This window comes from Vibrio sinaloensis, assembly GCF_000808535.1.
In the GTDB taxonomy this organism is placed as follows: domain Bacteria; phylum Pseudomonadota; class Gammaproteobacteria; order Enterobacterales; family Vibrionaceae; genus Vibrio; species Vibrio sinaloensis_D.
The window spans coordinates 173,015-288,357 of the sequence record NZ_JWLV01000001.1; the positions used below are offsets into that span (position 1 = coordinate 173,015).

General features: G+C 45.5%; 107 protein-coding genes and 2 pseudogenes (1 of these 109 cut by a window edge). 54 read left to right on the top strand and 55 right to left on the bottom strand.

Features of this window, described 5'->3' with window-relative positions:
- Window positions 1–60, bottom strand: the start of a protein-coding gene (locus tag RJ47_RS00795) for an iron-containing alcohol dehydrogenase (protein ID WP_039480506.1). The gene continues 1,089 nt to the left of window position 1, outside the view; the window shows 60 of its 1,149 coding nt (coding positions 1–60); it begins with the start codon at window positions 58–60; the stop codon falls past the left edge of the window.
- Between the two features lie 152 nt (window positions 61–212).
- Here RJ47_RS00795 and RJ47_RS00800 point away from each other — a divergent pair, with 152 nt between their 5' ends.
- Complete coding sequence (locus RJ47_RS00800; protein ID WP_039480509.1) at window positions 213–1,100, top strand: AraC family transcriptional regulator; 888 nt, start codon at window positions 213–215, stop codon at window positions 1,098–1,100.
- Window positions 1,101–1,502: 402 nt separating this feature from the next.
- Window positions 1,503–4,661: a chitinase C-terminal domain-containing protein gene (locus RJ47_RS00805; RefSeq protein WP_039480512.1), complete on the top strand. Its 3,159-nt coding sequence runs from the start codon at window positions 1,503–1,505 to the stop codon at window positions 4,659–4,661.
- Window positions 4,662–4,720: 59 nt separating this feature from the next.
- On the opposite strand, the gene glgC is transcribed toward RJ47_RS00805, so the two are convergent.
- The 5 genes from glgC to fruB all read right to left on the bottom strand — a co-directional run bounded on the left by glgC (window position 4,721) and on the right by fruB (window position 12,075).
- Window positions 4,721–5,947 (bottom strand): glucose-1-phosphate adenylyltransferase, encoded by a 1,227-nt coding sequence (gene glgC, locus RJ47_RS00810; RefSeq protein WP_269410297.1) that lies wholly within the window; start codon window positions 5,945–5,947, stop codon window positions 4,721–4,723.
- 140 nt (window positions 5,948–6,087) lie between these two features.
- The gene (locus RJ47_RS00815) at window positions 6,088–7,989 is read right to left on the bottom strand and encodes a diguanylate cyclase (RefSeq protein WP_039480518.1); all 1,902 of its coding nucleotides are present in this window, start codon (window positions 7,987–7,989) and stop codon (window positions 6,088–6,090) included.
- A 213-nt stretch (window positions 7,990–8,202) separates the two neighbouring features.
- Entirely contained in the window at window positions 8,203–9,936 is a 1,734-nt protein-coding gene (gene fruA, locus RJ47_RS00820) for a PTS fructose transporter subunit IIBC (protein WP_039480521.1), read from the bottom strand.
- A 19-nt stretch (window positions 9,937–9,955) separates the two neighbouring features.
- Window positions 9,956–10,930: a 1-phosphofructokinase gene (pfkB, locus tag RJ47_RS00825; RefSeq protein WP_039480524.1), complete on the bottom strand. Its 975-nt coding sequence runs from the start codon at window positions 10,928–10,930 to the stop codon at window positions 9,956–9,958.
- Between the two features lie 11 nt (window positions 10,931–10,941).
- Window positions 10,942–12,075: a fused PTS fructose transporter subunit IIA/HPr protein gene (fruB, locus tag RJ47_RS00830; protein WP_039480527.1), complete on the bottom strand. Its 1,134-nt coding sequence runs from the start codon at window positions 12,073–12,075 to the stop codon at window positions 10,942–10,944.
- 299 nt (window positions 12,076–12,374) lie between these two features.
- Here fruB and cra point away from each other — a divergent pair, with 299 nt between their 5' ends.
- A complete protein-coding gene (gene cra / locus RJ47_RS00835) occupies window positions 12,375–13,355 on the top strand; it encodes a catabolite repressor/activator (RefSeq protein WP_039480530.1) in 981 nt (326 codons plus the stop codon).
- Between the two features lie 45 nt (window positions 13,356–13,400).
- On the opposite strand, the gene RJ47_RS00840 is transcribed toward cra, so the two are convergent.
- Together RJ47_RS00840 and RJ47_RS00845 are read right to left on the bottom strand one after the other, a co-directional pair.
- A complete protein-coding gene (locus tag RJ47_RS00840; protein ID WP_005471192.1) occupies window positions 13,401–13,919 on the bottom strand; it encodes a hypothetical protein in 519 nt (172 codons plus the stop codon).
- A gap of 94 nt (window positions 13,920–14,013) precedes the next feature.
- Window positions 14,014–14,379 (bottom strand): YgiW/YdeI family stress tolerance OB fold protein, encoded by a 366-nt coding sequence (locus tag RJ47_RS00845; RefSeq protein ID WP_039481608.1) that lies wholly within the window; start codon window positions 14,377–14,379, stop codon window positions 14,014–14,016.
- 163 nt (window positions 14,380–14,542) lie between these two features.
- On the opposite strand from RJ47_RS00845, the gene RJ47_RS00850 reads away from it, so the two are divergent.
- Genes RJ47_RS00850 through modC form a run of 4 tightly spaced genes read left to right on the top strand, consistent with a single transcriptional unit; the run spans window position 14,543 to window position 18,555 of the window.
- Window positions 14,543–16,006, top strand: a complete 1,464-nt coding sequence (locus RJ47_RS00850; protein WP_072036306.1) for a cobyric acid synthase — start codon at window positions 14,543–14,545, stop codon at window positions 16,004–16,006.
- A 4-nt stretch (window positions 16,007–16,010) separates the two neighbouring features.
- Window positions 16,011–16,757, top strand: a complete 747-nt coding sequence (modA, locus tag RJ47_RS00855) for a molybdate ABC transporter substrate-binding protein (protein WP_039480537.1) — start codon at window positions 16,011–16,013, stop codon at window positions 16,755–16,757.
- Window positions 16,758–16,766: 9 nt separating this feature from the next.
- Window positions 16,767–17,456: a molybdate ABC transporter permease subunit gene (modB, locus tag RJ47_RS00860; RefSeq protein WP_038187246.1), complete on the top strand. Its 690-nt coding sequence runs from the start codon at window positions 16,767–16,769 to the stop codon at window positions 17,454–17,456.
- Window position 17,457: 1 nt separating this feature from the next.
- Window positions 17,458–18,555: a molybdenum ABC transporter ATP-binding protein ModC gene (gene modC, locus RJ47_RS00865; RefSeq protein WP_039480540.1), complete on the top strand. Its 1,098-nt coding sequence runs from the start codon at window positions 17,458–17,460 to the stop codon at window positions 18,553–18,555.
- Between the two features lie 30 nt (window positions 18,556–18,585).
- Here the strand turns inward: modC and RJ47_RS00870 are convergent, their stop codons facing one another.
- Window positions 18,586–19,023: a DUF3069 domain-containing protein gene (locus tag RJ47_RS00870; protein ID WP_038187250.1), complete on the bottom strand. Its 438-nt coding sequence runs from the start codon at window positions 19,021–19,023 to the stop codon at window positions 18,586–18,588.
- A gap of 166 nt (window positions 19,024–19,189) precedes the next feature.
- Between RJ47_RS00870 and RJ47_RS00875 the strand changes: the two genes are divergently transcribed.
- Window positions 19,190–20,122 carry a diguanylate cyclase domain-containing protein gene (locus RJ47_RS00875; RefSeq protein WP_039481610.1) on the top strand — a complete coding sequence of 311 codons (933 nt, stop codon included), beginning with the start codon at window positions 19,190–19,192 and terminating at the stop codon, window positions 20,120–20,122.
- Between the two features lie 80 nt (window positions 20,123–20,202).
- Window positions 20,203–21,192, top strand: a complete 990-nt coding sequence (locus RJ47_RS00880; RefSeq protein WP_039474518.1) for a Solitary outer membrane autotransporter beta-barrel domain — start codon at window positions 20,203–20,205, stop codon at window positions 21,190–21,192.
- A gap of 18 nt (window positions 21,193–21,210) precedes the next feature.
- Here RJ47_RS00880 and RJ47_RS00885 read toward each other — a convergent pair whose 3' ends face one another.
- Window positions 21,211–22,446 (bottom strand): GGDEF domain-containing protein, encoded by a 1,236-nt coding sequence (locus RJ47_RS00885; protein ID WP_005476861.1) that lies wholly within the window; start codon window positions 22,444–22,446, stop codon window positions 21,211–21,213.
- A 212-nt stretch (window positions 22,447–22,658) separates the two neighbouring features.
- On the opposite strand from RJ47_RS00885, the gene RJ47_RS00890 reads away from it, so the two are divergent.
- The 9 genes from RJ47_RS00890 to RJ47_RS20735 all read left to right on the top strand — a co-directional run bounded on the left by RJ47_RS00890 (window position 22,659) and on the right by RJ47_RS20735 (window position 31,133).
- On the top strand, window positions 22,659–23,027 hold the full coding sequence (locus RJ47_RS00890; RefSeq protein WP_038136909.1) for a late competence development ComFB family protein: 369 nt from the start codon (window positions 22,659–22,661) through the stop codon (window positions 23,025–23,027).
- Between the two features lie 15 nt (window positions 23,028–23,042).
- Complete coding sequence (locus tag RJ47_RS00895) at window positions 23,043–23,321, top strand: HlyU family transcriptional regulator (RefSeq protein WP_039480543.1); 279 nt, start codon at window positions 23,043–23,045, stop codon at window positions 23,319–23,321.
- A 298-nt stretch (window positions 23,322–23,619) separates the two neighbouring features.
- Window positions 23,620–25,170, top strand: coding sequence for a Re/Si-specific NAD(P)(+) transhydrogenase subunit alpha (gene pntA / locus RJ47_RS00900; RefSeq protein WP_038136903.1), 1,551 nt, complete (start codon window positions 23,620–23,622; stop codon window positions 25,168–25,170).
- Window positions 25,171–25,183: 13 nt separating this feature from the next.
- The gene (gene pntB / locus RJ47_RS00905) at window positions 25,184–26,578 is read left to right on the top strand and encodes a Re/Si-specific NAD(P)(+) transhydrogenase subunit beta (protein ID WP_039480546.1); all 1,395 of its coding nucleotides are present in this window, start codon (window positions 25,184–25,186) and stop codon (window positions 26,576–26,578) included.
- Between the two features lie 148 nt (window positions 26,579–26,726).
- Window positions 26,727–28,181 (top strand): sensor histidine kinase VxrA, encoded by a 1,455-nt coding sequence (vxrA, locus tag RJ47_RS00910; protein WP_039474060.1) that lies wholly within the window; start codon window positions 26,727–26,729, stop codon window positions 28,179–28,181.
- Window positions 28,156–28,815 carry a response regulator transcription factor VxrB gene (vxrB, locus tag RJ47_RS00915; protein WP_038136895.1) on the top strand — a complete coding sequence of 220 codons (660 nt, stop codon included), beginning with the start codon at window positions 28,156–28,158 and terminating at the stop codon, window positions 28,813–28,815. Before vxrA ends, vxrB begins: the two co-directional genes overlap by 26 nt.
- Window positions 28,815–29,690, top strand: a complete 876-nt coding sequence (locus RJ47_RS00920) for a DUF2861 family protein (protein ID WP_038136893.1) — start codon at window positions 28,815–28,817, stop codon at window positions 29,688–29,690. The genes vxrB and RJ47_RS00920 overlap by 1 nt, the downstream gene beginning before the upstream one ends.
- A 60-nt stretch (window positions 29,691–29,750) precedes the next feature.
- Entirely contained in the window at window positions 29,751–30,917 is a 1,167-nt protein-coding gene (locus tag RJ47_RS00925; RefSeq protein ID WP_038136892.1) for a conjugal transfer protein TraF, read from the top strand.
- Window positions 30,918–30,980: 63 nt separating this feature from the next.
- Window positions 30,981–31,133: a YoaH family protein gene (locus RJ47_RS20735; RefSeq protein ID WP_005473247.1), complete on the top strand. Its 153-nt coding sequence runs from the start codon at window positions 30,981–30,983 to the stop codon at window positions 31,131–31,133.
- 671 nt (window positions 31,134–31,804) lie between these two features.
- Here RJ47_RS20735 and RJ47_RS00930 read toward each other — a convergent pair.
- Window positions 31,805–32,251, bottom strand: a pseudogene (locus RJ47_RS00930) (replication initiation factor family protein); the annotation flags it as partial.
- Window positions 32,241–32,447, bottom strand: a complete 207-nt coding sequence (locus tag RJ47_RS00935) for a hypothetical protein (RefSeq protein WP_419831513.1) — start codon at window positions 32,445–32,447, stop codon at window positions 32,241–32,243. The gene RJ47_RS00935 and the pseudogene RJ47_RS00930, both read right to left, overlap by 11 nt.
- Here RJ47_RS00935 and RJ47_RS00940 point away from each other — a divergent pair.
- Window positions 32,422–32,751: a DUF3693 domain-containing protein gene (locus tag RJ47_RS00940; RefSeq protein WP_039480554.1), complete on the top strand. Its 330-nt coding sequence runs from the start codon at window positions 32,422–32,424 to the stop codon at window positions 32,749–32,751. The genes RJ47_RS00935 and RJ47_RS00940 overlap by 26 nt on opposite strands.
- Before the next feature lie 137 nt (window positions 32,752–32,888).
- Here the strand turns inward: RJ47_RS00940 and yciH are convergent, their stop codons facing one another.
- On the bottom strand, window positions 32,889–33,200 hold the full coding sequence (gene yciH / locus RJ47_RS00945; RefSeq protein ID WP_005473195.1) for a stress response translation initiation inhibitor YciH: 312 nt from the start codon (window positions 33,198–33,200) through the stop codon (window positions 32,889–32,891).
- Between the two features lie 6 nt (window positions 33,201–33,206).
- Entirely contained in the window at window positions 33,207–33,587 is a 381-nt protein-coding gene (locus tag RJ47_RS00950; RefSeq protein ID WP_038136881.1) for a DUF3319 domain-containing protein, read from the bottom strand.
- 98 nt (window positions 33,588–33,685) lie between these two features.
- Between RJ47_RS00950 and RJ47_RS00955 the strand changes: the two genes are divergently transcribed.
- Window positions 33,686–34,645, top strand: a complete 960-nt coding sequence (locus RJ47_RS00955) for a tyrosine-type recombinase/integrase (protein WP_039480558.1) — start codon at window positions 33,686–33,688, stop codon at window positions 34,643–34,645.
- On the opposite strand, the gene RJ47_RS00960 is transcribed toward RJ47_RS00955, so the two are convergent.
- Together RJ47_RS00960 and RJ47_RS00965 are read right to left on the bottom strand one after the other, a co-directional pair.
- Window positions 34,642–35,634: a D-alanine--D-alanine ligase gene (locus tag RJ47_RS00960; RefSeq protein ID WP_039480561.1), complete on the bottom strand. Its 993-nt coding sequence runs from the start codon at window positions 35,632–35,634 to the stop codon at window positions 34,642–34,644. The two genes, RJ47_RS00955 and RJ47_RS00960, sit on opposite strands and share 4 nt — an antisense overlap.
- A gap of 161 nt (window positions 35,635–35,795) precedes the next feature.
- Entirely contained in the window at window positions 35,796–36,353 is a 558-nt protein-coding gene (locus RJ47_RS00965; protein ID WP_005473290.1) for an SPOR domain-containing protein, read from the bottom strand.
- Between the two features lie 217 nt (window positions 36,354–36,570).
- Between RJ47_RS00965 and RJ47_RS00970 the strand changes: the two genes are divergently transcribed.
- Complete coding sequence (locus RJ47_RS00970) at window positions 36,571–39,252, top strand: bifunctional acetate--CoA ligase family protein/GNAT family N-acetyltransferase (RefSeq protein ID WP_039480563.1); 2,682 nt, start codon at window positions 36,571–36,573, stop codon at window positions 39,250–39,252.
- 32 nt (window positions 39,253–39,284) lie between these two features.
- On the opposite strand, the gene RJ47_RS00975 is transcribed toward RJ47_RS00970, so the two are convergent.
- Window positions 39,285–40,181: a LysR family transcriptional regulator gene (locus RJ47_RS00975; RefSeq protein WP_039480566.1), complete on the bottom strand. Its 897-nt coding sequence runs from the start codon at window positions 40,179–40,181 to the stop codon at window positions 39,285–39,287.
- A gap of 259 nt (window positions 40,182–40,440) precedes the next feature.
- Here RJ47_RS00975 and RJ47_RS00980 point away from each other — a divergent pair, with 259 nt between their 5' ends.
- Window positions 40,441–42,624, top strand: coding sequence for a TonB-dependent hemoglobin/transferrin/lactoferrin family receptor (locus RJ47_RS00980; protein ID WP_039480569.1), 2,184 nt, complete (start codon window positions 40,441–40,443; stop codon window positions 42,622–42,624).
- A 420-nt stretch (window positions 42,625–43,044) separates the two neighbouring features.
- Here RJ47_RS00980 and RJ47_RS00985 read toward each other — a convergent pair whose 3' ends face one another.
- The 4 genes from RJ47_RS00985 to RJ47_RS01000 form a co-directional block, all read right to left on the bottom strand.
- On the bottom strand, window positions 43,045–43,296 hold the full coding sequence (locus RJ47_RS00985; protein ID WP_038136866.1) for a hypothetical protein: 252 nt from the start codon (window positions 43,294–43,296) through the stop codon (window positions 43,045–43,047).
- Window positions 43,283–45,004 carry an SgrR family transcriptional regulator gene (locus RJ47_RS00990; protein WP_039480571.1) on the bottom strand — a complete coding sequence of 574 codons (1,722 nt, stop codon included), beginning with the start codon at window positions 45,002–45,004 and terminating at the stop codon, window positions 43,283–43,285. Before RJ47_RS00990 ends, RJ47_RS00985 begins: the two co-directional genes overlap by 14 nt.
- Before the next feature lie 76 nt (window positions 45,005–45,080).
- Entirely contained in the window at window positions 45,081–45,314 is a 234-nt protein-coding gene (locus tag RJ47_RS00995; protein WP_039480574.1) for a DUF3389 domain-containing protein, read from the bottom strand.
- Window positions 45,304–45,768, bottom strand: coding sequence for a hotdog fold thioesterase (locus tag RJ47_RS01000; protein ID WP_039480577.1), 465 nt, complete (start codon window positions 45,766–45,768; stop codon window positions 45,304–45,306). Before RJ47_RS01000 ends, RJ47_RS00995 begins: the two co-directional genes overlap by 11 nt.
- Window positions 45,769–45,850: 82 nt before the next feature.
- Here RJ47_RS01000 and RJ47_RS01005 point away from each other — a divergent pair, with 82 nt between their 5' ends.
- A complete protein-coding gene (locus RJ47_RS01005) occupies window positions 45,851–46,642 on the top strand; it encodes a M48 family metallopeptidase (protein WP_039480580.1) in 792 nt (263 codons plus the stop codon).
- Window positions 46,643–46,669: 27 nt separating this feature from the next.
- On the opposite strand, the gene RJ47_RS01010 is transcribed toward RJ47_RS01005, so the two are convergent.
- Window positions 46,670–47,749, bottom strand: a complete 1,080-nt coding sequence (locus tag RJ47_RS01010) for a site-2 protease family protein (protein ID WP_039480582.1) — start codon at window positions 47,747–47,749, stop codon at window positions 46,670–46,672.
- A 263-nt stretch (window positions 47,750–48,012) separates the two neighbouring features.
- Between RJ47_RS01010 and RJ47_RS01015 the strand changes: the two genes are divergently transcribed.
- Window positions 48,013–48,570, top strand: coding sequence for a PhnA domain-containing protein (locus tag RJ47_RS01015; RefSeq protein ID WP_038136847.1), 558 nt, complete (start codon window positions 48,013–48,015; stop codon window positions 48,568–48,570).
- A gap of 131 nt (window positions 48,571–48,701) precedes the next feature.
- Here RJ47_RS01015 and RJ47_RS01020 read toward each other — a convergent pair whose 3' ends face one another.
- Window positions 48,702–49,667 carry a questin oxidase family protein gene (locus tag RJ47_RS01020; RefSeq protein ID WP_039480584.1) on the bottom strand — a complete coding sequence of 322 codons (966 nt, stop codon included), beginning with the start codon at window positions 49,665–49,667 and terminating at the stop codon, window positions 48,702–48,704.
- 309 nt (window positions 49,668–49,976) lie between these two features.
- Here RJ47_RS01020 and RJ47_RS01025 point away from each other — a divergent pair, with 309 nt between their 5' ends.
- Window positions 49,977–52,070 (top strand): hypothetical protein, encoded by a 2,094-nt coding sequence (locus RJ47_RS01025; RefSeq protein WP_039480586.1) that lies wholly within the window; start codon window positions 49,977–49,979, stop codon window positions 52,068–52,070.
- Between the two features lie 27 nt (window positions 52,071–52,097).
- Here the strand turns inward: RJ47_RS01025 and RJ47_RS01030 are convergent, their stop codons facing one another.
- Window positions 52,098–52,880, bottom strand: a complete 783-nt coding sequence (locus tag RJ47_RS01030; protein ID WP_038216378.1) for a class II glutamine amidotransferase — start codon at window positions 52,878–52,880, stop codon at window positions 52,098–52,100.
- Between the two features lie 154 nt (window positions 52,881–53,034).
- On the opposite strand from RJ47_RS01030, the gene RJ47_RS01035 reads away from it, so the two are divergent.
- Window positions 53,035–53,460 carry a DUF3010 family protein gene (locus RJ47_RS01035; protein ID WP_039480590.1) on the top strand — a complete coding sequence of 142 codons (426 nt, stop codon included), beginning with the start codon at window positions 53,035–53,037 and terminating at the stop codon, window positions 53,458–53,460.
- Window positions 53,461–53,497: 37 nt separating this feature from the next.
- On the opposite strand, the gene RJ47_RS01040 is transcribed toward RJ47_RS01035, so the two are convergent.
- The 4 genes from RJ47_RS01040 to RJ47_RS01055 form a co-directional block, all read right to left on the bottom strand.
- Entirely contained in the window at window positions 53,498–54,196 is a 699-nt protein-coding gene (locus RJ47_RS01040) for a DUF1223 domain-containing protein (protein ID WP_039480593.1), read from the bottom strand.
- A gap of 194 nt (window positions 54,197–54,390) precedes the next feature.
- The gene (locus RJ47_RS01045; RefSeq protein ID WP_005473141.1) at window positions 54,391–54,579 is read right to left on the bottom strand and encodes a hypothetical protein; all 189 of its coding nucleotides are present in this window, start codon (window positions 54,577–54,579) and stop codon (window positions 54,391–54,393) included.
- Window positions 54,580–54,869: 290 nt separating this feature from the next.
- Window positions 54,870–55,826 (bottom strand): TerC/Alx family metal homeostasis membrane protein, encoded by a 957-nt coding sequence (locus tag RJ47_RS01050; protein WP_039480595.1) that lies wholly within the window; start codon window positions 55,824–55,826, stop codon window positions 54,870–54,872.
- Between the two features lie 445 nt (window positions 55,827–56,271).
- The gene (locus RJ47_RS01055) at window positions 56,272–58,023 is read right to left on the bottom strand and encodes a bifunctional metallophosphatase/5'-nucleotidase (protein ID WP_039480597.1); all 1,752 of its coding nucleotides are present in this window, start codon (window positions 58,021–58,023) and stop codon (window positions 56,272–56,274) included.
- 231 nt (window positions 58,024–58,254) lie between these two features.
- Between RJ47_RS01055 and RJ47_RS01060 the strand changes: the two genes are divergently transcribed.
- On the top strand, window positions 58,255–59,883 hold the full coding sequence (locus RJ47_RS01060; protein ID WP_039480598.1) for an ATP-dependent endonuclease: 1,629 nt from the start codon (window positions 58,255–58,257) through the stop codon (window positions 59,881–59,883).
- A gap of 99 nt (window positions 59,884–59,982) precedes the next feature.
- Here RJ47_RS01060 and RJ47_RS01065 read toward each other — a convergent pair whose 3' ends face one another.
- On the bottom strand, window positions 59,983–60,468 hold the full coding sequence (locus tag RJ47_RS01065) for a DUF1097 domain-containing protein (RefSeq protein WP_005473221.1): 486 nt from the start codon (window positions 60,466–60,468) through the stop codon (window positions 59,983–59,985).
- A gap of 172 nt (window positions 60,469–60,640) precedes the next feature.
- On the bottom strand, window positions 60,641–61,546 hold the full coding sequence (locus tag RJ47_RS01070; RefSeq protein ID WP_005473250.1) for a LysR substrate-binding domain-containing protein: 906 nt from the start codon (window positions 61,544–61,546) through the stop codon (window positions 60,641–60,643).
- Window positions 61,547–61,787: 241 nt separating this feature from the next.
- Between RJ47_RS01070 and focA the strand changes: the two genes are divergently transcribed.
- Window positions 61,788–63,239: a formate transporter FocA gene (gene focA, locus RJ47_RS01075; RefSeq protein ID WP_039480600.1), complete on the top strand. Its 1,452-nt coding sequence runs from the start codon at window positions 61,788–61,790 to the stop codon at window positions 63,237–63,239.
- Between the two features lie 120 nt (window positions 63,240–63,359).
- Here focA and RJ47_RS01080 read toward each other — a convergent pair whose 3' ends face one another.
- The 3 genes from RJ47_RS01080 to RJ47_RS01090 form a co-directional block, all read right to left on the bottom strand.
- Window positions 63,360–63,929: a YceI family protein gene (locus RJ47_RS01080; RefSeq protein ID WP_005473202.1), complete on the bottom strand. Its 570-nt coding sequence runs from the start codon at window positions 63,927–63,929 to the stop codon at window positions 63,360–63,362.
- A complete protein-coding gene (locus tag RJ47_RS01085) occupies window positions 63,926–64,465 on the bottom strand; it encodes a cytochrome b (protein ID WP_039480602.1) in 540 nt (179 codons plus the stop codon). Before RJ47_RS01085 ends, RJ47_RS01080 begins: the two co-directional genes overlap by 4 nt.
- Before the next feature lie 162 nt (window positions 64,466–64,627).
- Window positions 64,628–64,876: a DUF2164 domain-containing protein gene (locus tag RJ47_RS01090; protein WP_039480606.1), complete on the bottom strand. Its 249-nt coding sequence runs from the start codon at window positions 64,874–64,876 to the stop codon at window positions 64,628–64,630.
- A gap of 103 nt (window positions 64,877–64,979) precedes the next feature.
- On the opposite strand from RJ47_RS01090, the gene RJ47_RS01095 reads away from it, so the two are divergent.
- The 4 genes from RJ47_RS01095 (at window position 64,980) to dcuC (ending at window position 69,022) form a co-directional block, all read left to right on the top strand.
- Window positions 64,980–65,615 (top strand): hypothetical protein, encoded by a 636-nt coding sequence (locus RJ47_RS01095; RefSeq protein ID WP_038136811.1) that lies wholly within the window; start codon window positions 64,980–64,982, stop codon window positions 65,613–65,615.
- 66 nt (window positions 65,616–65,681) lie between these two features.
- Window positions 65,682–66,470, top strand: a complete 789-nt coding sequence (locus tag RJ47_RS01100; protein WP_039480609.1) for a lipase family protein — start codon at window positions 65,682–65,684, stop codon at window positions 66,468–66,470.
- Between the two features lie 167 nt (window positions 66,471–66,637).
- Window positions 66,638–67,432 (top strand): EAL domain-containing protein, encoded by a 795-nt coding sequence (locus RJ47_RS01105; protein ID WP_039480612.1) that lies wholly within the window; start codon window positions 66,638–66,640, stop codon window positions 67,430–67,432.
- A gap of 222 nt (window positions 67,433–67,654) precedes the next feature.
- Window positions 67,655–69,022 (top strand): anaerobic C4-dicarboxylate transporter DcuC, encoded by a 1,368-nt coding sequence (gene dcuC / locus RJ47_RS01110; protein ID WP_005473305.1) that lies wholly within the window; start codon window positions 67,655–67,657, stop codon window positions 69,020–69,022.
- 50 nt (window positions 69,023–69,072) lie between these two features.
- Here dcuC and RJ47_RS01115 read toward each other — a convergent pair whose 3' ends face one another.
- Together RJ47_RS01115 and narQ are read right to left on the bottom strand one after the other, a co-directional pair.
- Entirely contained in the window at window positions 69,073–69,705 is a 633-nt protein-coding gene (locus tag RJ47_RS01115; RefSeq protein WP_039480615.1) for a response regulator, read from the bottom strand.
- Window positions 69,692–71,425 (bottom strand): nitrate/nitrite two-component system sensor histidine kinase NarQ, encoded by a 1,734-nt coding sequence (gene narQ / locus RJ47_RS01120; protein WP_039481614.1) that lies wholly within the window; start codon window positions 71,423–71,425, stop codon window positions 69,692–69,694. Before narQ ends, RJ47_RS01115 begins: the two co-directional genes overlap by 14 nt.
- Before the next feature lie 262 nt (window positions 71,426–71,687).
- Between narQ and napF the strand changes: the two genes are divergently transcribed.
- The 6 genes from napF to RJ47_RS20740 all read left to right on the top strand — a co-directional run bounded on the left by napF (window position 71,688) and on the right by RJ47_RS20740 (window position 76,269).
- On the top strand, window positions 71,688–72,164 hold the full coding sequence (gene napF / locus RJ47_RS01125; protein WP_039480618.1) for a ferredoxin-type protein NapF: 477 nt from the start codon (window positions 71,688–71,690) through the stop codon (window positions 72,162–72,164).
- Between the two features lie 20 nt (window positions 72,165–72,184).
- Window positions 72,185–72,499 (top strand): chaperone NapD, encoded by a 315-nt coding sequence (locus RJ47_RS01130; RefSeq protein WP_038136794.1) that lies wholly within the window; start codon window positions 72,185–72,187, stop codon window positions 72,497–72,499.
- A complete protein-coding gene (gene napA, locus RJ47_RS01135) occupies window positions 72,496–74,985 on the top strand; it encodes a periplasmic nitrate reductase subunit alpha (protein WP_039480620.1) in 2,490 nt (829 codons plus the stop codon). The genes RJ47_RS01130 and napA overlap by 4 nt, the downstream gene beginning before the upstream one ends.
- A 71-nt stretch (window positions 74,986–75,056) precedes the next feature.
- The gene (locus RJ47_RS01140; protein WP_005473252.1) at window positions 75,057–75,512 is read left to right on the top strand and encodes a nitrate reductase cytochrome c-type subunit; all 456 of its coding nucleotides are present in this window, start codon (window positions 75,057–75,059) and stop codon (window positions 75,510–75,512) included.
- 29 nt (window positions 75,513–75,541) lie between these two features.
- Entirely contained in the window at window positions 75,542–76,120 is a 579-nt protein-coding gene (locus RJ47_RS01145; protein ID WP_005473261.1) for a NapC/NirT family cytochrome c, read from the top strand.
- Window positions 76,121–76,131: 11 nt separating this feature from the next.
- A complete protein-coding gene (locus RJ47_RS20740) occupies window positions 76,132–76,269 on the top strand; it encodes a TIGR02808 family protein (protein WP_005473113.1) in 138 nt (45 codons plus the stop codon).
- 97 nt (window positions 76,270–76,366) lie between these two features.
- On the opposite strand, the gene galE is transcribed toward RJ47_RS20740, so the two are convergent.
- From galE to RJ47_RS01165, 4 genes are all read right to left on the bottom strand, one after another.
- Window positions 76,367–77,383: a UDP-glucose 4-epimerase GalE gene (gene galE / locus RJ47_RS01150; protein ID WP_039480623.1), complete on the bottom strand. Its 1,017-nt coding sequence runs from the start codon at window positions 77,381–77,383 to the stop codon at window positions 76,367–76,369.
- A gap of 80 nt (window positions 77,384–77,463) precedes the next feature.
- Window positions 77,464–79,434, bottom strand: a complete 1,971-nt coding sequence (locus RJ47_RS01155; RefSeq protein ID WP_038136787.1) for a diguanylate cyclase — start codon at window positions 79,432–79,434, stop codon at window positions 77,464–77,466.
- The gene (locus RJ47_RS01160) at window positions 79,431–79,922 is read right to left on the bottom strand and encodes a YfiR family protein (protein WP_038136785.1); all 492 of its coding nucleotides are present in this window, start codon (window positions 79,920–79,922) and stop codon (window positions 79,431–79,433) included. Before RJ47_RS01160 ends, RJ47_RS01155 begins: the two co-directional genes overlap by 4 nt.
- On the bottom strand, window positions 79,912–81,984 hold the full coding sequence (locus tag RJ47_RS01165) for a TonB-dependent receptor plug domain-containing protein (RefSeq protein ID WP_039480628.1): 2,073 nt from the start codon (window positions 81,982–81,984) through the stop codon (window positions 79,912–79,914). The genes RJ47_RS01160 and RJ47_RS01165 overlap by 11 nt, the downstream gene beginning before the upstream one ends.
- Before the next feature lie 170 nt (window positions 81,985–82,154).
- Here RJ47_RS01165 and RJ47_RS01170 point away from each other — a divergent pair, with 170 nt between their 5' ends.
- Genes RJ47_RS01170 through RJ47_RS01180 form a run of 3 tightly spaced genes read left to right on the top strand, consistent with a single transcriptional unit; the run spans window position 82,155 to window position 84,540 of the window.
- Window positions 82,155–82,904, top strand: coding sequence for a 5-oxoprolinase subunit PxpA (locus RJ47_RS01170; RefSeq protein WP_039480631.1), 750 nt, complete (start codon window positions 82,155–82,157; stop codon window positions 82,902–82,904).
- Window positions 82,904–83,611, top strand: coding sequence for a 5-oxoprolinase subunit B family protein (locus RJ47_RS01175; protein WP_039480634.1), 708 nt, complete (start codon window positions 82,904–82,906; stop codon window positions 83,609–83,611). Before RJ47_RS01170 ends, RJ47_RS01175 begins: the two co-directional genes overlap by 1 nt.
- Complete coding sequence (locus RJ47_RS01180) at window positions 83,608–84,540, top strand: biotin-dependent carboxyltransferase family protein (protein ID WP_039480637.1); 933 nt, start codon at window positions 83,608–83,610, stop codon at window positions 84,538–84,540. The genes RJ47_RS01175 and RJ47_RS01180 overlap by 4 nt, the downstream gene beginning before the upstream one ends.
- Window positions 84,541–84,586: 46 nt before the next feature.
- Here RJ47_RS01180 and RJ47_RS01185 read toward each other — a convergent pair whose 3' ends face one another.
- The 3 genes from RJ47_RS01185 to RJ47_RS01195 form a co-directional block, all read right to left on the bottom strand.
- Entirely contained in the window at window positions 84,587–86,023 is a 1,437-nt protein-coding gene (locus RJ47_RS01185; protein WP_039480639.1) for an FAD-dependent oxidoreductase, read from the bottom strand.
- A gap of 288 nt (window positions 86,024–86,311) precedes the next feature.
- Window positions 86,312–88,753, bottom strand: a complete 2,442-nt coding sequence (locus RJ47_RS01190) for an ABC transporter permease (protein WP_039480642.1) — start codon at window positions 88,751–88,753, stop codon at window positions 86,312–86,314.
- Window positions 88,754–88,755: 2 nt separating this feature from the next.
- Window positions 88,756–89,430, bottom strand: a complete 675-nt coding sequence (locus RJ47_RS01195) for an ABC transporter ATP-binding protein (RefSeq protein WP_005473293.1) — start codon at window positions 89,428–89,430, stop codon at window positions 88,756–88,758.
- Between RJ47_RS01195 and tesA the strand changes: the two genes are divergently transcribed.
- From tesA to RJ47_RS01215, 4 genes are all read left to right on the top strand, one after another.
- Window positions 89,429–90,028, top strand: a complete 600-nt coding sequence (gene tesA / locus RJ47_RS01200; RefSeq protein ID WP_038190552.1) for a multifunctional acyl-CoA thioesterase I/protease I/lysophospholipase L1 — start codon at window positions 89,429–89,431, stop codon at window positions 90,026–90,028. The genes RJ47_RS01195 and tesA overlap by 2 nt on opposite strands.
- Before the next feature lie 73 nt (window positions 90,029–90,101).
- Window positions 90,102–91,304: an enoyl-ACP reductase FabV gene (fabV, locus tag RJ47_RS01205; RefSeq protein ID WP_039480646.1), complete on the top strand. Its 1,203-nt coding sequence runs from the start codon at window positions 90,102–90,104 to the stop codon at window positions 91,302–91,304.
- A gap of 201 nt (window positions 91,305–91,505) precedes the next feature.
- Complete coding sequence (locus RJ47_RS01210) at window positions 91,506–93,428, top strand: EAL domain-containing protein (RefSeq protein WP_039480648.1); 1,923 nt, start codon at window positions 91,506–91,508, stop codon at window positions 93,426–93,428.
- Window positions 93,429–93,532: 104 nt separating this feature from the next.
- Window positions 93,533–95,188 (top strand): ABC-ATPase domain-containing protein, encoded by a 1,656-nt coding sequence (locus RJ47_RS01215; protein ID WP_039480651.1) that lies wholly within the window; start codon window positions 93,533–93,535, stop codon window positions 95,186–95,188.
- A 27-nt stretch (window positions 95,189–95,215) separates the two neighbouring features.
- Here RJ47_RS01215 and RJ47_RS01220 read toward each other — a convergent pair whose 3' ends face one another.
- The 4 genes from RJ47_RS01220 to helD form a co-directional block, all read right to left on the bottom strand.
- Entirely contained in the window at window positions 95,216–95,833 is a 618-nt protein-coding gene (locus RJ47_RS01220) for a DNA-J related domain-containing protein (RefSeq protein ID WP_038190561.1), read from the bottom strand.
- A gap of 195 nt (window positions 95,834–96,028) precedes the next feature.
- Window positions 96,029–96,868 (bottom strand): isopenicillin N synthase family dioxygenase, encoded by an 840-nt coding sequence (locus RJ47_RS01225; RefSeq protein ID WP_038190564.1) that lies wholly within the window; start codon window positions 96,866–96,868, stop codon window positions 96,029–96,031.
- 209 nt (window positions 96,869–97,077) lie between these two features.
- Window positions 97,078–97,398 (bottom strand): divalent-cation tolerance protein CutA, encoded by a 321-nt coding sequence (gene cutA / locus RJ47_RS01230; RefSeq protein WP_005473225.1) that lies wholly within the window; start codon window positions 97,396–97,398, stop codon window positions 97,078–97,080.
- 27 nt (window positions 97,399–97,425) lie between these two features.
- Window positions 97,426–99,492: a DNA helicase IV gene (helD, locus tag RJ47_RS01235; protein WP_039480654.1), complete on the bottom strand. Its 2,067-nt coding sequence runs from the start codon at window positions 99,490–99,492 to the stop codon at window positions 97,426–97,428.
- Window positions 99,493–99,690: 198 nt separating this feature from the next.
- On the opposite strand from helD, the gene yccS reads away from it, so the two are divergent.
- From yccS to RJ47_RS01255, 5 genes are all read left to right on the top strand, one after another.
- Window positions 99,691–101,847 (top strand): YccS family putative transporter, encoded by a 2,157-nt coding sequence (gene yccS / locus RJ47_RS01240; RefSeq protein ID WP_039480657.1) that lies wholly within the window; start codon window positions 99,691–99,693, stop codon window positions 101,845–101,847.
- A gap of 137 nt (window positions 101,848–101,984) precedes the next feature.
- A complete protein-coding gene (locus RJ47_RS21165; RefSeq protein ID WP_156143289.1) occupies window positions 101,985–102,191 on the top strand; it encodes a hypothetical protein in 207 nt (68 codons plus the stop codon).
- Between the two features lie 54 nt (window positions 102,192–102,245).
- Window positions 102,246–102,533 (top strand): hypothetical protein, encoded by a 288-nt coding sequence (locus tag RJ47_RS01245; protein ID WP_039480660.1) that lies wholly within the window; start codon window positions 102,246–102,248, stop codon window positions 102,531–102,533.
- A gap of 82 nt (window positions 102,534–102,615) precedes the next feature.
- Entirely contained in the window at window positions 102,616–103,875 is a 1,260-nt protein-coding gene (locus tag RJ47_RS01250) for a hydroxymethylglutaryl-CoA reductase (RefSeq protein ID WP_039480663.1), read from the top strand.
- A 144-nt stretch (window positions 103,876–104,019) separates the two neighbouring features.
- Window positions 104,020–104,685 (top strand): PilZ domain-containing protein, encoded by a 666-nt coding sequence (locus RJ47_RS01255; RefSeq protein WP_039480665.1) that lies wholly within the window; start codon window positions 104,020–104,022, stop codon window positions 104,683–104,685.
- On the opposite strand, the gene luxQ is transcribed toward RJ47_RS01255, so the two are convergent.
- The 6 genes from luxQ to RJ47_RS01285 form a co-directional block, all read right to left on the bottom strand.
- Window positions 104,682–107,234 carry a quorum-sensing autoinducer 2 sensor kinase/phosphatase LuxQ gene (gene luxQ, locus RJ47_RS01260; RefSeq protein WP_039480668.1) on the bottom strand — a complete coding sequence of 851 codons (2,553 nt, stop codon included), beginning with the start codon at window positions 107,232–107,234 and terminating at the stop codon, window positions 104,682–104,684. The genes RJ47_RS01255 and luxQ overlap by 4 nt on opposite strands.
- Window positions 107,234–108,331: an autoinducer 2-binding periplasmic protein LuxP gene (locus RJ47_RS01265; RefSeq protein WP_039480671.1), complete on the bottom strand. Its 1,098-nt coding sequence runs from the start codon at window positions 108,329–108,331 to the stop codon at window positions 107,234–107,236. Before RJ47_RS01265 ends, luxQ begins: the two co-directional genes overlap by 1 nt.
- A gap of 215 nt (window positions 108,332–108,546) precedes the next feature.
- Window positions 108,547–109,707, bottom strand: a complete 1,161-nt coding sequence (locus tag RJ47_RS01270; RefSeq protein WP_038216971.1) for a conjugal transfer protein TraF — start codon at window positions 109,705–109,707, stop codon at window positions 108,547–108,549.
- Window positions 109,708–109,776: 69 nt separating this feature from the next.
- Entirely contained in the window at window positions 109,777–110,088 is a 312-nt protein-coding gene (locus RJ47_RS01275; protein WP_038136746.1) for a GIY-YIG nuclease family protein, read from the bottom strand.
- Window positions 110,089–110,748, bottom strand: a complete 660-nt coding sequence (locus RJ47_RS01280; protein ID WP_039480674.1) for a YceH family protein — start codon at window positions 110,746–110,748, stop codon at window positions 110,089–110,091.
- A gap of 33 nt (window positions 110,749–110,781) precedes the next feature.
- Window positions 110,782–110,976 (bottom strand): hypothetical protein, encoded by a 195-nt coding sequence (locus RJ47_RS01285; RefSeq protein ID WP_038137366.1) that lies wholly within the window; start codon window positions 110,974–110,976, stop codon window positions 110,782–110,784.
- Window positions 110,977–111,164: 188 nt separating this feature from the next.
- Between RJ47_RS01285 and RJ47_RS01290 the strand changes: the two are divergent.
- Together RJ47_RS01290 and RJ47_RS01295 are read left to right on the top strand one after the other, a co-directional pair.
- Window positions 111,165–111,488, top strand: a pseudogene (locus RJ47_RS01290) (DUF496 family protein); the annotation flags it as partial.
- A 301-nt stretch (window positions 111,489–111,789) separates the two neighbouring features.
- The gene (locus RJ47_RS01295) at window positions 111,790–112,041 is read left to right on the top strand and encodes a YgjV family protein (RefSeq protein ID WP_038136740.1); all 252 of its coding nucleotides are present in this window, start codon (window positions 111,790–111,792) and stop codon (window positions 112,039–112,041) included.
- A 61-nt stretch (window positions 112,042–112,102) separates the two neighbouring features.
- Here the strand turns inward: RJ47_RS01295 and RJ47_RS01300 are convergent, their stop codons facing one another.
- Window positions 112,103–112,720 (bottom strand): OmpA family protein, encoded by a 618-nt coding sequence (locus RJ47_RS01300; protein WP_038190593.1) that lies wholly within the window; start codon window positions 112,718–112,720, stop codon window positions 112,103–112,105.
- A gap of 223 nt (window positions 112,721–112,943) precedes the next feature.
- Between RJ47_RS01300 and RJ47_RS01305 the strand changes: the two genes are divergently transcribed.
- On the top strand, window positions 112,944–113,564 hold the full coding sequence (locus RJ47_RS01305; RefSeq protein ID WP_039473941.1) for a thiol:disulfide interchange protein DsbA/DsbL: 621 nt from the start codon (window positions 112,944–112,946) through the stop codon (window positions 113,562–113,564).
- Between the two features lie 18 nt (window positions 113,565–113,582).
- Window positions 113,583–114,056 carry an FKBP-type peptidyl-prolyl cis-trans isomerase gene (locus RJ47_RS01310; RefSeq protein WP_039480677.1) on the top strand — a complete coding sequence of 158 codons (474 nt, stop codon included), beginning with the start codon at window positions 113,583–113,585 and terminating at the stop codon, window positions 114,054–114,056.
- Window positions 114,057–114,099: 43 nt separating this feature from the next.
- Here RJ47_RS01310 and RJ47_RS01315 read toward each other — a convergent pair whose 3' ends face one another.
- Together RJ47_RS01315 and RJ47_RS01320 are read right to left on the bottom strand one after the other, a co-directional pair.
- Window positions 114,100–114,486, bottom strand: coding sequence for an NUDIX hydrolase (locus tag RJ47_RS01315; protein WP_038136730.1), 387 nt, complete (start codon window positions 114,484–114,486; stop codon window positions 114,100–114,102).
- Between the two features lie 189 nt (window positions 114,487–114,675).
- The gene (locus RJ47_RS01320; RefSeq protein WP_038190602.1) at window positions 114,676–115,320 is read right to left on the bottom strand and encodes an ATP-dependent zinc protease; all 645 of its coding nucleotides are present in this window, start codon (window positions 115,318–115,320) and stop codon (window positions 114,676–114,678) included.
- Window positions 115,321–115,343: the final 23 nt, after the last annotated feature.

The window sequence follows — 115,343 nt, forward strand, 5'->3', positions numbered from 1 at the left end:
TGAAGAGATTTGACCTTGACCAAAAAAGATCTGTGTTGGATTCGCATAAGAAAATTGCATATCAGTGCCTCTTGTCTAGGAGTTATCTTTATTTGTTTTGCCTGTCTATGCATATTAGTGTGAAAGGGGGCATTGCAATAGGTGAAATTCTCTAGATTTATTGCCTATTTCTATAAATCTGTTACCTTGGCGTTCTACACGAGGGCGGAATAATGAAATTAGCGACGTTGATGCAAACTTACGTTGACCTTCACGATTTGAACAATCTTGAGGGGATTCATCACACTGACATTGAAGGCGTGTGGTTCTATCGCAGTAGTAAAGGCAACGCACGTCAGCCATTTGTCTATCAGTCTGGCGTAATCGTGCTGGGGCAAGGGCACAAGAATATCTACATTGGTAATCAGCCCGTTGCTTATGGTCCTGAAGATTATCTGGTTGTCGGCGTTCCCATGCCATTAGAGTGTGAAGCACTAGCGACAGATGGAGAGCCACTTCTCGGACTTTCCATCGACATCGATTTGCAGATGCTGCACCGTCAAGTTGCACGGTTAGAGAAACTGGGATTTAGACCTTCGCAATCCCAACAAACCGATAACTTGGGTTTGAAGTCAGTGTCGATGGACAAAGGTATGCTCGACACTTGTATTCGCGTCATGAGCGCACTTTGCGATCCGTATGAATCGAAAATACTGGGTGACTGCCTCAAAGAAGAGTTGGTTTATCGGGCATTACAAAGTGCAGAAGGACATGTGCTGTTCAACTTGGCAGGCTACGACGGTCACTATGCCAGAGTGGCGAGGGCGTTAGAAAAAGTCCACGAGGAATACGCGGAAAACTTAACTGTGCAGTCGTTGGCAGAAGTGGCAAACATGAGCACATCAGCTTTCCATCATGCTTTTAGGGAGGTCACGCTCGAGACACCCATTCAGTACATTAAAAAAGTACGCTTAAACAAAGCAAAAGAGTTGATTCAGTTAGAAGGAAAAAAGGTCAACGATGCGGCAAGACTAGTGGGTTACAACAGCAGTTCCCAATTTTCGCGTGAGTACAAACGCCACTTTAACCAAACACCAAAAGGTTTAAAACTCGCAAGTTAAAAGGGGAAAGATGTCTTTACATAATTACTGTTTTTATATGAATAAGAATTATTCATAATAGCTTGCAGTAAATCAAAAGGATTAACAGATCTCATTGATAATTACTACATACCCCTATAGGAGATCTAGTCACTCTCCTCGATAAATAAGCCTCTTTGCGAGCCAGCTCAGAGGCTTATTTTTTTGTTTATAAAATAAATCAAAATTTGGTTATTGATGCAAAATAAGTAACAAATCGTTGCAACAAATGTACATCCATTTGCGAGACAATTGGGAATATAACCTTTTTCTAGGTGTGATTTTCGCAGTGTTATCTATGGTTATTTCGGAAAGAGTTTTAAGTTCCTGCTCGATATGCAGAGAATTTAATACGTTGAAACAATAACTTAAGGATACAACTTTATGCACCTGTCAAAAGGAAATGCGAGTAGACGTGTGTTCACATTGAGCACGTTAAGCGCGTCTTGCCTGATTGCGTTCAATAGCTATGCGGCGGTGGATTGTAGTGCGTTACCCAACTGGGATAGCACTTCAGTTTATAATGGCGGCGACCAAGTACAACACGTAAACGAAGCGTACCAAGCGAACTATTGGACACAAGGCAATAACCCTTCTGAAACCGCAGGACCTTGGGGTTTCTGGAAATCACTAGGAAGTTGTGACGGCGGTGTAGTTGTCAATGAACCTCCTGTTGTTTCACTAACCGCACCATTAGCGACAGACTCCATTACAGAAGGCGCCGTGATCTCACTGGCTGCATCTGCAAGTGATAGTGATGGTTCTGTTGCTCGTGTTGAGTTTCAAGTTGATGGCGTTGTCGTAGGTAACGCAACTAGTGCACCATACACCGTTGATTGGACGGCAACGGCAGGCAACCACAGCGTAAGCGCTACCGCTTTTGATGATCAAGGTGAAGCAAGCGTGGTAAGCACAACAGCAATTACTGTAGATGCTTCGCAGCCTGGTAACCTTGCCCCAACCGTTGATGTGACACTTTCATCCGCTAACGTAGAAGTTGGTAGTGTGGTCACTCTGACAGCGAACGCAGCAGATAGCGATGGCTCAGTGGATAAAGTAGATTTCTACGTTGCAGGTCAATTGGTTGGCACAACAGTAACACCGCCTTATACGCTAGACTACACGACAACGGCTGCGGGTACTCTATCCGTTTATGCGAAAGCGACGGATAACCTTGGTAAATCAACAAACTCGACAGCGGTTGCCCTCAAAGTAACTGGTTTACCAACGGCTGCAAATTGTCGTCCAGACGGCTTGTATCAAACTGAAGGCGTTAACGTCCCTTACTGTACGATCTACGATGAAGAAGGACGCGAGCAAATGGGCGCAGATCACCCTCGCCGCGTAATTGGTTACTTCACGAGTTGGCGTGCGGGCGATGACCCTCAAGCGGCCTACCTAGTTAAAGATATTCCTTGGGAGCAGTTGACTCATATTAACTACGCCTTCGTCGGTGTTGGGCCAGATGGCAAAGTTAATCTAGGTGATGTGAGCGATCCGAACAACGCCGCTACGGGCAAAGAGTGGGCAGGGGTAGATATTGACCCAACACTAGGCTTTAAAGGCCACTTCGGTGCACTTGCGACTTACAAAGAGCGCTATGGCGTTAAGACACTCATTTCAATCGGTGGATGGGCTGAAACAGGTGGCCACTTTGGCGCAGATGGTAACCGCGTAGCTGATGGCGGATTCTACACCATGACAACCAACGCGGATGGCTCGATCAACCACGCGGGGATTGAAAAGTTTGCAGCGTCTGCAGTAGAGATGATGCGTACATACAAGTTTGACGGTTTGGATATTGATTACGAATACCCAACTTCAATGGCTGGCGCGGGCAACCCTTATGACAAAGCATTCATGGAACCTCGTCGTCCATATTTGTGGGCATCTTATCAGGAACTGATGAAAGTACTTCGTGAGAAGCTCGATGCCGCATCGGCTCAAGACGGCGTTCACTACATGCTAACGATTGCTGCACCTTCTTCTGGTTACCTGCTACGCGGAATGGAAACGTTTGATGTAACCAAATACTTGGATTACGTCAACATCATGTCTTATGACCTGCACGGTGCGTGGAATGATCACGTAGGCCACAACGCCGCGTTGTTCGATACAGGTGAAGACTCTGAGTTGGCGCAATGGAATGTATATAACACCGCTGCATACGGAGGTATAGGTTATCTAAACACTGACTGGGCTTACCACTACTTTAGAGGCTCTATGCCTGCTGGGCGTATCAACATTGGTGTCCCATATTATACTCGTGGTTGGCAAGGTGTAACTGGCGGAACCAATGGTTTGTGGGGCAGAGCAGCGCTACCGAATCAATCTCAATGTCCTGAAGGTACAGGTGAAGGCGAGAAGAACAACTGCGGTAACGGCGCAATTGGTATCGATAACATGTGGCACGACACTGACCCTAAAGGAAATGAAATGGGGGCAGGTTCAGGACCAATGTGGCATGCGAAAAACCTAGAGCATGGCATTTGGGGTACATACACTGATGCTTACAAACTTGATCCGGTCAATGATCCTAGCGATCGCTTAGTTGGCACATATGTACGTAACTACGACAGTGTTGCTGTCGCTCCTTGGCTTTGGAATGCTGAGAAGTCTGTGTTCCTCTCTACGGAAGACGAAGCATCAGTTAACGTAAAAGCAGACTATGTCATCGACAAAGAAATCGGCGGCATCATGTTCTGGGAGCTGGCGGGCGACTATAACTGTTACGTGCTAGATGCAAATGGCCAGCGCACGTCAGTCGATGTGACTGAACAGGCTTGTGCGACCGGTAATGGTGAATACCATATGGGTAACACCATGACAAAAGCCATCTACGACAAGTTCAAGTCAGCGACTCCATATGGTAATAAGATTGCGACGGGCGCAGTTCCGACCGAAGCGGTTGATATTTCAGTATCAGTTGGTGGCTTTAAAGTCGGAGATCAAAACTATCCGATTAACCCGAAAGTGACGTTTACTAACAACACAGGGCAAGCGATTCCTGGTGGTACTGAATTCCAGTTTGATATTCCAGTATCGGCACCAGACAATGCTAAAGATCAGTCGGGCGGTGGCTTAACGGTTATTGCATCAGGTCATACACGTGCAAACAATATTGGTGGCCTTGATGGAACAATGCACAGAGTCGCGTTTAGCTTACCTTCATGGAAAGAGCTACCTGCGGGCGGCACTTACGAGCTCGATATGGTTTACTACTTACCAATTTCAGGTCCTGCAAACTATACCGTCAATATTAACGGTGTGGATTACGCCTTTAAGTTCGAGCAACCAGACCTTCCACTAGCTGACTTAGGCTCAGGTAATGGCGGTAACACGGGTGGCGATACCGGGGGTGATAACGGCGGTAACACTGGCTCGGGCACAGTGACGGCATGGGAACCAGGTACAACCAAAGCGGTTAACGGCGAAACCTACAGCTATAACGGTAAGTGCTTTGTAGCCAAAAACAGCCCGGGAAGCTGGGAGTCTCCAACTCAATCAAATTGGTTCTGGGACGAGGTACCGTGTCCACAATAACCAACATTAACTAAACGAAAGCCTTGGCGTAAACCAAGGCTTTTTTCGTTTTCGTTGTCCTAGAATTGATAGCTTTCTGGCACAACGACTACACCGGATTCAGAAACATGAAAACGCTTCGCGTCCTCGACTTGATTGAGTCCTATTTCAGTATTGGGCGGAATCTTTACGTGTTTATCGATGATACAGTTGACGAGTTTGCACCCTTCACCAACCTCCACATCATCAAACAAAATGCTGTCTACAATGGTCGCACTATCGTGGATCTTCACATTGGAGGAGATAACGCTATGTTGCACCGAGCCGCCTGAGTTAACAACGCCGTTTGCGATCATTGAATTGATGAAAATCCCTTCATTTCCGGTAGCCGAAGAGACAGTACGAGCTGGTGGAAATTGAGGTTCATACGTACGAATGCCCCAATTCGATTGATAGAGGTTCATCGGTGGAATCGGCTCTAATAGATCCATATTCGCTTGATAAAAAGAGTCGATTGTTCCCACATCGCGCCAGTAACAGTCTTTTGCAACACGCCCTCTGTCTTGGCAGAAGTTATAACCGTAAACGCACTGTTTATCGATAAGTGTTGGAATGATGTCTTTACCAAAATCGTGCGATGACGCTTCATTCTGAGCATCTTCTAATAGCGCTTCTTGCAGCGTCTCGCGCTCAAAAATATAGATGCCCATCGAAACTAAGCTGCGACTGTCGTTAGTCGGCATCGAAGGCGGATCAACGGGCTTTTCAATAAATGAGTCGACTTGATGGTTTGAATCACACGACAGAACGCCAAACGCAGACGCTTCTTCTCTGGGAACATCCATACACGCAATGGTCAGTTTTGCTTCGTTGGCAATGTGATCTTTGAGCATCTCTGCATAATCCATGCGATAAATATGGTCACCCGATAACACAATCACATGCTTGGCGTCGCTGCGCTCTAACAGCCATAAATTGTGATAGATGGCGTCAGCTGTTCCTTCATACCATTTGCCGCCACCACGCATTTGCGGAGGGACGACAGTGACAAATTCCCCTAACTCAGGATTGAAAATAGACCAACCGTCACGGAGATGTTTTTGTAGTGAATGAGATTTGTACTGGGTGAGGACAAGTATCTGACGAAGCCCAGAGTGCAGACAATTGGTTAATGTAAAATCGATGATTCGATACTTACCGCCAAACGGTACAGCAGGTTTTGCGCGATGATCAGTGAGAGGGCTAAGCCTTGAGCCCATTCCACCGGCTAAGATAATTGTGAGCGTGTCTTGCATTCTGTTCTCCATAACGGTGCAAAGTGATCCATATGGATATGAGTACAAGAAACACGCCAAATTTTAAGCTGATGATTTAAATGAGATAAGTACGAAAGCAACGACAAGCCTGAGTTAAATTGGTGCAGGCATTTTTCTAATGTGCACCAAAATTAAGCAATGGAGTCGGACTCGACCACTGACAAAATGTTCACTTGATTGCGCCCAAGCGTTTTCGATTCGTAGAGAGCAATATCGGCACGTTTGTAACTGTTGCCTGCTGTCGGACCAATTTCTGTAATACCGCCGCTGATTGTGATGTTGAGAGAGGTTTCAATATGAATCGCAGTTCGAACGCGGTTAATCACGATTTCTGCTTCATTGAGTGGGGTATGAGGCATGATAATCGCAAATTCTTCACCGCCGATCCGGGCAACGACATCCGTCTCTCGCAGGTGGTTAGTTAAGATGCGCGCAACTTCTTTGATGGTCACATCGCCTTTGTCATGTCCGTATGTGTCGTTGATGCGTTTAAAGTGGTCAATATCGAGCAGAGCCAGTGTCGCCGTTTCGCTGTTTGGATACCGTTTCGTTTTTAATGACAGCGATGACATCTCAGCATCAAACTTACGACGATTCCACAGCCCCGTCAGCGGGTCTCGCTCACTGAGCTCTCTTAATCGGTTTTCCAGTTCTTTACGGTGGGTAATATCAATAAATGACGCCACGTAAAACTGAATCACATTGTGTTTATCTTTGACCGTTTGAATGCGTAGAATTTCCGTAATTTTTGAACCATCACGACGCTTATTGACCACTTCACCTTCCCAGATTCCATGGAGCTCAAGCTCTTTCCACATCTCCATATAAAATTCTTGATTGTGTTTGCCTGAAGCAAATGTCGAAGGCTGTTTGCCGATAACGTCTTCTAACTCATAACCACTGACTCGGGTAAATTCTTCATTAACTTGGATAATGCGGTTGTTGTGGTCAGTTATGACCATCGCCGACATACCATTCATTGCAGCTCGGGCAATTTTACTCGCCATGCTGTTTTTCTCATGGTTGTAGTTCCAAGTGACGAAACCAAGGGTTATCAAAAAAATAATGACAAAAAGGAAAGTTGCTTGAATCGCTAAGTTGATCTCCGCATTTCTGGTGATATCTGACATGGCATTGGCATCCGAACGAATAACAAAGATCACCTTGTTTACGGTATTGCCATGAGAGAGCTCTGCTTTTGAGTATGAAATCCAAGTATCGCCCTCTCTATCAGTCCCAGAATTCGTGGTTTTAATTTTGGACCAGATAGTAGGGTATTGGTTGGCCAGATTCGATTCTCGATGCTCTTTAATCACGTTACCGAAGATAGGGTCGCCAGTGTTGGTCAGCAAATAGAAACCATCTTGATCAAGAATGCTTGGTAAGTTAGCGCTGTTTCTTTTGTAAGACAGTGCTTTATAAATGCGCGGTAAATCCAAATTGGCAATGAAATACCCCTGAACGGCGCCATTCAGCGCGACAGGAATGATGATCCGATATGCGGGTTTCAAAGGCATTACGTATTTTCCATGCTCCTGCTGTAAATCGATGCCATAAACGCCCAGCTCACCGGGACGCAGCGTTTGAGCATAATGGAAGTAATCGCGATCGCCTTTGTATTGGAGACGCTCTTCATTAACGATTTCAGACACTCGCTCACTGCTGTTTATCCTTATCAGCTCTTGACCTTGGGTGTCGAGAAAACGCAGGTGCGCGTATACGCCCTGAGTTTGAGTGACTAACAGCCAAAACTCTTTAAGTGCATTGAGGTTAGACTCCGTTGGTGAAACGATCGCTTGATTGAATAGACCATTTGAAGCGAGTGAACGCAAAGACGTATTTATCTTGGTTAAAGTCACTTGCAACTCAGCTTTCGAGTATTCGAGTTTATTTCGATTACTCTGCTCAACGGCGACTGCTGCGGTATCATGGATTTTTTGACTTTCGCTGTAGAAATAGAGCGAGGGGACGATGGCAAGTGCGCAAAAAGTAACGAAAAACTGAAGTACTAACTTATAGCGAGAAGATAACATTGCCGATTATATAGTCCGAAAGTTGTATAAGGGATGAATAATATACGACTCATCAATCAATTACTGTGAGCATCCGTGCATAATAGGACACACTGCCTGCTGCCTTAGAGGGAGTATAGCGTGAGTGAGCAAAACGTACACGCCACCCCAAACAAACGAAAAAAGCACCTCGATTGAGGTGCTTGTAATGTTCAGGAGCATGTTCTTTGGGGGTTACGCCTGAGCTTGAACCTGTTTTGTTTGTTCGCGAGACTTTAAGAACGCATAACCAAAGCCAGTTACTGCAGTACCCGCAGCAATAGCGACCAAATACATCAACACTGGGGTAATAGCGTTTGGAATCAAGAGAACAAACAGACCGCCATGTGGTGCCATCAGCTTCGCACCGAACAGCATTGATAGGGCACCAGTTAAGGCTCCGCCTGCCATACATGCTGGAATAACACGCATTGGGTCTTTTGCAGCAAATGGGATGGCACCTTCAGAGATGAAACACAAGCCAAGTACAAATGACGCTTTGCCCGCTTCTCGTTCACTCTGCTCAAATTTGTTTTTGGCGATAAAGGTCGCAAGACCCATACCAAGGGCAGGGACCATACCTGCTGCCATAATTGCTGCCATAGGCGCGTATGTTTGAGAAGCTAGCAAACCAACACCAAATGCGTAAGCCGCTTTGTTCACTGGACCACCTAAGTCAAAACACATCATCGCGCCAAGGATAATGCCAAGTAGAACAGCGCTGTCTGATCCCATGTTGTTTAGGAAATCAGTTAAGCCATTCATAATGCCTGACACCGGACCGCCAACAATGTAGATCATGACTAAGCCAGTAAACAGTGTCGCGACAAACGGAATGATCAAAATGGGTTTAAGTGCTTCCATAGATTGTGGCAGCGACACTTTATCGGCAAGAAACTTCGCAGCATAACCCGCGATAAAACCGGCGGCGATACCACCAAGGAAACCCGCACCGGTAGAACTAGCAAGCATGCCTCCCACTAGACCAGGCGCTAGGCCAGGGCGGTCTGCGATAGAGAAGGCGATAAAGCCTGCTAGGACAGGAATCATCAACGCAAATGCAGAGCCACCACCGATAGTCATCAGTGCAGCAGCCAGTGTGCCTTCTTCTTTAAACGCTTCAATACCGAAAACAAAGGAGAGAGCGATGATCAAACCGCCAGCAACAACCACTGGTAGCATATGTGAAACACCAGTCATTAGATGTTTGTAAGCACCTTTCTTTTCATCACTAGGGGTCGCATTAGAATTGCCAGAGTGCTGATAAACAGTGGCAAGTTCAAAAGCCTTATCCATCTCTTCGGCTGTTTTCTTAAGTGCTGGCCCCGTTTTGGTGCGGTACATCGGCTTGCCATTGAAGCGATCCAACGGCACTTCAATATCGGCAGCAATGATGACTAAATCCGCTTCTGCGATATCTTGATCTGTCAGTTGGTTTTTCGCGCCCACGGAACCACGTGTTTCAACCTTAATTTGGTGTCCACGACGTTTACCTTCCTCTTCTAAAGCTTCGGCCGCCATAAAGGTGTGAGCCACACCTGTTGGGCAAGCAGTAATAGCAACAATCTTTTTCACGCTGCTTTCACTGGCCACTGAGTTTGTCACTTTAGTCGCGTATTCGAGCGTGCGAGCTTGTTGGGCCGCTGATTGAAGAAAATCTGCTGGATTCTTAGCAACACTCGCAATATCTCCCTGATACACTTTTTTACCAACAAAGCGTTCTGTGTTTACAGGAGTGCTTGCCGCAATGATGACCGCATCAGCATGTTCTATCTGTTCTGCGGTTAGTAAAGTTGGCTCTATAACACTGGATTGACACTCGATGTTTGCGGTCCATCCTAGCTGTTGTGCAGCTTGTTCAAGTAGGCCAGCAGCTAGGATGCTATTGGCAACCCCGCTAGGGCAAGCCGTAATAATTGCAATGTTCATAACAATAACCTTCTGTTCCTTAGTTTTTGTCTAAGCGTGTAATAGGGTGAAGCTCCGCTACCTGGGTGCGTTGCTTGAGGTTTTCCAGTTCTGCTTGACTGGTTAATCCAACGCCAACTTGACTGACAGCCATAGCTGACAGGGCAGTGGCGAAGCGTAGTAATTCCGTTTTTGGCATCTTTTGCATGTGGCCCCAACAAAGACCTGCGACTAATGTATCTCCCGCACCCACTGTACTGACGACACGCATAAGTGGTGGCTCTGCATGTAACCAATCGCCTTGGTTGAGCCACATCACGCCTTTTGCGCCCATGGAAACCACAATGTTTTCAATGCCCTTATTGCTTAGGCTTTCCGCCGCGGCTTGGCATTCGCTTGGCGAGGTTAGGTGGGTTTGAGTCAGCTCACTTAACTCTTCGTCGTTTGGCTTAATCAGCCACGGTGCCGAGTTAATTCCGGCACGCAATGCCGACTTACTGCTATCGAATAAGACTTTTTTGCCTTGATTGCGCAATTGTTCAATCCAACTCGCGCATTGCTCCTCTGATACGCCACGAGGTAAGCTACCTGCAAGTACGAAATAGTCGTGCGTTTTTGCTAAGCGAAATAGGGTGGCTTCGAACTGAGAGATTTCTTCAGCGGTTACTGCAACACCAGGGAAATTGATGTCACTGACTCGTCCGCTTGATTCAACCAACTTAACGTTGATACGCGTTGCGCCTTCAACCTCAATGAACTCATCACACACATTGAGGTTGGCAAACAGTTGGTGGAACAGTTCAGGGTTTTCTTTTCCCAAAAATCCGGTCACTGTAACCTCAGCGCCTAAATCACAAAGGACTTTGGCAACATTCACGCCTTTGCCTGCAGCATGAAAGTTGCTCTTTTCAACAAGACTCACTGCACCAATGTTAAGCGTGTCCAGAGAACCCGTGAGGTCAAGAGCTGGGTTGAGCGTTATTGTTACGACTTTTTTTGTTTTCAACTCGATCATATTGCTGCCCCTTAACCTTCACCAAGGCCAGAAGCAATGGCTTTGCCAATCGACTCTAGGGCGAGTGACGCATCCGGGCCTTCTGCAGAAAATTGCAACTGATGACCATGCTTAACGCCAAGGGCGATGACCTTCATGAGACTCTTGGCGTTCACCTCTTTGCTGTCACCATCAAGGTTAGAAACGCGAATGTTGGACTCAAACTTTTTCGCTTCAGCAACCAGCATGGCGCCTGGGCGAGCATGCAAACCATGCGCATTCTTAATTTTGAACACCGCGCTATGACCGCCGATCTCAGATTTAGGCAGACTATCTTCCCCTGTCAATAGGGCGAGGATCTGCTCGGTAGTTGCATTAAGTAGCGCCTGTTGTTCGTTATTGAATACAAGACCGCTTAACGTATTCAGAATGGGTTGATGTGCGTTATTGCAAGCCGCAAAAGCAATCAATGCACGAACGTCTTGACCTTCATATTGGCAAGCATTTGCGGTAGAGACCATCGAAACGGCAGTTCGTGAAACGTGCTTGTTGCTGCCGACTAGCCATAAACCTTGACCAAGGTGGGTTGGGGCTTTTGTGACTAGATCAGCGACAAATTCAGGACCTGCGCTTCCGGTGTTTTTAATCAAACCACCCGCGACAGCGCTCATTTGCACCATATCGCTTGCGGGGAAGTTAAGTTGGATAAGTGAGGCGTCAAAATCGGCGCTAAGTTGTACATCGCCGTTAAGCAGAGCGATAATTTCTTGCTCATTTTTAGCGTCACGCAAGCGCTGCTCAACGCCATCTGCGCCCAAAACTTTCGTCAGTTGCTTTAAAATACCTAAGTGTTCATCTGACTTTGCAGCAATACCAATCGCAACGAAAACTGTGTTTCCATCTCCCCAGTCGACACCTTGGGGAAAGTGGTGAACGGCGACTCCGGTCGTTTTGACCATATCACGCGTCGTTGTTGTTCCGTGGGGAATCGCAATACCATTGCCTAGAAAGGTTGAGTTTTGCTCTTCACGCGCCAGCATCCCGTCAACATAACCTTGCTCAACTAGACCCGACGAAGTGAGGCTTTGCGCGATGTTTCTAATGGCATCCAATTTGTTGGATGCGTGTTGCGATAATGAAATGTTGTTTGTATCCAGCTTAAGCATGGGGCTTCTCCAGCTTTACATTGGCTAACTTGTTTAAGTCTACAAGCACCGGTTATACATAGTGCTGATATCAACTGAATCGATTCAGCAAAAATCTAAATTTAAAAGAACTCAGGAGAATTAGTTATTCGAGCGATACTCGAGGGAAACAATTCATAACAAACAGTGATGTTCATCAATTTTCTAATTCTGCTGAATCCTTTCAGCTTTTATACTGAATCGGTTCAGCATATACTTCAACCAAACTCTGGATCTTTGATGTAGTATTATGATCCCGCGCACAGAACAAGGTTGAGTATATGACACTGGATGAAGTCGCCAAATTAGCAGGCGTTTCCAAGACTACGGCAAGTTACGTTATTAACGGGAAAGCCCAAAAATATCGCATTAGTGAAAAAACACAGCGCAAAGTAATGGATGTCGTAAATGAGCACAACTACCGTCCTGATCTCGCAGCATCGACACTTAGAGCAGGGCACAGCCGTTCTTTTGGCTTGATCATCCCAGACCTTGAAAATACCAGTTACGCCCGTCTTGCCAAGCTGCTCGAACAAAATTCTCGATCGGCAGGCTACCAAATTCTTATTGGCTGTTCGGATGATGACGCGGCGACGGAAAAAAATGTTGTCCAAGCGCTGGTAAGCCGCAAAGTGGATGCGTTGTTTGTAGCGAGTGTTATTCCAGAAGCGAGTGAGTTCTACCTTGAACTTCAGAACAAAGGCACACCAGTGATAGCGCTTGACCGCCCATTAGATGACGAACACTTTTCTTGTGTGATCAGTGAAGATTTTGGTGCGTCCTTTGAACTCACTCAGTCCGTTCTTAGTGACGGTGTAACCAAAGTGGGTTTGATCGGTGCTCTACCTGAGCTAAACGTATCGCGAGAGCGCGAACTGGGATTTTTATCGGCAGCAAAACGACAGGGTATTAGCACTACGGTTGGCTATGGAGAGCACTTCAATCGTGACAGCGGTAAACGCGTCCTTGAACAATGGATAGCTAATGATGATCTGCCAGATGCGTTGATTACAACGTCATACACGCTTTTAGAAGGCGTACTTGATGTCCTATTAGAATGCCCAGAGCTGGTTGGAAAACTAAAAATTGCCACATTTGGTGACAACCGACTGCTGGATTTCCTGCCCGTGAAAATCAATTCGTTGCCGCAACAGTTTGAATTAATCGCGGACAGCGCAATGGCATTGGCCTTGAACGCGGCATCAAAACGCTACCAATCAGGCATAGAGTTGATACCGAGAAAGATTGTTGTCAGAGGGTAAAATAGTAAAACCCAGCCGAGGCTGGGTGCATTCAAAATTGAGTGCTTACAGTTGGAAGCGGACCGACATGGTCACTTGCGGTCCGTACAAGCCGTTGTTGCGAGTTTCCGCTGATAGTGAAAGCTGTTCTGTAGAATGGAAACGAACCCCCGCGTGAAAAACTGAAGCGCTGCCGTTACGACCCAGTCTCGCAGTCGCTTCAATTTGATCGGTTAACCAGATTCGCGTACCGATATTCATTTCTGTTTGTGAGCGGTTATCTCGACTTGAATCATCAGGAAAATCGACATAGTGAATCAAGAGTTGACCGTAAATATCAGCAAACTGAGAGATAGGACCATTAAAGCCAACGCCGCCTGCGACGTCGTAATCGCCCTCAAACTGTGAATCAACGCGAGCGATTAAGTGAGAGTTCTCAGTAAGAAACGTACTGACTTCCAGACCAGTGCTCTCTGGTCCAATTGACGTACGTAACTCTCCGTAGGTGTAATTAAAGTTATTGGCTTGTGCCACTCCGGTTAGGCCAGCACATGCAATAGCGCTCGCGATGATAAACTTTTTCAAAGCAGTCTCCGACTTACATCAATTTTTTGACTCTGCAATTTGCAAGCAATATACACGCCAAATACTAACGTAATTGTCGGATAATGAAACACTTTTACAAAATTTGAATGTGTTCTACTTCAATTTCTGGGTGTTTACCGCCTTCGTATTCACCAAATAAACGGACCTTAGTCGTTTCATTGATTGATTCATTCAACCGAACGTCGTCATCGAGCTCGATCGTCATCTCTGATTGACCATCACTGAACACAAACTCATCTTTACTTACCTGACGAATAAGAAAACCTTCGACCACAACTTCTTTGTCTCTGAACGATTTCTGTGCCAATAGAGTATCCAAAGAAACCGTCTCTACAGGCCCTGCGTAGTTGATAGATGTTTGATCTTTGTCGCCATGAGCAAATGCCATGCTCGGAACAATGAAGGCAACAGCGGTAAGTGCAATTAGGGGTGATTTAATTTTCATGCTTAATCCTCGATATGGTTGGTGCATAGCGTAATTAAACACAAACTCGGTTGAACTGATGCTGAGTACAGCATTCATATTCGATTCATTATTGAGTATTAGGTTCTAAAACCGCTATTATCACGGTTTAAATCAGATAATTATCATCAACAACATTATGCAGTCGACCAACAGAGCACTTATGGTGCAGGGCACAACCTCCGATGCAGGCAAAAGTGTACTAGTGGCAGCTTTATGCCGCGTACTGGCACGACGTGGAGTGAAGGTCGCCCCGTTCAAGCCTCAGAATATGGCCTTAAACAGTGCTGTTACGGCAGACGGCGGCGAAATAGGGCGAGCTCAGTATGTTCAAGCCATTGCTGCAGGCATCTCACCTCATGTTGATATGAACCCTGTATTATTAAAACCTTGTACCGATACTGGCGCTCAAGTCATCATTCAAGGCAAAGCTGTCGCAGATATGAATGCCATAGGCTATCAAAGCTACAAGCAGTTCGCGCTTCCCTATGTGCTTGAGTCTTTTGAACGATTGCAATCTCACTTTGAAACCGTAGTTATTGAAGGTGCGGGTAGCCCAGCTGAAGTGAACCTCAGAGAGAATGATATCGCAAACATGGGATTTGCAGAGTGTGCCGACACCCCTGTGATCATTATCGCTGATATTGATAAAGGCGGCGTATTTGCTCATCTTTACGGAACGTTGGCTTTGTTATCAGAATCGGAACAACAGCGTGTTATCGGGTTTGTTATTAATCGCTTTCGTGGTGACCTCTCTCTTTTAAAGCCCGGATTAAAGTGGTTGGAAGAAAAAACAGGTAAGCCTGTACTCGGCGTTTTACCTTATCTGCATGGTTTTGATCTTGAGGCGGAAGATGCCATCAACCCTGAACAAGTGAAAGGTGAACACGCAAAACTCAATGTTGCGATTCCAGTGCTGCCTCGCATTAGCAACCATACTGATTTTGATGTACTCCGCAGTCATCCAGATGTTAACGTCAACTTTGTTGGTCCGGGTCATTCACTTAGCAATTGCGATCTGATCATTTTACCCGGCTCAAAAGCGGTACGTGCTGATTTAGAATTTCTGCGTCAACAAGGTTGGGACAGGGATATAAAACGCCACCTTCGCTATGGTGGCAAGGTGATAGGTATCTGTGGCGGCTATCAAATGCTAGGTGAAAGTATCAGTGACCCTCACGGTATCGAAAGTGAGCCAGGCACATCGGCCGGACTCGGGTACTTACCAGTCTCTACTGAACTGGCAAAAAACAAAACACTAACCAACATGCAGGGCACACTGACGTTAAATGGTGCGACAGTTCCTATTTCCGGATACGAAATTCATGCTGGAGTAACAATCTCGAACACGCATTCTCCCGTCACGTTCACGAATGGCGTACCAGACGGTGCGATCAGCGAATGCAATCAAGTCTTTGGGTCTTATCTCCATGGGTTGTTTGACCAACCTGAAGTGATTCCACTCATCACCAAATGGATGGGGATCGGAGAAGTAAAAACTGTCGATCACAAACAAAACCAAGAGAACGCCATCAATCGAATTGCAGATGCGGTTGAAGAGCACCTCGACTTAAATACTCTATGGCCAACAATGGGCTTTTAATCGCATGAACTTTATACCGACCATCACTGTGGCCATATTGGCGATTATTAGTATCAGCGCAAACGCAGCGGATAAGCTAAGAGTCTATGCGGCGTCGTCCATGACCAGTGCACTGACACAAATCGCCGAACAATTTGAAAAAAATAATGATATAGACGTAACCCTAATTTTGGGAGGCAGCTCGTCGCTCGCCCGTCAATTGGTCAATGGGGCACCTGGCGATGTGTTTATCTCCGCTAACGACAAATGGATGGACTACGTCGTTAAAACCAACAGCTTAAACAGTGACGCCGTCACAAGTATTGCAAGCAATCGTCTGGTGGTCATCGCTCCAAAGGGCTCATCCACTCACTTAGAGGTTGGCGATACGCAATCTTGGCGAAACGCACTCGGGAATAGTCGCCTTGCTATTGGTCAAACCAACGCTGTCCCAGCAGGCATCTATGCAAAACAGGCGTTAGAAAACTTAGGTCAATGGGAGTTCCTAAAAGGGTACCTAGCTCCAACAAGCAATGTCCGTATCGCGCTGACGCTCGTTGAAAGACAAGAGGCACCACTTGGTATCGTCTATCATACCGATGCACTTTCTAGTGACGGTGTAACATTAATCACAACCCTTGATTCATCGTTACATAGCCCGATTAGCTACCCCGCAATAGAGTTGCGTAGCACGCCCCAATCCACTGAGTTTCTTCGTTACTTAAAAAGCGAAGACGCCAAAGCCATTTTGCACAAACATGGATTTCAATAGGAGCAACGCGTGCTATCTGATTACGAACTTGAAGCATTGATGCTCAGCTTAAAAGTTGCCATGTACTCTGTGCTTTGGTTAATCCCTATCGGTATCTTTTTCGCTTGGGTTCTGGCCAAAAAGCAGTTTGTTGGCAAGAGCCTAGTCGATAGTTTTATCCATCTTCCCCTTGTTCTACCTCCGGTTGTTATTGGCTACTTGCTGTTAATCACGTTAGGGCGTCAAGGCGTATTGGGTCAGTGGCTCTATAACGCGTTAGGTGTCTCGTTCTCATTCAGTTGGAAAGGCGCGGTCGTTGCTTGTCTTGTTGTTTCATTGCCACTAATGGTGCGTTCAGTACGTCTTAGTTTGGAAAATGTTGATACTAAATTAGAGCAAGCAGCAGCAACGCTTGGCGCGTCTCCATTAAAGGTGTTTTTTACCATTACATTGCCATTAACAGTGCCGGGCATCATCACTGGTACGATGCTTTCCTTTGCGAGAAGCCTAGGGGAGTTTGGTGCGACCATAAGCTTTGTCTCCAATATTCCTGGAGAAACACAAACAATCCCTCTTGCGATGTACAGTTTCATTGAAACGCCGGGATCAGAAATGGAAGCGATGCGTTTGTGTGTCATTTCTATAGTGATTGCGTTGGCATCAATGATTGCTTCAGAGGCCTTGACGCGCTTTAGCTCTAAGCGTTTAGGTGGACGTTAGTATGACGATCTTAATTCAATATAAACAAACGCTGGGCGAACAACACTTTGACATCGACCTTAGGTTGCCCGCAAAGGGGATCACTGCTGTTTTCGGTCGCTCGGGAGCCGGAAAAACATCACTGATCAATGTTGTTGCTGGACTCGCTCAGCCCAGCAGCGGTCATATCTCCATCAATGGCAAGGTGCTTTACGATTCAATTCAAAAGTTGAACGTTCCCACTCATCGACGCAATATCGGTTATGTTTTTCAAGAGGCCAGGCTGTTTCCGCATTTTAGTGTTAAAGGTAATCTGAAATACGGCTGTAAAGCTCCAGACGATGACTATTTTCAATCGGTCGTATCGTTGCTTGCGTTAACGCCATTACTTGACCGTTTACCCAATCAGCTTTCTGGGGGAGAGAGGCAGCGGGTAGCTATCGGCAGAGCGTTACTCTCTAAACCCGATTTATTGTTGATGGATGAACCACTGGCTTCCTTAGATCTTCCACGAAAGCGCGAGGTGTTGCCGTTTCTAGAGCAACTTTCTAACACGGTCGACGTACCAATATTGTATGTATCTCATAGCCTAAATGAGGTCCTGAGGCTTGCAGAGAATATGGTGGTCATTGACCAAGGTAAAGTGGCAGCGAGCGGCACGTTAGAGCAGGTTTGGGCGTCGCAAGCAATGACACCGTGGCAGTCTTTTTCAGAGCAAAGTTCGCTGTTTCAGGCTGTCATTGCTGAGCACAATCATGACTACGCACTTTCACGTGTTCAACTTGCCCCTGAAGTTAGTCTTTGGGTGCAAAAAATTGATGGTCATGTCGGTGACAGCGTCAGGCTGCAAGTAAGATCAAACGATGTGTCCTTAGTGTTAGAAAAGCCTACAAAGACTTCAATCAGGAACATTATTAGCGCAACGATTGAATCGATAGAGACTTTGCAGCACGGTGATAAGCAAAGTGTGTCGGTGAGCGTTAAATTAGCGCCGGAGTGCCGATTGGTGGCAACAATCACTGCATGGGCAAGGGATGACTTGGGATTGAAGCCAGGAATGCCCGTCTATGTGCAAATCAAAGGGGTGAGCGTGACTCAAAAAGACGTTGTTGTCGCATAAAAAACGCCGCATTGAGCGGCGTTGTTTGTATTACTTAGCGAATACATCCGTGAAGTCACGCTTCAAAATAGGGTCGCGACGCGCTTTTTTAATTTGCTTAACCATATCTTTAACGCAGTTGTGTAGAACTTGATCAAGCAACTGAGCACGGTACTCTTCTTTTTGCTCTTCAGTCATCCCTTCCGGTAGGTTCAGAGTTGGGAACTCTTCCATGACATTTAGACCTGCGAACGCCTGACTCACAGAAATCAGTGCGTGAAACTGCTCAAAATTATCAAGAACGTTTTGTGCACTCTTTGGAAGCTCATTCCATGCTTCTCTTACTGCATCTTCCGATACTTCGTGGATTGACGTTACCATATAGTGCATAGCTTCTGGTACTTCATCAAATTCAATTACTTGGCGAAGTTCTGCAGAAACCGTGGCAAGATCGACAGTTTGTTGCTCTGTTTGATTAACGTCAGACATTATAATTTTCTCTTAAAAGTGTGTATGTGACGGCGCTATCGTAAAAAACTGTCGATAAAAGTCAACCATAGTTGGCTCAATTCAATGAGGTGACGTATGATTTGGATATGCCCTACGCGAAATATGGATAGTGACTGATAGAATGATCCAAGCCTCTGGATCGTCAATGAAAATTCTTCTTGTTGACGACGTTCAAATGGAAAGAATGCAATTAGCCATTCGATTAAAGCAACTCGGTCACACGGTCGAGATGGCAAGTTCTGGAACCCAAGCTCTTGAGATATACCCCAGCTTCGAGCCTGAGCTTGTGCTACTTGATGTATCTATGCCTAACATGAACGGTTTTGAACTATCGGAAAAAATTCGACAGCGACATCCAGATTGGGTGCCGATTATCTTTTTGAGTAGTCACGATGAACCAACAATGATCGCCAAAGCGATAGAAGCGGGTGGGGATGACTATCTCATTAAACCCGTAGACAAAGTTGTGCTGAACTCAAAGCTCATTGCCATGCAGCGTATCGCGTTCATGCGACGTGAACTAAAGCAAAAATCTGTCGCTCTCGCTAAAGCCAATGAAGAGCTTGCCAAGCTTGCACAAGAAGACGGGCTAACCAAGGTCAAGAATCGCCGCTTTATTGATGAAAAACTTGAAGAGATGATCGCCATTCACGGAAGGCACTCACTTCCACTCGGGATTATTTTACTCGATGTCGACAATTTCAAACTTTACAACGACAACTACGGTCATATCCAAGGTGATAAGTGCTTAGTTTCGATTGCCAATGCCTTGTCTGAACTGTTTGTACGTAGTGGTGAAGTTGTTGGCCGTTATGGTGGGGAAGAGTTTGTGATCTTGCTCAGTCACACCGACAAAGATAAATTATGTAAAGACGCAGAGCGAATACAAAACAAACTCAAAGCATTGAATATAATCCATGATTTTAGCGACGCCGCACCACTCGTGACAGTGTCACAAGGTCTACTTCACCTGCAGCCCTCAGGCAAAGAAAACGTCGAGTCTTTGTATCAAAAGGTTGACACTGCGTTATACAAAGCCAAACAAGCAGGTCGAAATTGTTTTAAATTGGCCAATTAACGGTTTTCTCGCTTGCGCAATGCAATGAAGATGGTTAATTTAGCTCAAAATTTTTTCTGTCGTTGCGCAACCTACCTAACATGAAATCTCAGCGCTTAACATACACTGCCTTAGTCTGCTCCCTCATACCTGTTATGTCCGCCAATGCCAAACAGGTAGACGCGTTTCGAAACTATCTGGAACAAGCCTTTGCAACGTCCATCGTTCTTACCGATAGTGACGTGTTTACACTCGGTATACATGATTTCGACCCAAACGATTGGTTTAACATGCAAAACGAGGACATAGGCTCAGAAGAATCCGTTCAGCTTCGCCAACAGATTGCCGCGACTACGCTCCCTTACACATTTGATCTCGCAGGTGATAATGAAACGGGTAAACATCTGCTCTTTACACGCCTATCAGCGATACGTTCTGAGCAGGATTTCGAGGTTCCGTCGGTAGACATTAAAGATGTGAATGATGAATATGTTGTTGGCGGATTCGTCGCCTACCGCTATCAATACAAGCTGAATGATCATTGGACACTCACTCCAGGGTTTGGCTTACACCTACAGTACTTTCGCAATAGTCATGATTATCGGAGCGACCTATCAGAGGAGTTCGTTAAACCTCAGTTAGATGGCGTGCTATTTAACACTAGCGCATGGGCCTTAAGCTACGAACCACATGTGAAAGCGAAGTATCACAAAACTACCGAATGGGGCAGTTGGAACTTTTCTTCAACATTTCACTATTTCTACGGCTATGGTTGGGGCGAAGCAAACCACGGAGTCGTCGGACACCCTGAAGGGTGGTACATGGCAAATGGTGCAGACGTGTATTACAACGTCAGTCAACTCGGTGAGAGTGTTCAATCTGTCTATGCAAGCTTGAGAAGAATCGAAATAGGCGGAGACACAAGTAAACCATTGGCAACGCCACACTATTATGAAGCGTCTTTGGGGTGGTTAATGACACCGCCTTTCCACACTGAGCTTATTGATAATGTTGGGATTGGACTCAACCTAAACTATGGCAGTGCGCTTAGGGGGGGAAGCATCGTCTTTTTCTTCAATCAGGTTGACTGAATCGTTCACTCATTGCTGTTAACTCAAACACACTTGATTGCGTCCTGATTTTTTCGCTCGATATAGCGCCTCGTCAGCACACTTCATAACGGCTTTAACCTCTGACGTTTCTCGGCTATCGCAAACACCGATACTAATAGTGATTGTGACGACATCGCCATTTTTAGAGCCCTTACGCTTCTTTTGTCCCGCTTTATGGTCTTTAGGGCGAGTATCTTGATCTCTCAAGACCATTTCATAGGATTCGATACTAGCGCGTAAGATCTCTAAATGATCCCGTGCTTGGTCCGCCCATTTCCCCTTAAACAACACGGTAAACTCTTCACCACCGTAACGATAAATCCGAGCGCCTCCGCCCACATGCTTCATTTTGCTTGCGACCAAGCGAAGCACATCGTCTCCCGTATCATGACCGTAGGTATCGTTGAATGCTTTAAAGTGGTCAATGTCAATCATGGCAATAGTGTATTTTCTGCCTAGATATTTCAGATCAGTTTCTAAGGCTAATCGCCCTGGAATGTCTGTGAGCAAATCTTTGAACGCGAGTTCATAACTGGCAGAAAGCAGGTATATCAGTAATATCACGCCCGACAATGAAAACATCATGCTCGAAATATAAGGAACATGAAAATAGACAAAAGTTACCGACGCGAGCAGAGCTGATGAGTAGATAACCGCGTCAATAATTCGATTTAAACTGGCAACACATATTGCGAAGGTCAATACAATAGCCAAAGAGTAAACGACTAATATAAAAGGAATTTTTGAGACATTCGACACGACAAAAAGGAAGGTATTGTTGATATTATCGAACCCGCCTTTCGAGAAATGGTCTAGAATCAGGTAACACCACCCGACGAGCAAGGCAAGAGTAACGAGATAAACCAAAAATGATTTGGAAAACAGTACGTTATTTTTATGGCTGAATACTAACGCGAGTGCAACGGGGAGTATAAATGCAAGTAACGAAAGCTCTAAGATGGTTGTCCCTGAGGAAAGAGGCGATTGCAGTCGATTTTGGATAAACCAATAGGCACCGATCATCGCAACAGAACACATCGCAATTCGACTCTGCTTAAACGCATGTGATAGGGCAAAACAACAAAGAAATAACACGTAAGGCAGATTACTCAGTATACCCAAGTTAGATTGAGTAAAACCGATTGCAGAATCTAGTCCAAAGTAGATAAACGCCAGTAACATCAATGGAAACAGTAAACGAAACCAATGACTACTGACGATAGAAAATGACATTAAGTTGAGCCTAAGACTACTAATTAAAAGGTTAATATACTCACTTAGAATACTTTGATTTGATGAATTTCCAAGCTTTTTACTAAACTAATAGATGAAAATTGTCTGTATGCGTGAATAATAACCAAAATCTATTAGTCAACGATGTACTAAGTTTGGCTCACACATAAAACACTCAACCAATAACAGGACGTTAATAGGAGTTACGGTTTATGCAAATTAGTGTGGATGTTCACAATTATATGGAGACCTTAGTCGGTCAAGTTCTTGCACAACCCGAATACAGTGAGCACTTTAGTCATGAACAACTGGCGGATCTCGCGTGTTTAGCATTGAGTCAGCTCAGACCCGTCTACATAAGGCATGACATTGATTTTCTATCAGCACTGCCAGAAGAAAGGCTGGTAACATTGAAAGAGTATGCCCTCAATGCCGTTATCGCAGCCAAAACCATGGTCATTGACGACAGAAGGAAAAATCGTGATGATGACGTGCCAGTTATCTTCAGCAAACCAAACTTTGATGACGACATTGAACTAGAGTGGTTCGAAAAGCCCATCCTTAGCAAAGAAAACAAGTAAAACAAGGAGACATCTGTGGGACTATTCTCGCGCTTATTCGGTGGAAAGAAACCTGATCAACCCGTACAAGTAGAGCCGATCGAGTATAAAGGATTTCTTATCTACCAAGAGGCGATATCAGAAAACGGCCAGTTTCGCATAGCCGGTCGAATTACCAAGGATATTGGTGGTGAGGTCAAAACACATCGCTTTATCCGTTCGGATGTATTACCCAGCCAATCTGATGCTGATGAGTTTATGCTCAAGAAAGCGCAGATGTTTATCGATCAAATGGGCGACAGTATTTTTCATTGATTTAGCATTCCAAGTTGACAAACATCATAAATTTAAGAGCCATTAGCCGTTATGCTGATGGCTCTTTTTGTTTTGTGAGTTAATTTAATCTATTGTTTTAACGCCCATTTCATGCAACTGGTTCGACCTCTGTGCACTGCCATAAGGGGTTGTAAAAAAAGAATCTAAAAGCATGATGGTTCATTACCAACGGTTATATGTAATGAGAATTTGTCCATAGGGTGCAAGTTGTTTCGCGTGTATAAATGGGTTGGATAAAAAGAAAACAATATCGTTGCGAATAGTCAAGGAATAGCTAATGCAAATTGGTGTGCCAAGAGAAATACTCGCGGGAGAAACGCGAGTGGCTGCTTCGCCAAAGTCGGTTGAGCAGTTATTAAAATTGGGGTTCGATGTTGCTATCGAATCTGGAGCGGGGGAACTGGCGAGTTTTGACGACGCTGCATTTGAAAGTGCGGGCGCGACTATCGTCAGTAAAGAGCAAGTTTGGCAATCAGACCTGATCTTAAAAGTAAATGCACCACTGTCTGACGAGCAAAATGATGAAATCGCTCTGCTTAAAGAAGGTGCAACGTTAGTCAGCTTTATCTGGCCAGCTCAAAACCCTGAGTTAATGGAAAAGCTATCAAGCAAAAACATTAATGTGCTGGCGATGGATGCAGTGCCACGAATCTCAAGAGCACAATCTCTTGATGCACTCTCTTCTATGGCGAATATCGCGGGTTATCGTGCAGTCGTCGAAGCGGCGCATGAATTTGGTCGCTTCTTTACCGGTCAAATCACTGCTGCAGGTAAAGTACCACCAGCAAAAGTACTTGTTGCGGGCGCGGGTGTTGCTGGCTTAGCGGCAATTGGTGCGGCGGGAAGCTTAGGTGCAATTGTTCGAGCATTTGACGTTCGACCAGAGGTAAAAGAGCAAGTCCAGTCGATGGGTGCTGAGTTCCTTGAAGTCGATTTCAAAGAAGATTCAGGTGCCGGCGATGGCTACGCCAAAGAAATGTCAGACGAGTTCAACAAAAAAGCCGCAGAACTTTATGCAGCGCAAGCGAAAGACGTCGACATTATTGTTACTACTGCCCTGATCCCAGGTAGACCCGCTCCGAAACTCATCACCAAAGAGATGGTTGATAGCATGAAAGCGGGCAGTGTGATTGTCGACCTAGCTGCGGCCAATGGCGGTAACTGCGAATACACAGTGGCAGACCAAGTCATCACAACAGCAAACGGTGTTAAAGTCGTAGGTTACACAGACATGGTCGGTAGATTACCGACGCAATCGTCACAACTGTACTCAACGAACTTAGTCAACCTTCTCAAGCTACTGTGCAAAGAAAAAGATGGCAATATCGATATCAATTTCGAAGACGTCGTTTTACGTGGTGTGACAGTAGTCAAAGAGGGCGAAGTCACTTGGCCTGCGCCACCAATTCAGGTTTCAGCTCAGCCAGAGCAAAAAGCGTCTCAGCCAGCAACGAAGCCTGAGCCAAAAGTCGAAGAACCCACTTCACCAGTTAAGAAAATCGCAGGTTTAGTGGTTGGTCTTGGTGCTTTTGCATGGATCGCATCTGTCGCTCCTGCTGCGTTCTTGTCTCACTTCACGGTATTCGTATTGGCATGTGTTGTTGGTTATTACGTGGTTTGGAACGTTACACACGCACTGCATACGCCTTTGATGTCAGTAACCAACGCGATCTCAGGTATTATCGTTGTCGGTGCTTTGCTGCAAATCGGACAAGGAAATGGAGCAGTATCGTTCTTGGCGTTTATCGCAGTGTTGATCGCAAGTATCAACATATTCGGCGGCTTCACCGTGACCAAGCGTATGCTTGAAATGTTCCGTAAAGACTAAGGAGTAACAAGGAATGTCTGCAGGATTAGTACAAGCAGCTTATATTGTTGCTGCATTATTCTTTATTTTGAGCCTTGCTGGTCTGTCGAAGCAGGAATCTGCGAAAGCGGGTAACTATTACGGCATCGCAGGTATGACGATCGCATTGTTCGCAACGATCTTTGGTCCAGACTCGCAAGGTTTGGCTTGGATTATCGTTGCTATGGTGATCGGTGGTGGTATTGGTATTCACTACGCCAAAAAAGTAGAAATGACTGAAATGCCAGAATTGGTGGCAATTCTTCACAGCTTTGTTGGTATGGCAGCGGTTTTGGTTGGCTACAACAGCTACATCGATCCTCCTGTGATGGAAGCGATCAACGCACAAGAAGCACATGCAGCGCATGTCATTCACATGGTAGAAGTGTTCCTCGGTGTGTTCATCGGTGCTGTGACCTTCACAGGCTCAGTGGTTGCGTTTGGTAAGCTTCGTGGCGTTATTTCATCGTCTCCGCTCAATCTTCCGCACAAACACAAGCTGAACTTGGCAGCGATTGTTATCTCGACATTGCTAATGATCTACTTCGTTAAAGCCGATGGCAGCATGTTCGCTCTAATCGTGATGACGTTGATTGCTTTTGCGTTTGGTTACCATTTGGTGGCATCTATCGGTGGTGCTGACATGCCAGTGGTAGTCTCAATGCTGAACTCTTATTCTGGTTGGGCAGCAGCAGCAGCCGGCTTTATGCTAGCAAACGATCTTCTGATTGTGACAGGTGCTTTGGTTGGTTCGTCAGGTGCGATCCTATCGTACATCATGTGTAAAGCGATGAACCGTTCGTTTGTAAGCGTGATTGCTGGTGGCTTCGGTCAAGAAGTCGTCATTTCTGAGGATGTAGAGCAGGGCGAGCACCGCGAAACATCAGCGGAAGAGGTTGCCGAAATGCTTAAGAACTCAAAGTCAGTAATCATTACTCCTGGATATGGTATGGCCGTTGCACAGGCTCAGTACCCAGTACACGAAATTACTGAAAAACTGAGAGCTCAAGGTGTTCAAGTTCGTTTTGGTATTCACCCAGTAGCCGGTCGTCTGCCAGGACACATGAACGTACTTCTAGCTGAAGCCAAAGTTCCTTATGACATCGTTCTGGAAATGGATGAAATCAATGATGACTTCAGCGAAACTGATACCGTTCTTGTTATTGGTGCGAATGATACGGTTAACCCAGCGGCACTTGAAGATCCAAATAGCCCAATCGCTGGTATGCCAGTGCTTGAAGTTTGGAACGCTCAGAATGTCATCGTATTCAAACGTTCAATGAATACAGGCTATGCAGGTGTTCAAAACCCACTGTTCTTTAAAGAAAACACTCAAATGCTATTTGGTGATGCGAAAGATAGTGTGGACGCGATTTCGAAAGCTCTGTAACATGTTCGTCTAGTAAAAGAAGCCAGCCATTGCTGGCTTCTTTCATTTTGGCGCTAACATTATTGACACAGATATCACAATTCGGATTTATAATTTTGTCATAATGTTTTACTCTTTACCTAAACCACTGATTTAGCGAACTTTTGCATTGATTAAGACTGTACTAAAAACCGCCTTATTCTTCGTTGGCTTTAGCGCGAGTGCCGCCTATGCGGATTCACTGCCAGAAAGGATCGACAAGTTCGTTGACCTATTTGACGAGTCACAGGCAATCGAGTCTTATGATATTCGCAACCTCCAATCTGATTATCCGACTCGCTTACTGACTCCAGAGTCGATGCTTCCGCAGACTTCTGTGTACCCTTTACGTGATATTCAACGATTGTACGCGCTTGCCAAAAAATGTACCGGTAAGCTGCCTTTAAGCCCGTTGATCACAGAGCCGTTGGTGTTCACGAGAGCGATGTGTAAAGGTAATACACTAAGCGCTAAATGGTTCGCGAGAAGTACGCTTATCCACCCAGGTGGTGGCACTTACGCAAGTCGCTATGTTGCAGTTCATCCTGACAAACAGGAAGCATTGCAGCAATACATGCATATCAAAGAGCGCCCAGCGGCACCCGTTAACTCTTTACTCGGTCGTTTACAAAGCATGAATGAAGAGACGATGCTCTCATTAATCGCTGGTGCCAGCATGTTTTTGGAACAAAATGAGCTTTGGTTGCGTCAAAACGATAGCTATTTAGTCTTCCCAGAAAAAATTTGGAAGCAGCACATTAATAGTGCAGGGCTATCTTTCGATCTGAGAAGCTCATCCACAAGCTGTTTTGTGCAACGCGGTAATCTATGTTGGAGCGTTGAGGATCATTCCGACATTTTGCGCATCAGCATGGTCGCCCTAGTGATCGCAAACATTTTATTGGTCCTCGGTTGGTCAGTGTATCGGTGGAACACGAAACGACAGGAAATGAAGAGCCGAATGTTGATACTTCAAATCTTGACGCATGAACTCCGAACTCCGATTGCCAGCTTATCATTGACCGTTGAAGGATTTAGGCGTGAGTTTGAGAAGCTTCCTGAATCACTTTACGATGAGTTTCGCAGGTTGTGTGAAGATTCTCGACGACTAAGGCAACTCGCAGAGGCGAGTAAAGACTATTTGCAGTCTGATAACAAACCACTCGCAACAGATTGGGTACCATCTGTCCAAGAGTGGTTAGAGTACAAAGTAGAAGAAGAATTTAATGGCAACGTCGAGTTCACCATCAATCAGGACGTTGCCGCCAAGCTCAATGTATATTGGCTAGGCACATGTATCGATAACTTGATACGTAATGCGGTGAAGTATGGCGTGGCTCCAGTGACTCTAGAGGTGCTCACTGGTGAAAAAACGCTCATGGTAAAAGTTATAGATCAAGGCCAACTTAGTAAGAAAGATTGGCGTCACTTACGCAAGCCTTTCGTGAGCAAAAGTGGTCTTGGTCTAGGTTTAACTATCGTTGAATCTATGGTGGATAGAATGGGGGGTAAAATGACCCTGATAGGTCCACCAACAACGTTTATTTTGGAGATACCTTGTGAAACAGACACTGCTTCTCGTTGAAGACGACAAAAACTTAGCAGATGGCTTGTTAGTAAGCCTAGAACAAGCGGGATACGAGTGCTTTCACTCCGAAACTATTGCCGACGTAGCGCAATACTGGGACAAAGCTGATCTCGTTATTCTTGACAGGCAACTGCCCGATGGCGACTCTGTTCAGCATTTACCTGAATGGAAAAACATCAAAGAAGTTCCCGTTATTTTGTTAACTGCGCTGGTAACAGTGAAAGATAAAGTGACGGGTTTAGATGCAGGCGCTAACGATTACTTGACGAAACCTTTCGCTGAAGCGGAGTTATTTGCTCGAATTCGAGCTCAACTACGCAGCCCTGAAAATGAAAGCCAAGATGATTCCAAAGTCAAAACGGAGCACTTGGTCATTGATAAAGCAACGCGAGAAGTCGTCTATAAAGAAGAATCGATTACGCTCACGCGTACAGAATTTGATTTGTTGCTGTTCTTGGCAAGCAACCTTGGTCGTGTGTTTACGCGTGACGAACTATTGGATCATGTTTGGGGTTATAACCATTTCCCAACCACTCGCACCGTCGATACCCATGTATTACAACTTCGCCAAAAACTACCAGGCCTTGAAATTGAAACATTGCGTGGTGTTGGCTACAAAATGAAAGCTTGATGAAAAAAGTTTATCCAATTATCGGTGCGCTCCTATTGAGTGCACCGACATTTGCCAAAGACGACGTCCCGTGGTTTGAAAGTAATACGCCTCTCACTCAAGCGCACAAACACTTATTAAACGGTGACTTACCTGCGATGTTTTCATCGTTAGTAGAGGTCTGGCAGCTCGATAAAAACCAATCTATCGCCCCGCACCTAAACGCTCTGTTTTTGCAATCTCTTGAAGTTGACTGCGGAAAAAGCCTAGACACTAAACCGTTCCCCAACTGGCTTAATAGTGTCGTAGTGATAAGATCGGACATCCAAAGCCCTGGTCGCGATGCCTATCGCGCAATCATTGAAGTCGAAGCTGACAAAACCATCAAAGATATCACACTTAGCAAGTGGGTTACTCGCAACCTTTCTACAGATAGCTCTTTGAATACGGTGGCTTTGAGTGACAATGTCACAAAATATGTAAAACGCTATAACTTAAATAGCCGGATGCAAATGGGGTTATACCGTATCGATGTCACTGCGGCAGATCAAAGCTCATGGAGTTCATGGTTAGTATTAGGTGATCCAAAAGCAAAAGTATCAGTGCGCTGGCAATCAAAAGACCAGTGGAAAGTAGAGAAAAATTCGCTTTTAAACCCACATTGTCCGTTGCCTAAGCTTGAAGCATCGCTCTATGATTTCATTGATGGCAAGTACAATCGAGTGTGGAGCCAAAGCTATGAGTCTGACTACCCAAATGAACTCAATCAGAACGTGATTGAACCGGGAAGGTATGTTTTAGCCGTCTCAATGAATCACGCTCGCTGGCAAGGACCCATAATTGTAGAACAATCCCAAATAATCAGTAAAACATATGATGTTTCACTAGATGAATAATTAAAGATATCCCACAATATGTCGATATAGCCTTAAGGGACAATAACTGTATATATCGATATGAAAAATACAATAAAACTGCTGCCATTATCTTTGGCGCTTGCAAGCACCACAGCATGGTCTGCCAACTACGCAATCGAAGCCCGAGGCGATGCGATGGGTGGAGTAGGTGTCGTGTCCGCGAACTTTTTAACTGCGCCTTTCTATAATCCAGCGCTTACCGCTATCTATCGACGCAATGACGATATTGGGATGATTACTCCGAGCTTCGGTTTGCTTTATGACGATCAGAACCAATTAGTTGACGATCTAGACGCTGCATCAGAGATTATCGCGTCTGCAGACCCTACTAGAGCGAGTGAATTACAAACAGTTCTCGATAACATGGAAGGCGATCAACTCAAAGCAGAGATCGGAGGTGTCGTTGCTTTTGCGATTCCAAACAGATTTATAGCAGCAAATTTGTATGGTAAAGCTTACTACGAATCTTTTGTAAACCCTGTCATTTCAACTGCAAGTACAAACCCTGACCCTGATTTTGCAACACTGGAAAATGCACAAAATAGTACAGTCAACGCGGTATCAATTGGGGTGACTGAAGTCGGTTTATCTCTCGCTAAATACCAAACGTTTCTCGGCCAACACATTGCATTTGGTGTAACACCAAAACTGCAACGCATTTATACTTATGTATATGAAGCTAGCCTATCAGACTACAGTCTCGCAGACACACGAGATAATGATACTGGCGAAACAATGTTGAACTTCGACGCTGGCTTTGTGTGGTTTTATGGACCAATTCGTGCTGGGATATCAGCAAGTAACTTAATCAGCCGTGATATTGAAACGAAAACGGTCGTTTCTGCGATTCCTACTAACCCAGCGCTTTCTTACTCCTATCAGATGCGACCACTTTATACAGTTGGTTTTGGCCTAGTAGCAGATTACGCGACTATTAGTGTTGACTACGACTTAAACGAAGAAGAGCGTTATACAAACTTCGACGATAACACTCAAATGCTCCGTGTAGGCGGCGAGATCGATATCTTACGCCAGCTCAAACTAAGGGCAGGTTGGAAACGTAACTTAGCTTACGATAACCTAGATGACACAATCACCGCAGGTATAGGTATTTCACCTTTAAACCTTTTCCAGATGGATATTGGTGCAAGCTACACCAATGAGAACTCAATGGGCGCGTACATCAACTTCCTGACAAGCTATTAGACATCTGGTGTAAACCGCAGAAACATAATATAGTCGGCTCCTAATAAACTAGGAGCCTTTTTTATGTTTGATGATTTACCTCCTCTCAGCCACGCCGAACAACAAGAAGCTGTTGAAAAGATTCAAAAGCTAATGTCAGAAGGAATGAGCACCGCTCAAGCAATCAAAGTTGTTGCAGAACAAATCCGCGAACAAGCGAAAAAACAGAACTCATAACCTTATCAAATAGTACCCGGTCATCAGGGCAGGGTACTTATCAACACGCCTTACTACTTCGTGCTTTAAGTGCACTATAACCGCTATCTACGACACTCTCCATATGCTTGATTCAATCGGACAGTCTCAAAATGCATAACTATTCAAGCCAAACTTTCACTCTGAAAGTCAGCCAAAAACATCTTGAAATCAATGTTCACTAAGGAAAAGTATTGTAAACCAATAATTTAGAACAGCAGATCTCGCTAACACGCAATGCGAAATTCCTTTCTTGTGTAATTTAATTACAGACCTGAAAGTCCGATAGCGAGCACTTACTTGCTGCTAGTGTATTATTCTAACGTATTACGAGGTAATTGGTTTAGGTAAGTAAATTGATTAGTCGAGCTCCGAGGTTGCGCATTGTTGTAACTAAATACACAGCTTCAATTACTATAGATGTATACGCCATTATTAATGTGACACTGTCACAATGAGCGATATTTACTGAAGCAAACATATCGTGATTAGCCAACAAGCGAAGAGCATGGACAAGTTAGCTAGCATTACAAGTAGATCAATTAGCTGTAGAGATACAATAAGAATGAGCCTGTCTAGGAGTTAGACCCGATTTGGAGTTTACTGTGAAAAGATCACGAGTTGCTTTCAGCTCAACTAACAGACGTAACTAGCAAATTTTGATGCGTCACGTGGTTAAATAGCTTGTCGCAACCTGTACCGTTTACTTGGACAAAGACCGTATCTTGGTTGCCGCCGATACCAATCAGGCCACATTCAACCGTCCCCGTGATATCGAAGATGATCATCGAATCTTCATAACCATGAAGGCCACGGCCGCGCATAGGTGAAAGACGGAACTTGAACACCTTTTCAAAGAACTCATCTAAGCGATGCGACAGAACCTTAGCGACTTTCTTCTTGTGTTGAGTCACCGGACGCTCAATGGATTCAGGCGTGTTGGCTCTTGGCTGACGGAACTCAGGCAACTGCAAGTTGATAAAGTCTTGGTCGTTCGATTTGTCCAAGTGGCGAAGGTTGGAAATCGGGAACGAAAACGCCAAGTGGTCAACCTTGACTGGGCGAACTTCATCATGGAACTGGTGCGGTTTAGATGGCATGAAATACCCCTTTGCGCACGAGCTCTTGATAGTTTTCATCTGTGATTTCGACTAGCTGATATGGGTCATTGCCATAGTGAACAGCCAAGTAGCCATTAAACTGGTTGAGGTCTTTGAAGAAATGGTGACCCCAAGGGAAATACACATCGATTCCCACGTTTAAAGAGCAAATGAAATATGTTCTATATAAGCAAATAGCACATGATTTGGGTGTAAGCCCTCAAATGATAACTGAAGTTCGAAAAGGCAGAACATATCTCAACGAAAATCAGGTACTTATGCTTGCAGAAGCAGTTGGTGAAGACAAAGAAAGAGCGTTGATTGGTTTAGCGATGGATAAAGCCAAAAGTTATGAGGCTCAGGAGCTCTGGTCAACGATTGCAAAAAAGTTTAGCGGGCGCGGTTTACAAGGAATATCAATGGCTTGCGGTGGATTAGCTATGTGGATTGGCAGCCCTAGTGAAGCTATAGCTCAGTGCGTATTATCTATCTTATGTTAAATGTAATTTATTAATAAATAGAGCACCGTGGTGCCCTACAATATCTTCGCTTATAGTATACAATTAAACATAATCGGATTTACCATAAAATACCTAATAATCAGTTTGATAATCAGAGATTAACAAACTTCTATTAGTTAGCCTCCGGCTAGTTTTACCGTTAAGCCTTTTTTCTCGAGATGAGCTTTGATCTTGTCTCGAGCATCGCCTTGAATTTCGATTGTGCCATCTTTGACAGAACCGCCACAGCCACATACTTTCTTAAGCTCTGCAGCCATTAGCTTTAAAGGCGCATCGTCAAGGTCTAACCCAGTGATGATACAAACACCTTTTCCTTTACGTCCTTTGGTTTGACGTTGAATGCGGACAATGCCATCACCTTTTGGTCGTTGTACTTTTTCTTCTTCAGGCTTTATACGACCTACGTCTGTCGAATATACAAGTGTCATAAACAATTACTTCTTCTGTTGTTGTTCCGCTTTTTGCTTAGCCAACAAGTATGCCTCTATATGCTTCTGAATAGCAAGTTTGCCACCTTTAATCAGGCGTCCATTGAAGAAACAATACCAACCATTCACTTCACCTGTATCGTTCTTGAGGGTGTATCCGTTGAAATTCTCTTGAGTCGCTTTCCCTTCGGATTGCCCTTTACTCGAAGCGAGGGAGCTAAACTCTTTTGGATCAATTATCGTTGCGGTATCACAAAACCAATCAATGCTTTTTTTTACCGCTGCCATACTTCCAGACAGCACGTGTTTTTTAATCTGAACTTGCCAGATCTCTGTCGAGCTTCCAGCCGTTTTCAGGGTAAACCCTCGATATGTTGCAGCAGCCATAATCATCATTTTGTTGTAATTAGTTAGTTTAATAATAATTGTATATCTTTCATTATCAAGTATATTTATCTCATTCTTCTTGGTTATAGTGCTCTATCTTGAAAAAAAATATACGCCTTGTCGATTGTGAAACCGAAAAAAAACAATTGATTGACCAATTTATAAACCCTGTTGATATCGAGCTAGTTGATTACCTAACTGACCGTAAGTACGCGCGTAATTCTCTTCTTGCCATGACGAAAGATTGGAATCTGTTTGTTCAGTTCTGTCAATTGAAGCATGTGTCTCCTTTACCGGCATCTGCTACAGCATTACGTTTGTTTATAGAGCGCGAGTCCAAGCAGCGAAAATATGCGACTATAAAACGTTACGTTATCACAATTGGTTTATTTCATCGGATTCTTCGTCTACCTGACCCTTCAGCAACAACTGCAGTAAAAGTGGCTGTATCAAAGCTTCGTCTCGACAAGCACGGAGACGCCAAACCGACTCAGGCTTTTGAAGAGGAGCATCTACACGAATTATCAGAACGCTTATCACATTCAGATCACCCAAGAGACATCCGCAATTTAGCGTTGTATTTTGTTATGTTCCACTGTTTGGCAAAACGCGGTGAGTTACGTGATATGACTGTTGATCAAGTTGTAGAAACGAGCGCTGGGAATCTATCCGTCGTTATCAAAGAGAACCGCTACCCGCTGGACGAGTTAGGCAGTGAACTGCTAAGAAAATGGCTTTCTATTCGTAGCTCATCTTCCCGATGGCTTTTCTCCTCTATCGATAAACACGGCAACATTGGCGCAGACAAGCTTAATGACTCATCTATCTATCGTATCGTTCGGGGAGCAAGTGATTTACTGGGATTGAGTGTGCAGTTCTCAGGTCAATCACTACGTGTTGGTGCCGCCAAACAGTTGGCTAAAGAAGGAATGAAAGTAAAAGATATTCAGCGCGTTGGCCGATGGATGAGCGCCGCGATGCCCTATCATTACCTCGGCAATAGGTCTCTCGCGGACGCTGAAAGAATGGTGTTTAAAACGTTTAAGCCGATCTCTTAAAGAGAGCTTTTAACGCAATCAGCCAAGAATTCACTAAAGCTATGTCCATTGTGCTCTAGCATTTTAGGGAACATAGAAATTGGAGTCATACCTGGGAACGTGTTTACTTCGTTGAGGTAGATCTCCCCTTCTGGAGTCAAGAAAAAATCAATGCGAGAAAGATGACGAAGTCGCATCTGGGTGAAAACTTTCAGCGAGTTCACTCGGATCGTTTCTAGCTGTTGTTCGGTGAGATTTTCAGCTTCAACATCGGTGGTTGAATGACTTGATGCGCTGTACTTCTCTTCATAGCTATAAAACGCGTCTTCTGGTGCTTTGATCTCACCTGGCTTTGACACGTAAAGCTGACCTTGATACTCATAGGCCGCGACTTCTAACTCGCGTGGCTTAACGGCTTTTTCTACCAAGACTTGATCTGAATAACCAAATGCGTCGTTGAGTGACTGCTTTAACTGACTTTCATCATTAACTTTGTAGCAACCAACTGATGATCCTTGTCTTGCTGCTTTAACAAAGATGGTTCCCCATTTCGCCAAGGCTTCTTTGGTTTGCGCGTAAGCAATATCATCGTTCTTTGAAAGGAACAAATACGGGGTATTCGGAATACCCAAGGCATCGTACCAAAGCTTCGAGGTGATCTTGTTAAAACTGTTTGTACTCGCTTCCGGTCCACATCCTAAGTATGGAATACCAGAAAGCTCAAGCATTGATTGTATGTCTCCAGTTTCGCCCGGATAACCATGAATACAAGGAACAACAAAATCCAATTTGATTGTACTCTCATCAGTGTTGAGCGTGCCGGCGTTTGTATCGAGGTATGCCAATGCACCACCATCTGTGTACCAGCCATCTGGTTTCATTTCGACACGAACTACATTGAACTCTGGGGTTTTCTGCAGTTGAGATTGAATGAAGTTAGCCGATAGAATTGAGACTTCGTGCTCCGAAGAGCCGCCGCCACATAAAAGAAGAATTGTCGTATGAGTCATTAATAGATCTTTCCGTGATACAACAGAGGTATTGGTCTCTCTATGATAATGAAAATCGACTTAAGTTACACGGGAATAAACGCCCCCATAACGTGTCAGGCAAATGAGTGACCAAAAATTAGGCATCAAAAAGGGGCTAGACGCCCATTTCGATTATTTGATTAGTTTAACTTGTTCAATGTTGGGTATTCAGAATTCTTGATCGCATCGATACTTTTCACGAACGGTTTAAGATTTTGAAACTCCTCAGGCAAGCTCGCTATGGCTTCTTTAGCGTCCATACGCGTTGCGTAATCGCCGTATAAAACGGTATACCACTTGGTGCCATTGACCATTTTGTAGTTTTCCCAAATTGGCTGCTCACCGCGTGGAAGTTTACGCGCAAATTGATCAACTTTGGTTTGCGATCCAACGGCAACAACCTGAATGGTGAAACCATAACGTGAGTTCATTGCTTTCTGTTTGGCACTTGGAGGAGTAATTGCTACCGCTGGCTTTGATTTAGGCTGTTCTACAACCGGTGCCATTTTCACCACGTTTGGCTCTACGTTCTTCTCAGTCACCCCTTCGGTCATTTCCTGCTGAGACACAACGGGCTTTTCAACCTTCGCTGTTTTGTAGTCTTCACGGTAACTTTCTGAACTCACATCTGTAACGTAATCGCTCGAGACACATGCACTCAGTAGTACGGATAAACCAACAATCGCAATTTTTTTCATGGAATTTTCAAATGCCTTAAATAGAAATTACTGTAAATCATGCCGTTAGAGTGACTTAGAATCAACCCAACATTTTAATTATATAACAATACTCTGTGACGCAAGGCACAATCTCAACCAGAGCCACAGTGATCTGATTAAAACAACGTCAAATCAGTTGCGCAAAACGTCTTCAGCTTGGTTACGATTTGTCTATCGTCTTGGTTGGAGCCCTTCTATGAGCCAGTTAACTCACCTACTCAAGCCTAAATCTGTCGCCGTAATTGGTGCATCCAGCAAACCAATGCGAGCAGGAAACATCATTTTGAAAAACCTTCTCCAAGGTGGATTCGAAGGGGCAATAATGCCAGTTACTCCGCGCTACTCTTCTGTCTGTGGCGTGTTAGCTTATCGCTCTATTGATGAATTGCCTGTCGTGCCAGATGTCGCTATCGTCTGCACCAACGCTTCTCGAAATATCGCTATTTTTCGTCAGCTTGCGGAAAAGCAAGTCAAAAGTGTGATTGTCCTGTCGGCCGATATGCATTTAGCAGACGAAGAAGGTGGCAGTATCCAAAGTACATGTTTAGAGATTGCCAAAGCAGCAAATATGCGAATGCTCGGGCCAAACAGCCTTGGACTTGTGCTTCCATGGATAAACTTCAACGCTTCCTTTTCACCCGTTACAGCACAAAAAGGAAAGATTGCCTTCATTTCGCAATCTGCGGCTATGTGCACCACTATTTTGGATTGGGCGAATGATAAAGACATTGGCTTTTCGGCGTTTGTCTCTTTGGGCAATGCATTAGATGTCGACTTTGCCGATTTGCTTGATTATTTAAGTCGGGACTCGCAAACCGAAGCGATCTTGCTGTATATCGACACAATTAAAGATGCAAGACGGTTTATGTCTGCTGCCCGAGCAGCGTCGCGCAACAAAAGAATCTTGGTCCTCAAAGGTGGTCGTACAGCCGCGGGGCGAAAAGCGGCAAAAGCCCATACTGGCGGTGGCGATACGCTCGATATCATTTACGACTCAGCCATTCGCAGAACCGGGATGCTACGCGTTAACAACTCTCATGAACTCTTTGCTGCGGTTGAGACTCTCACCCATTCCGTTCCGTTAAGGGGTGAGCGGCTTGCGATTATCACCAATGGTGGTGGACCGGCGATCATGGCGGTAGACACGTTACTCGAGCGCGGTGGTAAACTCGCCGAGCTCTCTTCGCAAACGATAGAGTCCCTGAGTGCTTTTTTGCCACCGAGTTGGAGCCATAGCAATCCCGTCGACATGGTGGGAGATGCCGACCACCACCGCTACATCCAAACTCTGAACGCTGTGATGGATGCCGACTGCGCTGACGCCATCTTGATTATGCACAGTCCTTCGGCGGTCGCGCACTCAGAGCAAACAGCACGGGCGATTGTTGAAGCAGTTAAAAAACACCCTCGCCACAAACGTTTCAACATTTTGACCAACTGGTCAGGCGAATTAACGGCAAAGCCCGCGCGACATATTTTTACTCAAGCCGGTTTTCCGACCTATCGGACTCCTGAGAGTGCAGTCGTTGCATTTATGCACCTCGTCGAGTACAGGCGAAACCAAAAGCAACTAATGGAAACGCCAACAACGGCGGAGCCAGTGCACATTTCAGAACTCAATGAAGCGAAAAAATGGATAGACGAGAAGCTACTGGATAAAAAAACAGTATCCCTTGATACCCATCAAATTGGCCCATTTTTGAAGCATTTTAACTTTAATGTGTTGCCCACTTGGATCGCATCGGACACGAGTGAAGCGGTGCATGTTGCCGAACAGATTGGTTACCCAGTTGCAGTAAAACTTCGCTCTCCAGATATCGCGCACAAGTCCGACATACAAGGCGTAATGCTCAATTTACGAAACAGTGTTGAAGTCGGCACTGCGGCTGAAGCAATACTCGATCGAGCAAAGCTCTCCTACCCGTCTGCTCACATTCATGGCCTTTTGGTTCAGGGGATGGCTAAGCTAGCTGGCGGCGAAGAAATAAGAATTAAGGTCAAAACCGACGATACTTTTGGACCTGTCATATTGATCGGACAAGGCGGCTCAGAATGGGATGAGTCCATCGACGCAGCCTCAGCATTGCCGCCGCTCAACATGACGCTCGCACGCTATCTGATCGTTAGAGCAATCAAAAATGGCAAGATCCGCCCGCAAAAATTACCTGAACCGATGAACATACAAGGTCTATCTGAACTCTTGGTTCGCATATCGCAGATGGTAGTTGACTGCCCTCAAGTACATGAGCTGGATATCCATCCAGTACTTGCAAATGGAAGTACATTTACCATTCTCGATGCAGACTTGGTCCTGAAGCAATATGACGGCGATGCTCAGCAACGCTTGGCCATTCGACCTTATCCAGTTGAGTATGAGGAAATTGTCCCGCTGAAAACAGGAGAAGAAGTTCTTCTTCGCCCTATTCTTCCTGAAGATGAGCCTGATCATGCCACCTTCATCAGTAGAGTTTCGAAAGAAGATTTATACAAACGCTTTTTTACCGACGTTGGAGAATTCAATCACGAAGCGTTAGCAAACTTTACTCAAATCGATTACGACCGCGAAATGGCTTTTGTTGCAGTACGACAAACCGATACTGAGTTGCAAATCATCGGCGTCTCTCGTGCTTTGATCAACCCAGATAACACAGACGCAGAATTCGCGATATTGATTCGCTCAGATTTGAAAGGTGTCGGACTAGGGAAAATATTGATGCAAAAGATTATCGATTACTGCCGACACAAAGGTACAAAGCAAATTTCGGGGATGACGATGCCAACCAACCGAGGCATGTTGATGCTCGCGCAGAAAATGGGCTTTAAGCTCGACATTCAGTTTGAAGATGGAACCGCCGATATGGTGCTTCCTCTCAACTAACATAGGAAAGGGAGTATTTAACTCCCTTTCCACTAGATAACCGCGTTGGCTTTAAACGTCTTCTTTAGATACTGAATACACCAAGATTTAGCCTCACCGATCTTATTGCGCTTCCAAGCAAGAATAATTTCAATAGGCTGAGCGTCTGTCCCTTCTATTTGTTTAAGCTTGCCTTGTTCAATTAACGCCAGTGCTCTCTGTTTCGGTAACGTCCCTATTCCTAAACCGTTTTGCAGAGCGGAGACTTTGGCTGCAAAATTGGTGACTGTTAAACGTGGCTGTTTTTGAATCACGTTGATACTGATAGGCGGTTGTTCGCGTGCGGTGTCTGCAATGGCAATCACACGGTATTTTTCCCGTGCTTTATCATCAAATGCGCCGGCTCGTTTATGCACGTAGTGATCAGGGGCCGCGACCCAGATCATTTCCATCGCCCCAATCACCTCCGCCTTAACGTCATGTGGTAGCGTTTCGAGTTTTGGACAAATCAATAAATCTGCACGACCATCAGCGAGCGATTCCCAGCATCCAGCCAAGATCTCTTCTTGTAGCTTTACTCGCGTCGAGCTTACCTGACTAAGTGAATCAACCATCGAGAAAAAGTTCTCGATCGGGATAATTCCGTCAAACGCCAGAGTAATATCAAGCTCCCAGCCATTAGCTAAAACACTTGCATCATTCACCAACTTTTGTGTGGCGGCCAGTATCGTTCTACCTGTTTGTAAAATAAGTTGGCCCGCTTCGGTAAAATTCGCTTTGTGCCCAGAGCGGTCGAAGATCATGATGTCTAGGTCTTGTTCTAACTTTTGTATTTGATAGCTCAACGAGGAAGGCGCTCTATCAAGCTCATTGGCTGCGGCTGCGAAGCTACCTCGCCTGTCGATAGCATCAAGAATATGAAGCGCTTCTAACGTGATTGGACTTTGCACAATTTATAATTCCTTCATTAAAACACTTGAACAAATGTGACTAATATCACATTAACGATAGATTGTTATTTCTAGTTAAACTTAGCTATCCTTACCTATCTTATTGTAATTTATTACAATTATCTTTGAGGTAAGTAAACTTGTACAAAGTACGACCCAACCAACAACAATGAGAACGATAGTAATTATCATTTAGATCCAATAAAATTCACGCCGTTCAACGCCAACCGTAAATCAAGGATTTAAAGGTAATAACGAAATGTATAAGCGATCTTTACTGTCTGCGTCAATTATTGTCGCTCTCACAGCATCTGTGCACGCTGAAGAATACTCAGTATTCGATGAAGTTGTAGTTTCTGCGACTAAGACTGAACAAAACAAAACAGACGTATCGAGTTCAATTGAAACCGTCTCTGCTGAAGATATTAATAAGTCTCTATCGACAGACTTAAAGCAAGCACTCGATAAAACACCGGGTGTCACCGTAACAACGGAAGGCCGCTTTGGTATTTCTGGGTTTACCATCCGAGGTATGGGCGGCGATCGCATTAAAGTAGTCGTTGATGGCGTACAGCAAGTCACCCCATTTAACCCAGGTGGTGGTGCCACTCAAGCCATCTACCCTAACGCGATTGAAGTCGATACACTTCAGTCTATTGAGATCAATAAGGGGGCTTCGTCTACCCTATACGGGTCAAACGCGTTAGGCGGTGTTGTTGTAGTCAATACAAAGAACCCTGATGATTTTCTGATCACAGACGAGAACGAATCGCGCTTTGGCATCAAGTCGAGCTACTCTTCAAAAGACAGCCAATTCAAGAACACACTGACCTACGCACTGCGAAAGGATGACGTCGAGGCGATCCTAATCGGCACCTATGCGCAAGGAAATGAAACCCAAACCTATGGTGATGGCGAAGACATCGAAGGCGGAATGCGTGGAATTGCAAACCCAGCCGACAAAGACATGAACAATGTTTTGGGTAAAGTTTTTTACACCATCAACGATGAACACAAGGTTGGTTTTGTCTTTGAACGAAATGAACAAAACTACCACGAGGACTCAAAGAGCGATAACTACACCATGACAAGAAACATGGGTGCTGGTCCTGCTCCTATCATTACGTACGATAACGCGGAAACTAATGATGAGTCGCTTCGTACACGCTATGGAGTGAACTACGAGCTAACCAAAGTGACCCCTGTTTTCGATTCCCTTCGTCTTGAGCTCAACTACCAGACTACAGAAACGATCAACGAAAACTATGCAGATGTTATCGACCATATGGGCTTTATTGGCTATAACGGCGGACGAACTCGAGTTCGCAATGCCCTTGATAAAACCGTACAGTTCGATGCACAATTTGGCAAAATCCTAAACTTAAGCTCTTCAGAGCATGAATTGACTTATGGCATGAACGTCGTCAATACCCACTTCAGTTTGGATAACCGCGATGTGTTCCACGGAAATGGCACATCTAAACCAGGCTCAACAACGATTCCTGATGCAAAAATGACGCAATGGGGTGTCTTTGCTCAAGATAACATTTTCCTTCTGGAAGACCGTCTAGTTGCAAACCTTGGCCTGCGTTATGACGACTACAAAGCAGACCCGTCAACCGATGAAGGTTTTGATACTGAACACGAAGAAAACAGCAACAACGCCCTAACGGGTAAACTGGGCGCCGTGTTCCATTTCAACGATAAACTCAGCACCTTCGCACAAATGAGCCAAGGCTTCAAAGCACCTACTGTCAAGCAACTTTACTATGAGTACTCAAGCGGCGCAGACTTTACGCCAAACTCATCGTTGGAAGCTGAAAAAAGTACCTCCTACGAGCTAGGGTTGCGTGGTCAAAACGACTTGGCAAAGTTTGAGCTTGTTGGATTCTTCAACAAATACAAAGACTTTATTGCGCATGAAGATCTACCAGAAAAGCGTCCTGGTTATGAGCATTTTACGCTGACCAACTTGGATAAAGTTGAAATCAAAGGCGTCGAGTTTAGCAATGAAATCTTACTCGATAAGATGTTTGATGCGCCGACAGGCATGTACTCATTGTTCAACATTGCCTATGCCGAAGGCGAGGATAAGCGCACGGGTGAGTCATTAGATTCCGTTGCCCCGCTCACTTCTGTCGTTGGTTTAGGTTACGACAATGAAACGTACAATTTTGGTGGTTTAGCGACGCTAAAAATGGTTGCGCGTAAGACAGAGTGGTCAAGTGAAGACAATATCGATGCTCCGGGCTACAGCGTATTTGATGTTACAGCGTACTATTCACCAATCAACGATCTAACATTGAGAGCCGGTCTATTTAACGCGTTTGATATCAAATACTACGAGTACAGCGATCTTACTGCTCAAGAAGAGAGTGATAACATTCAAAGACGCTCACAACCAGGTAGAAACTGGGGCATCAGCGTAGATTATCAATTCTAAACAGCATGAAACCCAAAGAAAAAGCCAGCTTATGCTGGCTTTTTTCGTCTCTTAGCGTCAAAAACAAAAAAGCCCTCAAAACTGAGAGCTTTTATTATTCATTCGTAAAAAGGAATTAAAAAATGTAACGAATGAAGGCTTATTTTGAGCTTGTCATCTCTTTCTTGACCATTACAGCTGATGCGACGATGAAAGTGATGATTAGAGCTAGCTCCATTGTGAACCCCTGTTAAATTGTTGGAAAAACCGAATCGAAACTGCGGATATTCTAACAGGTTTGAAAAACAATGATACACTTTAACGAGATTTTTACGTTTTTTATCGACTCACCTCTAAAACGACGCCCAATGACTCGTTTTCAACACTAATCACCACCCTTTATGGTTGATAAGTTGTTAAATATTTAATTCTTTTATTCTGCTATTTCATAGTGACTTTACCGCCTATCATCTTAAATGCAGGCGTTCCTCGGACGAGTGTATCGCGCGCAAATTCGATACCACATGAAGGGCAAATGCATGGCTGCTGGGTGTAGTCTTCGACAATGCGCTCTTTGAAACACTTGACCAGAGCGCCCTTGCCCCCTTTGCGGTATTTAAACAGCTGAGTTTTGCACTTGGAGCAATAGATACAGACTGTTTTAGACGGTTGTTTTTTATTAGGTTTCGCCATTACCCGTCTCGTCCTCGCTCAGTGATTCAGGTTTTATCCAAACTTGGCTAAAGTCAAACCAACCCAAGGCGTTACATTTTGCATTTTGCAGTGAGCCACATTGATCTTTGCTCACGCCTAACCAACAGTGAAACATTGGGATAATCTGCATTTTTTCGACTAAGGATTTTCCTAGCTCTCTGGCGGGGAAAGCAGCATTCTCTTTGGCTTGCCACTCTTCTACGACTTTAGTCCAATATTCAAAATCATCACTGCGGCTAAAAAGAGAAATATCGCTATAATTCAGCAGCCAACCCGCTAGTGCATCATCTCGATTGTTTGCGATACCCATTGGCTTCACCCAAATATCAATATCATCAATATCTGGTGCAAAAACACTGTATTTGACCAACTCAACATCCAAGTTATCTTGCTTGAGTATCATCTCTATACATTTAACTAGCGTGGGGAACATGGGATGTTCACCATGGTAAGCAATTTTTACTGTGTGGTAAGACGGAGGAGAGGTGTAATTACCTTGTCGTGTATGGTGATACCAACCAGGCTTTAAACCATGAGCAGGAAGCACACCCAGTTCGACGATTTTCTCCTGAGGCAACTGTTGATAAAGGTTTAACGCGCCTAACCTTTGGCTAAAGTAGTTCGCCCACTCACTCGATTTCGCCAAGCCTGTTTTTCGATTCAGAAGCAAGTAGGTACAACCGGGATCAAGTTCGACCTCTTCAGAGAACGTACCGGTTTCGGGCTTAATGGGGCCACTAAGACTGGGAAATACCATCGACGAGTGAACATCATCGATCACCCAAACTTCAATACTATCGAGTAGCGGTCGAAAGCCAAAATAGCCATCAAAGGCTTGTAGTACTAAACGCTTTTCATCGTTTTGCGTAACCTTGTAGGGGCCGGTCCCGATTGGGAAAACGTCATAATCGTCACTTTGCTCGCTACCCTGTAACAGAATTTTTGCGCAGGCTTCAGAAAGTAACAATGGCAGATGATAATCAGCTCGGCTTGTATGTATGTCTATAACGTAGCGGCTTGGCGAATCGATTTGGCGTAAATGGGAAAAAAGCTGCTTGTCTTGTAACGAGCAGAGAGATTCGAGTACCGCCTCCGTGGTGAGTAGATCACCATTGTGGAAACGAACACTTGGTCGCAGGTAAAATCGCCAGTGCGTTTCGCTCAGCATTTCCCAGGTGTGCGCTAAGTCTGGTTGAAGCTGATCGTTTTCATCAAGTCGAGTTAAGCCACTAAACACCTGTCTGATGATATGTTGTTCAGAACGACGAATCGGCTTGCGAGGGTTAAGCATCGACAGTTGACGATAATAGGGTAAGCGAACAACTTGTTGCCCTTCTTGATGTTGGACACCCAGATAGCTTTCGACAACTTGAGCCAATTTGGCGGTATCTTGGTCTAATACTTGGAGCGCTTGCCCGATCTTGCCCTCTTCGAGATAGCGTCTGGCTAGGTTTTCGCTAACATCTGCACGACTGCGCTTAAAAATAAGCTGAGAGAGCTTTCCTCGTCCAGGCGCAGGATGCCACTCGATCCAACCCTGCTCTTCCATTTTATTCAATACAATACGTGCATTGCGGCGGGTACAGAACAGAACATCGGTGATTTCATCGAGCTGAACACCACAATCTTGGCCATTGTAGTGTTCAAATAGGGTTTCAAACTGGACGCGAAGTCGAGGGCTACTCATAAAGGGGAAACTCACTTGTTTTTCTTTGTCACTAAGTTTCCCTATTTAGTGGAAAGAATCAAGCGTTTATGCAGCGCTATTGAATCTCAATGCCGATTTCATTCGCTATCGCTCTAAGCTGCTGCTCATCATCCAGTTTTATCGACCATTTCGTTTCACTGCCATTCGCGGCGATGACATTTGCACCGCGGCCAATCAGTTGCAGGGCATCGGTTTGCGCCTGAAGTATCACCATGTGTTCGCCCACTAGTTTCACCACAATCTCGTGCGGTGTGACTATCACTTTTCCGCTTTTAAAATCAATGACCATTCTGATTCGCCTTAATGGTTTGCTTGTCGTTTTTCTTTTTTTTGACGGCGATGGTCAATCGACTGGTACACACTAAGCGCTGTCTCTCATCAGTGATATTGATTTGCCATACTTGAGTCGAAACCCCAAGATGAATGGGTGTCGCACGACCAATCACCTGACCTGTGCGCATCGACCGTACGTGGTTTGCGTTGATATCAAGCCCAACGCAGTAGGCGTCGTCCTCAACGCAGAAGTTGGCTGCGACTGAGCCAAGCGTTTCGGCCAACACCACTGACGCGCCGCCGTGGAGCATGCCCAAAGGCTGGTGGGTAAAATGACAAACTGGCATAGTCGCTTCAATGTAATCATCACCCACTGCGCTATAAATAATATTTAAGTGATCTATCAAGGTATTTTTTGACGTCGCGTTTAAACGTTCTAGGTCGATTTTGCGTTTCCAGATAGTGCTCATGCTTATTTCCATTTATTTCTGTGCATGCGATTGTAACCTAATGTTATTATTTGCTGAATACAGTCGCTAAGTGGAGAATCCAATGCCCACTCTCAATAAGCTTTCATCTATTCTCATTGCTGTTACCTTGACGGCATGTACTGCATCTCCAACCGGAAGAAACCAAGTGTTGCTCTTCTCCGATTCCGACATGAGCTCACTTGGTGCACAGTCTTTTGAACAAATGAAGCAGCAACAGCCGATTAGCAAAGATGCTCGCGTGAATGCTTACGTGCAATGTGTTGCCAAAAGTGTCACTCAACATGTCCCGAAGCAAGCCAGTTTTAATGATTGGGAGGTCGTGGTATTTGATAGCGACCAAGTCAACGCGTTCGCGCTGCCGGGAGGTAAAATTGGTGTCTATACAGGGCTATTAAATGTTGCCAAAAATCAAGATCAACTGGCGACTGTGATCGGACATGAGATTGCCCACGTTTTGGCTGATCACAGTAATGAGCGTTTATCTCAATCACAATTGGCGAGCGCCGGACTGCAGATCACCAATGTTGCCTTAGGGTCCTCAGATTACGCCCAGTACCGAAACGTTACTATGGCAGCACTTGGGTTAGGCGTACAATATGGCGTGTTGCTCCCGTATGGCAGAAGCCAAGAATCAGAAGCTGACATTGTAGGTTTAGAGTTGATGGCGAACGCGGGTTTTGATCCTAACCAGAGTGTCAGTTTGTGGCAGAACATGGCAGCCGCGTCTGGGGGTAATCAACCACCTGAACTACTTTCTACTCACCCATCACACAAAACACGAATTCAAGATTTAAAGTCGACAATCGCACGTTTGCCAACAACGAATACTACTCGGCCAAACTGTGAGAAATAATAAAGGGAGCGCCATGCTCCCTTTCCATTACGTGCCAAGTATCAACAGTGGCAATTGCAGCAACTGATCGCCCGTGCCGGCGAAATACCAAATGATTCCAATCAGCCCGGCCACCAGCGCCAAATACCAAATTGCGGAAACTAACTGGCCGTAGCGATCGAGCGGTAACAGATGACTGTGATGTCGACCACGCCACTCCAAGACGATTTCAAGTGTCCCCATAATCAGCAAGAAGCCGAAAAGAGTCAGTCCCAAGCTGTAGCTGAGTACGACACCACCGAGAGCGGCCAATGTACAAAGCACAATACCCGCCAAGCTGTTCATCGAGAAACTGATGCTTTTGAGTACATGACCACCATCTAACGGCAAGATCGGCAGTAAATTGAATAGGTTCAAAAAGGCGTTAAACACCGCTAACCCCGCAAAGAACATCTCCCCTGTGATCCAGTAAGCAACCATCGATATTAACGAAAGAATAAAGCCAAACATCGGCCCCATAATTGAAATGACCACGTCTTGCCAACGAGTATTGATCTTCTCGTCGCTAAGCGCTAATCCTCCTAAAAAAGGAACAAGATAGATGCCTTTAGTTTTCATTCCGAAATACTTCATCGCCCGCACATGGCCATACTCGTGAAACACCAAACATGCGATCAATGCGAGAGCAAATTGAAACGAGAACAGCCATGAATAAGCGGCAAGACTTGCCGACGCGAGGACAACTTTGATGAGCTTAGCACTTTTGAGTGCTTTCATGCCCAATGAGATCAAGCCTATAAGACTGAATCGTCGTTCGGGTTTGGGTGGATTAAATGGAACCTGTCGCTCGATATCTTTGGTATCTCTTTGACCTTCGGCAACCATCTGGTCGTTCAATGTCGCCTTATATGACAAAACAAAAGGCTGCCACTGCAAATCCACTTCCAATTTGCACGTAAACTCTTGTTCCCCGCTTAACAAGGTGAACTGGTGAATGCTCTCATCTCGTTCTGAATCTGCATTTAACTGTGACACAACCTGATTATCCCAAAACAGCTGCTGCCAGCCTGCCATTGAGCCTTCCAGCCGTAGCGGCTTTCCAAGAAAATCGATAGAAAGTAGTTCCAACGCCTAACCTATTAAATTGCTATAACAACAAAGCGGATTATGCCTAGAACGACTAACAAGGTAAAGAAATGACTCGATTTGTGACATTGTCACTCAATATAGGTTATTGAAATAATTCCACATGTTTCATTTCTCATTACAAACGTAAGAGTTCTGTCAGTTTCCATAATTAAAACCTTTGCTTTACCGGATGCCCCTTTATTTTCTGCGGATAACGTGCATAATAGCCGCCCTTATCAACACCCAAACAATGTGAGTCTACTATGTCTTCTGAAGCTACTATGCTAGAACGCTGCCAATCTAAATGTGAACTTTGTGCTGCTGACGCGCCACTAACGGCATACGCGGTACCGCCACACAGCCACGTGACAGTAGATTACGGCATCATGGTGTGTGACAAGTGTCTAGGTGAGATTGATGATCCAAAAGACATCAACCACTGGCGTTGTCTAAATGACAGTATGTGGAGCCAAGTCCCTGCAGTTCAAGTTACGGCGTGGCGTCAATTGACTCGTCTTAATACTGAAAGCTGGGCGCAAGATGCACTCGACATGATGTACATGGAAGAAGAACAAATGAACTGGGCGATGCAAGGCATGTCGGCGGACGACAAACCGTTGGATTGCAACGGCGTTGAACTGAAAAAAGGTGACGACGTAACAGTGATCAAAGATCTTCCAGTGAAAGGCACAAACCAAGTCATCAAACAAGGTACCGTTATTCGCGGCATCAGCATCGGTGATGATCCAAAATTGGTATCGGGTAAAGCAAATGGTGGCCAGTCAATGTATGTTATCGCAGAGTACTGCCGTAAGAAATAACACATCTGCCCCAAAGCACATTGAAAAAGCGCTCATCTGAGCGCTTTTTCTTTATCGTTCCATTTTTTGGCTAAAACTCACTTTGAAGTGACTGACTTAGCGCATTAACACCGTTTGCGGCAGTTTGTTCATCAGCAATACTCCTCTATCAACATGGTTAGAATCTTCAAATGATGTTCAGATTGATAAAGTCTAAACTCATCCAAACAGCTCCAAGCGAGCTTAATAACGTGGCTATCATCGCTGTTTAATACACCATTAAAACTCATTTCTGATAACGGTTTTAACTTTATCGTAGGTAAAGAGCCCAAACGTGACTCCTCTACAGAAAGTACCGCTGCAATCAATGCAGCCCAGTAATAACGCAGAGAGCGCTCTGGTTGGACAAAATTATCACTGAGATAGCGCATTGCATGGCAGCTTGTCACTGCATGCAACACAGTAAAGTCGCGACTCTTTAGATAAAGTTCTGCGACAAGCTCACTGATTTGCGCAATATCCAGTGATCGTGGCGCGTAATTGACACTTTCAAAGCGTGGATTCTCTACCACGGACAACATACGGGCTGAAATCAACCCTCCTTGAACATTTACGCCCTCATACGTAGACAATGCGCTCTCGAGCACCTCTCTCAGATTTAGTGTACATGGCAGCGGCTCGCTAACAGGCAAATAACTGCTTGCCAGATCTGCCAATCCAAACGCAACCTCAGTATTATTTTGGACTTGAACGCCGTAGCTTAAGCGGATCACCGCATGAAACGCTGATGCTCCGCAACCTGGCATCAGTCGATCAAGGTAGGTGCGTAAGGTGCCCTCAATACCTTCTCGTTCCACTTGGCGAAGAAAGTAATTGAGATAGTGTTCAAAGGCGCTCTTATCCCCTAAGTGAGCTTCCCATTCAAAGTGGGCAGTTGTGTGTGGTATCTCTCTCGCAACCAGCAAATGGGCGTATTTCGTATAATATGCCTCTAGCTGATAATGATTCGCTCCCATTTTATTCAATGCCACCAGCGCCATAGGTAAATGGTTGGTGTTGCCATTTTGGTTAGTTTCAATTGTGTAACGTTGCGCTCTGGTTAAGATTTCAGCCAACATCGGTTATTCCCTTATGGTGAGTTGTAAAGTGGAATTCAGGCTAAAACCTCACCTTAAGTTGAGGTCATCACAATAGGTTTAATTTCGCGATTGGAATCACAATAATTGTTTCATAGGTCAAATTTGAATTTTAGCTCTATTTTAAACGCTTCAAGCCAACGCGCTTTTTGCAAATTTCCATCCTTGTCACGTAAATGAGAATTATTCTACGTTAAACCATGATGCACATCACTATTGTGCAACAGCTAAATTCTGTATGTTATTCAATCGTTAATGAATGATTTATAAAATTAGAGCTAGGGAAAATGCATGATTAAGAAAACAACGTTGGTCTGTCTATCGGCCGCGCAACTGACGGCTTGTGGTGGCGGCAGTTCAGGTTCGGATACGCCCCAAGCGCCTCCGACATCGAGAACCGTACAAGTTGTCGACGGCTATTTGGAAAATGCGACCGTATGTGTCGACCGAAATCTCGACAATCGATGCGCTCCCAACGAGTTTATCGAGGGCGCAACGGATTCAATGGGTCGAATCGAAGTCGCGGCCGCTGACGCGAATTATCCCCTCATCGCCAATATTATTGCTGGCGAAACCAAAGATTCAGACCAAATAGCCCTAGCGAGCAAGTCATACCAAATGATTGCTCCAGCAAAAATCAATACTATTAACCCCTTCACCTCCATCGCTCACCTCTCTGGTAAGTCGTTGGAGCAAATCGCCGCGGATCTCAACTTACCCGCAGACGTGTTAACGGGTAATTTTGTAGCCAACCGTTCGACAAGCATTGACGCAGCGATATCACATCTCATCGCCCGGTCAATCACCCGTGATTTTCCGCCAGCCCTAAGTGATGCAACACCAGCGGATCTGCAAGCAACCTTGATGGCTTACAAAGACAAAGCAGATGAACTCGCCAATCAACTCGACATTCATGAACTCAATAAACGAGTACTGCACCAAGCGCCTGATGGCAGCGTCTCTAGTGACAATCAAATGGTGGCCAATCTGTCCGACTACTTGGAAAACAACGGTGAGTTTCAAGTCACGCCACTGAGCAAAGATGCTGAATCGACAAGAGCAAACTTCGACGGTACTCATGTGGCAGGCAGCTTCGTAGGTGCCGCCCAAAGAGCCTATACCACAGAAAATAACCGACTGGTGTTAGATGCAACCGATTCAAGTTCAGCGCGCACTTATCAGTTCATTTACTTATCTCACCACCTCTCTGTTAGCTATGAGTCCTCAAGCAAAACTTACCAAGTGTGGACGCATAAAGATCTCTCTTTAGGATACGATTTAGTGATCTCAGACGATCTATTGCGATCGCAAACCCTTACGTTATTGCGCCCTTCTATCAACAGCGCCGACCAAGGCGACCTAGAGCTCGTCACATTAAGTTTTGCGAAAGAAGGAAATCAAGTCAGCGTCGACTTTACTGATGCGACACCCGATGTTATGGCGACTTGGACGATTGAGTCAGCACCTGACGTGCCCGATGTGATACGTATCGATCCCCCTGAAGGCTCTAAAGCTCCAACTATCCGATTGGGCATCATGGAAGATGCAGCGCAGCATTGGCTCGCTCGTGACCTGTCACTCAATGGACGTTACGCGCTGGTGCTCAACGATGCCAAGCTAGCTCATACCCTTTTTGACTTCTGGCGCACTCGAAACGACCGTTTTCTTCAAGGTCATTACACGCTGGCTGACACTGTCAAAGGTAGCGAATTCGCCTACTTCCCGATGACAAATTCGTTAGAGTCTGATGACGTTATTACGGCTTATCAATTTAGGGACGACAACGTCCTTTGCGAAGCAGACTACTCATCGAACTGGCTGTGTGACTTCAATTACAGCACATTGTTTAACGATATGCGCCTATCTCACAAAGGGACTTACGACTTTAACTTTAGGCGCAGTAACCAGTTCTTTATCGGATTAAACCAAGACAATTATCCAAGCATCTGGCTACGTGACACACCAAACCGAAATATCACGCTCGAACGGGGTTGGTTCGTCGGCAAACAGTGGTACTGGGTTAGAGACATTAACAGTGATGCTAACTCGGGTCCTAAGCCGACCATGGTTAGCCTTAACTTCAGAAATACTACCGAAGTTGAAATCACAGCGCCCAATGCCGAACCATTCACAGCAAGTTGGCACATTAGACCCTTTGTTGATGATTACCGAACGTTTACATCCGTCTATATTGAGCTTCCAGAAAACAAACGTTCAATCGAATCATTACGCGGCGAAGACATGATTCAGTTCGGTGTAATGGCAAGTGCCGATGACGCACTCGTAATAGAAATGACCTCAACGCTGACAATCGCTCGTGAAAACCTGCTGCTTCGTTCCAAAGATTTAGCCGAATATATGGTCGAGCGCTGGCAAGCAAACTAACAAACCATCTATCAACCCGCTTGGTCTTTAGGCGGGTTGATTGGTGATATCGGTTAAGTTCCAAACCGTACGCTCACAGCCCTGAATCTTACTGATCGTCTGAGGCTCGATCTTGTTCCACATTTTACCGCTCTCTAACGGCTCTGACGCCAACACGACGCTTTCATCATCACTGCGAATGAAGATGGTTGGCGGCTCACCATCTGTACTGTAACGAACCACCCAAAACGCCTTTCCATCAGAGACACAAATCGAGGCTTTGAAAGGTGATTCAATAGACTTATTGTTTAAACATTGCTGCACAATATCAATGGTGCGCTTGAGTGCATGTACAGGATCGTTTTTTAATCCATTCGCTAACGCCAATAAAAAGAGAAGCTCGCTGTCGGTTGTCCCACGTCGAAGAAGATAGAGCGACTCCGGAAGCATGCGTTCTAACTCAAACTTCACCCTTTCAAAGTCGCCGATTTGGCCATTGTGTAAAAACATCCAATTATCAATGATAAACGGATGGCAATTCGATCGCGAAACCTGCGTTCCAGTTGAGGATCGCACATGTGCCATAAACCGATGTGAGCGAATATGGTGTGTCAGCGACCGCAAGTTCTCATCACCCCACGCTGGCAGCACTTCATGAAACTGTCCTGGTGTTTCTCGCTCTGTGTACCAACCCAAACCAAAACCATCCGCATTGACCCGCGTCACCGCTTTTCTCGCTTCCAAACTTTGGTGAACAAGCGAATGCTCAGGCTCATAAACCAGTTCATCCAAATAGATAGCCGGACCTTGATACGCTAGCCATCGACACATAATCAGACTCCATAAATTGAGTATATGGTTATTAATAAACCACTCAGACAAGATTTACGCAAGAGACGATTATTTAATGCCCGAATGTGCAATATTGAATAACTCGCATCGCTTCAGGCTGTTATACTCAATCGGAACCAACCGAGGTACTTATATGAAAATTTGTGGCGTAGAGCTAAAAGGAAACGATTCCGTTATTTGTCTACTAGAAAACACATCAGGTGTTGTTCACTTGCCAGATTGCCGAGTGGCAAAACTGACGATTGGTGATGCGAATTCTGGTGAAGAGTTGAAGAAATTTCAGTTTTCGTTCGCGAAACTGATGCAAGACTACCAAGTGGATAAAGTGATGATCCGCCAACGTCAAACTAAGGGTAAGTTTGCAGGTGGCAGCGTTGGTTTTAAACTAGAAGCCGTCATTCAACTGATTGAAGGCTTGCATGTTGAGCTTGTTTCAACAACGGCTATCAAGGAAAGCTTGAAGAGAAATCCCCTTGCGATTGCGTTTAAAGATACCGGACTTAAACAATACCAAGAGCAAGCCTTCACCACTGCCTATGCGTGCGCAATGCGCAAGTAATCAGAGCGAGAGCCCAGAAATGGGCTCTTTTAACTGATTATTCTATTTTGCCCGCCACAGTTTGAATGCGTTCAAACCGACCCGGTTCACTCACCCATGCAGCCACAGCGTCAATCGTCTCCAACGGCAATTGAGCCTCAAACTCCCATTTACCATCCGTTGACCGCTGCTGCATTCTCTTAACCGCAATAAAGTCGTGTTCCAACTTGCGTCCTCTATTCTCACCACGTTGAACCTGCGTGTACTGGTTGTTGGCCAAAAATACCAGCGTGGCATCAAAGCTGCCTGATTTGTCAAACTGTAGCGAGAACGTATTGCCTTTGCGAATCAGTTTTAATCGTTGTGATTCGCGTGGCGTCACAGCTGGTAATTCACGATTCACCCAGTTGAAAAATCCACGCCACTCTCGACCATCAACCACGAAACCTGGAGTGTAGACACTTCCAACCAAGTCGTACGCATAGTAAAGACGTTGCAACTGAGAGTACTCTGGTTTTGCGAACTTATCTTTCCAACCTAGATGGTCCCAATAGTCGACGTGATACGCGATGGGAGTAATCGATGTCCAAAGCCCTTCACTATTTTCTAGCTTTGATAGATAACGATCGGCGGGTGGGCAACTGGAACACCCCTCAGACGTAAATAGCTCGACCACTTGAGCGGGTTGTCCTTCGTGGATCCAAATTTGCCCCGCTGACAAACTGGACGCTATCGAGATGGCAAGTAACGAGTGCATAATCGGCTCCATTGTTCACATTCAACATTCTCAACTGCCCACAGGTGACCAAACCTTTAAACAAGCTGGATGTTTCCAAGCGCAGTGTTTGCTCTGTATTCAAAAAGACCGTTTATGCAGGGTGTCCATTTCACAAGGCACAAAAAAAGCGCTGACATCACTGCCAGCGCTTACGTTTTTTAGAGCCTGTTAGATTAGCGATTCAAGCCAATATCTTTTTGAATGTGGCCAGATAAATCGTTCGCGTAGTACGCGCGAGGAGTATTATCTGTGAATAGAATATCTAATAGGTGTGCAATCAATCCTTTGAAAGAAACCGCGTAGGTTTTTTTATCCATAGAGATAGGAGCGTTAATTGTGCCGATCTGCATTGCTTGTGCCATGATTGCCTCTCTATAAATCGTTTAATTCGTTTCGATGGACTAATAATAAGCAATAATTTACGCACCAAAAAATGAAAAACTTTCGACTTTCAGATAAGTTTTTCTAATAAAACAACACCATAACAATTGACTTTTAAAACTATGCGCAAAACCGGCATTTTTGCGCATAGATACCCAACTTTTTCGACTTAATATTTCACTGGCGTAGATGCGCACGTTTTTTATTCACAAAACTTTTACACCTTCACCGTTTGAAATCGACGAATTTGTTTGCCAGACAATTAGATTAATTATCTGATAGTTAGTTCGGATGGCAGTTGCTGTTTTCGTTTCTTCATCACCGATGCAATCACTGCTAAGGTCATGGTCACCAGAAGCACTAATAACGATACAGGAGTTGGGATTTCCCAAGCCGAACCGACAAGCATCATCTTGATACCAATAAACACCATGATGAATGAAAGCGCAGGTTTCAAATAGATAAACTTATCCATCATCCCCTGCAAAACAAAGTACAGGGAACGCAAACCTAGCAACGCAAACACGTTGGCAGCCAGCACAAGGAACGGCTCTCGTGTTACCGCAAAAATCGCTGGAATTGAGTCTAGCGCGAACATGACGTCCATAAACGCGATCACACCAATTACAATCGCCATAGGCGTCAACCAACGTTTACCGCCTTCAACAACAGTTAATGCGTTGCCTCGAAAATCATCAGTCACAGAAGCGAACTTGCGGATTAGCTTTTCTGGTAACGGATTGACTTCTTCCTCGCCTTTATCGCGAGCGAGTTGTATACCCGTCCAGATTAAGAACAGCGCGAATACATACAATAACCAATGGTATTGCTCGAGTAGCTGCGCCCCCACAGCGATCATGATGGCGCGTAAAATCAAAGCGCCGATTACGCCCCACAACAAAGCTCTTGGACGCAAGTGCTCAGGCACCAGGTATTGATGGAAGATAATCGCAAAAACGAATAAGTTATCGACGCTCAAAGATTTCTCAAGCAAGTAGCCCGTTAGAAATGAAACGGTCGCTTTTTCAGCGCTGTAAGCACTGTCTGGAGCGTAAAAGTCCCAGAAAAAATAAATGCTTGCAGCGAACAAGAATGCGAGTAAAAACCAGAAGATACTCCAAACGGCGGCTTTTTTGATCGTCACGTTCCCGCCACGGGTTTGCCAAATATCTAATGCAACCATGGTCAGAGTTAATAGTGCGAAGCCGATGTATGTAGAAGGGGTCATGTTACCTCCAAAGGCGGAGGGATCGAGAAGTAATAGACGAACCCACCGCAAACAAAACAACCTACACCGATTCAATGGCGTAGAATATTTGATTACGTTGGTCTCGTCGAAATGGTGAATTGAAACAGACATTTCAACACCATTTATACTTACCGGATAGGAGATTTCCTAACGAGATGACGATAAGTAAACCAGAGGCGACTACTCCCCAAACAGCGCGGATTGTATGCCTGCTTGAGCGCCTCGTCTAGTAAAAAAATCAAAAAAGGAGCAAATATTATTTGCTCCTTTTTATACTGGGGTTTTGGCTCTAAACGCCTGACATTGGGATGAAATAGACCAAAGCAGACCAAACACCAACCCAACTGATAACGACCGCTACGTCAATCCAGTCTTTCCACATGATTTCCCCCTGGCTGTTGAACAATCAACAATCAGTAAGTCATTAGCAACCTTTATGCCATGCATTGTGCTTGGTAGCAGACTTGGTGCGATTTATCGTTTCGGGATGTTCAGTTAGCAAAGCAATAAAACAATCTGCCATAGAACGATCCGTGACTATTCCCTCGCCTTTCATGTTTTGAATGGCCTCGTAGCCTTCTTTCCCTTTCATGGTATACGCTGACGACGTGCCTCGGTAATAGCGTTCTTTTTCAACCGCTTGCCATCCATTTATCGCCGAATAAATCGCCAAATTGTGGATGCGCTGGCCAATCGGCGCCAACGAGTCGTAGTCATAACTCAAGTTATATGTGTACGGGTATGAGCCATCACCCGTTCCTTCTACCCCATTGTTCAATGCATTGTTGATCGCCCCTTCTAAAGTGGCGGCAATGTCTTTCCCTTTGAGCTCGTAAACACCAATGGGTACGGCAAAGGGCAACAGTTTACCCGCGATGTCTGCCACAGAAATATCACCAGGATTAAGCGATGTACGCACTCCGCCCGCGTTATGAATGGCGAATTCCACGTCATAGCCCATTTCATTCATGGTGTAGGCAAAAGATTCCGCTACCAACGGTGCTAGCTCACTCGCTCCGGTGTCGTCAGGTACGCGTACATGACGAAGCGCATGTTTGGCGCACGCGATATAGTCACTTTGCAGTTTTCGTACTTGCTTGGTGTATCGCTGCAACAAAATCTCCTGCGTATGTGGGTCTTTCTTACAAACGTGCACATTTGGGTGCTGATCAACGTAGCGTCGTGCGATCGCGTAACAATCATCGTCACGTGCTTCGCTCATACTCGCGTCAATAAAGAGTCTTCGACCAAGCAGCAGTTCATTCTTACCGCTGAAATGAGTCACGTGACCACTCTCGTCAAACTCGATGTCACAGTGGCCCATACTTAATGCGTGATAGCCAGCTTGTACAACACGTGTTCCGTTAATCTCAATGCCGTACGGGTCATCTTTTTTCAAACCGAGTCCAGAAAAATCCCCTTGTAATCGGTGGCTATGACCGCCAACGATGAGGCTAATTCCATCAACGGTACTCGCCATATCCAAATCCGCTTCGTAACCCATATGGCTAAGTAGGATAATTTTATTGATCCCCGACTTTTGTATTTGAGCGACCGTCTCAATAGCCGTTTTTCGAGCACTAACGAAAGGTGTGTCGGCGTCTGGGTTTGAGATGTCTGCCATTTTATCTAGTGCAAGTGAAAAAATGGCAATAGGTTCGTCTTGTGCATGCTTGACGATCCACCTTGCTGCTTGAACGCTTGGATCATACGAAAACACCTTGGCGTTCTCACTGAGTCTAAGTTTCTTCGCTGAATCCTCGTTGGACAAATCCCAATTACCGGCCAACAAAGGAAAAGTGATTTTTTGGGCAAACTGGGCAACGGGAAGGTTTCCCATATCCAGCTCATGGTTGCCTAACGCCATCGCATCGATGTTCAGCGCGTTTAACATGGTTGCGTTAGCTTCGCCTTTAAACAAAGAAAAATAGAGCGTACCTTGGAAGCAATCACCCGCATGAAGAAAGATAAACTGCTGATCATTCTCTTTCGCGAGTTGCTCGAGCTGTTGCTTCCTCGTTGCGATGCGAGCAAATCCACCCGCACTGACGTAGGGCTCAAGTTCTTGGCCTTCGACATGCAGGTTAAGCTGTAATGAAGTTGGTTCAAAATAGGAGTGCGTATCGTTGATGTGTGCCAGCTTGATTCTCGCCGGCTTATTGTTTTTATCTGTCATATGTTCATTCTCTCTTTTCAGCTACATCCTAACGCATCCCATGTGACAAATTCATTAACTTTCACATTTTTATTGAAAACACCATTTCTGATACATCATTTATTATGAACTTCATCAAGGCGCTAACCTTATGAATTACCGGTCATTAATCCAAGAGTGTGAGCTAACCTTCTGCTTATTCGGCATTTTTCTATTATGCTTAATGAGAAATAGCTCATACGGAGTCACTATATGCAGCTAGAACGAATTGAAATTTCTGGCTTTCGTGGAATCAAGAGGCTCTCTATCGCCTTTGATGAACTCACCACATTAATCGGCGAAAATACTTGGGGTAAATCGTCCCTGTTAGATGCCCTGTCCGTCGCCCTGCCTTCTGAGGGCATTCCCTATCAATTTGAGATGACCGATTTCCACGTCGACTATTCGATTGCTCATCCTCAAAGCCAACACCTACAAATTGTGTTGAGTTTGGTGTCCACCGATAAACATGAGGTGAAGTCAGGTCGTTATAGAAAGTTAAAGCCCGTTTGGATCAAAGACGATCAAGGGAAAAATCGAATCATTTATCGGTTGAGTGCAAGTCGTGACGGCTACGAGATCAATACGCGCTATGCGTTTCTTGACGAGCAAGGCAACCCAAAGCAGTTGCACCACTCGGAAAAACTCGCGCAAGAACTGATGACACTTCACCCTGTTATTCGCCTTAAAGATTCTCGACGTTTTGAACGCCCTATTGGCTCAAATGGCGACAACAATGTTCGTATCGAAAAGCGCATCAACAATACTTGCCGACGCCTAATGGCGATACCTGGCCACGTGAATAAAGGCGAAATGAAAAGTAGCCTTAACTCAATGGGTATTTTGGTCGACCATTACTTCTCGTTCAAATCGAACACCAGAAAAAACCTTCGTAAGCAGCGAGATGGGATCTTCTTCAACAGCACAACGAGCAATAAGCGTTTATCGCAAGTGGTTGAAGAAAACGACAAACAAACTCGGCTACTTTTTATGGGCTTGCTCAATGCCTACCTGCAAGCTAAAGGACCAAATCAGTTGCGCCGATGTGCGCGACCACTGTTGATCATTGAAGATCCTGAAGGTCGCCTTCATCCTACCCACCTCGCTCGCGCATGGGGATTGCTTCAACTGCTGCCAATGCAAAAAATTCTGACTACAAACAGTGGCGAACTTCTTGGTCAAGTGCCGCTTCACTCTATACGTCGACTTGTTCGCCAATCAGACAAAACGATCACCACGTCACTGCCGGATCACGGGTTAAGTCGTGATGAGCTTCGTCGAATTGGCTTTCATATCCGTTTCCATCGTTCTGGCGCCTTATTTGCGCGTTGTTGGCTGTTAGTAGAGGGAGAAACAGAAGTTTGGCTGTTTAACGAGCTTGCCAATCAGTGTGGTTATAACCTTGCCGCGGAAGGAGTTCAGATTATCGAGTTTGCCCAATCGGGATTGAAGTCATTGCTTAAAGTAGCGAAGGCTTTCGGTATTGACTGGCATGTTGTCACCGACGGTGATGCTGCAGGGAAAAAATACTCCACAGCGGTACGAGCTCTACTGGGTAATGATCAAGAGCGTCATCGTCTGACAGAACTGCCTGATAGAGACATTGAACATTTTCTCTACAACAATGGCTTTGAGACCTTCTTCAAACAGATGGTACATATCCCTGCGGATCACCCTATTCCCGCCAAAAAAGTGGTCACCAAGGTACTAAAAAAATACGCAAAACCTGACTTAGCACTGGCGATAGTGAGCCACTGTGAAGAGTTAGGGAATGAGTGCATTCCACTACTGCTTCGCTGGACGTTAAAACGTGTGGTCACCATGGCCAACGGCAACACATAAAAAAGCGGCATTGATGATTAACATCAATGCCGCGTATCGAATCAGATACAAATCAATCGGGGGTTGACCAAATCCATCAGGCAGAATTTGATCACACAATTAAGCTCTAGGCGCAAGCTCAGCACTTGATTGCGTTTGGTGAGCCTTTTGATGTAGCCATAAACCACTCGCTTTCATCAAATAACCGAAAATGCCACCCAAAATGAGCGAAGGGATAACCAGTTTCCAGTCACCTGAAGCGGCGAAAGTTGCACAACAGCCAATGAACGTACCAGGAATGTAGGTAAGTAAGCTTTGCGTCGCCTGCATGCACATTAAAAATGCGACAACAGCAGTGATGACGTAACCCAAAATTTCCAACGACGCATATTGTGAAGCATGGATAATGACCATTGCCCAAAATACACCGGTCATGTTGGTTAGCAAACTTTGTATTAACCCCTTAAACCCACTGGTAGGTGAAGCAAAATAACTGGTACACCCTAAAAATCCGGCCCAAGAAAGAAGTCCAAGTGAAATGGCAAGCCATCCCCATAAGCCAGATAGAATACCCGTTGTTAATGCAATCGCGACTAGTGTGCTCATAACGCCTCGTTACGTGTGCTCAGACACATCAAAAGTACAAGTACGCATATTAAGAAGAATTGATAGCAATGAGTAATACTTAGATCACACTATTTAGGTAACAAATATCATATTTACCAAGAATTACGTGATGCAATCGATATTTCAACAGATATCGGTAATACCAAATTTATTATAAAACGCTAGGTTTTCCCTTCATCATCCTCAACCCTTCGCGCTTAATACATTCAACCAACGGGTTTTCAACCATGTCTGCACGCCATACGAACGAAAGCGTACGCTCCATATTGAGTTCAGGCACGTTCAGCGCAACCAGTTGACCGCTGTCAATATGCCTTTCAACATCGAGGTAAGGTAAGCAGGTAAGATATTGACCATGCTCGACCATGCTGCGCAGTACGGGTACATGTTCGTATTCACGCCAGACATCCAAATCTTCAATCAAATGGTGAATGGAGCTATCAAAAATCATGCGAGTGCCACTTCCGTGCTCTCGAAGTACCCATTTGGCTTGCTCTAACTGTGCCAAACTGACCTTTTCTTGCAGCGCGAAGGGGTGATGAGCCGCCGCCACAACGGTTAAGTGATCTCGACACCACACTTCTTGATGCAGTCGATTGTCGTCACAGCGCCCTTCTATAATGCCTAGGTCATATTTGTAGTCGATAACCCCTTGGATCACGCTGTCGGTACTTTTGACCTTTAAGGAAATTCTCATCTCAGGAAACGAGTTATCAATAATACTGATAAGGTCTGGGACTAAGTGTTCGGCGGGCGTTTGGCTGGCACCAAGTTTGAGGTGACCACTGAGCAAATGCTGCTCATAAAAGCCCATTTCTATTTGCTGCGCATCTTGGAGAAGGCGCTTTGCCTTTGGACGTAACCACATTCCCCAGTGGGTCAGCGCCATCTGTTTTCCTTGACGCTCGAACAGCGGTCTGCCCAACATTTTCTCGAGTTGCGATAACGACATGCTTGTCGCCGATTGCGTCAGCGAGAGTTTGTCAGCCGCTAAGCTCACACTCCCCGTATCTGCAACGGCATCAAAGACAGCAAGTTGTTTTAATGAGTAACGCATAGGACTCCTATCCCTGTTCTTATAATCTCTTTTACCTAGCTTCAGCACGTATTTGAAAACACTGACAAATACGCATTGGGTTTCATTTTACGCCCTCTCCAATCCATATCAATATTTTTGATGAGGATTTTAAAAATTATCAATTTTACCTCTACCTACTCCAACCGTAATCTGAATTGGCAACGGCGATAAAGCCTTGTGAACATCAGGAGGTATGTATGTTTTTTACCGGGGAGCGGCAATGACACAAGCTCAAACTAACCACCAATACTTCTCTCCCATCGAGATGATGGCGGAAGCCGAGAAGTTTGCGTTAAGCAAAGCAAAGAAAAGTAGTGGCATGACGTTAAGCCTTGCTGTCATGGCAGGGGCGTTTATAGGACTCGCCTTTCTTTTCTATATAACCGTTACAACGGGTAGCACCGAGACGGGCTGGGGCCTAAGCCGATTAGCAGGCGGACTGGCATTTAGTATGGGTTTGATCCTCATCGTGATTTGCGGCGGTGAACTGTTTACGAGCTCTGTGCTATCGAGCATTTCATGGGCGAACAAACAGATCAGCTTTACCAAGATGCTGAGTGTGTGGGGCAAGGTCTACGTTGGTAACTTTATTGGTGCCATGTTACTGCTCACCATCGTATCGGCGGCAGGCTTGTACCAGATGGACCACGGCCAGTGGGGATTAAATGCACTTAATATCGCGCAACACAAACTGCACCACACGACAGTCCAAGCCTTTGCATTAGGCGTACTGTGTAACTTGCTGGTCTGCTTAGCTATATGGCTCACGTTCAGTAGCGCAAACGCGATGACCAAGGCAGCCATGACCATTATGCCCGTCGCTATGTTTGTCTCCAGTGGCTTTGAACACTGCGTCGCAAACATGTTTATGGTCCCGCTAGGTATCGTGATTCAAAACTTTGCGCCCGAGGCATTCTGGACTCAAATCGGCGCGACCCCCGCTCAATATGCGGACTTAAATATCTATCAATTTGTCACAGCGAACCTTATTCCCGTGACACTTGGCAACATCGTTGGTGGTGCTGTACTGGTTGGGCTTGCCAACTGGTGTATCTACCGCCGACCACAACTAAAAGCAGCGCAAGTCGCTTCAATTACTAAAACCACTAACATTACGTCAGTTAAGGAAACCACTATGAACACAACTATCCTTGTAAAAGATATCATGAACCCTGCTCCAATTACTTTGGGCGCAGAAATGACCACACCTGCTGCAATCGACACATTATTAGATAACCATTTGATCAGCGCGCCGGTTGTTGATATCGAAGGACGCTTGGTTGGTTTCTTCTCAGCGCATGATGTGATGGTTGATTTGTGGTGCCAAGACTACATTCCTACTCAAGGACAAAAAGTTGTCGATCTGATGTCTCGTGATGTGGTGGCAATTGATGCGAAAGATAAACTGGTCGATGTCGCTGAATACCTATGTGTTGATAAAGAGCAGCTTTACCCAACCACCAGCATGGGCATCGCGACACAATTCACCACGCTATCTCTTGAAGAGCGCGCAAAGAGCATGAAAGTAAGCAAACCGCATGTACTTCCTGTGATTGAGAATGGTCAGTTTGTTGGAGTGGTCACCCGTGAAAACGTACTCTCTTCACTACGTAACGTTTACGGTGACCGCGTAACGTTGGTCGACACAGAACGCGAATTAGAAAGTGCATAACGAATAGAAAAACAACGTCAAAAACGCTAGGAAATTTGGTCGGGAAATAAGTCGCTTGACCAAAAAAGCCCTCAACCACTTAGGTTGAGGGCTTTCTTTGTTTTTTGGAGGTAAGTGGAATTACTTCTGAATACCTTCTACATGCAGTTCCATATCAACGTAGCTTGAAGTGCCCATTACTGCGATGTTGAAATCAGCCAACTCTAGACGCGTTGTGCCGTAGAAACCTGCACGTTGACCACCCCATGGGTCTTGACCTGCACCGATAAACTCCGCATCGATGGTAATTGGCTTAGTTACACCGTGTAGGCTCAGATCACCTGTTACTTCTAAGTTACCGTCGCCTTTGTCAACCACGCTCGTGCTCTTAAACGTAGCGGTTGAAAACTTCGATGCATCAATGAAATCTGAACTGCGAATGTGCTTGTCACGCTCTGCGTGGTTTGAATCCAAACTGCGAGTGTCAACGTTTACTGTCACCTTCGATGCCGCAACATTCGCTGGGTCATAAGAGAATTCACCATCAAATTTATTAAAACGACCTTTGATGAAACTATAACCAAGGTGACTCACTTTGAAGTTTACTGACGCGTGCGCGCCCTTTGTATCAATAACGTAGTCCGCTGCGCTTGCACCAAAAGGCAGTGCCATCACCATAGCCAGTCCTGTAGCAAATAACGTTTTTTTCATTTTGAAGCTCCTATCATTTTGCGTAGCGTGTTGTCTTTGTTAATAAAGTGGTGTTTCAATGCAGCAAGGGCGTGGGCCGCAGCCATTATTATCAGAGCCCATGCTGCGTAAAAGTGGATAAGGCCTGCGGTGTCTGCTTGGTTTTCAAACAACGCTCCCGCACCAGGCACAGTAAACCATGTAAACACATCAATACCGCGACCATCCTCTGTCGAGATTAAGTAACCGGAAACAAACAACAGTAGTAGAGTTGCGTACATTGCGAGGTGAACAATCTTCGCTCCCGCTTTTTCAATCGCACTGCCTTCTACTTTTGGTGACGGCGTAACATGTTTCCAAACCAAACGGAATAGAGTTAATGCGGCGAGTAAAATGCCAATCGATTTATGCCAGTGTGGTGCTGTCCGATACCATTCGCTGTAGTAGGACAAATCAACCATCCACAGCCCAACAGCAAACATACCAATCACGACCAGAGCAGATGACCAGTGCACAGCACGAGCAACCACATTATAGTTTTTGACTTCCGACTTCATTACAGTTTCCAAGTTAAATGAATCTCTTTATCACATGAGAATAGTTATCTCCCCTTGTGTGTAACAGATTATTTACCATTATTTACACTGGGGAAATCTCTTACCCTTGATGATCTCGTTCGAAAAATTTGATGGAACGAATTGCGTGATAGAAAAGGCACCTCAATATTGGCTAATCTGTTCTATCTCATAAAGCTCATCAGCAATATCCAGCATCTTTTTCTCCATAATCGCCTGTGCATCTTTTACTCCTTGGTTGTAAAAAGTAGCACCAAACTTATCAGAGATAAAATCCAGCAAAAAATCGGCATCAAACTGGCCAATTTCGACATCAAGCTCTTGTTCGAGATAGTCCTGAAGGTCTTTAGCCATCGCTTGTTTTTGTTGTGACGTAAATTCAATCTTAGACATAAACCCCTAACTCTATGCAATTTTTTGGACAATAAGTGTAACTGAGTTTATCAACGCCATGTTACTGTAAGCTCGAAAACTGGGACCTAGGGAGAGTGTTGCCTTGTTATTGGATGTGTTAATTCAAAGCGTGAATGAGTTTCAAGCAGATTGCATGAAACTGTGTGAAAAGCACTATCCAACCATTCATAATCGCGGAATGAGTGAACATCATTTGGGCTTGGCTTTTGCACGCCGCCTGTCTAGAACATTAAAAGAGTTCGGCCACAGTTACGATTACCAGTCCCTCGAAACCGCTGCCTCCACTGACTATCCACACCATTATCGGGTCACTTCGGAAGTCGGCACCGTTTGGATTCTTACCTCCCATTTGGTCAGTGCTGGAAACTCATGTAGAAACAAACAGTTTAAAACCATTGCGCAGTGGCAAGCTGAGTATGGCTATGCCGTTCAGCCGAATGATCTTCTATTGCTGTTGACCGATCATTGGATTACTCGAAGCAAACCTAGCCGAGAGCTGCTTCACTGGTGGACAGGACAACTGCCCGATGAGATAGACGAATACAAGACCCAAGGTATCAGTCTATTTGAGAGCGAATCACAATTGTCACGAACGTTAGAACAACAATTTGCCCTCAGCCCCTACTACGTAAAGTTTACGCATCCGCTTAAACGCTCAAACGATCAACAACTCGTTAGGAAGTACATCCAACTGTTTTCTGTCATCCAGCTCAGTTAGCCTGTCACAAATGCGTCACGTAACACTCGCATACTGTTTGCTATGCGCTGACCACTCAAACGCCATGTGAAGAAACTCAAGCGATACCAATACGAAAAATACGCCGTACTCTGTAACCTAGCCTATTCACGGGTGCTAAAACACACGCGCTACGGCTTTGCACCAAAAGGTCAGCGTATTGTCTACAATCGATTCGGCCAACCCATGATGCGCGTTTTATGGAAAAACGATCATGATGAAGTCATTGTCGTCATTAAAGGCTCCCACAACCCGCAAGATTGGTTGCTCAATCTGCATTTGTGGCAACGCAAGGCCCACTGTTTGAAGCTTAACTATCCCGTTCATTCTGGCTACCTGCAACAAATTACCCAACCGAGTATCGCTAAACATGGCCACTCTCCCCATCCGCTAAATGTTTACCAAACACTGTCCAACATTTTGCAGCCTCTATTAGAAAACGGAAAGCGCGTTACCTTTACTGGGCACTCTTCCGGGGGCGCGATCGCCTGCATTTTGGCTGATGCGTTCGAAAAACAGCGTGCGAAATCGGTTAAGCGTGTGGTCACCTTTGGTCAGCCAGCATTTGGCGGCTTCATGATGAAAAAGCAGTACTCATTGAGCCACAAGACGTACCGAATTTGTTGTGATCTCGATATCGTGACATTCCTTCCACCTCTACCCGGCGTATACCTGCATGTGGGTAAACAATTGTGGCTTTACAATGGTAAGATTTATGAGAACACACCGACGCTGATTCGTTTAGGTCGTTCTGTTGCATCTTGGGTAATAAGACCGTTCTCTTATCATCTGATGTCAAAGTACATTCGCAACAAAGATTTCTTCGATGAACGCTAGCCGTGGTTGTTTGACTGTTTAATGTCTTGAAAACTGTTTCCAGTGCGAGGAGCGCTGTAGATAAGGCAACAAACTGAAGAAAGAATTGACAAATTTACGACATTGTCAATATTATGTCGAACGACACGCATTATGTCATACGCTAAGGGACCGAGGTCTGCTGTTTAATGATTCTCACAAGCAAAAGTCAATTCCAACACTGCTTAGAAACGACCGCCGAGCACCAGTTTATCGCAAACTATAACGGGCTCACTCTCTCGAGTGTTTATCAGCCAATTTTTGACATCGATGAGTCCATATTCGGCGTCGAAGCCTTAGTCCGAATCAAAGATGCCAACGGCAATCCTATCCGACCTGACCACTTCTTTTGCTCTGATACCTTTTGCTACGAAGACAAGATCAATGTTGAACGCCTTAGCCGCGTTATCCATCTTCGCAACTTTGCTCAGTCCGATTTCCGCCATAAGCAGCTATTTCTCAATGTATTGCCTATTGCCGGAGAGAGGCTCGCGACAGAAGATCTTAAAAACGGTTTGCTCGCGAGCCGAATTCAGCACCTAGGGCTTAAAAACTCTCAAATCGTTATGGAGCTCATCGAACTCGATTGTGAAAATCTGCGCTATTTGGAAACGGCGATGGAAAAGCTCAACCAAAATGGGTTCAATGTCGCCATTGATGATTTTGGCGTGAATGCCTCTACCGAAGCGCGTGTGCTTCAAGTAAAACCGCACATATTAAAAATGGATCGATCACTGCTCCTCCAGTATTGCTCTGGTGATCACGCCCCTCTACTCAGTGCCTTACAGCTTGCGAAACGTATTGGCGCCCAAACCGTGATTGAAGGTATCGAAACCGCACAGCAACTAAACGCGATGCGTGCACTTAACATTGACCTTTACCAAGGCTTTCACCTAGCGATGCCAGTCATGTTACCCGCCAAGATTGTTCTACCTTCTAATTAACGCTCTCTTCTATCGATTTCAGACAGCAAAGCAGCGTATTATTAACATCTAACAAACAATAACAATACAGTTATTATGTCCACTATTTTTACTTTTATTAATTTATTGTTCTAGATCATGAGCACTAGAAGTTGCACTCGTACTGATTAGCGAATTTTTGTACATTGCTGTTCACAGTTTGAAACAGTTTTATACAAATCCAACAATACTAGGGTGATTACTATGCTGGAGCTTCTCATTGGCTTAGCGGTAACAGTAGCTGTCGGTTACTTTATCGTTAAAGGCTACAAGCCTGCAGGTGTACTTCTAACTGCCGGTTTAATTCTTCTTATTCTCACAGGTTTACTCGGACATACCGTTCTCCCTGCTAAAATCGCGTCGACCGGCAATATGGTCACGGATTCACTGGAGTATGTGAAATACATGCTTCAATATCGTGGTGGCGGTTTGGGTATGCAAATCATGTTGCTTTGTGGTTTCGCATCCTACATGACTCACATCGGCGCAAACAATGTCGTTGTTAAACAGTTTTCCAAGCCGTTGTCAGTCATCAAATCACCTTATGTACTGCTTGTTGCCGCTTACATTGTCGCTTGTTTGATGTCTCTTGCGGTCAGTTCAGCGACTGGGCTTGGTGTCTTATTAATGGCAACCCTATTCCCGATGATGACGGCGATGGGCATTTCGCGCCCTGCGGCTGTTGCTGTGTGCGCGTCTCCAGCGGCTATTATCTTATCTCCTACCTCTGGTGACGTGGTGATTGCCGCTGAAAAATCAGGGTTAGATTTAGATGTCTTCGCGGTACAAACCGTTCTACCTGTGTCGATCTGCGCGATTATCGTCATGGCTGCTGCGGCATTCTTCTGGAACAAATACCTAGATAAAAAAGACAACTCGCCAATGGAACGCGTGGATGTGTCAGCAATCGAAGTAAAAGCGCCAGCCTACTACGCGGTATTACCCTTCTTACCGATTGTTGGCGTATTTCTGTTTAACGGTCGTACGATTGAAGGTTTAAAGCTCGATATTTACACCATAGTCGTGTTGTCGATTTTCCTCGGTGCCTTGGTAGACTTCGTCACTAAGCGCTTCAAGGGCAAGGAAACGCTCGAAGATTTAGAGTCTTGTTATGAAGGGATGGCCGATGCGTTTAAAGGCGTTGTCATGCTATTAGTAGCGGCTGGGGTGTTTGCTCAAGGTCTAATGTCGATTGGCGCAATTGATAACTTGCTTCACCTTGCGGAAACGGCTGGCGCAGGTGGCATTGCACTGATGCTCATCTTGACTGGCTTAACGGTTGCTGCTGCTATTGCAACGGGCTCTGGCAACGCGCCATTCTATGCGTTTGTTGAACTTGCGCCTGCGCTAGCCGCTAAGATGGGATTAAACCCAGCGTTTTTGATTATCCCGATGCTTCAAGCCTCTAACCTTGGTCGCACGGTTTCTCCTGTGTCGGGCGTTGTGGTTGCGACCTCGGGAATGGGTAAAATAAGCCCGTTTGAGGTGGTGAAACGTACTTCTGTCCCAGTACTGTGTGGCTTGATAACCGTGATCTTTGGCACGCTCGTATTGGTACCTATGGCCGCATAATCCCTATTGCAGTAAAAAGGGCGCTCGATGCGCCCTTTTGTGTTTAATGGCTATTTTATTTCGCCATAGCGCTCTAAGTACATAACAGTAGCCGCCGTACGCGACGGTACGCTCAACTTTTTGAGTAAGCTTTTCATATGAACTTTGACCGTAGATTCAGAAATGAACAGCGTGTCAGCAATCTGCTTGTTTCGATACCCTTTCGCCACTTCTTTTAAAATTTGCATCTCACGATCCGTTAACTCATCAAAAGCATCGGTGCTATTTTCGCGCTCAGCAAGGTACTTGGCGACTTCTTTGCTATACGCTTTGTTACCGCGTAACGATACTTTTAGTAATTCAACTAGTTCATCAGGCTCGGTATCTTTTAGCAAATAGCCATCTGCTCCCGCTTTAACAATGGCTTCAATATCCGCAGGGCTATCTGACACCGTTAAAATAACGATGGTAGCGTCACAGCCATCAGCCCGAAGAGCGTTCAAGGTATCTAAGCCAGACATGCCTTTCATATTCAAATCAAGTAGCACGAGATCGGGTTTACACTCGTGGTTTTTCGCCACGGCATCGGCACCATTACTCGCTTCTGCGACGACGTCAAACTCATCCTCAAAGCTAAGTAGTTGATGGATTCCTCGCCTCATGAGTGGATGGTCATCCACAAGTAATACTCTACATTCGGTCAATGTTTGGTTCCTTAGTTTTCGGATATTCTAACAATACTTCACAGCCTTGATTGGCTTGACTCGTTACCGCGAGCGTTCCACAAAGGCGAGACGCTCGCTCGTGCATAATACTCATGCCATAGTGATTCAACTTCTCAACCGATTGATCGAACCCTTGTCCATCGTCAAGGATGGATACGACAACTTTAGTCTCTGTCTCATGGCACTGAATAGTAATATTTTTCGCATTTGCGTGTTTGATTGCGTTGATGGTGGCTTCCCTGATCAACTGCAACAAATGAACCTGTTGATTGGCATCGAGCTCAATGGACGATAATTCATTGCTCAACTTAATCTCGGCGTTAGTTTGCTCCGCCAGTTGCTCTGTCATTTCCGTTAATGCGTGGCCAAAACTGCCTTCTTTGATTGTCAGCCTAAAGGTGGTGAGCAACTCCCGTAACTGAGTATAAGCCGCAGATAGACCAGTATCGAGCTCAGCGAGGATTGGCGTTGTTTTTTCCAATTGAGGTGACTCTGGCAGTTTTGCCATGCTCCGTTTAAGCAATGATACTTGAATCTTTAGATAGGAAAGAGATTGAGCAAGCGAGTCATGCAGCTCTCTTGCGATCGTGGCACGCTCTTCCATCAACAACAGCTGTTCAGCTTGACGTTGAGCCTGATTATAATAGACGGCACGCGACAGTATCTGAACGAAGTTATCAATCAACGCTTGATCTGGGCACGGCAGCGCGACCTTCCAATACAAGGTCCCGAGCTCAACGCCATCTAATGATAACGCCTTGCTCTGACAAGAATTCTCACAGCCACTGCACGCTTCGCCTTGCGTTAACACAAGCGGTCGCTCACCCTCAGCAGTAATTTCGAGTTTCACAGCACTGATCCCTTCGAGACTGACAATATGAGCTAGAATCGCTTCGAAATTGTCCTGACCAATACGCGATGCGGTGAGTTCTTGGGAAGATTTGTACAGTACTTTGAGCGAGTCGTTGGCGTGTTGCAATTTTTGGGTCTTTTCATTGACCGCTTTTTCAAGTCCGCGATAGAGCTTGCCAAGATCCGCTGCCATCGTATTGAACGTGCGCGTTAAGATTCCCATTTCGTTATCGCTAGAGACATTCAGTTCTACATCGAATGATCGTGATTTAATTTGCTCACTGGCACGCACCAGTGCATTTAACGGACGAACAATCTGCTTGCGAATGTAATGAACGACAAACAGACTAACGATCAGAATGCCACCCAGCCCTAACCCGCCGACCCAAGCAAGTTTGATCAATTTCTGTTCAGAAAAATTCTGCAACTTAAAGACGAACGCATCGATCTGGTTAACGAAGCCTTCCACCAACACCAGGTAGCGCTCTCGATCTTGGCTTTTTAGTACCTGCTTAAGCTCATGCCAACGCATGATTAAGCTGTAGTAATCATGGGTGATGTCACTTGGCACGGTCCAACCTTGCAGCGCCTTCATTGAGGGCGAATAGATAGAGCGTTCAAACATCTGAATATGGGAAGGATAATCAACAGACTGGGTTTGAATATCATGGGCTAAACGATAGCTCTGCATACGCATCGAGCCTGCCACGTTGACGGCTTCTGCGTCATTGAGACTTGAGGCTAAGGTAATGATCGCAAAACTCGTCGTCGCAACAGACAAAGCCAAGATCAGTCCCATCGCCTTGGCAACGGTTCTCGTCACCGAGTTTTTCACACTTTTAAACACTCTTTCACCGTTTGGAAGGCTTTGAACAATCACAAATTCTTCCCATATCTTAACTCACACGCCCAATATGTGATCAAACCTGCTGGAATTTATTGATCTGAAACAAGAACCCATAGCGATTAACCCCTAAGGGGTATTTATACAAATATGTCAAAACCTACAATTTATATGTCGGTAAATGACAGCTTATTAACAAACTTCTGAACTATGCTTATCCCATAACAACTGGGCTTATTTCAGAACATACTGGTCGGGAGCATGCGTGGTCGATTTAGCAAAACGTCGTTTTTTCTCTAGAACTAAAGTTGACGATTCAATAATTCGTTTACCTTGGATCAAGGAAAGCGTCCGTTTTACCGATTTGTGCACCCGATGCGGCAAGTGTGAACAGGCGTGTGAAACAAGCATCATTCGAAAAGGCGATGGCGGGTTCCCTACCGTCGACTTTTCAATCGATGAATGCACATTTTGCTATCAATGCGCAGAAGTCTGCCCTGAACCGATTTTTCTGTCCAAAGAAGATAGACCGTGGAATGCAAACGCGACCATCAATGAAAGTTGTTTGGCGCACCAAAATGTCGAATGCCGAAGCTGTGGAGATATGTGCGAGTCCATGGCCATTAAATTCAAACTCGAAATTGGCAAAGTCGCACAACCGAACATCGAGCTTGATGATTGTACAGGCTGCGGAGCATGTGTCTCTGTTTGCCCAACATCATCAATCATTGTGAGCAATTAGAACAACAACGGAAACATTGTATGTCACTTAACGAAGTGCACATTTCTAGCCTAGTCGTACACTGCGCGCCAGAACACCTTAGCCAGGTGAAGTCACAAATAGAGCAAAACGACAACGCAGAGATTTATGGTGATAGCCCTGAAGGGAAAATCGTGGTGGTTTTGGAGACCGAAAATCAAGGCTTCATCACCGATACCATTGAGACCATAAACAACCTACCTAACGTATTGAGCACCGCCCTCGTCTACCACCAGATCGAAACTGGGTTAGAAGACGAAGACACGGACAATAACAACACTGGAACCAACTATTCCCAAATCGAGGGTGAAGTATGAAGATGACAAGACGCGCGTTTGTGAAAGCAAACGCAGCAGCATCAGCCGCCGCTGTCGCAGGTATCACTCTACCAGCATCAGCGACCAATCTGATCGCAAGCAAAGACCAAACAAAAATTACGTGGGACAAAGCACCTTGTCGCTTCTGTGGTACAGGCTGTTCAGTTCTTGTTGGCACTCAAAACGGTAAAGTGGTCGCGACACAAGGTGACCCTGAAGCGCCAGTAAACAAGGGTCTTAACTGTATTAAGGGTTACTTCCTTTCAAAAATCATGTACGGGCAAGACCGTTTGACTCAGCCCCTTCTTCGTATGAAAGATGGCAAGTACGACAAAGAAGGTGAATTCACGCCGGTTTCTTGGGATGTCGCTTTTGACACTATGGCCGAGAAATGGAAAGAAGCGCTGAAAAAGCAAGGTCCTTCCGGTGTAGGCATGTTTGGCTCTGGCCAATGGACAGTCATGGAAGGTTACGCAGTCGCTAAAATGATGAAAGCGGGTTTCCGCTCTAACAACATTGATCCGAACGCGCGTCACTGTATGGCATCTGCGGTAGGTGCTTTCATGCGTTCGTTTGGTATCGATGAGCCGATGGGTTGTTATGATGACTTCGAAGCTGCCGATTCTTTCGTGCTTTGGGGTTCAAACATGGCAGAAATGCACCCTGTTTTGTGGACACGTATTACAGATCGCCGCCTCAGCCATCCACACGTTAAAGTCAATGTTCTATCGACTTACTACCACCGCTCTTTTGAATTGGCAGACGAAGGCTACATTTTCAAGCCACAAACAGACTTGGTCATTGCTAACTACATTGCCAATTACATCATTGAAAAAGATGCCGTTAACTGGGATTTCGTTAATAAGCATACCAACTTCAAGCAAACTGCAACGGACATCGGCTACGGCTTGCGTGACGATGATCCTCTACAAAAAGCGGCAGCAAATCCTAACTCAGGTAAGCTTTCTTCAATCACTTTTGAAGAGTACAAAAAATCCGTGGCGCCATATACGCTCGAAAAATCAGCTGAGATGTCAGGCGTATCAGAAGAAAAACTACTTGAGCTCGCGAAGCAGTATGCCGATCCAAACACCAAGGTGATGTCACTTTGGACTATGGGTACCAACCAGCATACTCGCGGCGTTTGGGTGAACAGCTTGATTTATAACCTGCACCTGTTGACGGGCAAGATTTCTACTCCAGGTAACAGTCCATTCTCGTTAACAGGACAGCCATCGGCATGTGGTACCGCTCGTGAGGTAGGCACCTTTGCGCACCGTCTACCTGCCGATATGGTCGTCGCGAACCCTAAACACCGTAAAGTAGCAGAAAAGATCTGGAATATCCCTGATGGTGTTATTCCGCCAAAACCGGGCTACCACGCAGTCCTTCAAGACCGCATGCTTAAAGACGGCAAGCTAAACGCATACTGGGTAATGTGTAACAACAACATGCAAGCGGGTCCAAATATTAATGGTGAGCGTTTGCCTGGTTACCGCAATCCAGAAAACTTTATCGTTTGTTCTGACCCATATCCAACAGCGACCGCACAAGCTGCCGACCTTGTTCTTCCAACAGCCATGTGGATCGAAAAAGAAGGTGCCTACGGTAATGCTGAGCGCCGTACTCAAGCATGGTATCAACAAGTGAGTACTGTCGGTGAGGCGAAATCTGACTTGTGGCAAGTGATGGAATTCTCGAAGCGCTTCAAAATGGAAGAAGTTTGGACAGAAGAACAACTAGCGGCAGCGCCTCAATACCGTGGTAAAACCATGTATGACATGCTGTTTGCTAACGGCGTGGTCAATAAGTTCCCTATCGAGGAATCTCGCGAGCTAAACGACGACGCTCATCACTTCGGTTACTACGTGCAAAAAGGTCTATTTGAAGAGTACGCAACGTTCGGACGAGGTAAAGCTCATGACTTAGCGCCTTACGACGTATATCACCAAGTTCGTGGCCTTCGTTGGCCAGTGGTTGATGGTAAGGAAACGCTTTGGCGCTACAAAGAAGGCTCAGATCCGTATGCGAAACCAGGCAGCGGTTGGGACTTCTACGGTAAACCCGATGGTAAAGCGTTTATTATCTCTGCACCATACGAAGCGCCACCAGAATCGCCGGATTCTGAGTACGATATGTGGCTATGTACTGGTCGTGTTCTTGAACACTGGCACACTGGCACCATGACTCGCCGCGTACCTGAGCTATACAAAGCAGTACCAGATGCAGTGTGTTACATGCACCCAGCTGATGCGAAAAAACGTGGCGTTCGCCGTGGTGAAGAAGTACTGATTGCAAACAAACGTGGTGAAGTTCGTGTTCGCGTTGAAACACGTGGTCGTAACCGTCCACCTGAAGGCTTGGTATTCGTACCATTCTTTGATGCTCGCATCTTGATCAACAAACTGATCCTAGACGCTACTGACCCGCTGTCTAAACAGACAGACTTTAAGAAGTGTCCAGTTAAGATCACCAAGATCGCTTAATTATCAGAGCTTGGCTGCCTAACTATTGGCAGCCACATCTAAGAATTTAGCCATTAGGCGGAGATAAAATAATGAAAAAATTTCTGATTGCACTGTTATCTGTGGGCGCACTTGTGAGCGGTGTTGCGGTAGCAGAACTTGATAACCCAGGTGGTATTGGCGGTTTGGAGTCGCTACGTGGAGCGAGCGAGCTTGAATCAACGCGTCCTGCAGATGAGTTTAAAAAGTATCCAAAGGAGCAAGTTCTCGACAGCAGCTTTGTCTATCAACCACCGTTGATCCCTCATAGCATTCGTAACTATGAAGTGTCTCTCAATGCCAACAAGTGTCTTGCCTGCCACAGCTGGAAAAATGCCAAAGAGATGGGCGCAACCAAAATCAGTGTAACGCACTACGTGAACCGCGAAGATGCGGTGCTGGCAGACATGTCTCCTCGTCGTTACTTCTGTCTACAATGTCACGTTCCTCAAGCGAATGCTCAGCCATTGATTGGGAACGAATTCAAAAGCGTAGACTCGCTTAAATAAGCGGTTCGTGAGTAATTAAGAGGCTGCATATGAAAATACTAAAAGCGTTTTGGAAGAGACTGACGAGCCCAAGCAAAGCTGCCGTAGGTGTGGTTTTGTTTATGGGATTCGCTGGTGGTCTTCTATTTTGGGGCGCATTCAATACCGGTATGGAAGCAACCAACACCGAAGAGTTCTGTTCGGGCTGTCACGCACCGATTGTTGCGGAAATACAAGAAACCATTCACTACTCCAACCGCTCTGGTGTTAGAGCAATCTGTTCTGACTGTCACGTACCACACGAATGGACGGATAAGATTGTACGTAAAGTTCAGGCATCAAAAGAGCTGTATGCTCATTTCATTGCCAAAACGATCGATACGCCGGAGAAATTTCAAGAGCGCCGCGCTCATCTAGCTGAACGCGAATGGGCTCGATTGAAGAAAAATGACTCGTTGGAATGCCGTAACTGTCACGAGTTCGAATACATGGACTTCTCAGAGCAAGGTTCTCGTAGTGCCAAACAACACTCTACTGCCCTAGCATCTGGCGAAAAGACTTGTGTAGATTGCCACAAAGGTATCGCACACAAACTGCCAGACATGCATGGCGTTGAAGGCTGGCAATAAGGAGACAGACAATGAGTACATTAGAATCCGTTATCTGGCACATCCTCGGTTATGGAGCAATGCCTTTCATCATCTTATCTGGCTTCGCGGTCGTCGCTGCAATCTCTATATGGCTACTATCGCTTGGCAAAGATAAGGAAGTCGATTGATTAAGACTTCCTGACGCTGACACAATTTTTGCCTATTTTGTATCACGCGTAAAAAAGCCACCGCAGTTGCGGTGGCTTTCTTGTAACTAAAGCAAAATCAGACTTCCGGATAGCCTTGCGGGTTGTTTGATTGCCAGCGCCACGTATCAGAGGTCATTTCCTCTAATGAGCGGGTTGCTTTCCAGTCCAACTCTTTCATCGCTTTCGCGGGATCTGCCCAACACTCTGCAATGTCACCAGGTCGACGTTCAACAATCTTATAAGGTACTGGTTTGCCTGACGCTTTTTCAAACGCTTTCACCATCTCCAGTACACTTGACCCGTTGCCAGTACCCAAGTTGTAAATGTGCAGACCTGACTTATCACCCACTTTTTGTAGCGCGGCAATATGACCATCCGAGAGATCCATGACATGGATGTAGTCACGCACGCCTGTGCCATCAACGGTTGGATAATCATTACCAAAGACTGATAAGTACTCGCGACGACCGACCGCGACTTGCGAAACAAACGGCATCAAATTGTTCGGAATGCCTTGCGGGTCCTCGCCCAACTCACCGGTAGGGTGCGAACCAACAGGGTTAAAGTAACGAAGCAGAGTAATACTCCAATCTGGATTTGCTTTTTGAAAATCCGTTAAACACTCTTCCACCATCAGTTTACTGCGGCCGTAAGGGTTCGTTGCGCTAGTTGGGAAATCTTCCGTAATTGGCACAGAAGCAGGATCGCCATAAACCGTCGCTGAAGAGGAAAATACCAAGGTCTTCACGCCCACCTCACGCATCGCGTCGACCAAGACCAGCGTACCATTTACGTTGTTGTCATAGTACTCAAGCGGCTTTTCAACCGACTCACCCACCGCTTTTAAACCCGCAAAGTGAATCACTGCTTGAATATTGTGTTGCTTAAGCACCTCTATCAAAAGCGCTTTGTCTCGAATATCACCTTGGATAAAGTCAGGTTTTACCCCTGACACTTTTTCAATACGCTCGAGAACGGAAGACTTGCTGTTATACAAGTTGTCGAAGAGAACGGGAGTCATACCCGCGTCAATCATTTGAATCGAAGTATGACTGCCAATGTAGCCCATACCGCCGGTAACCAAGACGTTCATGCTTATAACCTTTTGAATAATTTGGCGTAAATGTTATCGGACTTGAGAACGAAAATACAGCCCAAACTTGAGACTTAATTTCATTCGGTTTCGCTCAATACAAATTGTCCTTTGCCCAAACTTTTCGCCTGATACATGGCGGTATCCGCCGCTCTAATTAACTGATCCATTGGGATATCGCGCTGCTCAATATAGTGAACACCGATACTTACCCCTACGTTGAGCACTCGCCCACGATAGACAATATCCTGCTTAATCAATGAAATGAGGCGCTGTGCCAACACAGTAATACTGCTGCGGTCGGTTGACGTCAGGAGTACCACAAACTCATCCCCAGATAAACGGGCGACTAAGTCCTGACTTCTCACTTGAGACAGCAAACGTTCAGCCACCTGCTTTAACACCTCATCACCTGCGTCGTGGCCATAAGTGTCATTAACCTGTTTAAAACCATCAAGATCGAGATAAAGTAGTGCTAAGCCATTTTTGGCCTCACGTTCATCTTTCAAAGAATCATCTAAGACACGATACAAATGAGCGCGGTTGGCTAACCCTGTCAGAGAGTCGTGGTGAGCAAGATATTCTAAGCGTTCCATTTCTTTTACGCTGGAAAGATCGGACAAGATGTACACATAATCACAACGCGATTCGTCCTCGCTGTTGTAGATACAAGAGACCTTTACGAACATTGGTACATTATGACCAAATAAGTGTTTTTCCCAGATTTCACCCTGCCATTGACCATATTGCATCACCGATTCTTTAATTGTTGGCATAAGCGAACGGAACTGTTGCCATTCTAACGTTTCTTCAGGCTTCTTACCCAACAGCGCTTCTTGAGTGTAACCCAGTAATCGGGTCACCGATGGGTTGACCATGGTGATAACGTCATCTTGATCCGTGACCATCAAACCATCTTGGCTGTTCTCAAACACACCCGCTGCTAAACGTTGGCGACTGAGCGCTGCGTCCACTTCGGTAATATCTTGAATGGCGAACAGTATCTGCCCCGCTTTTGTCAGCTTAGTACAGCTGATTTGTAGCAATTGATACTGCTTAAACACATCTCGAATCCAGATTTTCCGGTCGGTAAATTCTAGCCCGCGATAAATGGCCTCTCGTACGACGTTTGCCTCTTCACTTTCAACCAGATCTTCAAGGTTTGCGCCCTTTAGGAAGGCACTCGTGCATCGAAATACACTGCACGTTGCGCCATTAAAATGCACGATTTCGCCTTTATTGTTGACGACCACTAACGCATGTTTGACCGTCTCAACAACTTCATTAGCAAATGACTTTTCTTCTTCTAGCTTATCTAAAGTGTAAGCAACTTGTTGTTCACGTTGGCTAAGTCTATCGAGCATGGTGTTGAACGCTCGAACCAAATCACCAATTTCATCATTGGCGGCTGGCGCGACATTGAAGTCTCGCTGCTTGCGGTTGATAAACGCATTCATGGCTAAATTCAGGTTATAAACCGGCCCCACAATGAACTTATCAACCGTCATGTAAAGGACGATCCCCGAGCAGATCAGAAACACTAAGAATACGAATCCGTTACTTAATGCGGAGTTATATAAGGATTGGAAAGACGCTTTAGAGACAATAATTCGTAATTGAGCAATGGTTTCCCCTTCCATATCAACGGGAATCAAAATGAAGATGTACTCGTCACCGATAGCAAACTTCTGTTCACGAATTTGAGTACGCTCTTTTTCATTGGGAACAGGAGCCGCGCTTCCTTCACGCTCGTACATGGCAAACAACTGTCCGTTTGCGGTATACAGTTTAACCCTGACAATCTCTTCGTCAGCGGAAAACGCGTCTAGAACTTGATTGGCGCTATAGCTATCGTTGAACAAAATTGCCGCTTGAAGGTTATACGCCACCCCTTTTGCAAGAACGCTAACGCGATCAATCAAATTATCCTTTTGAGTTTCAAAAGCACTGTAAAGCGCATACCCTTGTGAAGAGAAGAAAATAAGGCCAGTGAAGATCACGATCGGCAGAATAAGCTTGGTTTTCAGCGACATATTGTGGAGAAGTTTCATTGCTTACCTCCAACAATTTCAGCGACCCTTAAAAAGTTAGCCGACAGCGTGTATTCACCAACGTTTTCTAAGTTCACTCTTGGCTTAATTCGTCCACCTAGCGTGCTAAGTTCAACCACCCCTCCAAGCTCAGTAAAACTTTGAATATCGCTGATTGAAATCGTGCGGTTAGGATTGAGTTTAATCAGGTCTAAGCTCTCTTTTTTGGTGATGTATAAAACGTCGCACCCCGAGTTAGAAATATGCAGCGGTTTATTTCGAATCAACTTGTCTTTCGTTATATCCGTCAGTATGTCACGCACTTCCTCATCATCAGGAGCACAAATACTGATTTCGTTCATCTGCTCGTCAGCGCCCCAAAACACAAAGCTGGCAATACGATAGATGTATACAGCTTTAACCTGCTCTGGGGTGAATTTGGCGTTTGCCAGAGGAGAAACGAAGGCGGCAGCGAGGCAGGCAGTTGTCACCCAACGTCTAAAATTCATGGGATAGCCTCACATAAGCCAGTTGCTCATTTGGATAGAGACTCCAAGAATCGTAGATTTCGTTGGCAAACATTTTTTGCACCACTAGCTCGACAAGCGGAGCGCTGTCGTTTTTACGCCAGCCCAAACGGGTATCCAAGGTCACATGAGGCGTGACATCATCCAGCGTTACACGGCCGGGTATGTCGTAATCAGCCCTCATTTCGTCAGTGTAACGGGTATTGTTATATTTCAGGGCGAAATCCCATTGCCAATTCTTGTTAATCGACCACAAGGTTTGCAAGGTGGCAAGATGTTGGCTAGGTAGTGACAGCGAACTTTCATTGCCGCCGTTCGAATAGGTTCCTTTGTCCCAATCGGCGTCAACACGCAGATAACTGTAGGTGGCATAGAAGCTCAAATTGTCCGCCGCTTGATAATGCGCAGCGAGCTCTATACCCGAGGTTGTCGCTTGATAATCATCAGAGACAAAGCAAAACCAAAGATGTTCGTACCCTTGATAGACCAGAGAATCAAAGCAGTCATTACCGCGAATGTTGTCGTAGCGGCTGTAAAAAACCATGCCATCCAACTCAACACGCTCTGACGGCATATAGCGATACCCTAGCTCACCCGTCCAAACTGACTCATTCTTTAGCTTTTCATTTGGCAACGTCAGGTAAGTGGAACCATACGGAGTGTCACCGTACCATTCAATGTAGGATTGTTGATAAATGGAGTTTGAGTCCATATAAGACGGTGTGACAACCGCTCTGCCGATGCCAGTCCAAAAACGGTGCGCATCGCTAGGTGTGTAAAGCAACCTAAGTTGTGGTGACAGCTCAAAGGTTTTGTTCTGCTCAAAGTATTCGCCTTTTACACCAATAACACTGCTCAATTGGTCAGAGATTTGGTAAGTGGACTGGGCGAAAACGTTCGCAATGTAGTCATTGGCTTTATCGATGTCGTAACTACGAGAGTAGCCAGTGAGAGTAAACAAATCGGCATCTTGCCAGCTTTCCGTAAACCTTAAGCCAACATAACGTAAGCCGATTCCTGCGATAATATCATGTTTGGCGTTCAAAGCTGTCGAGTAGTTAGATTCGAGATCCACGGTCGTGTATTCGCCAGGCGCATCGGGGGATTCATCTTTCACGTGATCAACCCAAAAGCTGGTATTAATCAAGCTCGATGAATCTAACTGCTTTTGATGATTGAGCTGAACATAGGCGCTATCCACTTGAATACGCTCGTTATCAATCGCAATAGTAACAGGCTGGTTGTACGGATCATTTCTATCATAGGCGACAGTCCAAACCTCGGCATCATGCGCAAGTTTGGTGCCGCCCACTCTAAATTGCCAAGAGGAATCGGTCAGTTTCCGACTCACTTCTATCCCCGCCGTGTCCGTTTTCCACTTAGACGCTGAATTATTCAAATAGCTTGGGTTGCTTTTGGACTTATAAAACGCGCGCGCGTACAAATCTTCATCCAATTTCAAGCCATGACGGAGCGAATAATCATAAGCATTGTACCGACCCGCTGTTCCGGTCATGTAGGTGCCTTGAGTATCTTGAGCAGATTTGGTGATGATGTTAACAACGCCATTCGCCGCATTACCGCCCCAGATCGCTCCACTCGCGCCTCTGATCACTTCGATACGCTCGATGTCTGCCAAAATATAGTCGAGAGCACTCCAGTACACGCCACCATAGACTGGGCTATAGACACTTCGCCCATCCACCATGACCAGCATTTTGTTGTACAAGCCATCATGAAAGCCCCGTGATGAAACGTGATAGGTGTTTTCGTTCCATTTAGTAACGTACATACCGGGAACCAGAGCAAGAGCTTCTTGGATATTGGTCGCCCCACTACGTTGAATTCGTTCACTTGACAACACGTAGACAGACGCAGGGACATCTGACACTTTCTGTGAGAATTTAGAGGCAGTTTCGACAGCGACATCCAACATCGACAACTCTTCTAAACTCATTGACATAAGTTCGTCCAAATTGTCATCTGCGAATACGGCGCATCCTGCGAGAGAGAGAGAAGTAAAAAGAATTGAGCGCTTGTACATCTAGGTTCCTTGCTATATTAGCAGTCTATATTATTCCACTTATCAGTAAAGATTCATATTTAGAAGCCTATGTTTTTGCTAAGTTGTTGATCAAATAATGAAACTGATCACTGTTTCAAGTATAGAATTGAAACAAGGTGGTAGGGGCAATTTCGGAGAGCTTATTTGCAATGAACAAAACGAACATTAAATTAAATTGCGACATGGGTGAAAGCTATGGTCAGTGGACAATGGGGTGTGATGAGCTCGCCATGCCCCATATTGATCAAGCAAGCATTGCCTGTGGGTTTCACGCATCCGATCCGATGATCATGAATTCGACGGTGAAACTGGCTATTAATCACAATGTTGTAATCGGTGCGCACCCAAGTTACCCAGACATACAAGGGTTTGGCCGCAGAAGCATGACGCTCTCGAAAAACGAGATTTCCAATATGGTGATCTATCAAGTCGGCGCGCTAAAAGCGATCTGTGAAAGTGAAAATACCACCCTTCACTATGTCAAACCGCACGGTGCGCTTTACAACGATATGCTTAAAAATACCAGTGTATTTGAAGCGGTTGTAGATGCTGTCTCTTGCTTTAACGTGCCCTTAATGACGTTAGCCACTCAAGATAATCAAGACCGACTCGACATTGCTGACGATTATGATGTCCCTCTTTTGTTCGAAACGTTTGCCGACCGACGGTATTTATCCAACGGGCATTTAGCACCTCGCTCTATGGCTGGCGCCGTTATACACGATGAGCAAGCGATCTTAGACCAAGTGACGCAGATAGTCCGATACGGAAAAGTAAGAACGCTGGACGGTTACACGTTATCGATTGATGCGGATACCATTTGTGTCCACGGGGACAATCTAGACGCGGTGCAAATGATTGAAAAAATACGTAAAGTGATAGATTCGGAGGAAGGATAGTGAAAATAGAAACATCCGTCGACCCTGTGGCTGAATGCTCTGTTTTGGTCAAATTTGAGGCTGAGCCAAGCCCTGAGCTCTCTTGGGTCATTGGCGAGATTAGCCTGTATTTACGCAACCAACTGGGGGCGTGGGTAATGAACGTAACCCCCTCGTTTAACACCATATTAATTGACTACCTGCCGCACCGAATTTCGATCTTTGAATTTATCCCCTATTTAGAAAAAATTGTTACCGAGTCTCTCCTTCATTTGCCTGAAAAACCCGAGCCTAAGATCATCGAGCTTCCGGTCTACTATCACCCCGACGTCGCCCCTGACCTTAACGCCTACTTAAGTAGTGGACTTAGCTTAGAAGAGATCATCTCGCTACATTCATCTGTCGAGTACAGCGTTGGTGCTATTGGGTTTACCGCAGGTTTCGCATTCCTAACCACGGTTGATCCAAAACTACAAAGGCCGAGGCGGGAACAACCGAGGGTCAATGTAGCAAAAGGCAGCGTAGCCATTGCCAATAATCAAACCGCTATCTATCCAACCCAAAGTCCGGGTGGCTGGAACATTATCGGCAATTGTCCAATTGACTTGTATGATCCACAAAGTGCATCGATTCTTCCGATTTCGATTGGCAATAGCGTTCGATTCAAACCCATTAGCCGTGAAGAGTTTTTTAGCTTAGGTGGCAAAGTGCAACAGGAGTGGACATGAACGTACAAGAATCCATCACGGTAATAAAGCCCGGACAGCAAACACTGATTCAAGATTTTGGCCGATTTGGTCTTGCGCATTTTGGTATTGCTCAAGGTGGACCACTTGATGATTACGCGTATAGTTGGGCTAATCATCTTCTTGGTAACACTGTAAACGCGGCAACATTGGAAATAACCTTAGGCCAAGCCGAGTTCGAAATTAACCACCGCTGTGAGATGGCGATTGCTGGCGGTGACTTGAACGCGCAATTGGACGGAATCCCCCTAACCAACTGGTCGACATTCGATGCTAAGCCCGGACAACGCCTAACATTTGGGCTGCCTAAAAATGGGTTACGCAGTTATCTTGCGGTTAAGAACGGTTTCATCGTCGACACGCAACTTGGCAGCTGTGCGAGTGTTCGTCGTGACAAACTTGGCGGACTAATGAATGGTGAGCCTCTCAAAGCAGGCGATGTGCTGGGTATCGTGCCTCATTTAGTGTCAAGCAAACCGATCCAAATGACATTTCGCTATAAACCTGATTACGACAGAACGCTTGAACTTCGGGTCATCGAAGGCTATCAAGTCAGTGAGTTTTCTAGTGAGCAAGTCGAGCTGTTTTTCCAACAGGAGTTTGAAGTAAGCCAATTGATCGATCGGATGGGCTACAGACTGACCAGCGGACGCATCCAACCTCCGAATAAAGAGTACCTAAGCGAAGGCATCGCGCTCGGAGCGATTCAAGTTCCACCCAATGGAGAGCCCATCATATTGATGAACGATCGACAGACCATTGGTGGCTACCCAAAAATCGGTTGTGTTGCGCGCATTGATCTTCCGCGTCTAGCGCAAGCTAAACCGGGTCAAAAAGTTCGTTTTGTGAGAGGCGACTTACTTGGGTTACAAGATGTATGGAGCCAATGGGCAAGGTATTTTGGGTACTGAGACGGTGGCAGTTTTCATAAAAAAATGGGCGTCACACGCCCATTTTTTATTGTCCGTAATACTCTGCTAACTCTTCAGGATAATCTCGACGTGAGGCTAAATGTTTCGCTCGCTCTTCAACCTGTTCATAAGCTAATGACATGCTAATAGGATGCAGCTCCTCAATCGATTGATCGCGGTAGTCGTATAGATGCCAATGCTCAACCAGCTTAGTCACAGCCTCGAGTGCCGATGAGCCTTTCACAACCTCTAAACGCGCGTAATCGTTGCCAGCAAAAGTCACATCAGCGGCGCGTAACGTCTCGTCATTACCAGGGATTTGCTGAGCGCCGAACAAAGGCGTTCCGAACTCAACCGCAGATTGATATTTTGGAACAAACCGCGCCATATGGTTAATCGCTCGTCGAGAGCGCTCTATAACAACGTCTTCATTCCAACCTTCGATGATCTTTTTACGTAGACGCATTGGCAGTTGTGGCTGCGACGATTGGGCATCAGATGAGACCAAACCATCTTCAAACAAGGTAATATCTTTGGTCATGCCATGAAGTTGAAACACACCATTTGGGTATGGGGTTAGCTGCGCCATACCATTAGGTGTACCGCGAGGGCCATGGAAGATCACCTCCGGCCACAATTCATCACTCTGGCTCCATTTCGTTACGTATGCGGCTTTAAACTCCACCAAGCGGTTTCTCGGTTTATCCGCTAAATCATCAATGTGCCCTGTCTCATAACCACACGCATTCACCAAATAGTCAGCTTTGACTTGAACACTTCGCCCAGAGCCATCGGTACAGTGCACTGTCCACCCTTCATCATGGGTAAGGTCAGTGACATAAGTGTCGAGCATTAAGTGACAGTTTTCGCTTTGCTCCAATGCCAATGTCGCAGATGCAGCAATACGAAAAACGCTCCACCCCGGCTCTTGGACCATGACCACAGGAAAACGTAGCGAATCGAGATCGGCTTCTTTAGCAAATGGAATCATCCAATCGTCGAAGCTGGAGGGTTCACTTGGCTGAGTCCGGTTTGCTAGCGTCTCAAGCTCTTCACGCCCGTAGAAACGGTAATAGTCTTCCGGCTCACCCAGTACTTTGTTTCGCTCATCTTCATTTACCAACTCTTGGTAGGCTTTTTGGATGAACAACAAACGTTCGTAAAGCTCTTCAGGCGTTCCGCCATCGGCATAAGGGACAGCGATAATAGTCGGCCGGTTGTTGATGGTATGTGGATACAGGCGTGCTGTGTCCACCGATTGCTTGAGAAGCTCTAGGCATTGCTGCGTCGATATTTCTCGATAGAGGTTTCCACCTGCGTGTAGATGACAAATTGGAGGACCATAAACCAGCCCTGGTTTCTTTTCGATAAGAGTGACTTTGATTCCTAGCTCAGATAAGTGTAAGGCAGCGGTTGCGCCCGCAATGCCACCACCAATAACTGCGACGGAAGATGCACTGGTTTGAAGTTGTTTTGACTGCATTCGTATGGTTAATCCATTCATTCTGAGTGCATTTTACTGTTTACGTGACAAGAAGAAAAACACAATTTTTGCAAGGAAAATTAATGACATTTTAACGACAAAAAAATGAAAAAAATGCTTGACTCAATATCTGTGAATTTCTCAATTATCGATTGTGTGAATAACAAAACTTCGCCACGCTTTACCCCTACAAGGGCTACGACAATTTTGAAGTTATCTACAGGCTGACTTATCCCAAACTTTATCCACTGATTTTGTGGATAAGTGGAAAAGTCAGCCAAGCCTAAGTTAGCTAAACGCTTTATTTATAGGGGTTAGTAGACGTTTTATCATACTGTTAACAACTAATGCTAAAGTAAAGAAAGTCACCACAGGGAGCGCAGTCCAAAGCACCAAATGCAGGTTTGGCTCAAGTTCAAAACCAAACTTCATCAGAGCACAAACAACCAGTTCTGCTCCGATGGCAGCGATAAATCCTGCGACCAAGGACATGATTCCGTATTCCGCCCATATGGTACGAACGACGCGTTTTTTACTTGCTCCTAGAGTGCGATAAAGCTGAATTTCGCTCTGCCGCTGCCCTAAGCTCAAACGTAACAAGGTGAAGATCAACATCACGCCTGAAACCACTCCTAGTGCCGCTAAGACGGTAATCGACCACACGATTTGCTCCAGCAGACCTTGGATCTTGGCTCCCATACTCCTGATATCCATTAGGCTTACCGTTGGATGATTACGAGATAACTGGTTGATCAGATCATTATGTCTGTCTTCAAGTCTAAAACTGACCAAATAGGTCGCGGGAATAGACTGCAGGACATCAGGTGAGAATATGAAATAAAAGTTCGGTTTCATGTCTCGCCATTCGACATGACGAATCGAGTTTACTTTAGCTGTGACTGTTTGACTGTTGATAACAAAGCCAAGCTCATCGCCGATTTCTAAGCCGAGATCCTGAGCAACATCGGCTTCGACCGAGACGCCATTCGCGTCGGTCCACTCCCCTTCGAGCACGTCGTTGTGCTCTGGAATACCATCATCAAAAGTGAAATTGATCTCTCGCCTTAACGCATCGGTACCTTCGCCCCCTTGCGCATACTCTTTTGCATCTTCACCATTAATTGTTGATAAACGACCGCGAATAATCGGGTAGTCTTCAGAACGGTCAATCTGATTGCTATCGAGCACCTCCAGATACGCGTCTTTTTCATACGGAGCTATATTGAGGGCAAACGCATTTGGCGCATCAGCAGGTAATGTACGCTGCCAATCGGTCAATAGGTCTGTTCTTACCAGCCACATGACTGCTAACAACATCAAAGATAGCGCCAACGCACCAAACTGAATCCCTGTCGACATGGCAGAACGATTAATTCGGCTCAACGCGAGACGTACTGATATCGGCAATGGCATTTTACTCAGCAGCTTAGTCAAGCCAATGCTAAGCAGCGCTAACACGAGGAATAGCGCAACAATACCGGCTAAGATTATCCAGACTAACGTGTTCTGGTAGTAGACAAACAGCATCGGCAACAATGGTACAGCGATTAACCAGTAGTAAGGTCGACTGCGATTGTAAGCCACATCTGACTGCATCACATTGGCAGCGCTCACTTGAAGTAAACCAAGCAGTGGAATGCCCAACGCAGGCACTGCAATCAGTACGCTGGTAGACACCGCAACAAGCGCGGGTTTAAGACCATAGCTCGGCAATGGGTTGGGCAATAAATCAACCAATGGCACTCTGAGGAGTATTTCTAGTCCAACGCCGATCGCTAACCCAAGTATCGAAGCGCTAATCAATAGAATCGCCACTTGGCTCCACAACCAACGTCCAATCCACCCTCTGCTTGCGCCCAAACTTTTGAGCATGGCTATCGTCTTTTTACGGGTTGAGACATAGTGCTGACAGGTAAGCACTAAAGTCGTCGCCGCCATGATGACAACAATCGCCACAGTCAAAGACAAGTACTGTTCAGTGCGTTGAAAGACCTCATTAGTTCGGCTGGCACTGTTTTGATCGCGCCAACGGTCGCTTGGTGTCAGTTCAATTGACGACTTGACGGTCTCTATTTGGCCTTGGTCGCCATTAATGAAAAGGTTAAACCGTACTCGGCTGCCCAATTGAACGGCGCCCGTTCTTTCCAAATCCGTATTGTGGATAAACGCGGTTGGCATTTGTTGGAACGGGTTAAAACTCAAACCCGGCTCTTCAACCACTCGTCCAGAAACAATAAAATCGGCATCGCCCACCGTGACAGCGTCACCAATAGAAACATCCAGTTGTGCAAATAAGCGCTCATCAAGCCAAAGTTCGCCGGGTTGGACGTGATTGAACGTTGATTTGCCGTCTGACAGCACCATCTCACCACGTAACGGAAATGCGCTGTCAACGGACTTCACGGTAATCAACTTCATGCCGCGATCGCTAAACGCCATTGTCGCAAAACGAGTCTGTGATGAAATCGTCAGTTGCTGCTGGTTTACCGCTTCTAAAAGCGGTTGAGGGATTGGGTTTGAGGAAGAATAAACGGTATCGGCGGTTAACGCTTCTTTCCCTTGCTTCACAACCACTTGCTCCAAGCGCTCGGCAAGTGCGGTAAGGGCAAAGATACACGCGATGATAAGCGTTAACGCAATTGAAACGGGCCACAGTTGCCCATGTCTGATTTCACTCAAACTCCAACTTAACAGGCGGCGATTGAGTTGTGGTGAGCTGACCTCTGACATGATTAAGCCTCCTCAATACGTCCAGCGTGTATTCTCATTCGACGCTGGCAACGCTGAGCGAGTGCCATATCATGGGTAACAAGAACCAGTGTGGTGCCATGTTGCTCGTTAAGCTCGAAAAGCAGCTCAATCACCTTTTCTGCGGTTTGCTGATCTAGGTTACCTGTAGGTTCATCCGCAAACAGCACCTTGGGCTCAATCATGAAGGCTCTTGCTAGGGCAACACGCTGCTGCTCCCCGCCAGATAATTGCGCCGGTGAATGGTCCATACGGTGAGCCAAACCAACCGATTCAAGCAATGACTTAGCTCGATCCACGTTTTCCGCTTCACCTTTCAGAAGACACGGCAGAGTCACGTTCTCAAGCGCACTCAAACTCGGGATCAACAAGAAGCTTTGAAACACAAAACCGACCGATTCACTTCGAATTGCCGCGCGAGCTTCATCATCTAGCGCAGAGAGCTCTTGCCCCATTAACTCCAAAGTACCAGAGGTTGGCGTATCTAAGCCCGCCATCAAGGTCATTAGCGTCGATTTCCCTGCTCCAGAGCTACCGACAATCGCAACACTCTCACCCTCTTTGATATCAAGATTTATCTCTTCAAGGATTGTTAATTGCTCTTGATTAGTAGAGACTGTTTTGGTTATTGAATTTGCTTTAATTACGGATGTTTGCATGTTTCGTTTACTTTCCCTTGCTTTTATTCTTCTGTTTTCGTACTCAGCCAACGCGAGCAAATTGTTGATCTTAGGAGATAGCCTGAGTGCAGGCTATCAAATGCCAATTGAAAAAGCATGGCCTTCTTTATTACCAGATGTGTTACTCGCTAAAGGTCAAAACGTCAACGTCATCAACGGCAGTATCTCTGGGGATACCACCGGCAACGGTATCGCACGCTTGCCTCAACTGCTGTCACAACATCAACCCAACTACGTATTGATAGAGCTTGGGGCTAACGATGGCTTGCGCGGCTTTCCGCCTAACCTTATTCAAAACAACTTAGAGACCCTAATCAGTATGGTCCGTGACGCTGATGCTAAGCCGCTGCTTATGCAAATCCGCGTGTTACCTAATTATGGCAAACGTTATACAGAGGCGTTTGCCGAACTCTACCCAAAAACGGCAGCCAAAACTCAAGTGCCTCTTTTGCCCTTTTTCTTAGAAGGCGTAATCATCAAGCCGGAGTGGATGATGCAAGATGGCCTGCATCCGCAACCAGAAGCACAACCTTGGATTGCAGAGTTTGTTGCAAAAGAGTTACTTAATCACCTCTAATTGGTCTAGCTCAATAAAATTTACTTAGCTTTACGTTAATCTGGTTCAATCCTCGTTGGAAAAGGACATAACAATGATAATTGAACCTGTTATTAAAGGCGTTGTTGCCAAATCTGCGCATCCTGTTGGGTGTGAGCAAGCGGTTCTCCAACAAATTCAATACGTAAAGCAATCTGAGCCGATCACAAATGGCCCCAAAAGGGTTCTCGTTATTGGTGGTTCTTCTGGATTCGGGCTCGCCACACGCATCGCCCTCACCTTCGGTGGAAGCAAAGCCGATACAATCAGTGTCTCATACGAACATGGTCCCTCCTCGAAAGGCGTCGGTTCGGCTGGTTTCTACAATAATATCGCCTTTAAAAAATTCGCCGAAGAGGAAGGTCGCATCGCAGTCAACATTCAAGGTGATGCCTTCTCTGATTCCATCAAAGAACAAGTCATCGAGGCGGTAGAAACCTATTTCGAAGGCGAGGTTGACCTTATCGTCTATAGCGTCGCCAGCGGCGTGCGTCCAAAGCCAAACAGCGACGAAATGTGGCGCTCGGCTATCAAACCGATCGGTCAATCGGTATCGGGCGCTAGTATTCTCCTCGAAACCGACACATGGCAGGAAACGACTCTCCCACCAGCCACAGACCAAGAAGTTGACGAAACGATCAAGGTCATGGGCGGCGAAGATTGGGAAGCCTGGGTTGATGCGCTAATCAATTCAGAGTCCATCGGTGAAGGATGTAAAACGCTCGCATTCTCCTACATTGGCCCAGAACTGACCCATCCGATATACCTAGATGGAACATTAGGCAGGGCAAAAATTGATCTTCACCAAACCAGCCATTCCCTAAACCTTAAGCTTGCCAACTTTAATGGCGGCGCATACGCAACGGTCTGCAAGGCGCTCGTGACAAAAGCCAGTGTGTTTATCCCCGGTTTAACGCCGTACATTCTTGCGCTCTACAAAGTCATGAAAGAACGTGGCACCCATGAGGGATGCATTGAGCAAATGCAGCGTCTATTTAGAGACAAAGTCTATTCAACAGGTAAGATTCCTGTCGACTGTGAGCGCCTGCTGCGCATGGATGACTGGGAACTTGACGTTGAGACCCAACGCGAAGTGAATCAATTGGTATCGCAGCTTAACGCCGATAACTTCAAGCAACTCGGTGACTATCAAGGGTTCAAACAAGAGTTTTTACGACTCAACGGTTTCTCGTTTAGTGACGTTGACTACAGTAAAGAGATCGATCTTGAGTCATGGATAAACAGCGATGCTGACTAGCTTAGGCGTCTCATTTTTGAGAAATCATTAATCCCTCCAGCTCGCTGTTTCCAGCGAGCTTTTTTTAGCGGTAATATCGTTAATTCTTATTTTTAGGACAGCAGACGACTCATACCTAAAACGTTTGCTGAATAAAGACTATTATTAAAACAAGAGCACGGATAGCTCACACTCTATTGCCTTTTCCAATATGGATACCGTATGTCAAAAATTAACACTGCCAATGTGAGTATTCCTGATGAGATACTTCAAAGCTGGCAGACCATTGTAAACCTTCTTGCTGACATCATTTCTGTGCCTGCTGCTCTGGTGATGCGTATTCACTCCGATGAAATTGAAGTATTCACTGCCAATAACAACGCGTCTCACCCATATAAACCCGGAGATAAGGAGTCTCTCAATCAAGGGCTCTACTGTGAGACCGTGGTCAACGAAATGCGTATGCTTCATGTACCTAATGCCAACAATGATCCAGCTTGGAAAAACAACCCGGATATGGTGCACGGTCTTATGGCCTACTGCGGGTTGCCGGTACGTTGGCCAAATGGTGACGTCTTTGGCACCATTTGTGTGCTAGACAACAAAGAAAACAACTTCACACAGACCTATCAAGATTTGCTTACCTCGTTTCGAGACTCTGTCGAATCACATTTAAAAACGCTGTATCAAAACCATCGCCTAAAACAGCTTAACGACGAGTTAAAATCTCGAGTTCACACCAGAACTCAAGATTTAGTTGATTTGAACTACGAGCTGAACGTCGAGATTGATAAACGCCGAGCGGCAGAGCAAAAAATTCGCTACCAGCAACGACATGACATTGGCACCGGATTTTTAAACCGTTCAGCACTAGAGTTTGAGACTGAGACGCTTCTCAAGTCGATTACCGATAACGTTACGACCGATGTCGCCGTTGTGCATATCGGCTTTGCGAACGGTCGCCGTATCCAATCAAAATATGGCTATTCGGTGTGGGACCATATCTTGGTTCAATTTAGACATCGATTGGGAGATTTAACAAAGTTCAACGTGCTGACGGCAAGACCAACCTCTACCGATTTAGCCTTTCTGTTCGAATCAAAAAACCTCGATGGTGACATTCAAGAATTGTGTAGCCTGTTGATTGACGTGAGTCAGTCTCACTTTGATATTGAGGGAGAAAAACTGCACCTTCACAGTTACATTGGCATCGCAACATCCAAAGATACCTTATGCACCTCCAGCATATTGAAGTTCGCGGTTGAAGCGATGCAGTCTTGCAAGGATTCAGGGCACAAGTTCAGTTTCTATTCGCAAGATATTTCCGATGTGCAGAAAAACATTAACCAGCTCGAGAGCTATCTGTTACAAGCCGTACGCAACGACGACTTGTTGCTGTACTTCCAACCGAAAGTCTCTCCGCATACTCACCAGTGGATTGGTGCAGAGGCGCTGCTGCGTTGGCGCCACCCTATTCTAGGCGATATTTCCAACGAAACATTGATTCATTTAGCGGAACAAAATGGCCTGATTTTCGAAGTGGGCAGTTTTGTTCTTCGCTCCGCAATACAAAAAGCGTCTGAGTGGGTCGACCATGTGCAAGAGTTCAAACTTGGCGTCAATGTGTCTGCGGTACAACTGCAAAGCCCTCAGTTTGTCCAACAGGTAAGAGATTTACTCAACACGTACAAACTCCCTGCCCATTATCTTGAGCTAGAAGTGACAGAAAGTGGTCTTATTGCCGATGAGGTCGTCGCGCGTAACACCCTGACAGCACTGAGTAAATTGGGAGTGACACTGTCACTTGATGATTTTGGTACCGGTTATGCTTCATTCAATTATCTGAAGAAGTTTCCGTTCGATGCGATAAAAATCGACAAAAGCTTTGTCCACCACCTAGATGAGAGCAACGAAGACCGAGAAATCGTTCGCTCGATTATCAACATTGCGAAAAAGCTTGATTTGACGGTGACGGTAGAAGGGATTGAAAACGAAGCTCACGAAGCCTTTATTCTCGAAGAAGAATGCGAGGTTGGTCAGGGCTACCTGTATGGAAAACCGATGCCTTGCGATCTTTTCGAAGCGAGCTTTTTAAAGCAACATTTGACCAATCAAATCGATGACTCTGCTCAGACATCCCTCTGAGCAGTCTTGAATTGACGCAAGGCGAGAAAGGCCCAATTTACTCGCAATAGGCGATCTTCACGTATATAATCGCGCCTTTTATTTCTCTACCAAGTGAACGTCTTATGGATCAGTTAACCGCTGCACTAAAAAAAATTGAAAAACAGAACTATCGCGCGTATCAGCAAATTAAAGGCTGCTATGACTTTAGCGACTTCACTTTCTATATTGATTACGTTCAAGCTGACCCGTACGCCTCCCCTACACGTGTAAGAGCGGTACGTCCTTGGTCGGTGACTGGCCTCCAATGGTTACGAGAAAAATCAGCGGCTTACCAAGTCGCTGCACGTGACTTTATCGCACGCAGCTTTGCTCAATTAGCCAAGCAAGAATCGAGCGTTAGCATTGCGCTGTCAGGGCAAGTGGTGCTCGACAGCACTGCCGTGCTCTTCACCGATGAAGGGATTGAACTGCGTTTTCGCATCAATCTACCCGCAGAAGGGAGAAGCGTGCTTGGCAAAAAAGCCGACAATATTTTAACCTTCCACCTGCCTAAGTATATTCGACGCGCGACACTTGAGCGTGAGTTAGACATTGAAGCGCTCGTTCACCACTGCGAAGTGGTAGAAGATCAAGCATTCTTGCGCAGCAAATTGGATAAACATAATCTATTGGCCTTTGTCGCTAACGGTTCTGTTCTGCCACGTATTGCTGGCAACTGTGACCTACCAATGAAAGACGCCGTCGCTATCACAGCCCCGAAATCTCTTGAAGTGACGATCGAAACGCCAAACCAAGGCCCTATTACTGGCCTTGGTATTCGTAAAGGTATCACCTTAATCGTTGGTGGCGGTTTCCATGGTAAATCCACCCTACTCACTGCGATTGAGCGCTCAATTTACGATCACATCCCCGGTGACGGTCGTGAGCGTATCGTGACCAACCTAAATGCTATGAAGATTCGAGCTGAGGATGGTCGTTGTGTCCACAACCTAAGTTTGGCCAATTACATTAACCATTTGCCAATGGGTAAAGATACCGAAAACTTCTCGACACAAGATGCGTCTGGATCAACGTCTCAAGCGGCTTGGCTACAAGAATCTATTGAATCTGGCGCAACGGGTTTGCTGATCGACGAAGACACATCAGCCACTAACTTTATGATTCGTGATGAACGAATGCAGGCATTGGTGAGTAAAGGTGATGAACCGATTACACCGCTTGTTGACCGCATTGGTCAGCTCCGTGACGAACTCGATGTTTCTTCTGTGATTGTTATGGGGGGCTCTGGCGACTACCTCGACGTTGCAGATACCGTGATTCAAATGCACGACTATCAAGCCATAGACGTGACGGAAAAAGCACAGCAAGTCATTGCTCAGCATCCAAGTCAACGTGACAACGAGTGTGAATCACCATTGGTAACCTACAGACCTCGTTCGGTAAACCGAGCAAATCTGCAGAGCATTTTGGCCGACGGCAAGTTTAGAGTGTCCGCGAAAGGTGTTGAATCACTGCGTTTCGGTAAGGAGTTCACCGATTTATCTGCACTGGAACAACTTGAATCTAGCGCAGAAATCAATGCCATCGGCTGGTTGTGGTTCCAGCTTGCCCAGTTACCAGGTTGGTCCGCTAACCCTGCCAAAGAGTTCAGTGAAATGCTTCATGGCAACTGGCACGCTTCAATGCCAAATCATGGTGACCTTGCCAAACCTCGCGTGATGGATGTGATGGCCGCATTAAACCGAATGCGTAAGGCTCAATTCAAGCCAGCTCGCTAAGTAAAAAGCGCCGATAACGGCGCTTTTTTAATGTCTGAGAACATTCCATGCCTCACACAGAATTCGAAATCGGTCACTGTCGCCGTTGTCTCGGTCGGGGTGCCATTTCAACGCTAGCTTACGCCATGTTTTACGAATCTCAGTGTGGGTCGCATCGTGAGGCAGCTCAAACAATTTGAGCGCTTTGGCTCTATCCATGTCTTTACCGTCCGTACCGCCAACAAACTCGCGATAACGTGTCCAGAACTCGTTAAGTAGCCGCTTAATCTCCCCTTCCTCGGCTTCGTAGTTTTGCCAGTCCAAATAGTAATCTCGCAGTGGATCGTGATGATCGACTTCATGACCAAACACTTGGCTTTGGGGCATTAAAATAATGTCCATTGCTTGGACTTGTAACCAGTTGTCGGGATAGAGCGTCTCTTGCAGCTGGTACAGAGCGTTCATGATCAGAAAATTTCGCTTAAATAGGTCTTTGTCTGGGGATGCATCCAGCAAAGGCATAATCTCAATTTCGGTTAAATGAGACGCTAGGGTGTGAACTTTCCAGCCGCTCGGTTGTTTTCTCAATACTTCAAGAATGGGCCAGAGTAGCGGATTTTCCATGTACTGCTGAAATTGTGCGGCAAGTCCTGATTGCTGTGGCATACGAATCACTGATTGTTGGAGATACTCTAATTGAAAGCCACTCCAACCGATTTGTCGAGTCGCAATCGATCAATTCGCAGGGTTTTCTATCAGATTGAGAGTTTACTCCAAGGCATCACATACCTTGGAAAACGAAAAAGCCAAGAGATGACGGTGTCGTCATGACTCCTGGCTTTCGTTCACGCGATGAGAAGATTAGATAACACCCAGCTCTCTCAGACGCTCCATTAGGTAGCTGTGCGCTGTGTAACGCTCAGACAATACAACATCAGGCTTAGGATGAAGGAACAATGGCAACGAAATGCGCGATTGCTCTTGGCGTTCACCCGTTGGGTTAATCACTCGGTGTGTTGTCGATGGGAAGTAACCGCCCGATGCTTCTTGCAGCATGTCACCAATGTTAATGATCAAGTTACCAAAATCACATGGAACATCAATCCACTCGCCATCTTTGCCCAGAACTTGTAAACCCGGTTCATTGGAAGCAGGAAGCACGGTGAGCAAGTTAATGTCCTCATGAGCCGCTGCGCGGATTGCTCCTGGCTCTTCATCGCCTGTCATCGGCGGGTAGTGGAGGATACGCAGTAGGGTTTTATCACTGCCGTTGATCATTTCAGACAACGCTACTGAGAACTTCTCTTGAACCTCTTTTGGCGCATGCGCTTCAACCCAGCCTAAGAGTTCTTCAGCAAACGCATTAGCACGTTGGTAGTACTCCATGATCTGCTCTTTAAGTTCTTCCGGCATTTGACCCCAAGGGTAAACATGGAAGTACTCTTTAATGTCTTTAACTGAGTGGCCTTTGGCTACTTCTGACACAGAAGGCGGAAAGTAACCATCTTGAGTTTCAACATTGAAGGTAAATTCGTTCTTTCTTTCAGACATAAAGAACTTGTACCAGTTGTCATAGATAGACTCGACAAGCTCTTTGGGAATTGGGTGATTCTTCAGTACCCCAAAGCCGGTTTCACGCAGCGAGGTAACAAATTGCTCTGCGGCATCGTTTGCAAGGTAATCTACAGTTTCCAGTTTCATGACTTTACTTTTTTAGTTATTGATATTGAAAGCAGGATTCTAAGTGTGACATATAGGTAAATCAAACTTTGATGAAATGAAACAGCAACTTTAACGAGTTAATGTGCAGTTAAAAGGTCTTTCAACAGATTTTGTTATCGGAGGGAGTGGCGACGTCTTTGCTCAGCAGCGCATCGCCATTGGATAGCAGTAGATTTCTAACTCAACGATTAACAACGTGTATTTTGCTCTATCCACGCTAGATAAGGGTTGAAGCCCTCAACAAATGGCACTTGAACCACCTGCGGGACTTCATAATCATGAAGCTCGACGATCACTTGTTCGAGCTCTGCGTAACACGATTTCTTGGTTTTGATGACGAGCAATGATTCATCGTCACAACACACCTCCCCTTTCCACATGTAGTGACTTTGAATCGGGATCGCTTGAATGCAGGCTGCCAAGCCTTTGGACAACAAACCAGAAATGATGGATTGTTGATTCTCTTCATTGTTGGTTGTCGTTAACACGATGCAGTATTGGCCGCTCATTTTTCCGCCTATCTGTTATTCTATTGGTTAGTGTTGCACAATCACAGGATAATCGCCGTCAGCCAGCTCCCTGACAAAGCTCGAGCCATCACCTTTATAGGTTACCCATACCTTTTTCTTCGCTCTGGTGAGCGCCACATAAAACAAGCGACGCTCTTCAGCATATGGGTAAGTATCGATAGATTGAGTGAGTGCACCATCAAGATGAAGCGTTTTCACTCGAGCCGGGAACTGCCCTTCATCCACTGAGACGAGGATAACAAAATCTGCCTCTTTGCCTTTGCTGGCATGACATGTCATGAAATCAATCGACAACATGGCAAAGCGTTTTTGCCAATCACTTAACAACTCTGGCTTGTGATAATGGTTGCGCCCGAGCAATAGCACGGTTTGCGTCGCTTTGGCTTTGCGATTCAGATCATCAAGGATCTTCTCAACATTTGCACTTGGCGCCAACACAACCGATTTCGCTTTCTGCTCTTTGTGACTATTGAGCGCTTTGTTAAGTTGGGACGGGTTTTGCTGCACAAACTGGTTCGCCACTTCACCAAGTCGATTGTTAAAGCGATAAGTCGTATCTAGGTGGTGGATCGTCGAGTGCGGGAAACGATCTTTAAATCCGGTAGTAAGGTCGACATCGGAACCCGCAAACTGATAAATAGATTGCCAATCGTCGCCAACGGCAAACAGCACACACTCTTGGTGTTCACTTTGTTTGCACAGTGCTTCAACCAGCGCCAGTCTTTGCGGTGAAATATCTTGATACTCGTCGATCATGATGTATTTCCACGGAGAGACAAACTTGCCCTTTTCAACCCACTTTGTCGCTTGGGTGATCATGATATTGAAGTCCACATGCCCTTCACTCTTGAGCATCTCCTGCCAAGCGGTGTAACAAGGCCACACCAAAGCGAGTTCACTGTTAAGGCGAGTGTATTCAGGATGTTCAATAAGCGACTGTTGGATCTCTTTTTTGGTTGTCCCCATTGCACTCAATTGAGAAAGCTGTTTTTCCAACCAAGCAATGAGTTTGGGGTTTTCGACATGACTGCCCAGTTCTTCATCCCCAGCTAAATAGGCTATTGGCCATTTCTGGAGGTGCTTTTGCCAGCGCTTGAAGGCGGTCGGCGTCATCCAGTGTTTCTTCAGCCAATCCACGCACCATGCAGTACGTAAACCGTCATCAAGCGCCATAGGTGAAATAGTTACGTCATTGCCTTCAACCTGCTTAAGAATGTAGAGACCCAGTTGATGAAAGGTATTCACACGGATTGGCTCTGCACTTAAACCAATCTTGTCGTTTAACCGCGCCTTCATTTCATTGGCAGCTTCACGACCAAAGGCTAACATTAGAATCTGCTCCGCCTGCGCCAAATGGCTTTGCAGCAAGTATGCAACGCGAGCCGTCAGCACACTCGTTTTCCCTGACCCTGCCCCTGCGAGCACCAGGTTATTGTCGTCATTAAGTAGCACAGCTTGCTGCTGGGTATGATTGAGAGGAGAAGACTCGATCTGGGAAAACAGCACTTTCCAATTTTCAAGTTCGTTAACCATCCAATCTTCATTTCGTTTCGCCAAGGTTTGGTTGGTTTCTAGGATCCAAGGAAGCAATCTATCCACACGATCCGGCATACGCAGCATCGCATCTTCCAAGTCCATTTCCATTTTGTTGAAGTCGTTATCTAATTCGGCAAGCCAAGCGTTGACCGCGGAGTGGGTCAAAAAGGCAGGTTGACGCTCGAAACTGCGAACTTTCGCTTCCCACTTTGGCAAATACTCAATCAGTTGTTGGCACTGGGTTTGATGCCATTGCTGGTAAGATGCCACCGCAAATCGAGCAAACTCACGGCAACGCTCCCAATCGAGTCCTTGCACTAACCAAGATTTTTCAACGCCTTCTTCTTGATGAGCGAAAAACTGCAAACCACCCCAGAAAAGGCCTCGCTTGAGTTTTATTTTTCCGCTCCAAACATTGAAAGGAATGCGCTCTTCGCTTCGTTCAGACGCGAGAACGAGGTAGTCGGACTCTAGAGTGACTCGATGATATTCGTTTTGAACCAAAAACTGTGCAGTCTTGTTTGCGATTAGCTGCATTGTGCCGTATCCATGTTTTTCATGGCGGGTATGATAACTCAACACGCATTGAGTTTGAAAAGATCCTGTCAATATCCGCCGTCAAGTTCACGTTGAGCAATCAATAAACAAACGAACCGGTTTCTTATTCTGTATCAGAAGTTTACCATTGACGAACAGGCTATACTGCCTGCATCAAAACTTACAAGTAGACGAGACGTGCAATTATTTAGTCAGTTACGCCTGTACTGGGCCAACAAAACCGTTAACTACAGCTTACTTATCCTTGTGACGCTGTTAGGTGTCGTCATTCCAACTTGGTATTATGAGCTGAACTCCCTCATCATTCCTTTGATTCTCGGGATCATTGCCGCGGCGCTTGCAGAGAGTGATGATAAGTTCACGGGCAGGATTAAGTCGATCACGCTCACCCTGATTTGTTTCGCCATCGCCGCTTTCTCAATTGAACTGCTGTTCAATACCCCTGTTTTCTTTGCGATCGGCTTATTTACCTCAACCTTCGGCTTCATTATGCTAGGCGCCATTGGTCCTCGCTATGCCAGCATCGCATTTGGTTCATTGCTGATTGCCATCTACGCAATGCTTGGCGCTCACGAAAGCACTAACCTTTGGTTTCAACCATTGATGTTGCTGTCTGGTGCCGCATGGTATTTCTTTATGTCGATGCTCTGGTCGGCGTTTTGGCCAATGCAGCCTGTCCAGCAAAGTTTGGCAACCGTCTTTCTTCAACTGGCGAATTACCTTGACTCCAAAAGTCAGCTTTTTCACCCAGTTAACGACTTAACCCCTCAGCCTCATAGAATCGAAGAAGCGCGCCTAAATGCCGCCACCGTCAATGCGTTAAATACGTGTAAGATGACGCTATTAACCCGCTCTAAACGCGGCCACGTTGACGGTGCGTCTGACCGTTTTCTCAACATCTATTTTCTAGCACAAGACATTCATGAACGCGTCAGCTCTAGTCACTATCGATACCAAGAGCTCTCGGCGCACTTTGAGCGCTCTGATGTTCTGTTTCGCTTCAAACATCTACTAGAAAGCCAGGCAAAAGCGTGTCGCGAGATCGCTAAGTCAATTCGTTTAGGTAAAGAATACCAGCACAGTGATGAGTCTATCGTCGCTCTTGACGAGGTAATGAACTCACTCAACTATCTTCAGCAACAAGAGAAACCCCAATGGCGCTCGCTGATCAATCAGTTGAACTATCTGTTTAATAATTTGGCCACCGTTGAAAAGCAGTTGAGCAACGTTAACAATCCGGATGCGAATAAACTGGAAGAAGATGTTCTCGACGATACTGAAGCCCATACCATCAAGGCGATGTGGCTGCGCATAAAGTCCAATCTAAACAAAGATTCGATGTTGTTTCGCCATGCCGTTCGTATGTCAATCGCCCTCACGTTGGGGTATGGCATTATCCAAGGGTTCGATATTGAACGCGGTTACTGGATTCTTCTTACTACCCTCTTTGTTTGCCAACCCAACTACAGTGCGACTAGGCAAAAACTCGTCGCTCGTGTCATAGGCACGCTTGCAGGGTTACTGGTGGGCGTACCACTGCTGACTTTTTTCCCGTCTCAAGAGAGTCAACTGGTGTTTATCGTTCTATCCGGTGTCGCTTTTTTTGCGTTTCGTTTGGCAAACTATGGCTATGCGACGGGCTTTATTACCGTTTTAGTCTTGTTTTGCTTTAACCAACTGGGCGAAGGCTATGCGGTTGTCTTGCCGCGCCTTGCCGACACCTTAATTGGCTGCGCGCTTGCAGTTGGCGCGGTGGCGTTTATCTTGCCCGATTGGCAATCCAAGCGTTTGCACAAAGTTATGGCGGAGGCGATCAACGCTCATCGAGCCTACCTTGCGCAAATCATTGGTCAGTATCGTATCGGTAAGAAGGATAACCTATCCTATCGCATCGCTCGACGTCACGCCCATAACCAAGATGCAAACCTGACCAATGCAATCAGTGCGATGTTGGCAGAGCCCGGCAAGTACCGCAGCGCCACTGATGAAAGTTTTCGCTTTTTAACCCTAAGTCACGCGCTATTGAGCTATATCTCTGCACTGGGCGCGCATCGACAACGCATTGACAATGAAGATACGCACCAGCTGGTATTAGATGCTCACCGAACCATCCATCAACATTTGGAGGTGCTCTTTAATCAGTTGAATGAACACTGCGAAACATGTGAAACCGCCAGTATCGATGACCCAAATCTAGAATCGCGTTTATCTGAGTGGCGAGAAGAAGATGACAATTCAGTCAGAATGGTGCTTCAACAGCTCTACTTGATCTACCGAATGCTGCCAGAGCTTCACTCTTTGGCCGCCAAATTCGCGGTAAGAGTGACTCATTAGAAACGAATTTAGCGCCGTTATGGAAGGAGGCAAAGTGAAGCCTCCTTCACCTAACCCTTACACTACCTGACAGTTTTCGGACAATTATTGAGCAGTCAAGCATAGACTAGAAATAAATCAATCAATTGGAGATGAGTGTGAAAGGAGAACACTCAAGTCCTAAGGTTCGGAGGCAGAATACGATGACCCCAATCCAGTTTGAATTATTTAAACAGCAGATTAGCCAGCTCACACCTCAGCAGCTAAAGGCATTACGCGGTGAAATCAATAACACGTTAGAGGACAGTTCAAGTACGTTAATCACTGACGAAGAGCTAAACCTGATCTCTAGCTTGTTTTCTTAGCACAACTTGCTCAAAACACAAATTCACCTTAAGCTTTAATTAAGGGAGGTGTGTATGGCCGTGTCAGTTATTCAATCAGGGCATCAGTTGATTGATCAGTCATCGAAAATGGCTGAGGAAGCGGCGCGCGACGTTAATCTTACCTCTTCACTTCCGCAAGTCGAAAACGACAAATCTCTCGATTTCAACAAAGTTGAGTTTAAAGCCCCAGCCGTTCCCGACCCTTCTTATGTTGATTCAATGGTCAAACTTAGCCAAGCCTCTCAGTACAGTAAAGTGGGAACCAACATGCTACAAAGAGACCAAGAGATGATCGGCACACTGTTAGATATTCACGTTTAAATTGTAGCAATCCATAAACAACGGTTGTTATCCCTATCAGAGCCGTTAGAATCCCCCGATAACTTTTATATACTATTTCGCTATGCCCAAATTAAATTTGTCTTACCGCGACCTGCATCCAATCTTCGATCAAGGTCCGCACGCGGACGAGTTAGAACAATTACTCAGCCCCCGTTTTGAACGCCCTTCCCTCCGATTGACACCAAGCCCTTACATCAGCCAAAAGACGCTCGAAAAACGTTGGCAAAAAATAGATCCTCTCACAGAAAAAAAACACCTGTTGGATGAGCACACCCTTGAACATGCAGAGCACTACAACAAAAATATCGAGCACTTTATCGGCACGGTGAAACTCCCTGTCGGTATCGCCGGGCCGCTGCGTGTGAATGGCCTCTATGCCAACGGTGATTACCTTGTACCACTCGCGACCACGGAAGCAGCTTTGGTGGCATCTTACAATCGCGGCTCCCAGCTCATTACTGCTGCAGGTGGATCCAGTGCGATGTTGATCAATGAAGGGGTAACGCGAACGCCAGTTTTTGCTTTCCATAACATTGCAGATGCAGGCCAGTTTGTTGCTTGGGTCGTTACGCAATACGATCACTTTAAGCAGGTAGCAGAGTCGACGACCTCTCACGGCAAGCTGCACGACATCAATATCAACATCGAAGGGAATCACGTCTATTTAGTGTTTGAGTTCCACACTGGTGACGCCTCTGGACAAAACATGGTGACGATAGCGACAAACGAAGTCTATCGATACATCCTTGAACACGCGCCTATCGAGCCAAAGGAATCATTCCTTGATGGCAACTTATCGGGCGACAAGAAACCCAATGCGCATACCATGAGGCATGTCCGCGGTAAAAAGGTCACGGCTGAAGTCACCTTATCTCGACACTTGGTTGAAAAGTATCTTCATACTACGCCAGAGAAAATGGTCAAGTTTGGCCAAATGACAACCACAGGATCGGCCCTCAGTGGTGGAATTGGCGTTAACGCTCACTACGCAAATGCACTGGCGGCACTTTACATTGCATGTGGCCAAGACGCCGCTTGCGTGTCGGAATCTGCAATAGGCATAACCCGCATGGAGTTAAACCCGCAAGGCGCACTCTATGCGTGTGTGACTTTACCTAACATTATGGTCGGGACCGTCGGCGGCGGCACAGGACTACCAAGCCAAAAAGCGTGTTTAGATATTTTAGGGTTACACGGTAACGGAAAAGCGAAGGCATTGGCAGAAGTCGCCGCTGCACTTTGTCTCGCCGGTGAGCTCTCTATCGTTGGCGCATTTTGCGCAGAGCACTTTTCGAAAGCTCATCAAAAGCTCGCCCGGTGATCGAAAAACAGTTTGGATATGGGGCTGACTGCACTCAGCCCCTTGTTCAAAATGTGCGGGGTATCAACTCCTTATCCTGTAGTTATGCGGTCAATGTCGAAATTTTGTATAGTTTCGTCATTCACCTCAATGCACTACAACACAATGCCTAGCAAAGAAGATTCAATAGAAGAGCTCGGGAATTTACTTCAACCTGGGAGTAAACTCTCAGCGACCATTCATTTTGGTCCTGATGACCGCTATTCGTTTGCCACCACGTATGTTGGGTGCAAACTTCCTCAGTTTTTAATTGTTGATTTACCGACAAAGGCGCGGGAAGCACTGATCATTCGAAAACTGAGCAACACAGAAATTGTTGTCCGAGCGATAACCAATACCAAGTTGGGTCATATCATCGCGTTTAAATCGACCATCATTGTTAAATCTTCGACTCCTTCCGCGCTGCTTTTTCTTCGAATGCCGACTCATTTCGCCTCAAAGCCAATAAGGCAACATGAGCGACATTCAATGGACCTTCCCGCTGAGCTTAAAAGCCAAGATGTCACTTATCATGGCAAATTAGTGGACTTTTCGGCGTCAGGATGTGGCTTTTTTCTCTCAGGCGAGAATGAGTTGACCACAAACAGCGTCATCGAGCTGCAAAGTGCACTTACGGAGTTCTTACCGGAGGGAACTAAACTGAGTATCGTAAACATCACCAGAGAGCGTAACGGGCATAAATTTGGCATCAAATTTAATACTCCCATCAATATTGATGATGAGCTAAAGCAAGCCTTGGTAGAGCACGCTTACTTGGCAAGTCGGTATTAACGCTCGATGTCGATAAACTTCTCTTTAAAATAAATCATCGCTTTGTTCAGGGCTAACTCTTTGATTGGTTTAACAATCACGTAATCGGCACCACTGGCGATAAACGCTCGCTTGGTATCTTGCATACCGTCTGCAGTACACGCGAAAATGGGCACATTCAGCCCAAGTTCTTCTCGAATAATTCGAGTCGATTCAATGCCACCTAAGCTAGGGAGTTGATTGTCCATCAATACCAAGGCGACGTTTGGATCATCGCGCAGATAGTCGATGGCGTTGTGACCATCTTGGACCCAAGTAACGCTCATGCCATACTTTTCGCAAAATGCCTTTGCGATAAAAGCATTGGTGTGGTTGTCTTCGACTAACAAAACGTGCAGCGACTCGTCAAACAGCGACTGAGGATCAACAAGTAAGCTGTTTGGCTCAACATTGCGCTCCCCGATGTACATATCCATGGGGATTCGCGCCACGAGTGTCGTCCCTTTCCCCACTACACTGTCAATGGAGATGGTACCGTTCATCAGCTCAACCAAACTATGAACAATTGCCAGCCCCAAGCCACTTCCGCCATACTCGCGTGTCGTGGTTGCTTCCGCTTGAATAAAGGGTTCGAAGATGGTTTTAAGTTGCGGCTCTTCAATACCAATTCCTGTATCTTTCACCACAATTTCAAGCTCAAACTGCTGCTCTGTTTCGATGCTCGACAATTCAACACAAACCTGACCTTGATGGGTGAACTTGATGGCATTGCTCACAAGATTAAACAGAATCTGGTTCAAGCGAACTTGGTCACTGTTGGCCCACATCTGTGATTCGATATCACTGCGCATAGAGAGTTCTATCCCTTTTTCAACGCACAGTGGCATGAATATTTTCTCGACAGTGGTTTCAAGCTCGATTAAACGAAACTCATTGGTTTCTATGTTGAACTTTCCCTGCTCGATTTTAGAGAAATCGAGAATATCATTAAGAACAGCAAGCAGATGCTCACCACTGTTACACAACACGTCAACGTGCTCCAATGCTTCTTGTTCATTCAAGCTGTGTTTGAGTAGTTGCGAAACACCTAGAATTCCATTCAAAGGGGTGCGTAACTCATGGCTCATTTTCGCTAAGAAATCCGCACGCACTCGCGCTGACTCTTCCGCTTCTTCTTTGGCTGCTTGGCTCTGTTTTTCCGCTTCAACGAAGCTCGTAATGTCTTGCCCCTGAGCCATGATTTGCTTGGTGGCATTGTCACTAATGATCGGTGAAAGATTCCAGCGATAAGTGATGCCGCCAATGGTAGTGTTCACACCTGTTAGGGTCGCACCTTGAGCACACATTTTGACGTGATGAGACAATGCCTCAACCAAGCGCTCTCGTGAGACTTCGTCTTTAAAGCAACGTTCTGCCGCTGGGTTATACCGAAGCAGCTGACCATCGTCGGTGCTCCACAAGGTGATAGGTGAAAGGGAGAAATTAAATAGATCGGCAAACTGTTTTTCTTGCTCGTTGAGTCGCTTAAATGAAAGTTCAAAGCGTTGACCGATTTGGTTAAACTCTTCGATACCTGATCCAGCAAACTGATGTGTTTTCTGTTCAGTAAACGTCGATTCGATGAAGTCCATCAACTTCTTCAGTTCTAGCGAGACTCTTTTCCCAAGCCATAGGCGTGTCGATATCGCAATGAAAGCAATCATGACGCCTGTAAACAACATCCACAAGTATTGGCTTTTTACAAAATGTTCGATGTGATTGTTGCCTTGAACGGTATAGACCGATAAGAAGGTAGGTACACCAGCAATGGTCAGGTCGGTCCGCGACACCATGTAGCTGCTGGTATTGAGCGATTCAGAAGACTCTTCAAGTAGGGCAACATAACGGAAATCATCAATTTTCTTACTTGATGCGATCACTTGAGATCCTACCGCAAGAATAAGCTCATCCGCATTACTTCCTTTGGTGATCGCATTGACCAGCGAGAAGTTGTTGTTCAGGACAACACCAATATAAAGATGCGCGACCACCTCACCATTAGTTAGGTTCACAACTGGGGAGCGGCGCATCATCAAATATCGCATTCCCATGCTTGATGGGGTTTGTGAAATATGCCAAGAATTTCCCGTAACAACATCAGTATTCAAGTGCTGAAGTTGAAAAGGAGAAATCCCATAAAATTCTGCATTACCGTCATCCCAAAACACCCCTTCACCACTGGCCAGAAATCGGATGTCGGGCGCTAAATTAGGCAGAATCTGATCAATACTGGTAAAGAATCGGTCTATCGCCATCTGGTCTCGGCTGACGACGCCATTTATTAAAGAGACGCTTCGTGAGTAGCTGTCTTGCTGTATCTCTAGAGCTTTCAGGCGGAAGTTGAAGATTTCTTGGACGAGGCTTTGGGTCTGAGTTTTTGTACGCGCGACTTCCTGCGCGACAACTTCTCGGTTTACTTGGAAGTTTTGTAGCACCATGACCAAGGTCAACACACCGATGGTCAGAAATATTGAGTTAGTAAGAAGCGTGGCGAGCTGATAACGCCGTCCACGCTTAAATATCTTCATCATTAAAGATCAGAGTACCTGAATGCACGTTGCTTTAATTTTTCAATTTTGATTGGGCTATCTTGCTTGGTTACCAACTCAAAATCACCCGAGTAAACCACTGGTACTTGTTTACCCTCAATGTCCCACTTGATCGCTTCTGCCATTGCAATGCCGGTATCATCATTCATGCGCATAACGGTCACATCGAGATCACCGTTGGCAATCGCATCGAGTTCTGCCGTTCCCCCACCCCAACCATTCAACAATATGTCAGTGCGGTTTAATTCTTTAAGCGCATCTGCTGCTCCTAAAGCCACATCGGTAGAACAAGCGTAAATAAAACTTAGGTCCTTATCACTGCTTAGCGCTTGAAGTGCCGTTTTATAACCAGACTCCCTTGTCGCCTCAGTGTAAAAAGAGGACGAAAGTTTGTAGCTGTCATGGTGGCTCATCTCTTCGATAAACGTATCACCCCGAGCATAGCTCACATAGCCTTCAGAGAAATACAGCACCGAGTAGCGGCTATCTTTCTTAACCGTTGACTTGTAATACTTCTCTAACAACCTTGCGCCATGGAGGTGATCGAATCCAACGTATAAAAAGGGTTGATGATTGTCCCATGCGCGAACTGGCGTGGTGATGTTCTGCAAGATGAGCTTTGTGTCCGTCGAACTCATCACGTGTTCAATGAACTTGCGATGGCGCGTTGTATCAAGTGTGAAAATTAAATAATCCGTATTATTTTGTATGGCCTCTAACAGCGAAAGGCTCTGCTGCCTAACATCAACATTTGGGCGAGTGAACACCTGATTAATGCTGTAGCGAATACCGAGCTTCTCAAGGCGAGTCTCGAACGCTTTAATGTTGCGGCTCCAATAGTCCGAGACCTGCTGCCCAGGATAGACGACAGAGATCGAAATTGGTTTACTCTGAGTTAAACTTACAGGGACGGGATAATCTCTGACCGCATCGGTCAACGCATCCGTCAGCTGCTTTTGTGCTGGATGCTGTTCCAAGTAGCTATCGTATTGCCAATAACCATTGAGAACTTGAGTGGTATGCGCTTGTGATACTGCCGACGCGAGTGCCAATAAAGAGAATAGTGAGGCTTTATACATTGGTGATTATTCTTCCTACACTTATCGAAATCTTATTTCAGTATAATGATTCATACCAATCTTGGTAGCATAAAAACCCTCTAACGTGTTGAGTGTTCATTAAAACGACGGATTCAATAAATTTCATTTCCTTTTGTGTTTTCAAGCGCTTAACCGTGTCAAATTAAAGTCTCAAGTCATTAATTTGACACGGTTCTTTACAAACTTATTGCACCCTAGAATGTAAACGCGAGATTGCCTGATAAGCCGAACTGATTGTCTCCGGCATAGCTACCAGCAAGATCAATACTTACAAGATCGCCCGGACTAATCCCCAATCCGGCGGTAAATGAATTATCTAACGTGTCCTCCATATCCATTTCGTACCCGGCGCGTAACTGTGCCCAGCCCCAAGCATTTCCTTCAACGCCCATTCGCACAAAACGTGTGTCATCATTTGAACCAGAAAAACGTTTTTGTGTCGTAACATCAAAATCTAAGGTCGCTGTTAACAGCTCCGTGGCATAAGAGCCTGAAATGGTCACTTGCGTATCTAGCTTGTACTTGTCCGTTTTGTCTTTGGTTTCGATTTCTTGAGAGAGAAGATCTTTGATTGCGATGCCAGCGCGGAAGTCGTTATAAAACCATACCGCGCCCAAATCTAGGTTAAATGCGCTTTTTGACGTTTCGCTTTCGTCGTAGTCACTTAAATCAAAATCTTCAACGGTCAATGTTTCACTGTAGGTGGTCATTTTTTGGTATTTCGGAGTCACACCGAACGAGAAGTCTTGACCGGCAACGGTCATGCGTTTCGCTAAGGCAACGCCATATTCAACATAGCCAAACGCGGCCATATTGACATTTGAGTTGTTGTAGCGGTCGGCTACTCTTAAATCTTCATCGACGATACTGGTATCGGACTCAGCAATATCGGTTTGTGCGATGATTTCAGCGTAACCACGAGTGTAGAAGTTGCCAGAAACCAATCCAAATGGGACGGCAACGGCCAATCCGCCGCCAACACTCACAGCCAAAGGTTTGTCGTCAGATAGATTATCCAAATGAGTGTTTAGGTCATTTCGGAGGCTAACATTGCTGCTGCCACTATCTTCGTATTGTTCGATAGTGTCTTGCAGGTCGTCTAACGTTGTTAAAGACTCATCTGTATCTCGCGCCGTAAAGCCAATGGCTGGCGCCAAGATGCCAAAGTCATCTTCATCACGATAAACAGCAGTGAGTGCTGGATTATAGAAAGGAGCAAGGAGATAGTCGGCGCTGGTGACGCCAGTGTTGCCCATTGCATTGCCTCGACCATCGGCGACAAGGTTTGCTGCTGAAGCGGAGGTACTAATAAGGGCGCAAGCCACTGCGGTGGAAAGTAAGTGTCGTTGTTTCATAATTCGCATCAACCTTCTTATTTATTTGCATAATCAAGGTTAATACATTTGAACTAATTTGATGCTTAATTATTCCACTGATGTCACATCAATCACATTTATTAGTTCAATATGGCCTTTCACTAACTGTTCTTTTTTGGATTTTGGCCATTGTTTGATTTGGTATTCTATCTTCGATGCGATACTGCGCGACTCAACCACGTCACTCTGCCAAGCCAAAGAAAGTGGCCCTTTCCCTTTTAGCGCTTTTGCGCCTTGACCAGATACATGCATTTTAAAACGCCGCTCTACATCTGTAGTGATCCCGCAATACAACGCGTTAGAAGCAGTACGGATTAGGTAAACATACCAATCCGTACCGGAATTCGAAGGTGCAGACATTTAGCTTGTCAACTGTTCAACGCGTTGCTTGAGTTCAGCCAACTCAGACTTTAGCTGTGCGACTTCATTCTCAAGTGCCTCAATACGCTCGTTATCTTGGCCAACGTTTGGCAATGCCGCAGAGGCATCAGTAAGCACTTCAATATCAACCTCACCGCTAAATAAGTGCATGTAGCGCGATTCACGTTTGCCCGCTTCACGTGGCAACTTAATCACTAATGCGCCCTCTTCACGTGCTGCCATTTTCTCTAGCACCGCTTCAACTTCTTTGACGTCAGTAAAGTCCGCAAGACGATTGGTCCGCGTTCTTAGCTCGCCTGGCGTTTGCGGACCTCTAAGCAGTAGGCAGCAGGTGATGGCTTTTTCTTGTTTGGACAACTTAAGATCACCAAACTCTGTGTTACAAAAACGATGCTGGAACTTGCTCGCACGGCTGTTAAAACCGCTTTCATCACTGACAAGTCGCTGCGCGATTAAGGCATCAACAGCTTGCTGAACATCGAGATCACTCAACGACATGACTGGCTCACGGTTGCTCTTTTGGTTGCAGGCGGAGGTCAAACTATTCAGGGTTAGAGGATAGTAATCTGGCGTGGTCACCTCTTTTTCGATAAGGCAGCCTATGATTCTCGCCTCAATAGGACTCAGTTCGATATTCATTATTATTTCCTTATTATGCGCTTACAAAGCTCACTAGTGCTCTGCAAGTAGGGGAACTTTTTTCATGTTGCCATCTTCGTCAATCATAACGATCTTAGTTCGATTGAGCTCGACCTCGGTGATTTCTTGTCGAGTTCTTTCACTTCGATATGCTTCAATGAGTTTTTGTGCGGGAGATGGCGTCACCATTTTTTCTTCTTTCGTAACTATAATGTCAGAAGTAAGCATGTCTTTATTGCATTCGATGTCACTGTATTTTCGAATCATATATCGAACGGTAGGCGAGTCTCAATCACCAAATTACGAGATTGGCGATAAAACCGTCAACATACTGTAATGATTGATCTTAAGACTGTTATCGCCCCTAATGATGTGATTTAATCGTTGGTAGTTAAAGGTAAAATCAGGAAAGAAAACCTATGAGTGGTGTATTTGAAATCGTGTCTCAAGCACGTCGTAAGAACAAACTGAAACGTGAGCTTATTGATAACGAAAAGAAAGTTCGTGATAACCGTAAACGTGTAGACCTATTAGAAAACCTACTTGACTACATCAAAGCGGATATGAGCAACGAGGAAATCGTTGGTATTATCAAAAACATGAAAGCGGATTACGAAGATCGTGTCGATGATCATATCATCAAGAGCGCGGAAATCTCTAAAGAGCGTCGTGACATCAGCCGCCGTATTCGCGAACTGACTGAAGAAGACAAGCAAGTAAGCCAAGGTAAGAAAAAATAATTCCTGCCGCTATTACTCTGTTTGAGGCCTACACATTGTGTGGGCCTTTTTATTGCTCGCTGCACGCCGATTCCAACATAAATCGTTATAATAATTCACTAAATAGCGCTAAACGTTTGCGTAATCGCTAACCTTCTCCGTTCACAAAATTCTGACTTTCATCACACATTTACCACTGCTATATTTGATTTCAGACAGACAACTAGACCATTCGAGGCATGGAGCTTCCTCACTTATCTCACGAAGAGAAGAATTGGTACCGACACTGACACTGATCGGCAAACTTTAAGAGGGTCAAATAATGGAAATGAATATGGTTGAAATTCTAGGTTACGCAGCTTCTATCATGGTTGCAATTTCACTTACCATGAAAGATATCGTAAAACTGCGCGTGTTGAACTTCATCGGCTGTGCTCTGTTTACCGCTTACGGCCTAATGATTGACGCTTGGCCAGTTGTGGTAACTAACGGATTTATTGCGTGTGTGAACGTCTATTTCCTAGCGAAGATGCAAAGCGAAAAAAAGTCTGAAGACGCGAAAAGCGCAGCCTAAAAAATTTGAAACCCTAGACATTGTCTAGGGTTTTCTTTTTTACTTCCCAGAAACGAAGCTATTAGTTATTCGAAACAATGAATAACACCTCAACTCTTCGATTACATGCCTTACCCGCACTTGATGCATTTGAACACGCCGGAACGAACTCTCCATAACCGCGAGTAAATATTGAATCCATCGCGACGTTGTTACGAACCAGCTGTTGCTTGACCGCTTTCGCTCGCTTCATAGAAAGACTATCGTTAAACGAAGGTGCCCCCGTGCTATCGGCATGGCCGTCAATGACAATATCAATACCCGGTTGTGTCGCTAGATACTCACCCATCATATCCAACCAATAGGCGGAATCGGGCATCACTTTCGATGACCCCGTATTGAACTTGATGGTATCAGTCAACTTGACCATGATGTGGTTGCCAGGCAGCACCTCGTAGTCCACACCATTTTTAAGCAAAAAACTTTGCAAATCCTGATAGTGCGGTGCACGTTTTTGTCCTAGTGGACCTCTCACGTCTGACGCGGTTAACTTAGGATCCGCGCCCCACTCTGGATACTTAACTTCAAAATCAGTCTTTGGTGCCGTATCGAGCATATCATCGGTCATGTTGGCGATGTTCTGCGCCATGTTTGAACATCCTGATAGCAAGATTATCAGAGGCAAAGTTACATATTTCATCTCTACACCATGAGTTCCGTTTTACTACAAATACTGTATCGACAGATTTACCAAATCTTTAGTAAATTTTAGCCTCTTTTTAAACAGATTGACGCCGTTTCCCCGAAACAATTTGGTAATAAAATCAGCCTCACAACTATTTAGTTCTGCGTATTGAAAGAGTAAAATCCTAGCACTGATTCATCGTGCATCATGTTGCGCGAACCATTTTGAGAAATCGATTATGAAAAAGCTCTTCACCTTGCTGACGATTTTAACAGCTACGGTTTTAGTTGGCTGCTCTGACAGTAATACGCCGCAAGAAGGCAAGCAATACCAACAACTGCCTGTTAACCTCGCTACGTTTCGTTTACCTCAAGTCACGGAAGTCTTCTCGCTAAACTGTGGCCATTGCCGAAAGATGGAGGCTGTCCTCCCTCAATTAGAAGAACTGACCCAACAATCTATTGGTAAAATTCATGTGACCTTTAACGAGAGCGCACAAATCGCGGCCATGATCTACTACACCGCAGAGATGCAACTTGGTAAAAAACCGGATCATGAGTTCATGAATGCGCTATTCGCCGCGACCCAAATGGGTGATGGCGCGACATTAGCTGACAAAAAACAGGCCATTGACGATGCGTTCCAATCTCGCGGGTTAATTAGCCCATATGAGCTAAACGAACAACAACAAGAGCAGCTCTTTGAGGCAATGAACCTAGCACAAGATATTACTGAGAAAGGTCAAATTAACTCTGTGCCGACTTTTGTCGTCAACGGCAAATACATGGTTTTGACTGCTGGTCATCAGGACATTGAAGGCATCGCAAACACCATCAATTATTTAATCAACCAACCTTAAACAAACTGGACGTTATCAATGTCAAAATTTATTTTCCCAATTGTCATTTTGGTTTTAGCGGTATTCATGATTTACCGCACGTGGAATAACAACAAAGCGGGTGAAGAAAACTTTGCTGCTGGCCAAGCATTTTTATTGGAAAACGGTAAGCAAGAAGGTGTTGTTACCACAGAAAGTGGCCTGCAGTACAAGATCTTAGCTAAAGGTGAAGGCACTGAGAAGCCAACAACAAGTAACACTGTCAAAGTTCACTACCACGGCACGCTGATTGACGGCACCGTTTTTGATAGCTCTGTAAACCGTGGTGAGCCAATTAGCTTCAAATTGAATCAAGTGATTAAAGGTTGGCAAGAAGGCCTTACTTACATGTCTCCGGGAGACAAATTCCGCTTGTTCATCCCGAGCCCACTTGCTTACGGGAAAGGTGGCACAGGCCCTATTCCACCAGCATCGACCCTGATTTTTGATGTCGAACTGCTAGAAATCAAGTAATGAACAAAAGAAGCCAGTCACATGACTGGCTTCTTTGTATTTGCTAGCAAAACTCAGGGAGCTTCTTATGAATAAACTCTCTATCAGCTGCGTAAAACTCTTCAACGGGTAGCTCTGTTGGTGCCAACCACTTAAAGGTTTGCTGTCTTTGTTCATCCACTTGAGTCGGCTCAACTTCCTCTAGTGCTTTCAATACCGCGTAGTAAATTCTCCCACCGTATTCGTTGACGTTGGAGAAGGTTGCAACGTGCTTTAGGCCTTGAAGCTGGGTTTCTTCATACAACTCTCTGATCGCAGCGTCTGTCCCTGATTCGTTGTTTTCCACTTGACCACCTGGGAACTCGACCACCATCCCTTTCGCTGGTCTAAATCTTTCTTGTACCAACACCTTTCCATCTTTGACTACCACCGCCATAGATAAGTGCTTCATGCCTGACTCCTTCCATTCCATATAAAAAACTGGCGTCGCCGCCAGTCCGTTTGTATTGGGATCACTGTTGATTGGCGTGGATGATATCGCAATGTGTGTGTTCTTGCTTATGAACTAATTCACATTTATGGTTTTGCAGCACAAAAAAACCGGCTTCTTTTCAGTTGCCGGCTTTTCGTTGGTTATTGATTACTTGTGTTTGTCTTGGACATATTGCTGGCTTACGTCCACAACTGCGACGTCTTTGAAGAAGCTACGCCCCAATAGCAGTGGGAATGTAAGATGAGTACGATCAGCTAAAGTGAACTCTGTTTTCTCTTTAAGATCACCAATTTGAATCCATGCATCAACGACCGCGCGCTCTTGCGTGCCATCGGCACTCGATTGACGAATTTTCACCCAACGCTGAACAGGCAGTGCAATTTCTTTACTCTTGTGCCCTTCATGTTCAATTTTGAACTTAACCCAATCTTTACCATCTCGTTCAAAAGGTTCGATGTCGACAGCGCTGATCGATGAGGTGGTCGCGCCTGTGTCGATACGAGCTCTAAAGTTTTGCTCTAACCCTGGTACATAAACCCATTCCTTCTCACCAAGAATCAGCTTACCATCTGAAGTTTTCTTCGCTTTTAGGACAACCTCTGGTTGTTTTGGTTTTTCCGCAGGTTTGGTTTCTTTAACCACTTCTTTTTCTTCGACCTTTGGCTCTTCGACTTTAGGCTCTTCAATTTGTGGTTTTTGTTCTGGCTCAACTGGCGTCTGCCCCGTTGTTGTACACGCCATTAAACCGCCACTAAGCATAACTGGAATAATTAGCTTCCACGTTTTGTTCATTCGATCACCCAATTCAATTGACA

Coding starts and splice junctions, on each gene's coding strand:
- modA (WP_039480537.1), top strand. CDS start 16,011: ATGAACTTTATACCGACCATCACTGTGGCCATATTGGCGATTATTAGT.
- pfkB (WP_039480524.1), bottom strand. CDS start 10,930: ATGATCGAGTTGAAAACAAAAAAAGTCGTAACAATAACGCTCAACCCA.
- glgC (WP_269410297.1), bottom strand. CDS start 5,947: ATGGAGAACAGAATGCAAGACACGCTCACAATTATCTTAGCCGGTGGA.
- RJ47_RS01015 (WP_038136847.1), top strand. CDS start 48,013: ATGTCTTCTGAAGCTACTATGCTAGAACGCTGCCAATCTAAATGTGAA.
- RJ47_RS01270 (WP_038216971.1), bottom strand. CDS start 109,707: ATGAAACAACGACACTTACTTTCCACCGCAGTGGCTTGCGCCCTTATT.
- helD (WP_039480654.1), bottom strand. CDS start 99,492: ATGCAGCTAATCGCAAACAAGACTGCACAGTTTTTGGTTCAAAACGAA.
- galE (WP_039480623.1), bottom strand. CDS start 77,383: ATGAACGTCTTGGTTACCGGCGGTATGGGCTACATTGGCAGTCATACT.
- RJ47_RS00875 (WP_039481610.1), top strand. CDS start 19,190: ATGAAAATTCTTCTTGTTGACGACGTTCAAATGGAAAGAATGCAATTA.
- RJ47_RS01305 (WP_039473941.1), top strand. CDS start 112,944: ATGAAAAAGCTCTTCACCTTGCTGACGATTTTAACAGCTACGGTTTTA.
- RJ47_RS01080 (WP_005473202.1), bottom strand. CDS start 63,929: ATGAAAAAAACGTTATTTGCTACAGGACTGGCTATGGTGATGGCACTG.
- RJ47_RS01225 (WP_038190564.1), bottom strand. CDS start 96,868: ATGAAACTGGAAACTGTAGATTACCTTGCAAACGATGCCGCAGAGCAA.
- RJ47_RS00960 (WP_039480561.1), bottom strand. CDS start 35,634: ATGACTCATACGACAATTCTTCTTTTATGTGGCGGCGGCTCTTCGGAG.
- RJ47_RS01250 (WP_039480663.1), top strand. CDS start 102,616: ATGCCCAAATTAAATTTGTCTTACCGCGACCTGCATCCAATCTTCGAT.
- RJ47_RS01030 (WP_038216378.1), bottom strand. CDS start 52,880: ATGTGTCGATGGCTAGCGTATCAAGGTCCGGCTATCTATTTGGATGAA.
- RJ47_RS01130 (WP_038136794.1), top strand. CDS start 72,185: ATGTCACTTAACGAAGTGCACATTTCTAGCCTAGTCGTACACTGCGCG.
- napA (WP_039480620.1), top strand. CDS start 72,496: ATGAAGATGACAAGACGCGCGTTTGTGAAAGCAAACGCAGCAGCATCA.
- RJ47_RS20735 (WP_005473247.1), top strand. CDS start 30,981: ATGTTTGATGATTTACCTCCTCTCAGCCACGCCGAACAACAAGAAGCT.
- RJ47_RS01065 (WP_005473221.1), bottom strand. CDS start 60,468: ATGAGCACACTAGTCGCGATTGCATTAACAACGGGTATTCTATCTGGC.
- RJ47_RS01190 (WP_039480642.1), bottom strand. CDS start 88,753: ATGTCAGAGGTCAGCTCACCACAACTCAATCGCCGCCTGTTAAGTTGG.
- RJ47_RS00920 (WP_038136893.1), top strand. CDS start 28,815: ATGAAAAAAGTTTATCCAATTATCGGTGCGCTCCTATTGAGTGCACCG.
- RJ47_RS01275 (WP_038136746.1), bottom strand. CDS start 110,088: ATGTCTGCACCTTCGAATTCCGGTACGGATTGGTATGTTTACCTAATC.
- cra (WP_039480530.1), top strand. CDS start 12,375: ATGACACTGGATGAAGTCGCCAAATTAGCAGGCGTTTCCAAGACTACG.
- RJ47_RS01295 (WP_038136740.1), top strand. CDS start 111,790: ATGGAAATGAATATGGTTGAAATTCTAGGTTACGCAGCTTCTATCATG.
- pntA (WP_038136903.1), top strand. CDS start 23,620: ATGCAAATTGGTGTGCCAAGAGAAATACTCGCGGGAGAAACGCGAGTG.
- RJ47_RS01025 (WP_039480586.1), top strand. CDS start 49,977: ATGATTAAGAAAACAACGTTGGTCTGTCTATCGGCCGCGCAACTGACG.
- RJ47_RS00800 (WP_039480509.1), top strand. CDS start 213: ATGAAATTAGCGACGTTGATGCAAACTTACGTTGACCTTCACGATTTG.
- RJ47_RS01315 (WP_038136730.1), bottom strand. CDS start 114,486: ATGAAGCACTTATCTATGGCGGTGGTAGTCAAAGATGGAAAGGTGTTG.
- RJ47_RS01155 (WP_038136787.1), bottom strand. CDS start 79,434: ATGAAACTTCTCCACAATATGTCGCTGAAAACCAAGCTTATTCTGCCG.
- modC (WP_039480540.1), top strand. CDS start 17,458: ATGACGATCTTAATTCAATATAAACAAACGCTGGGCGAACAACACTTT.
- RJ47_RS00885 (WP_005476861.1), bottom strand. CDS start 22,446: ATGTCATTTTCTATCGTCAGTAGTCATTGGTTTCGTTTACTGTTTCCA.
- RJ47_RS01055 (WP_039480597.1), bottom strand. CDS start 58,023: ATGACAGATAAAAACAATAAGCCGGCGAGAATCAAGCTGGCACACATC.
- RJ47_RS01215 (WP_039480651.1), top strand. CDS start 93,533: ATGGATCAGTTAACCGCTGCACTAAAAAAAATTGAAAAACAGAACTAT.
- RJ47_RS01165 (WP_039480628.1), bottom strand. CDS start 81,984: ATGTACAAGCGCTCAATTCTTTTTACTTCTCTCTCTCTCGCAGGATGC.
- pntB (WP_039480546.1), top strand. CDS start 25,184: ATGTCTGCAGGATTAGTACAAGCAGCTTATATTGTTGCTGCATTATTC.
- RJ47_RS00980 (WP_039480569.1), top strand. CDS start 40,441: ATGTATAAGCGATCTTTACTGTCTGCGTCAATTATTGTCGCTCTCACA.
- RJ47_RS01320 (WP_038190602.1), bottom strand. CDS start 115,320: ATGAACAAAACGTGGAAGCTAATTATTCCAGTTATGCTTAGTGGCGGT.
- RJ47_RS00970 (WP_039480563.1), top strand. CDS start 36,571: ATGAGCCAGTTAACTCACCTACTCAAGCCTAAATCTGTCGCCGTAATT.
- RJ47_RS00815 (WP_039480518.1), bottom strand. CDS start 7,989: ATGTTATCTTCTCGCTATAAGTTAGTACTTCAGTTTTTCGTTACTTTT.
- yciH (WP_005473195.1), bottom strand. CDS start 33,200: ATGACACTTGTATATTCGACAGACGTAGGTCGTATAAAGCCTGAAGAA.
- RJ47_RS00925 (WP_038136892.1), top strand. CDS start 29,751: ATGAAAAATACAATAAAACTGCTGCCATTATCTTTGGCGCTTGCAAGC.
- RJ47_RS01285 (WP_038137366.1), bottom strand. CDS start 110,976: ATGCTTACTTCTGACATTATAGTTACGAAAGAAGAAAAAATGGTGACG.
- RJ47_RS00880 (WP_039474518.1), top strand. CDS start 20,203: ATGAAATCTCAGCGCTTAACATACACTGCCTTAGTCTGCTCCCTCATA.
- RJ47_RS01180 (WP_039480637.1), top strand. CDS start 83,608: ATGAACGTACAAGAATCCATCACGGTAATAAAGCCCGGACAGCAAACA.
- RJ47_RS01020 (WP_039480584.1), bottom strand. CDS start 49,667: ATGTTGGCTGAAATCTTAACCAGAGCGCAACGTTACACAATTGAAACT.
- RJ47_RS01220 (WP_038190561.1), bottom strand. CDS start 95,833: ATGCCACAGCAATCAGGACTTGCCGCACAATTTCAGCAGTACATGGAA.
- RJ47_RS01265 (WP_039480671.1), bottom strand. CDS start 108,331: ATGTATAAAGCCTCACTATTCTCTTTATTGGCACTCGCGTCGGCAGTA.
- RJ47_RS01070 (WP_005473250.1), bottom strand. CDS start 61,546: ATGCGTTACTCATTAAAACAACTTGCTGTCTTTGATGCCGTTGCAGAT.
- RJ47_RS01045 (WP_005473141.1), bottom strand. CDS start 54,579: ATGGCACAAGCAATGCAGATCGGCACAATTAACGCTCCTATCTCTATG.
- fruB (WP_039480527.1), bottom strand. CDS start 12,075: ATGCTTAAGCTGGATACAAACAACATTTCATTATCGCAACACGCATCC.
- RJ47_RS01105 (WP_039480612.1), top strand. CDS start 66,638: ATGATTCTCACAAGCAAAAGTCAATTCCAACACTGCTTAGAAACGACC.
- RJ47_RS01280 (WP_039480674.1), bottom strand. CDS start 110,748: ATGAATATCGAACTGAGTCCTATTGAGGCGAGAATCATAGGCTGCCTT.
- tesA (WP_038190552.1), top strand. CDS start 89,429: ATGTTTCGTTTACTTTCCCTTGCTTTTATTCTTCTGTTTTCGTACTCA.
- fruA (WP_039480521.1), bottom strand. CDS start 9,936: ATGAACATTGCAATTATTACGGCTTGCCCTAGCGGGGTTGCCAATAGC.
- RJ47_RS01255 (WP_039480665.1), top strand. CDS start 104,020: ATGCCTAGCAAAGAAGATTCAATAGAAGAGCTCGGGAATTTACTTCAA.
- luxQ (WP_039480668.1), bottom strand. CDS start 107,234: ATGATGAAGATATTTAAGCGTGGACGGCGTTATCAGCTCGCCACGCTT.
- RJ47_RS01310 (WP_039480677.1), top strand. CDS start 113,583: ATGTCAAAATTTATTTTCCCAATTGTCATTTTGGTTTTAGCGGTATTC.
- RJ47_RS01195 (WP_005473293.1), bottom strand. CDS start 89,430: ATGCAAACATCCGTAATTAAAGCAAATTCAATAACCAAAACAGTCTCT.
- RJ47_RS01145 (WP_005473261.1), top strand. CDS start 75,542: ATGAAAATACTAAAAGCGTTTTGGAAGAGACTGACGAGCCCAAGCAAA.
- RJ47_RS00890 (WP_038136909.1), top strand. CDS start 22,659: ATGCAAATTAGTGTGGATGTTCACAATTATATGGAGACCTTAGTCGGT.
- RJ47_RS00805 (WP_039480512.1), top strand. CDS start 1,503: ATGCACCTGTCAAAAGGAAATGCGAGTAGACGTGTGTTCACATTGAGC.
- cutA (WP_005473225.1), bottom strand. CDS start 97,398: ATGAGCGGCCAATACTGCATCGTGTTAACGACAACCAACAATGAAGAG.
- RJ47_RS00965 (WP_005473290.1), bottom strand. CDS start 36,353: ATGAAAAAAATTGCGATTGTTGGTTTATCCGTACTACTGAGTGCATGT.
- RJ47_RS01160 (WP_038136785.1), bottom strand. CDS start 79,922: ATGAATTTTAGACGTTGGGTGACAACTGCCTGCCTCGCTGCCGCCTTC.
- RJ47_RS01040 (WP_039480593.1), bottom strand. CDS start 54,196: ATGCACTCGTTACTTGCCATCTCGATAGCGTCCAGTTTGTCAGCGGGG.
- RJ47_RS01210 (WP_039480648.1), top strand. CDS start 91,506: ATGTCAAAAATTAACACTGCCAATGTGAGTATTCCTGATGAGATACTT.
- RJ47_RS00940 (WP_039480554.1), top strand. CDS start 32,422: ATGAAATATGTTCTATATAAGCAAATAGCACATGATTTGGGTGTAAGC.
- RJ47_RS01140 (WP_005473252.1), top strand. CDS start 75,057: ATGAAAAAATTTCTGATTGCACTGTTATCTGTGGGCGCACTTGTGAGC.
- RJ47_RS01060 (WP_039480598.1), top strand. CDS start 58,255: ATGCAGCTAGAACGAATTGAAATTTCTGGCTTTCGTGGAATCAAGAGG.
- fabV (WP_039480646.1), top strand. CDS start 90,102: ATGATAATTGAACCTGTTATTAAAGGCGTTGTTGCCAAATCTGCGCAT.
- RJ47_RS01085 (WP_039480602.1), bottom strand. CDS start 64,465: ATGAAGTCGGAAGTCAAAAACTATAATGTGGTTGCTCGTGCTGTGCAC.
- RJ47_RS01035 (WP_039480590.1), top strand. CDS start 53,035: ATGAAAATTTGTGGCGTAGAGCTAAAAGGAAACGATTCCGTTATTTGT.
- RJ47_RS00870 (WP_038187250.1), bottom strand. CDS start 19,023: ATGTCTGACGTTAATCAAACAGAGCAACAAACTGTCGATCTTGCCACG.
- RJ47_RS00850 (WP_072036306.1), top strand. CDS start 14,543: ATGCAGTCGACCAACAGAGCACTTATGGTGCAGGGCACAACCTCCGAT.
- RJ47_RS01300 (WP_038190593.1), bottom strand. CDS start 112,720: ATGAAATATGTAACTTTGCCTCTGATAATCTTGCTATCAGGATGTTCA.
- RJ47_RS01185 (WP_039480639.1), bottom strand. CDS start 86,023: ATGCAGTCAAAACAACTTCAAACCAGTGCATCTTCCGTCGCAGTTATT.
- RJ47_RS01245 (WP_039480660.1), top strand. CDS start 102,246: ATGGCCGTGTCAGTTATTCAATCAGGGCATCAGTTGATTGATCAGTCA.
- RJ47_RS20740 (WP_005473113.1), top strand. CDS start 76,132: ATGAGTACATTAGAATCCGTTATCTGGCACATCCTCGGTTATGGAGCA.
- RJ47_RS01000 (WP_039480577.1), bottom strand. CDS start 45,768: ATGAGCACTATCTGGAAACGCAAAATCGACCTAGAACGTTTAAACGCG.
- dcuC (WP_005473305.1), top strand. CDS start 67,655: ATGCTGGAGCTTCTCATTGGCTTAGCGGTAACAGTAGCTGTCGGTTAC.
- RJ47_RS00995 (WP_039480574.1), bottom strand. CDS start 45,314: ATGGTCATTGATTTTAAAAGCGGAAAAGTGATAGTCACACCGCACGAG.
- focA (WP_039480600.1), top strand. CDS start 61,788: ATGACACAAGCTCAAACTAACCACCAATACTTCTCTCCCATCGAGATG.
- RJ47_RS00990 (WP_039480571.1), bottom strand. CDS start 45,004: ATGAGTAGCCCTCGACTTCGCGTCCAGTTTGAAACCCTATTTGAACAC.
- RJ47_RS01005 (WP_039480580.1), top strand. CDS start 45,851: ATGCCCACTCTCAATAAGCTTTCATCTATTCTCATTGCTGTTACCTTG.
- RJ47_RS01170 (WP_039480631.1), top strand. CDS start 82,155: ATGAACAAAACGAACATTAAATTAAATTGCGACATGGGTGAAAGCTAT.
- RJ47_RS00950 (WP_038136881.1), bottom strand. CDS start 33,587: ATGGCTGCTGCAACATATCGAGGGTTTACCCTGAAAACGGCTGGAAGC.
- RJ47_RS00985 (WP_038136866.1), bottom strand. CDS start 43,296: ATGGCGAAACCTAATAAAAAACAACCGTCTAAAACAGTCTGTATCTAT.
- RJ47_RS01050 (WP_039480595.1), bottom strand. CDS start 55,826: ATGACCCCTTCTACATACATCGGCTTCGCACTATTAACTCTGACCATG.
- RJ47_RS01090 (WP_039480606.1), bottom strand. CDS start 64,876: ATGTCTAAGATTGAATTTACGTCACAACAAAAACAAGCGATGGCTAAA.